The following is a 115,343-nucleotide window of genomic DNA, read 5'->3' on the forward strand; positions in this document are numbered from 1 at the left end:
CGAAACGCTTCATTGGTCAGGATCAGCGGTTTGGCATAAGGCGCGTCAGACGGTCCGCACATCCGCGCGGCACAATCCTGCAACAGGCTGGTTTCGCCAAGCAGCGGCACAAATTGCTTGGGATAGCTCTTGCGGGATAAGGGCCACAGCCGGGTCCCGGAGCCACCGCAAAGAATGACGGGATGGACAGTTGTCATGACGTTTGCCTTTGGATTTCAGTTGCCCTGAAAGAGGTGTTCGGGTCGCGCAATAGCCTATTGCGCCGCCTTTCCCGCAACAACGACATCATGGAGATACTGGCTCAGATCGTCGCGCAAATCGTTGCGTGCCAACGCAAAGGCCACGGTGGCTTGCAGGAACCCGGATTTGGAACCGCAATCGAACCTCTGACCGTTGAACTTGTATCCAAAAACAGGGACACCGTTCACAATGTCTTCGGCAATCGCGTCAGTCAGTTGGATTTCACCGCCGCTGCCCTTCTTTTTCTGATTGAGGTTATACAGGACCGACGGCCCCAGAATATAACGCCCGATCACCGCCAGGTTGGACGGGGCATCATCGGGGTCTGGCTTTTCGACCATGCCCTTGGTCCGGACAACCGTACCGATATTCTCGCCAACATCGAGAACACCGTAGGAACTGGTTTTGTCCTTGGGAATTTCCATCGCGGCAACCATGTTGCCACCGGTTTCTTCATAGGCCTCGACCATTTGCTGCAGGCAGGGTTTGTCCGCCGCGATCACATCGTCGGGCAGCATGACGGCAAAGGGCTCGTCCCCGATCAGACGCCGGGCGCACCAAACCGCGTGGCCAAGGCCCAGTGCCTTGTGCTGGCGGATATAGGCGATGGCGCCGCTTTCCATGTTGGTTGCGCTCAGGGTTTCCAGCAGGTCGTCCTTGCCCTTGGCTTTGAGTTCCTGTTCGAGCACGAGATTGTGATCGAAATAATCCTCAAGCGCGGATTTCCCGCGCGAGGTGACAAAGATGAATTCGGTAATTCCTGCGGCACGGGCTTCGTCGATGGCGTATTGAACCAGCGGCCGGTCAACCAAAGTCATGATCTCTTTCGGAACTGATTTTGTTGCGGGCAAAAATCGCGTACCCAGCCCTGCAACCGGGAAAATCGCCTTTGTGACCTTACGTGCCATGTTACCTCTCAAATTCAATACGAGCCCGACAGAGTGTGGTGAGGCCGGTCTCTCCTCTTAGGCTGCAATGCCTGAACAATCAACGTCGCCCGGATTCCCAGGCTAGAAGTGATCGGAAAGGTGCCATCTCGATGCGGAGGAGTCAAAACATCCGGTCCAAACCCAGTTCAGAAAAACGTACCCCCGGCGCCTGCAATCAGGCGCCGGAAGCAGTATCAGGACGCCTTCATGATAATCTCCAGCGGATCATGTTCGGCCACGTAGTGATCGGGTGCGATCTCGCTGAGTTGTGGAACATAGTCCGACTGTCCGGCCGACAGGCGACTGGGAAGGAAACGCAAAGCCGCCTTGGGATCCATGGGTGAGGGCAATTCTCCCGGTAATTTCAGACGTTGGCGTGTTCGCTCCACATCGGGGTCGGGTATCGGTACCGCCGAAATCAGCGACTTTGTGTATGGGTGAACCGGATCGGAACAAATCACTTCGCCATCGCCCAGTTCGACGATACGGCCAAGATACAGGACCATGATCCGGTTCGACACCGCGCGCACTACGGACAGATCATGGCTGATGAAGATCATCGACAGGCCAAATTCCTGTTGCAATTCTCGCAACAATTCCACGATCTGAGCTTGAATGGACACATCCAGAGCCGAAACCGCTTCATCACAGATGATCAGCTTTGGCTTGTTGATCATCGCCCGGGCGATTCCCACGCGCTGATTTTGTCCGCCAGACAATTCGTGCGGATAACGGTTGATCATGTTCGCCTTGAGGCCGACCCGCTCCATCATCTCGGTGACCAGTTCCTTGCGTTCCCGCTCGGTCAGGTCGGGGCGGTAGGTTTTCAGCGGCTCGGCAATCGAGGCCGAGATCGTCATGCGCGGATCCAGACTGGCCAGCGGATCCTGGAACACGATCTGCAGGTCCTTGCGATACTTGTTCAGTTCAGCTCGTCTCAGTCCGACGATCGGATGCCCCAGCCAGCTGACATTGCCCGCGCTGGGCTCGATCAGTTGAAGTACGGCCCGTGCCAGCGTGGATTTTCCGCAACCCGACTCGCCAACAACGCCCAGCGTTTCACCCTTGCGGATATCGAAGCTGACACCGTCGACCGCCTTTAGTGGAACCTTGCGCCCGAACAAACCGCCCTTGACGTGGATCGGGAAGTGAACCTTGACGTTATCGACCTTGAGCAGCGGCTCTTCGACCTTGGCCAAAGCTTTGGGGGCATCACCGGCGTCGATGCGCGGCATCGCCTCAAGCAATGTGCGGGTATATTCATGCTGAGGCGCGCGGAAAATTTCCCGGGTGTCACCGGCCTCGACGAATTGACCAAGCCGCATGACCTGAATGCGGTCGCACATCCGCGCCACGACGCCCATGTCATGGGTGATGAGCGCGATCGCCGTACCCTCGTCCTTTTGCAGTCGAACCATCAGGTCCAGAATGTCGGCCTGTACCGTTACATCAAGGGCGGTCGTTGGTTCGTCCGCGATCAGCAGCTTGGGATTGCATAGCATCGACATGGCGATCATGACCCGCTGGCGCATCCCGCCGGACAACTCGTGCGGGTATTGATCCAACCGGCGCGCGGCTTCGGGGATGCGTACACGGTCCAGCCAGTCCAGACACCGGGCACGAGCGGCCGAGCCTTGCAGGCCTTCGTGAACCTGCAGCACTTCGCGCATTTGCTGGCCGACCCGCAAATGCGGCGTCAGGGCCGTGAGTGGATCCTGAAAGATCATTCCCACATCGGCTCCACGGATCTGATTGAGCTTTTGTACCGGCAGGTTCAGGATTTCCTTGCCGTTCAGCATTGCCGACCCGCTTGCGTGGCCTGCAGATGGCAACAGCCCCATCGCGGCCATGAAGGTCTGGCTTTTGCCCGACCCACTTTCGCCAACAATGCCCAGGCACTCACCCGGATTTATGTCGAAGCTGATGCCGTTGACGGCTTCGACCACGCCATCGGGAGTGTCGAACCGGACGCTCAGGTCTTTTACGGAAAACAGGCTCATATCAGCGATCCTTCGGGTCCAGAGCGTCACGCAGACCGTCACCGATGAAGAACATGGTGATGATGATTGCGACATAGAATGTCAGGGGGTACATCAACTGCCACAGCGTGCCATAGCTCATCGTGCCGGCCCCTTCGGCAATCAGACGGCCCAATGAGGTGTAAGGTTCCGAAATCCCGAGACCCAGGAACGAGATGAAGCTTTCGGTCAGGATCATCTCGGGCACCAGTAGCGAGGCATAGACGATCACCACGCCCAGCAGGTTGGGCAGGATGTGTCGGTACATGATGGTAAACTCACTGACCCCGGCGGCGCGGGCGGCCTCGATAAACTCGCGGTTTTTAAGAGTCAGAGTTTGTCCCCGCACGATCCGCGCCATGGTCAGCCAACCGACCGCTCCAAGGGCGATGAACAGCATGAAGAATGACCGTCCCGCCACGACAAGCAGAAGGATGATGACCAGCGTAGCCGGGATCGCCAGCAGGATGTCGACAAAGCGCATCATGACACTGTCGGTGCGGCCGCCGATATAACCTGCAGCGATGCCGTAGCAGGTGCCCACGATCAGCGCCGTTGCCGCCCCGATCAGACCCACCAGCAGGGACGTCGTGGTTGCCTGAATGACACGGCTGTACAGATCGCGCCCCAGATCATCGACGCCGAAATAGTGTCCGGTCTCGATGGACGGCATTCCCATGCCGCGCACGTCACCCATGACGTTCCAGTCGATCTCTTCGTTGTTCCAGGCTGCGAAATAGGGTCCGATAATCGTGAACAGGACGATCATCCCCAGAATGAAGACACTGGCCATCGCGGCCTTGTTGCGGACAAAACGCATCCGCGCGTCCTGCCAGAGTGAGCGCCCCTGAATGACCGTGTAATCGGTGATTTCCTCGGCCAGATGGGCGGCTTTTTGAGATTTTCCAAGCATTGCCTGCCCCTCAGTAACGGATTTTCGGATCGAACCAGGCATAGGCCAGGTCGGTAAGCAGGTTCACGACAACGGTCAGCGCGCCGTACAGGATCGTAACCCCCAGCAGCACGGCATAGTCACGCGACAGGGCCGAGCCGACGTAGGCCTGACCCAGACCGCCGGTCGAAAAATAGATGTCGACAAAGACCGAGCCGGTCAGCACGTAAACGAAGACCGGTCCCAGATAGGACACGACCGGCAGCAGCGTGGGTTTCAGCGCATGGCGCCAGATCACGGTTCTGGTCGGCAGCCCCTTGGCGCGGGCGGTTCGGATGAAGTTCGAGTTCAGAACCTCCAGCATCGATGACCGGGTAATCCGCGCGATCGAGCCCATATAGGACGTCGCCAGCGCGATGACCGGCATGATCAGGTACTGCCACTGACCGCCATTCCAGCCGCCGCCCGGCAGCCAGCCCAGCCACAGGGTAAAGGTCAGGATAAGGATCGGGCCCATGATGAAGTTGGGCAGCGCTTGCGCCGCGATACCCAGACCAACCGCGAAATAATCGATCCAGCTATTGTGCTTGATCGCGGCGGCAATCCCAAGGCTCACACCGACTGCGGTCGCCACAAGAAACGACAGCGAACCGTAGGTCAGCGAGATCGGGAAACCCTGCGCGATGATGTCGTTGACGTCCCGGTCCTTGAACTTGAAGGACGGGCCGAAGTCAAAATGCACGACGATGTTGTAGAGGTAGTCCCACAGCTGCTTCCACAGTGGCTGGTCCAACCCGTACCGCGCCTCGATATTGGCCAGAACCTGAGGCGGCAGCGGCCGTTCCGAGGTGAAGGGACCGCCGGGCGCGAAGTGCATCAGAAAGAAACAGGCGACGATCAGCAACAGGATCGTCGGAATGGCGACGAGCAATCGCCGCAAGCTATAGGCAAGCATTTCATGCCCCCATTTTTATTGGCCCTGCCCCGGATGTGACCGGGACAGGGCGCGGTTCAAAGACGATTATTCAGCGAGCTTGTAGAGGTTTCTCGAGTACCAGTTTTGCTCGACATTGTTCACCGGCCAGTTCCCGACGTCGCTGTCCATCATGTAGACACCGGCGTAGTGGTAGATCGGGATCACAGGGGTTTCCTGCGCGATAATGCGCTCGACTTCCGTGTAAAGCGGTGCCGGATCGTTCGAGGTTTTGGCCTCGGCCAGCAACTCGTCGACGCGCGCGTTATTGTACTTGCCGTCGTTATAACCGGAATCGGATTGCAGCAGGTCAAGGAAAGTGGACGCTTCGTTATAGTCGCCACACCATGCGCCACGAGCCAGATCAAAGTTCTGGTTGCCGCGCTCTTCCAGGAAGACTTTCCACTCCATGTTGGCGAGTTCGACCTGAACACCCAGTTTCTGTTTCCACATCTGGCTCAGTGCCACGGCAACCTTTTTGTGGTCTTCCGAGGTGTTGTAGACCATCTCGAAGCTCAGCGGATTGTCGGGGCCAAATCCTGCTTCGGCCAGCAGTTCCTTGGCCAGCTCGTCCCGTTCTGGCTGGGTCATCGAAGCCATTTCTACAGCCGGAACTGTGAAGCCGGCAGTTGCCTCGGGCGCAAAGGTGTATGCCTGCGGCTGTCCGCCCGCCATGACCTTTTCAGTGATGATTGCGCGGTCGACGGCAAGAGACAAGGCTTGACGGACGTTGGGGTCCTTGAATGCCTCAGGGCCACCCTCGGACAGGTTGAAGGTGTAATAGTAGTTGCAAAGACGCGGGAAGCTGATGGCTTCTTCAGGGTGTTCCTCTTTCAGGCGCGGGTACTGACCGGCGGGAATTTCGGTGCGGTCAAGTTCACCAGCCAGATACCGGGTCAGGGCGACGTTTTCGTCGTTGATCACCAGTGACACAACCTTGTCGATGATGGTGTTGTCGTTGTCCCAGTACATTTCATTGCGTTCGCGTACCGAACGTTCCTGCGGCAAATGCTCGGTCAGGACATAGGCACCGTTCGATACGATGTTTTCGGGCTTGGTCCATGCATCGCCGAACTCTTCGATCACTTTCTGCGGGGCAGGGAAGGTGGTCGAATGTGTGGTCATCTGCGGGAAATATGGCAGTGGGGCGCTCAGGCGGACTTCCAGAGTCTTGTCGTCGATTGCCTTGACGCCCAGTTCATCCACGGGCTTTTCACCGGCAATAATTGCAGCGGCGTTCTCGATCGACATCAGTTCCATGAACCAGGCGTAGGGCGAGGACAGTTCAGGATCGACCGCGCGCTTCCAGGCATAAACGAAATCACCGGCCGTGACCGGATCGCCGTTCGACCACTTTGCATTGTCGCGCAGTGTGAAGGTGTAGACGTCCTTGGTGTCATTGACGGAATATTCCGTAGCCACACCAGGCACCAGGTTGCCGTCTTCGTCCTGGTTCATCAGACCTTCGAACAGGTCGCGAACGATTTCCGCGCCCGAGACATCTTCGACAACCTGCGGATCGACCGAACTGTGTTCGTCCAGAATGCGATAGGTAAAGGTCTGGTCGTCGGCCAGTGCCTCACCGGTTACAGGATGGGTTCCGGCGGCAAAGGCCGCGCCTGCGATAATGGTCGAGGACAACAGCCCCGCCAGCGACATCCGAATAGTCTTTTTCATGTTATGTACTCCCGTTTTTTGAAGCAAAGGCGCAAAACCCAAATAGGGTTGGCGCGCGCCTGCCTTGGTTGTCCGACTCCGAACAAAACCGGGAGGGGTCCATATGTCTTGTTACTGATCGCAATGAACACCGCGTCGCAGTCTTTCGGTATGCAGTCGGGAACTGTTTGCGAAAGTCGCCTTTCACTGCGGCAGAAGGTGACATTGTTTTCGAAAAGGTTAAAGCCTTGGTCGTTCGTTTGAACAACCAAAGGTGGATTACTTCCTAAACCGTGGGTGCGTCGGAAATTTTAGGAAGGAACCCCGGGGGGTCCGTGACATTTTCGTGAACCTGCATCCAGAATGTGTCTTTGGAAAACCGCCAAGACCTGCGCTTCCAAGGCCGGGAGACAGCGAATCGCTACACCCTTGGTGCCGATCGAATGACGCTCAGCCCCTCAGGTCCGCTTTCATGTGCGCTTGCGGAAAGCAGGTGGGGGACTGACCTGTCGAAGACTGCCAGCGCCCGATTGATCGGCGCGTTTTGAACCCCGGCAATCCGTCCGCTCCACCGACATCGTGCCCCTGTTTCTCCAGCGCCCGTTGCATCGTGGCAACGTCTGATCGATAAAGCCCGCCGACCTTGCCCCAGCGCCCGGTGAAATCACCGACCCCATATTGAATACGGTCGCCGACGTGGCCCACGAACAGGGCGTAGAGGTCGCTTTTGTTGTACTCTTTGAGCACATAGAAATTGGGTGTCACGACAAAGGCAGGCCCGAACCGTCCCGCCGGCATCATCAGATACCCAACGCCGTCCCTTTCGTGGGCCGGAAACGGTTTGCCGGAGACGCGCGTGATCCCCATCGCCTCCCATTCATGGATGGGGCGACCCTGATCGGGGCCTTCAAGCGCACAGGAAACCGACCCGGGAACATCAACCTCGAACCCCCAGTCCCGTCCGGAGACCCAGCCATGGCGGCGCAGGTAGTTCCCGATTGACGCAATTGTGTCTTCCGCCGAGCCCCAGATGTCGGTGCGTCCGTCGCCGTTTCCATCTGCTGCATAGGTCAGGAAGTTCGATGGCATGAATTGCGGCTGCCCAAGCGCCCCGGCCCAACTGCTTTTCATGGTGCGCGCAGGCATGTGGCCGGCCTGCGCGATCTGCAGGGCGGCGACCAGTTCGGCTGTGAAGTACTCGGCGCGTGTGCTCATGAACCCCTTGGTGCCAAGAACCTCGAACACGTCGTACCGGATCGGCACCTGCCCATACCCGCTTTCACGACCCCATATCGCCAGAATGATCCGGCCAGGCACACCCGTCTGTCTTTCGACCTGGTCCAGTGTGGTGGAATGGCGGGCCGCCATTCTTCGCCCTTCCGATGTGGCGCCGTTTACGGAACCAGCGTTGAAGTAACGTCCCGGGGACCCGAACTCGGCCTGTTTTTGCTGTCTGGGGGTTTTTGCCTTCGTACCGGGAGGGACGAGGTCGGGCAGGTCCCAATTCAGGGTCACGCCCTCGAAAGCCGCTTCCATCGTGCGACGCGAAACGCCCTTGGCGCGGGCCTGAGGCCATACCGTGGTGTTCAGCCAGGTTTGAAACTGTTTTTCAACCGTGGCGCGATCCTGCGCCAGTGTTGCGGCTGGCAGGCATAGAAGGGAAAGAACAAAAACAAACAGTTTCATCACCACTCCGGTTTCAACTCTGGCGCAGTCCAAGTCAACAGCCATGGCCTCTGTTTGTTGGCTTTGGTTGAGCCGACATCGTGCCGATCAATCTCCGGTACGGTAAAAAACCTTGAGAAAATCTGTGACAGTGTCGATAGTTGGGCGGAAAACAACGGCATGAGAGGACGGGCAGGCGTGACCAGTTTCAGGATCTCTCCTGCGCCAGTTTCAGTACTGGCGGCAGCGGTGGTTTTGTTTGCCTCGGCCCAATTGGCTGGCGCAAGCGACAGTTTCATGAACCCGCAAGGGCCAATTGCGGCTGTTCAGAAAACGCATCTGCTGCGCGCAACGGTATTGATCATGGTCGCTGTCATTCCTGTCCTGGTGTTGGTTCCCTTGATTGCCCTGCGTTATCGCCGCCACAAGGGCAGCACTGCCGAGTATCGACCAAACTGGGATTTTTCGTTCAGGCTGGAATTCCTGATGTGGGGGGTCCCTGTTGTCATAGTGGCGATACTGTCCTTCTACCTGTGGAAGGCGACCCATCGTCTTGACCCTTATGCTGCGCCTTTCGGTGATGCGCCCGCGTTGGAGGTGCAGGTTGTCGGGCTCGACTGGAAATGGCTGTTCATCTACCCCGACCTGGGCATCGCAAGTGTCGGAGAGCTGGGCATCCCGGTCAAGCAGCAGGTGGCGATGACGCTGACAACCGACACTGTAATGCAGTCCTTCATGATCCCGGCCTTGGCGGGTCAGATCTATGCGATGCCGGGGATGACAACCAAACTGCACCTTGTTGCTGACCATCCTGAACGGATGCAGGGGGAAAACACTCAGTACAATGGTCGGGGTTTTACAAAACAGAAGTTTCAGACTCTGGCGATGCAGCCTGACGATTTCAATGCATGGGTGGAAATTGTGCGTTCCAATGGTATCCCGCTTGACCCTGAAACCTATCGGACTTTGGCCAAGCGAACTGACCGGGATGAGGTTCAGGCGGCGCTTGGCACGGCGCAAATGCCTGAAAACGCGCTCTATTTTACATTGAAGGACAAAGACCTGTTCATGTCCATTCTTCACCGATACCACAGCGGCGAACCGTTGCCTCGGGATCAACAGCCGGGAACCGCGCAGTTCGGGCAGGAGGTCAGTCAATGACGACGGTCGGATCAGGTTTCTTTGGCCGCCTCGACTGGGATGCCTTTCCGATCAGCGGACTGATCCGGGATCCCAACGCCAACGAAATCGTGGCCAATGTGGCGGCGGGCATCGTGATCGTCGGTGCCATTGCGGTTTTGAGCCTGCTGACATGGTTCCGCCTTTGGGGGCCGTTGTGGCGGGACTGGCTGACCAGTGCGGACCACAAGAAGATCGGTATCATGTATATCGTCTTCGCCATCGTCATGTTGGCGCGCGGCGTATTGGAGGGTGTGGTCATGCGCGCCCAGCAGGCGGCGGGACCGGGCGACGGATTTCTTGAGGCTGAACATTTCGCGGAACTGTTCAGCACCCATGGTACGATCATGGTGTTTTTTGTCGCTGTTCCTTTTGTCTTTGGGGTCGCAAATTATCTGGTCCCACTGATGATTGGCGCGCGGGATGTGGCGTTTCCGGTGATGAACCAGATCGGGCTGGGACTGACCGTTTCGGCTGGCATGATGCTGATGGTTTCGTTGGTTGTGGGTGAGTTCTCGACAGGCGGCTGGACGGCCTATCCGCCCTACACGGGTGCGGCCTTCAATCCGGGCGTTGGACCGGATTACTGGATCTGGGCCATTGTCGTCTCGGGCGTCGGCACAACGCTGACGGGCATCAACTTTGCCGTCACGATTTACAAACTGCGCGCGCCCGGAATGACGTTCATGCGGCTTCCGATGTACTGCTGGACGATCATCTGCAGTTCGATCCTGATCATCTTCGCCATGCCGCCGCTTGGGGTCGCCGCGCTGTTGCTGGCGGCCGATCGCTATCTCGACTTCCACTTTTTCACCAACGACCTTGGCGGCAACATGATGAACTATGCCAACCTGTTCTGGCTGTTCGGCCACCCCGAGGTCTACCTTTTGGTTCTGCCCGCCTATGGTATCTATTCCGAGATCTTCGCGACCTTTTCGGCCAAACGGTTGTATGGATATAACTCACTGGTCATCGCCACGATGTCGATTGCGGTGCTGTCCTTTACCGTCTGGTTGCACCACTTCTTCACCATGGGCCAAAGCGCCCTGATCAACGCGGTTTTCGGCATCGCGACCATGCTGATTGCCATCCCGACCGGCGTTAAGGTCTATGACTGGATGGCGACTCTGTACCGTGGCCGTATCCGGTTCTCGGTGCCGATGCTGTATGGCCTGTCGTTTCTGATGCTGTTTGTCATCGGCGGGCTTAGCGGCGTGATACTGGCCAATCCCACCGTGGATTATCAGGTACACAACACCCTGTTTCTGGTGGCTCACTTCCACAACGTGCTGTTGCCGGGTGTGCTGTTTAGCCTGTTGGCCGGATACAATTACTGGTTCCCCAAGGCGTTTGGCTTTCGGCTGAGCGAGTTTTGGGGCCGGGTGTCTGTGGCCCTGTGGACCGTCGGCTTTATGCTGACCTTCCTGCCGCTTTACTTTGTTGGCCTGATGGGTATGCCGCGCCGGTCCTTCAGTTGGGAGGATCCGAGCTTCCACCCCTATATGATCGTCGCGGTTGTCGGCTCGCTCGTCATTCTGATGGCGCTGTTGTCGGTGCTGGTGCAACTTTGGGTCAGTATCAGGGATCGCGCAAAGACACGGGTACCGGTTGGCGACCCGTGGGACGCGCGAACGCTGGAATGGGCGACACCGGCACCGCCACCACCTTACAATTTTGCGATCATTCCGCAGGTGTCCGACCGGGATGACTTTGCCGCAGCCAAGGAAAACGGAACAGCCTACCCATCCGCGGATGCCTATGAAGACATCGAGATGCCCCGCAATACAGCCATCGGCTTTGCGCTTTGCGTGCTCAGCGGTGTTTGGATGTTCGCTTTGGTCTGGTGGATCTGGTGGCTGGCCATCCTGATGACCGTTCTGATGATCCTGTCGGCCATCATCTGGACTTTTGACACCGACACCGAGGAGGTGATCCCGGCCGAAGTTGTTCGCAAACAGCATGAAGCCTGGCTGGATCTGGTGCGCAAATCCCAACCCGTGAACCGCGATCTGGAAACTGCATCGGAAAACTGCGGTCTTGCCGGCCCCGATCTGGAGGCCGCGACATGAGACGCGCACCCTCACACAGCTATCCGGGTCTGAATCTGGGCGAAAACCACGCCAGCGCCGACAAATCGAGCGAAGTCGTCACCTTCGGATTCTGGGTCTTCCTGATGAGCGATCTGGTCTATTTCGGCCTGATGTTCGCGATCTATATCACGATGATCGACGCGCAGGCGGGTGGCCCCGGACCGCATGAACTGTTCGACCTTTACAGCATCTTCGCCCAGACCATGATCCTGCTGACCAGCAGTCTGACGGTTGGTCTGGCCATGCTGGCGTTGAAATACAACCGGCCGCGCGTGCGTGTCATTTTCTGGTTCTGCCTGACATTGCTGCTGGGCATCAGCTTTCTGGTGCTCGAGGTTCGTGACTTCATGGCAATGGCGGAAAAGGGCGGGGTGCCACAGCGCAGCGGATTTCTGTCTGCCTTCTTCGGGCTGGTCCCGCTGCACGGGCTGCATGTGGCCGCTGGCTGTGTCTGGCTGGTCGTGCTGGGCATTCAGCTTCGGGTGATGGGGATGACCGACAAGGTGATCTCGCGCGTCATAAGGCTGGCGCTGTTCTGGCATTTCCTTGACCTGATCTGGATCGGCATCATCACCATCGTCTACTTCGGAGGGCTGACTTATGGATAAGCAGACCGAGATGTTCCGCCGCGAACGGCGCCGATATCTGATAGGGTATGGCGGGTCGCTGGTGCTGACTATGGCCGTATTCATGATCGCCTATCGGTACGGTATCGAAACACCCGGGGTCTATCTGACCATTGGCCTTCTGGGTCTGGCGCAGTTGATTGTTCAACTGGTCTATTTTCTGCACATCGACCGTCGCCGCAGCAGTCGCGAGGATCTGGATCTGGTCCTGTTTTCGACATTGGTTCTGCTCATCATCATCCTTGGAACCGTCTGGATTCTGGGCAATTTGTCTGTGCGGATGCACACGATCCCGATGTGACGGACCCTCAACTTCGGCACTCAATTGGAACGGATCACATGAAATCCCTGAAAACCGTCGCTGTCATTGCCATGCTGGGCGCGATTGCCGCCGGACTGCTTCTGTACTGGCGTCATGAGGAGCGTTACCCGTCGACCAAGGACGCCTATATCGGGGCCAACATCATTTATGTTGCCGCGCAGGTCACAGGGCAGGTGTCCGGCCTTTCTGTCGTAGAAAACCAAAAGGTCAACGCGGGCGATCTTTTGTTTGAAATCGATGCCACACAATTCAGCGCGTCGGTCGATCAGGCCCAGGCCGATCTGGACAGTGCCAGGCAGCAGGCACAGTCCTATTCAACCCAGATCGCGGCAGCCGAAGCATCAGTGAAGTCGGCGCAATCCGCATTTGACACAGCGCAGAAGAATTTCGAGCGCTCCAAGGCGTTGTTCGCCAGCGGGGATGTCGCGCAGGTCTCGCTGGATCAGGCCACGACCGATGCTGCGCAGGCCTCGGCACGGCTGACGACAAGCCAGTCCAGTCTTCTGGCATTGCGCAGCGGATTGGCGGCGAAAAAGGACGATGCGCTGGCGGCACAGGCGCAGCTTGAAATTGCGAAGGCGAACCTGAACTGGACCAAAATTTACGCGGCGGCAGACGGCTGGATCGCCAATCTGACCCTACGGCCCGGCTCAGCTGTATCTGCCAACGCCCCGCAATTTTCAATTATCGAGTCTTCTGATTGGTGGGTGGATGCCAATTTCAAGGAAACTGCATTGCCGCGAATTCGTCCGGGCCAGCCCGTGACCGTCAGGGTCGATATGTTGCCGGGCGTGTCGCTGACCGGCAAGGTCGCCTCGATCGGTCGGGGGTCGGGGGATACATTCTCTCTATTGCCGTCCGAGAATTCCAGCGGGAACTGGGTCAAGGTTACACGCCGATTTCCCGTACGCATCGCGCTGGATCCGACCGACGCACCCTTGCGCGTCGGTGGCAGCAGTAAAGTGACCGTGGACACAACAACTGATCAGGCTGAAAAGTGACATCTACGGTCGCCAGCCATGTGAATCCGGTGATCGTTATCGCCGTATTGCTGAGCGCCATCCTTGAGGTGCTGGACAGTACGATCGTCAACGTCGCTCTGCCTCATATTCAGGCGGCATTCGGAGCGACCACCGATCAGGCGACATGGATATTGACCAGCTATATCGTCTCGGCTGTTGTGGTTATGCCTTTGACCGGGTTTGTTGCGCGGCGAGTGGGCCGCCGCCGCCTGATCCTGACCGCTGTTACCGGGTTCGCCACCATGTCGGTGATGTGTGGCCTGTCCTGGAGCCTTGAGACCGTAGTTGCATTCCGTCTGGCGCAAGGCATGTTCGGGGCGTTCCTGATCCCCCTGTCGCAATCCATCCTGTTTGATGCGTTTCCAAAGGAAAAACGCGGCAATGCAATGGCTGTATTCGGGTTGGGTGTGGTCGTCGCGCCGGTTCTTGGGCCTACAGCCGGTGCAATCCTGACCGAGTATTTCTCGTGGCGCATGGTGTTCTTCGTCAACCTTCCCGTGGCGGCCATGGCACTGTTGCTGCTGGCCGGGGAACTGCCTGATGACAAGACCGAAGACGTCCGGATCGACTGGAAAGGCCTTGCGCTGCTGGCGGTCGGGATCGGATGCCTTCAATTCATACTCGATCAGGGCGAGACCAAGGATTGGCTGTCCTCTCGGGTCATTCAGGTCGCGTTGATCGCCTCGGTTCTGGGCGCGCTGGGTTTTATTGTTCATGCCCTGTCCGCCAAAAACGCGGTTGTCGACCTGCGGCTGTTTGCGGATCGCAATTTCGCGCTGTGCAATCTGATCATCGCAGGTTTTGCGATTTCCCTGTTCGGAGGGATCGCGATCCTGCCGACTTTTGTCCAAAACCTTCTGGACTTTCCGGTCATCGAGTCCGGGCATTTGTTCATCCCGCGCGGGATTGCGGCGGGATTGTCGATGGTTTTGACGGGTTCCGTGCTGGTTACACGGTTCGATCCCAGGCTCTTGACCGGTCTGGGTTTGCTGCTGACAGCCATCGGGAACTTCATGCTGGGCGCGCTCAATCTGAATGCCGGTTTCTGGCAATTGGCCTGGCCGGGCGCGGTCAGCGGATTGGGCATGGGACTGGTTTTTGTACCCATGTCCATTCTTGCCTTCGAAAGCATCAGCAAAGCCCGCCAGGATGAAGCCTCGGGGCTGTTCAACGTGACCCGGCAGTTGGGCTCGTCAGTTGGCATATCGCTGGTCGGTACCTGGGTCGTGCGTGGTCTGCAGACGAATACCGCGACCCTCAGCCAGAACGTGACGCCTTACAATCCTGCCGCACAGGCATATCTGAAGCCGCTTGGCCTGACACCGGACAGCCCGCAAGGGGCGGCAATTCTGGGGCAGGAAATCGCGCGGCAGGCTGAGATGATCTCTTATCTGACTGTGTTCAACAACCTTGGGCTACTGGCATTGGCGACGATCCCACTGGTATTCTTTTGTCGGGCGCCGAAACCGGGAACGGAAGTCAGCGTTCACGCACATTAGCGCATGACCGTCAGACCCAGCCACAAGCTCGCCCAGCACAAAACAAGGCTGAGCAGGATATTCCCGGCTGCCAAAGCGATTGTCCGTTCGCGGTGCAGCTCCAGCGACTGATAGGCGAAGCTGGAAAAGGTCGTGAACCCGCCGCAAAACCCGAAAACCAGCCGTTTTTCTTCTTCGCCCATGTCTGCGGCACCGCCCAGATACCCTATCCACAGGCCCAAAAAGAGACTGCCCAGAATATTCACGATCAGCGTGGACAATGGCAGTTGGTGCGTGACTTTAAGCGCAAGCCAATGTCGCATCACGGCGCCAATACCCCCACCCAGGCCAAACATTGCGTGCAGATACAGGTCGGTCATGTCCGGAAACCACCTGATTGGAACCGCCGCCCCGTCATCTCACCCAGAATGGCGGCACCCAAACCGACAGCAATTTCCGCCACGGCGGCGACAGCAGCCATCCAGCCACTGGACATTGCCATGACTTCAAGATCAGCGACGAAGGAGGAAAAGGTCGAAAGCCCCCCGCAAAACCCGACCGCACCCAAATGCAGCACATGCGCGTGAACGCGGTGCCGGACGGAATACAGCCAGCCCAGAACAAAACACGCGACCACGTTGATCCCGAAAGTTGAGGTTAGGTAGGGCAACCCGGGTAAGTTGACGGCAAACACCTCGCGCAGCAGCGACCCTGCCGCTCCGCCTACGAATACGGCAGTGAACATAAGCGCCTGGTGCCGGTTTGTTGCCTGTTTTGCTCGCTCTGCCAAGGATCGGGCCTGTTCTGGTGTCTATTTCGGCATACAGACTGGCAGGTGTGGGATCAACCAAAGTCGGGACCCATCGCAGATCATCACATTTCCGTCTGATCAGAATGCAAAACATACAAAGGCTTGCAATCCATAGCCAAAAAGCCTCTCGTTAAGCCAAGCAAACCCCGGCCCGCCAAGCGCAAGGAGACCGAAAATGATCGTTCGCAGGCTTTATTTCGTGCTCAGTTGCGTCGTTTTGCCGTTGACCCTGCTGCTGGGATTTTTCTGGTCTCCGATCCATTGGTTGCTGGTCTTGCTGGTGCCCTATGCTGTGGTTGGGGCATATGACCTGATGACAACCCGGCACAACGTTCTGAACAATTATCCGGTCCTAGGGCACTTTCGCTATATGCTGGAATTCGTAAGCCCGGAAATCCGCCAATATTTCGTGGAAACCAATGAAAGCGGTCGGCCTTACAACCGGATCGTCCGGTCGTTGGTCTATTCCCGCGCCAAGGGACAGGTGGATACGCAGGCCTTCGGAACACAATACGATATCCTCACCGTTGGCTACACACGCGCTGCCCATTCACTTGCACCCAAACACGTGCCCGAAAGCGAAGAAAGGGTAACGCTGGGCGGGCCGCAATGCGACCAACCCTACAGCGCGTCCCGACTGAATGTTTCTGCCATGAGCTTTGGGGCCCTCAGCGCCAACGCGATCCGGGCGCTGAACGGCGGAGCCAGGGATGGTGGGTTTGCGCATAACACCGGCGAAGGTGGGCTGTCGCCGCACCATCTGGCCGAAGGTGGGGATATCATCTGGCAGATCGGGACCGGTTATTTCGGATGCCGCACCCCGGAGGGTGGTTTTGACAAGGATCTCTTTGCCGAAAAAGCAAAAAAAGAGGTGGTCAAGGCCATAGAAATCAAGCTGTCACAGGGGGCAAAGCCTTCGCATGGTGGCGTTCTGCCCGCGGCCAAGGTTGATGAAGAGATTGCCGAGATTCGTGGTGTGCCGGTGCACCAGGATGTCATCTCACCCCCCACGCATTCTGCGTTTGAAGGCCCGACGGGCCTGATGCATTTCGTTCAGCACCTGCGGGAAATGTCGGGTGGCAAACCGGTGGGGTTCAAGCTGTGCATCGGCAAACCGTCCGAATTCATGGCGATCTGCAAGGCCATGCTGGAGACCGGTATTCTGCCCGATTTCATTACCGTTGACGGTGCGGAGGGTGGCACCGGGGCGGCCCCGGTCGAGTTTACCAACCGGTTGGGCATGCCTCTGAATGAGGCTCTGATCTTTGTGAACAACTGCCTGCGCGGCGTAGGTTTGCGCGACCAGATACGCGTCATCTGCTCGGGCAAGGTAGCGACTGGTTATGACATGATCGAGAAATTTGCGTTGGGGGCGGACATGTGTAACGCGGCGCGGGCCATGATGTTCGCGGTGGGCTGTATCCAGGCCTTGCACTGCAACACCAACCGCTGTCCTTCGGGCGTGGCGACACAGGATCCGGTCCGGGGTCGGGCCGTGAACGTCCCGCAGAAGCGTCAGCGCGTTCACCGGTATCATGACGCCACGTTGGAGAGCTTTCGCGAATTGCTTGGCGCGATGGGTAAAGAAAAGGTTGCTGACCTGCGTCCTTCGGATATTCACCGCCGCACGGCGGATGAGTGCGAGCGAACGTATGCAGAGCTTTATTCGTTCATCGACGACGGTGCTCTGCTGACTGAAGCGATACCCCAGATGTTTGCAGAAGACTGGAAAACAGCCTCGGCCGCTCATTTTTGATTCTTTTTCGGAACGCGCCAAGGATTGACGCCTGGTATCCGTCTTATCAACGTGATGCGGATGACGACGTCTGACGAAAACCTGGCAAAGGCGGCAGCCAAAGGCGACGCGAACGCGTTCGCCACCTTGTTGGCGCGCCACTATGATCTCGTCTTCCGATTGGCATTTCGGCTGACCGGTCACGCGGACAGGGCCGAGGATCTGACGCAGGATATCTGTGCCGCTCTACCGGCCAAGATCAAGGGGTTTCGGGCACAGGCAAAGTTCACCACGTGGCTGTACCGCGTTGTGGTCAACGCGGCAGAAGATGCGCGACGGCGCCGGGCAAGCCATGAAAAAGCCGCGGCAGGGTGGGGCGATGTCGAACAAATGCGCCGCGCGGAGGCGGCAGAAACCACAGAAGCCATGGATTGGCTGCAACGGGCTATGCGGTCGCTGCCGCAGGAGCTGCAGGACACATTGGCACTGACGCTTGAGGATGAAATGACCCACGCCGAGGCGGCTCAGGTCCTGGGTGTCTCGGAAGGGACGATATCCTGGCGGATGTCGGATGTCCGCAAACGCCTGAAGGCAATGCGGCAAGAGGAGTTGGCGCAATGACCGACGATCTGGATGATCTCAAGGCGCTGATGGATGCGGCAACGCCCGCACCGGATGCCCGGCGCCGGGCTGAAAACCTGGCCATGGCGCAAAAAAAATTCTCCCGCGTCCAAGGATCGGGCACCGGGACGCGTCCCACTGTCAAGCGAGGCCTCTTGGCCCGCATGACTGAAGGAGCGAAATCGATGTTGAATGCCCTCTCCCACCGTGGCGCGCTAACCGCGACCACCGCGATAGCCGCTGTTGCCCTGATCCTGATCGTACCGCAGGCGCAGGACCTCGTTGTCAATCCATTGTCCCGCAGCGAAAGCAACGCGTCATCTCCACAAGTGGGTTCAAAACCGGAGGCAGATATTGACCATGCAGCGCCCCAGCCCCTGCTAGAGGAGCCGATTGCCGATATCCCCGAGGCAGAGACCTTAGTGCCGCCGTCTGCAAAACCCGAGAGGGGCATGGCTGAGGCGCTCGTTGACGGTGTCGTCCTGGGATATGCGACCGGCGCGTCCGAACATTCTGCGAAACGCATGCTTGCACCGGTTGCCGAACAAGACCAAAACACAGAAACATTTTCCAACACCGAAACCAACCCGTTGAAGATCACCACTGACGATCCGGTCTCTACGTTCTCAATTGATGTGGATACGGCGTCCTATGGCATCGTCCGATCCTCTCTGATGAACGGTCGGCTGCCGTCCAAAGATGCGGTTCGGGTCGAAGAGATGGTGAACTATTTCCCCTACACGTATCCTGCTCCCGAAGGAGATGCGCCTTTCCGGCCGACGATCACGGTGACACCGACGCCCTGGAACGAGGGTACTCAGCTTGTGCATATCGGTATTCAGGGCGCGTTGCCGCAGATTGAAGATCGGCCGCCGCTGAACCTTGTTTTTCTGATCGATACGTCGGGGTCCATGCAGCAGCCGAACAAGTTGCCACTGCTCAAGCAATCCTTCCGCCTGTTGTTGTCCGAGCTTCGTCCCGAAGATCAGGTCTCGATCGTGACATATGCCGGCAGTGCGGGTCAGGTTCTGGAGCCGACCACAGCGGCGGATCGGACCAAGATCATGAACGCCCTTGATCAGTTGCAGGCGGGTGGATCGACGGCCGGTCAGGCGGGGTTGCAGCAGGCTTATCAGGTTGCCGAGGCCATGGCAGATGACGGGGACGTCACGCGCGTGATCCTGGCGACGGATGGGGATTTCAATGTCGGTTTGTCCGACCCGGACGCGCTGAAGGATTTCATTGCCCGCAAACGGGACAGCGGAACCTATCTCAGCGTGCTTGGTTTTGGCCGGGGTAATCTGGATGACGCGACCATGCAGGCGCTGGCGCAATATGGAAACGGCCAGGCGGCCTATATCGATACGCTGGGCGAGGCGCGTAAAGTTCTGGTCGATCAACTGACCGGGGCGCTGTTCCCCATTGCCAATGACGTCAAGATACAGGCTGAGTTCAATCCTGCACAAATCGCTGAATACCGTCTGATCGGCTATGAAACCCGTGCCCTGCGGCGCGAGGACTTTTCAAACGATAAGGTGGACGCCGGAGATATCGGTGCGGGCCATAGCGTGACCGCCATCTACGAGGTGACGCCCACAGGCTCGGACGCCATTCGAAACGGACCGCTTCGCTATGCGAATGAAACCGCGCCGGGCGGCTCGGATGAGATCGGGTTTTTCAAGTTGCGCTACAAGGTCCCGGGTGCCAGCCAAAGCCAGCTGATCGAGCAACCTATTCTACCGGGGCAGGGGGTGCCGACCGATGATGTACGCTTTTCAACTGCGATTGCCGGGTTTGGCCAGTTGTTGCGCGGCGGTGAATATTTGGGCACCTGGTCCTACGACGACGCCATTTCACTGGCAAATGCAGCCAAAGGCGATGACCCGTTCGGCTACCGTGCGGAAGCCGTGACGCTGATGCGGCTGTCTGAGTCGCTGTCCGAGTAGTCTTTGGTGCAGGATCAGAATGCGCGGGGGTTGCTGGCCGCGTGATTGTTGATCCTGCGGACACTCCATTCCACGGCGTCGCGCATGGTTTTTCCCAGTGCGACGTCAAAAGCCTCGACCAGATCTGGCGTCTGGTCGCTGGCTGAGACGACAAATTCCTGGAACGAGTTCGAAGCGATGATCTTGTCGTCGAAATCATCGATGATCTTGATGTTCATCCGCACTTCGACACGCACGGTTTTGGTGTTTTCGGTATCGGCGACCACGATCCCCTGAAACTCGCGCAGATCAGGCACAATCACATAATCAGCGCGCAGACCGACTGTGGACCGACCCACTGCGGCTACCTTGTTGCTGTTTTCAAAGCTCTCCACCAAAAGGGCCTGAACGATCAACGGCGCACGGTCGACCCATCTGGCACGTGGAAGGTATTGGACCTGCAACGGGTTAGGCTGCACCGCAATCTGGTCGGTGTTGACGGCCGCCGTTGCCGTTGGCTCCTCGACGACGATCTGCTTGCTGATGCGCGGCAGCGATGACGAAAACGTGCTTTTGGGCGTCAGCAGATATAGATCGTTCGGCTTCGACGCCTGTTTCAGCGTGCCCAACCCCGTGCAACCGCCAAGCGCCCCGATCATCAGAGCCAGAGAGAGGCGTTTAATCATTGGCGAAACTCCGAAGCTTGTGTGCCCAGCAGGAAGCGCGCCGGGTCACGCTCGACCTTGTCGACCAGGCGATCCAGACTGATGACCAGACGCTGCGATTCCTCGATGAAGCGGACGAATTGCGGCAATCCGACCCGAAGGAAATCCGAGACCTGCCGGCGGTTGTCCTGTACGATGCCATCGATCGTTTCCAGCAATTCGGATGCGGATTTCGAGGCATTGAGAATGTCGTCAGATATCTTGTCGATCCGCTCCGTGACATTTGAAACCGTCTCCGCCACCTGATTGGCTGCGTTCCGAATGTCTTGCACGACGACCGAAACATCTTCGTCCATGACACGGTTGGCTGAATCAAAAGCACGCTCGGCCGAAGCGAGCGCCCCCTTGGCCGTATCCATTGTCGATGAGATCGTGGCCATAGTCGAATTTGCGTTCAGCACCGTTTCCGAAATTACGCCCAGTGCCACGCTGCCCTCGTCAGACAGGCCGATCAGACGTTCGGCCAGTTGTGAGCCACGATCCAGGAACGGTTTGATGTCCTGCTTCAACACCTGATCGGCCGTGGCCAGAGTTGTCTTGGCCTCATCCAATGCGCCGACAGCTGAATCTGAGGCGGTTTTTATGCTTTGCAGCGTGTCCGTGCCCGCCTTCAGGGTGGTGTCCGCGGTGTCTGCCAATTGGTCCAGCCGATCGGTAAACGCGCCGATGTTCTTTGCGGCTCCGCTGATGTCCTTTGAAAGGCTTTCGAAATCCGACAAAGTGTTATCCAGCCGCCCGGACGCTGACGCCAGATTGTCCAGAATATCCGAGACTGCCTTGCGGTTTTTTTCGTCCACCACGGCGCTCAGGTCTTCCAAAAGCACGATCGCCTGATCCAGAACCTTCGGAGCTCCTTCGAACAGTGACTGTATCGTGCTGCGCTTGCTTTTGATGACGCTGTTTTCCGGCAGCCGCTGCGCATTGACCGATCCCCCGGTCAGTTCGACATAGCCAACACCCGTGACGCCAAGCGACTGAAGCTGGGCGACGGTTTCCGACGTAACAGGAATGTCGGCGTCCACCTCAAGCTTGACGCGGACTTTTGAGGGGTCACCCTCATCCAGCCTGAGCGAAACCACCTGACCAACGGGCAGACCATTGAAACTGACGCCGCCAGCGGCTGACAGACCTGACACGTTTTCGAACAGAACGTCGTAATAGGCGTATTGGCGATTGACCTCGAACTTGGCCAGCCACAGGAAAAACCCAAACACGCCCAGTATGCCCGCCAGGGTAAACGCGCCGATCAGGATATAGTTCGCCCGAGTTTCCATCGCCTCTACCTGTCCTGCCCCTTCTGTTGCGCTGCGCGCGCACGGGGGCCTGTGAAATACTCCTGCACCCAAGGATGATCTACTTTGACCATATCCTCAATCGGACCTTCAACCAGCACGCGTTTTTCTGCAAGCACGGCAATGCGGTCGCAAATCGCATAAAGGCTGTCCAGATCATGCGTTACCATGAAGACCGTCAGCCCAAGCGCCTGCTGCAATTCACCGATCAAATCGTCATAGGCAGCAGCCCCGATCGGGTCCAGCCCGGCGGTCGGCTCATCCAGAAACACGATCTCGGGGTCCAGTGCCAGAGCCCGTGCCAAGGCCGCGCGTTTGCGCATACCGCCTGATAACTCGGACGGAAACTTGCCGCAGCTCAGTTGTGGCAACCCGACAAGACTTATCTTCAGGCTTCCCAGTGCTTCCATCAGCTTTTCGCTGATCCCGGTGTGTTCACGCAGCGGGGCCATGACATTCTGCAGCACGCTGAGCGACGAAAACAAAGCCCCATCCTGAAAGGCCACCCCCCAGCGTTTTTCGATCCGTTGACGTTCTTCATCGGGCGCGTTCAGTACATCGACACCCAGAACCTCGATACTACCAGCGGCGGGTCTGTTCAGCCCCACAATGGTTCGCAACAGCACCGATTTCCCGGTGCCCGAACCACCGACGATGCCCAGTACCTCACCGCGCCAAACATCAAGATCCAGGCCGTCATGCACAACCTGCGGTCCGAACTGGTTTCTCAATCCGCGCACTCGGATTACCGCTTCGCGCTGCGTATTCGTCTGTTGGGATTTCTGAGGGGCCGTACCGTCCATGTCAGACCCCGATCTCGGAGAAAAAGATCGAAAACAGGGCGTCGATGGCGATCACCAAGAAAATGGACTGCACGACGGACGCGGTTGTTCTCTGACCCACGCTTTGGGCTGATCCTTTCACCTGCATTGCCTGCCAGCAGGAAATGATGCCGATCACAAAGGCGAAAAACGGGGCCTTGATCAGTCCGACCGCCAGTTGCCATACACCTGTATTTTCCTTCAGGCGCGTCAGGAACATCCCCGGACTGACACCAAGGTCGATCCAGCTCATCAATGCGCCGCCGATCAGGCCGGCCATGTCGGCGACGAAGCCGAGGATCGGCAACATGATCAACAGCGCCAGCACACGCGGCACCACCAGTACCTCGATCGGATCCAGGCCCAACGTGCGCATGGCGTCGATTTCTTCCTGTACCTTCATTGACCCGATAGACGCGGTAAAGGCCGAGCCGGACCGACCCGCAACGATGATGGCCGTCAGCAGGATGCCCAGTTCCCGCAGAACCGAGATCGAGATCAGTTCGACCACAAAAATTTCGGCGCCGAACTGTTTGAGCTGCGTCGCCCCCTGAAACGCCAGAACCACGCCGATCAGGAAACCCATCAATCCAACAATTGGCAGGGCTTTGAAGCCGGTCTCCTCCATATGGGTGACCAACGCCGCGCGGCGCAGGCGCCATGGTTTCACCAGTGTCCGGGTCAGGCGGTGCAAAGTCAGCCCCGTGAATTCCAGAATCGACAGGGCATCTCTTCCTGCGCCAACGGTTTTCTCGCCCAGATGACCGACCCAGTCGACAAAGCTGCGGCGCCCCTCCACCGTGCTGGACTTTTCCGGCATGTTTCGGGATACGGTATCGATCAGCGCGGAATGAGCGGGAGAAGCGCCCAAAAACTGCGTTTCAGCCCCCGCAGCCTTGTATCGGCGCGCGAGATCGGCCACCAGCCATGCGCCGCCGGTATCCAGAGAGTCAACGGCTGACAGGTCCAAGGTCACGTCTTTGCCTGACGGGGGCATCGCGGCAAAGGCGCGCTCGATGTGTTCCAACGACTGAGTCACCAGATCACCGGCCACTGATATGCGCAGGCCGTCGCCGTTTTGCTCTGATGTGATCGTTGGCAGAGTCATGGGCGTATGTGATTGTAATTGCGCGGTCGCTGCAACGGCAATGTGCAGGGTCTTCCGGTTTTCGCGCGGCGCAATTGCGTCAGAGTGACAGTTTGGGATTCCATTGTGTCACGCAGCCGGTCCGCCCAAATCCGGCACGTCGTGCCGCCTGACACCACAGAGAGAAGCGCGTTTGCAACGTGGCCGCACCCAGCAAGGGCACTAACTCCTGAGTGCTGCACGCAACTCACGTTCCAGCGCGTCCAGAAACCGCGACCGGTCCGCTTTTCCAAACGGTTTTCCGCCGCCTCCCGAACCCAGGGGATTGGCGGCCCGCAGATCCGCCATCAGGTCCCGCATGGCAAGTTGCTGCCCGATATTGGCGGCAGTGAGCGCTTCGCCATTGGGGCGCAGAACCCGTGCGCCTGCTTCAACGCATTTCGCAGCCAAAGGAATGTCTGAAGTGATCACCACATCCCCCGGCCCGCACCGTTCGGCGATCCACTTGTCTGCCTCGTCGGCCCCTTCGGCGACGATGACGATCTGCACCAAGGGGTTCGCCGATGGACGAAGTCCGCCGTTCGACACCAGCGCCATGGGCACCTTGTGCCGCGTGGCCACTCGTTCAGCCTCAGCCTTTACGGGGCAGGCATCGCCATCGACGTAAAGGGTCGTCACGCCTTTGTTGCCTCTTTCTTGGAGGGTTCAGTAGATTTCTTACGGACCTTGAACTCTTCGGGGATGGGCATCCGGTTGAACGCGTCCAGACCGGCGATCTTGTAGGCCTCGGCCAGCGTCGGATAGTTGAACGTGTTCTGAACAAAGTAGTCCACCGTGCCTTTCAGGTTCAGCACCGCCTGTGCGATGTGGATCAGTTCGGTCGCACCTTCGCCGACGATCTGAACCCCCAGAACCCGGCGGGTTTTCAACGAGAACAGCATTTTCAACATGCCATGCTCGAGCCCCATGATATGCCCGCGCGAAGTCTCTCGGAATCGGGCCACGCCGACTTCGTAGGGAATACCGCGTTCCTGCAACTCTTCCTCGGACATGCCGCAGGTGGAAATCTCGGGAACAGAATAGATGCCGTAAGGATACCAGGGGCTTTCCGGCAGTGTGGGCGTCTCGAGTGCGTGACAGGCGGCGACGCGGCCCTGTTGCAACGAGGTCGAGGCCAGCGACGGATGCCCGATCACATCGCCGGTGGCATAGATATGAGGCACAGCGGTCTGATAGGTTTTCCGATCCACTTCAATCCGGTTGCGATGGTCGGTTGCCAGCCCGACCGCGTCCAGATTAAGGGCCGAGGTCGCGCCCATGCGACCGGCGGCAAACAGCAGCATCTCGGCCCGGACGTGGCGTCCATTGTCCAGCGTGATCTCGACATGCCCGCCGGCATCCTCGATCTTTTCGACCGCCGAACCAAGGCGAAGATCGACACCGTTTTCGCGAATCTGATGGGTGAAGTCGTGAATCAGGCGATTGTCGATAAAGTCGAGGAACGTCTCGCGCGGTTCGATCAGCGTGACACGCACGTCCAGAGCCGAAAACATGGTGGCGTATTCCACACCGATCACCCCGGCGCCGATCACGCAGAGTGAACGTGGAATTTCGGCCATCTCCAGAAACTCGTCGCCATCGACAACCGTTCTGCCGTTGAAGGGAACGTAATCGGGGCGATATGTTTTGGTGCCTGTGGCAATCAGAAATTTTGCGGCGGTCAGTCGCGTTGTTTCACCCGCGTCGGTCGCAACTTCAAGCTCGTGCGGCCCGATGAATTTCGCCAGACCGTTCAGGGTCTCCACGTGATTGCGGTTGAACTGGTGCTCCAGCACATCGACCTCGTGGTCCAGTGTCATGTGCAGCCGCGCCTTCAGATCCTCGGCGCGGATCTGGTCCTTGACCCGGTAGGAGCGCCCGTAAAAGCTGCGCTCGCGCCAGCCGGACAGGTTCAGAACAGTTTCGCGCAAGGTCTTTGACGGGATTGTTCCAGTGTGAACGGAAACACCTCCCAACCGGTCCTTGCGGTCGATCACCAGAACACGGCGTTGCAGTTTACCCGCCTGAATTGCCGCAGCACGACCCGAAGGGCCGGACCCGATGATGATCAGGTCATAGTCAAACTTGCTCATTCCTCAGTCTCCGTACAGGGCCTCGGCATGGAAGGTGATGTGGTCTTCCATGAATGTGGACACGAAGAAATACGAATGATCATAACCAGGCTGCAGGCGGCAGATCGCCTGTTGACGGCGCTCGGCGATGGCCTGCGCCAGCGTTTCCGGGCGTAGAAGATCGATGAACTGATCATCGGTTCCGGTATCGATCAAGATTGGGCCGTCAAAGCCCTTTTCCTTCATCAGCAAGGACGCATCATGTTTGGCCCAAACCGCTTCATCATCGCCCAGATAAGCGCCAAGCTGCTTGCGGCCCCAATCTGCGCCAGTCGGGTTGGAGATCGGTGCAAAAGCCGAAACCGACCGGAACCGGCCGGGCAGATTCATCGCCAGCGTCAACGCGCCATGCCCGCCCATGGAGTGACCGGTGATGGCTTGCCGATCACTGTCGATGGCGAAGTTTTCAACCAGCAGGGCGGGTAGTTCCTCGGCAACGTAGTCCCACATGTTGAAATGCGGTGCCCATGGGGTCTGGGTTGCGTTCACGTAGAAACCCGCGCCTTGGCCCAGATCATAGTCTTCGTGATCTGCGACGCCTTCGCCCCGGGGTGATGTGTCAGGAAATACCACGGCAATGCCCTGTTCCGCGGCCCAGGCCTGCGCACCGGCCTTGGTCATGGCGTTTTCGTGGGTGCAGGTCAGGCCAGACAGATACCACAGGACAGGAACCGGGCCGTCCTTGGCCTCGGCTGGCAAAAACAGCCCAAAGGTCATGTCACATTTGCACGCGGCTGAGGCATGGCGATAAACGCCCTGTACGCCGCCGAAACAGGCATTCTCGGAAAGGGTTTCCATCAGGTATTGTCCTCGTATTGGGTTCGACCCATGGCTAACGGTCACAGGCCCTGCCGTAAAGTGCAGGTGCCTTCGGCGAGAGTATTTTTCGAAAAGGTGACGATCAGAGAGTGCCCACCCAGGCAATGACAAGCGGTATCGTCAGGATGCTGGTAATCGTCGACAACAAAATCGCGGCCGAGGCCCGATGTGGTGCGACCCCATAATGGGCTGCCAGCATATACACGTTGCCTGCAACAGGAAGGGCGGCAGCGGCGATTGCAACCGAAGCGGGGAAGGCGGCGACAGGGATCAACCAGATCAGGGCAATGGCCACGCAGATCGGATGCGCAATCAGTTTGCAAATGCTCAGCCAGGCGGCGATTTGCACGCGTTCAGCCGATTTGCCCGCCAAAGATGCGCCGATGGCAAACAGTGCACCCGGTGTTGCCGCACCTCCGAGGATTGTCAGGAAGTCATTCAACGGCGCAGGCACGGGGACCTGCAGGGCTGACCATACCAAACCGGCAGAGATCGACACGATCATCGGGTTTTTCAGAAGACCCATGCCGATCAGTCGAAGGGTTGCGGGTTTCAGCGCACCGTCCCGTCCGCCATTGATCAGGATTACGATCAGCGACGAAAACACCACAAGGTCGACCGTCAGGACCAGCATGACAGGGCCGATCGCGGCCTGCCCGAACAGCATCGCCAGCATAGGTAAACCCAGAAAGCCCACATTTCCGATGGCTGCGCATTGCGCCTCGACCGCGGCGGTCGGAACATCCAGACCACGCAGCCACGCCACAAACGTGGCCAGCAAGTAAACCGTGACAGTGCCAATCAGATATCCCAGTACCAGCCGTCCGTTGAAAATCTCGGCAAAGGGCAATGTGGCCGCAAATCGGAACAACATGGCCGACAGCGCGAAGTAGAAAACGAACTTGGTTAGATATGCGGTCGCTTCCTCGGAAAAAAACCGACTGCGCCCGGCCCAGTATCCCAGGCCGATGATCGCGAAGAAGGGCAGCGTGCGCAGGAAAATATCGACCATGGGCAGACTGGTAGCACGGATTTTCCGCGTCGCAAGCCTTCGGCATATAAAGATCGGATTTTCGGAAGGGCTTGTTGTTCTTTTGGCGGGGAAATGGCACTCGGTTCGTTGCAATTGCCGGTTTGAACCGCTTGGAAATACGAGAATCGTTGTATCTGAACTGAACGGTTTATAAATTCAGGTCAGGCACCACCTCAGGAGAAGACATGACCCAAGCCGCCACAATTCTGCGCACAGGCCGGAAATTCGATCAGGTTCTGCGCGGCGCCCGAGAGGTTTTTTTGGCGGATGGGTTCGAGGGTGCAAGTGTCGACGACATAGCTCGGGTGGCCGGGGTGTCGAAGGCGACTTTGTACAGCTACTTTCCGGACAAAAGGCTGCTGTTCATGGAGGTCGCCCAAACCGAATGTACCCGCATGGCTGATCGTGTGGTTGCGATGGTGGACGACAGCAAACCGGCAAGGGAAGTGCTGACTATCGCAGCAACACAACTGACGGAATTTCTGGTTTCGGATATTGCCCAGCAAATGTTTCGGATCTGTGTTGCTGAACGTGACAGGTTCCCTGAGCTGGTTCGGGCGTTTTATGATGCGGGTCCCCGAAATGGTCAGTGCCAGTTGGCGGAGTATCTTGAGAAGGCGGTGTCCAAGGGAGAATTGGCCATCGACGATGTCCTTATCGCCGCCGAACAATTTTCGGAGCTGTGCAAGGTGCGGATCTGGACCCGGGCGATTTTTGGTTTTCAGAAAAGCTTCACCCGGGCCGAGATCGATGAAGTCGCGCAGCAGGCCGTTGACATGTTCATGGCGCGCTACGGGGCCTGACTTACACACAGTTTCACAAAGATTCTGATGCCGACGCGGAGGTATATTCCGCTATCTGTTTCACAGAGACTGCATTTGATGTCGCGCAAAGACATTGGACTCCTCGATAGGGATAACTGAAAGGCGTTTCCCGAAAACCAAGATTGCAGCAGCCCGCCAGTTGACAATGGATATTGTATTTTGGATACATTGCTGAGATAGATCGCATCGACCTGTGCTGTCACTGAATGCTCTGACGACAATGAGCCCTGCGATTGTCTTGAGAAGTCCATTTCTGGGAGAAAATCATGAAACTCAAATTGCTGGCCGCAACCACGGCGATTGCCCTGACGGGTGCCGTGGCGCAGGCAAACACTCTGGTCTATTGCTCTGAGGGATCACCTGAGGGGTTCGACCCGGCGCTGTTCACGGCCGGGACGACCTTTGATGCCTCTTCGCACCCGATCTATAACCGACTGCTCGAGTTTGAAACCGGCACGACAAATGTGATCCCCGGTCTGGCCGAAAGTGTCGAGGCCAGCGATGATGGTCTGGTTTATACATTCAAACTGCGTCAGGGCGTGAAATTCCATTCCAATGACGAGTTCACCCCGACCCGTGATTTCAACGCGGATGACGTGATTTTCTCGTTCATGCGCCAGAAAGACGAAAGCCACCCCTATAATCAGGTCTCGGGCGGCACCTGGGAGTATTTCCAGGGTATGGGTATGCCGGATCTGGTTGAGTCGGTGGAAAAGATCGACGACTACACGGTGAAATTTACACTCTCCAAGCCTGAAGCGCCGTTTGTGGCCAACATGGCGATGGATTTCGCCTCGATCCTGTCGGCGGAATATGCGGACGCGATGATGGCGGCCGGGACACCTGAAAAGCTGAACACAGCGCCCATCGGCACCGGACCGTTCTCGTTCGTGGCCTATCAGAAGGACGCGGTGATCCGTTATGCTCAGAATGCCGATTACTGGAAAGATCCGGCGCAGGTTGAAAACCTGATTTTCGCAATCACTCCGGACGCGTCGGTACGCTATCAGAAACTGAAAGCGGGCGAATGCCACGTGATGCCGTATCCGAACCCTGCCGATATTCAGGCGATGAAGGATGACGCCGACATCAACATGATGGAGCAGGAAGGTCTGAACGTTGGTTATCTGGCCTACAACACCACCATGGCGCCGTTCGACAATCCGAAGGTGCGCAAGGCGCTGAACATGGCGATCGACAAGCAGGCGATCATCGACGTGGTCTTCCAGGGCTCGGGCCAGGCGGCCAAGAACCCGATCCCGCCAACCATGTGGGGCTATAACGATGCCATCGAAGACGACGCCTATGACCCGGAAGCGGCCAAGGCGATGCTGGAAGCTGAAGGCGTGTCTGATCTGTCGATGAAGGTCTGGGCGATGCCTGTGCAGCGTCCCTACAACCCGAATGCACGTCGTATGGCCGAGCTGATCCAAGAAGACTTTTCCAAGGTCGGTGTGGACGTCGAAATCGTGTCCTACGAATGGGGCGAGTACCTGTCGCGCTCGAAAGAGCTGAACCGGGATGGCGCGGTTCTGCTGGGTTGGACAGGTGACAATGGCGATCCGGACAATTTCCTGGCCGTGCTGCTGGGCTGTGACGGTCGCGAAGCGTCCAACCGCGCACAATGGTGCCACGAGCCTTTCGAAGAACTGATCCAGAAAGCCAAGCAAAGCACTGATCAGGCCGAGCGTACCAAACTGTACGAAGACGCGCAGGTGGTCTTCAAGGATCAGGCGCCGTGGGCAACCATCGCACATTCGGTTGTCTACATGCCGATGAGCAACAAGGTGCAGGGTTACAAGGTGCACCCGCTGGGCGGCCACATCTTCTATGGTGTGAGCGTAGAATAAACCACCACTCACTTGTCAGAGCCGCCCGATTTGGCGGCTCTGGCTTTCTTGCTATTGGAGACTGGCCGGAATGCCGGATTTGTCCGAATACAGCCAACTGGCACGCGATATGTCAGTTGATGCCGTGGCGCTGGTGCCCGGCCCGAATTTCACCCGCGCGCTGGGCAAGGCCTTCATGAGTCACGAACGCCCCTTTCTGGTTGTGATCCCCGCAAACGGTGAACCGGCGGCTATCGTACCCAACCTTGAACTTGGTTCGTGGGAACTGGTCGGATTTAATGGCGCTGTGTACGACTGGTTCGATCAGACCGGTTATGATGGTGCTTTTGCGGCGCTGGCCGATCACATGCCGCTGTCGTCCGTGGCGGTGGAAGGTCAGGTCATGCGGGTGTTTGTGTCCAAAGCGCTGACCCGCGCAATGCCGAATCTGAAGATCGTGGATGGCGAGCGTGAGATTTCAGGGTTGCGGATCGTCAAGACCGACGATGATATCGCGGCTTTGCAGGCGGCCATTGATGTTTCCGAACGCGCGTTGGAGCAGGTCATCGCGAATGTGCGCATAGGCCAGACCGAAAAGCAGGTTGAGCAGGCGCTGATACAGGCATTGTTCGCCGAAGGGGCAGAGTCGCTGGCATTCAACCCAATCGTGGCAGCCGGGGATAATTCGGCCCGTCCGCATGGCAAGGCGCGTGCGGATTACAAGATACAGTCAGGAGATGCGCTGCTGTTCGACTTCGGGGCCCGCAAGCGCGGCTTCGCAGCGGATATCACACGTACTTTTTTTGTGGGTGAGGTCTCGGACGAGGGCAGGGAGGTTTATGACACTGTGCTGCGTGCAAATCTGAAGGGTTTCGAAATGTGCCGTCCAGGCGTGACCGCTCATGACATAGATGACGCGGTAATAGGCGTGCTTGAGGCTTCGCCATTTGCCGACCGTATCCGCACAAAGACAGGCCACGGGCTGGGTCGCGATGTGCACGAGGCCCCCTATATCATGCGCGGCAACGATCAGGTGATCCGTGCTGGCATGGTGTGGACCAATGAGCCGGGGCTTTATGAACTGGACAATTTCGGTGTGCGCATTGAAGATGACGTACTGGTGACGGATGACGGTTGCCGGTCATTGACCAGCTTTCCCAAGGATCTCAGAATCATAGGTCGCTGATGTTTGGCTATTTTCTCACCCGTCTGGGTATGTTCATCCCAACCTTTCTGGGTGTGACGCTGATTTCCTTCATGTTCATCCGGGTTCTTCCGGGCGATCCCATCATTGTCATGGCAGGTGAACGCGGCATGACCGAGGAACGCTATCAGGAAATGGTCGAGAAGCTGGGCTTCGACAAACCGGTGCTGCAGCAGTACTGGGACTATCTAACCGGCGTTCTTCAAGGCGATCTGGGCGAAAGCTTTGTCACCAAAAAACCAGTCTGGGATGAGTTCTTTGCCCTGTTCCCCGCAACTCTGGAATTGTCGCTCTGCGCGATGGTATTTGCAGTTGTCCTTGGGCTGCCGGCGGGCGTTATTGCGGCGGTAAACCGGGGCAAGTTCTTTGACCGGGCACTGATGTCCTCGGCTCTGGTGGGTTATTCAATGCCCATCTTCTGGTGGGCGCTGCTGCTGATCATCGTTTTTTCAGGCAATCTGGGCTGGACACCGGTCTCGGGGCGGATTGATCTGCTGTATTACTTCCCAAGTGTCACGGGCTTCATGCTGATCGACAGTCTGTTGTCCGGTCAGTCGGGTGCGTTCGGATCGGCCGTGCGACACCTGATCCTGCCGACCATCGTTCTGGGTACGATCCCCCTGGCGGTGATTGCCCGGCAGACACGTTCCGCGATGCTGGAAGTTCTGGGCGAAGACTATATCCGAACGGCTCGTGCCAAGGGTCTGTCTCCGGCTCGGATCAACGGGTTGCACGCATTGCGCAACGCGCTGATTCCGGTGGTTACGGTGATCGGTCTGTCCGTCGGCACTTTGTTGGCCGGTGCGATCCTGACCGAGACGATCTTTAGCTGGCCGGGCATCGGCAAGTGGATGGTCGACAGCATTTTCCGCCGTGACTATCCGGTGGTGCAGGGCGGTCTGCTGATGATTGCGGTGATCGTGATGCTTGTGAACCTGCTGGTCGATGTCCTTTACGGCATCATCAACCCCAAGATCCGGAGGCGGTGATGGCCGAGCTTTCCGCAACCCAACCCAAATCCGAAAGCCGCCCCAGCGCACTGCGTGAGTTCTGGTATTATTTTAGCGAGAACCGAGGCGCGGTAATCGGTTTGTGGGTCTTTGCCGTCTTTGTCTTTTGTGCAGCGTTCGCGCCCCTGTTGGCCCCCTATGACCCGACCGAGCAATTCCGCGAACACATCCTGCAACCTCCCTTCTGGCAAGAGGGCGGCAGCTGGGCTTTCCCGTTGGGTACAGATCCACTCGGCCGGGATATGCTGTCACGGTTAATCATGGGGTCACGTTATTCCTTCTTTGTGGGGATTGTCGTGGTCTGTGTCGCAGTGTCGGGCGGGGTGATGATCGGATTGCTGTCAGGGTTCGCACCGAAATGGGTGGACACTCTGATCATGCGGGTGATGGACATCATTCTTGCCTTCCCGTCATTGCTGTTGGCTCTGGTTCTGGTTGCCATCCTCGGGCCGTCACTAACCAATGCCATGATCGCTATCGCCATCGTGTTCCAGCCGCATTACGTGCGTCTGACCCGGGCTTCGGTTTTGGCAGAACGCCAGAAAGACTATGTCACTTCCGCCCGGGTGGCCGGTGCCGGCAAAGCGCGGCTGATGTTCATCACGGTGCTGCCCAATTGCCTTGCACCGATCATCGTGCAGGCAGCGCTGTCGTTTTCAACGGCCATTCTGGATGCGGCCGCTCTTGGCTTTCTGGGCATGGGTGCACAGCCGCCAACACCGGAATGGGGCACCATGCTTGCCGAAGCGCGCGAATTCATTCTGCGCGCTTGGTGGGTGGTAACTTTTCCGGGTCTGGCCATCCTGATCACGGTACTTGCCATCAACCTGATGGGCGATGGGCTGCGCGACGCGCTGGACCCGAAACTGAAACGGAGCTGATCGCATGAGCCTTTTGCAGATCCGCAATCTGACAGTGGAATTCGCTACCGCCTCGGGCAAGTTCCGTGCCGTCGACGGTGTCGACCTGTCGGTCAACAAGGGCGAGTTGCTGGCCATCGTGGGTGAAAGCGGTTCTGGCAAATCGGTGTCGATGCTGGCGCTGATGGGCCTGTTGCCGTGGACAGCGACAATCACGGCTGATGAGATGAGCTTTGAAGGGCGCGATCTTGTCGGTATTTCGGCCCGCGAACGGCGCAAGATCATCGGCAAGGATATGGCGATGATCTTTCAGGAGCCAATGTCATCGCTGAATCCTTGTTTCACGGTCGGCTTCCAGATCAAAGAAGCGCTGCGCATCCATCTTGGACTGAATCGCAAGGAACGGCACGAACGCGCGATCGAACTGTTCGATCAGGTGGGTATTCCCGCTCCGGCCAGCCGTCTGAACACGTTTCCGCACCAGATGTCCGGTGGTATGAATCAGCGTGTCATGATCGCGATGGCCATCGCTTGTAAGCCCAAGCTTCTGATTGCGGATGAGCCGACCACGGCGCTGGACGTGACCATTCAGGCGCAGATCCTCGATCTGCTGGTCCGGTTGCGGGACGAGCAGGACATGGGGCTGGTCCTGATCACCCACGACATGGGTGTGGTGGCAGAAACCGCCGAGCGGGTTCAGGTTCAATATGCCGGGCAGAAGGTCGAGGAACAGCCGGTGGGCGATCTGTTCCGCACGCCGCGCCACCCCTATACTTCGGCTTTGCTGAGCGCTCTGCCTGAACGGGCGACGTCCAAAACGCTGCCAACAATTCCCGGCGTGGTGCCGGGGCAGTTCGACCGGCCCAAGGGTTGCCTTTTCGGTCCGCGTTGCCGTTTCGCCGACGACACCTGTGTCCAGACACCCCCGACACCGCATAGTGACGCATTCGGCAAGGCGAGATGCCATCATGTCGAAAAGATTGCAGCCGGAGAAATCGCATGACTGCACCTATCGTACGGGCGACCGCGCTTGCGCGTTTCTACACCGTCAAGGGCGGGCTGTTGTCCAGACCGGCAACGGTCAAAGCCTTGTCTGGGGTCGATTTTGATCTGAAACCCGGAAAAACACTGGCCGTTGTCGGCGAATCGGGATGCGGCAAATCAACTCTGGCCCGGCTGGTAACGATGATCGAAGAGCCGACTTCGGGAAGTCTGACAATTGATGGGATCGACATAACACCGTCGAAATGGGCGCAAATGCGCGAAACGGTGCAGATCGTGTTTCAGGATCCATACGGCTCCTTGAATCCGCGCCAGAGGATCGGTCAGATCCTTCAGGAGCCATTGATCATCAACCGGCCCGATATGTCCGCTGCGGATCGCGAAGCCAGCGCGCGGAAAATGATCGAGATGGTTGGCCTGCGACCAGAGCACTATGATCGTTATCCTCACATGTTCTCGGGTGGTCAGCGTCAGCGGATCGCCATTGCCCGCGCATTGATGCTGAACCCCAAGGTTCTGGTGCTGGATGAACCGGTTTCGGCACTGGACGTTTCCATTCAGTCGCAAATCCTGAACCTTCTGGTGGATTTGCAGGAGAGGCTGAACCTGGCTTACCTGTTCATTTCTCACGACCTTTCGGTTGTCAGGCATTTTGCTGATGACGTGATTGTCATGTATCTGGGCCGTGCGGTCGAAAAAGCCCCCAAAGAGCAGCTGTTCGCCGCCCCGCGTCATCCCTATTCCAAGGCGCTGTTGTCCACGACACCCCGGGCCGACCCGGATGCCCGCAAGGAAAGGATCAAGCTGGAGGGGGAACTGCCGTCACCGATGAACGTTCCAAAAGGTTGCGCATTTGCCCAGCGATGCTGGCTGGCAACTGACCAGTGCCGAGCGGCTCCACCGGGTCTGCGCGGTACTGACCATCAGGTCGCCTGTCTTTATCCTTTGTCCTGATCTGTCAGCGGTCTTCGGCTGCACGTCTGGCCACGACCATTTCCAATAGCTGATCCTTGGTGCGCTGAATATGTCTGGTCAGCAGATCGCATGCTTCGTCTGCGCGACCTTCGCGTGCCAGAGTTAACAGTTTCTGATGGTCCTTTTTGGCGGGCTCGCGCTGCTCCATGACGCTCAGATGCAGCCGGACATATCGGTCTGACTGACGATTGACCCGTTGCAGGATTTCGTTCGTCAGCGCACGCCCCGCGGCGGCGTAAAGGGCCATGTGATATTGATAATTCAGATTGCCCCACCGCCCGACATCATAGGCGTCATATGACTTTTCCATCTCATCCAGCAGTTTTTCGCATTTTGAAAAATCAGCGTCGGTCATATGTGGAATTGCGCGCTTGAACAAATCGACCTCCATCAAAACGCGCAGGTCGAAAATTTCACCAATCTCGGACAGCGAATGCCTTGTGACGGACGCGCCCCGGTTGTTGGTCAACTGTACCAGCCCTTCGGCGTCGAGCCGTTTCAGTGCTTCGCGAATGGGCATGCGGGATACGTCGTACTCTTCCGCCAGCGCTTCCTGCCTGATTGTTTCACCCTCGGTCATTTCACCGCTCAGAATTCTTTCGCGCAGATCGTTGGTGATGACATCTGGTAGGCTTTGTCTTGGAATTGCGCGCGTTTGGGGCATTGCTTGATCTCGAACTTGGGTGATTTTGTATCCAAAATACAAAATGGGCGCTGAATTTCAAAGAGGTTTTACGGCCAGGTGTTTCAGGTAACAAAATGTTGGCCTCAGGAGGTCGGCGATTAGATGGCCGCAAACGATGCAATCGATCTCTTCACCTTTGCCGGTGGGTCAGTAACCCTTGGTTAGAATGGAGTAGAGCCCTTGCCTGTGCCGCGCGGCTGTGGCGTCTTCTTCCTTTTTTAGGCGGCCTGCGGCCATGTCTTGCTCGGCGATGGGGATCTCGTGCACCGGTTGGCCCGAGGCGCGCGCCAGTACAAAGGCTTTAGCGCATTTTTCCAGCAACTCGGCGTTCAGCAACAACCTTTCAAGGCCTGTTCCGAAGCAAAACGTAGTATCGTTGCAGACAAAGGCGTTGTTTTGTCCTGCGATAGCAGGGATCAGAAGGTCATCGTCGCTTGAGATGCCGAGACAGGGAACAGAGCGTCCCAATCGGATCATCTGTTCATCGAAAACTGAGGGCATTGTGGCGCGCATTTCATGCATGGCGCGGGTCCAGATCAGATCGAACTGCAACACCGCGCCGATATCTGAACGCGCCGCGTAGATACGCGCATGAGTGTTTCCGGATGCTTCGATTTTGCTGCGGCTGATCGAGCCATCGGTATGTACGCTGACCGTCGCATTCTCGTCAGGTACCCGCATCGACATTATATCGCCGGATTGCAGCAAGCCTTTGCCCGCCAACCGAGACGCAGCCAACTGCAATTGATGTTCGACGTCCACATTGCGGGTCATGACGTGAGCCCTTGTTCGTGGACCATGCTCAGCGTTTCAGATACCAACTGACGAGTCATCTCAGGCAATTCATTGGAGTTCCGGATCAAAGCAGCAAGGTATTGCGCGGCGGCAAATTCGATCGCAGCCACCAGTTCCGCGCCTTTTTCCAGAGATGAGGCCGCAGCGATGACACCATGGCTGGCAAGTAGGTAACAGAACACATTCGGGCGCAAAGCCTGTTTCAAGGTGTTGACCAGTTCTTTGGTGCCGGAGAACTGGTATTCCGCTAGCCCGACGTGATCCCCGTGCAGATCTGTTTCCGTGCCTTCTGGCCACTCAAGTCGCTGATGCAGCAGTGCAACGGCACTTGCCACTGGTTGATGCGTGTGAATGCAGGCTCGGCGGCCGGGGAATGCATGGTGCAATTGCGCGTGCATCGCTTTTTCAATGGAGGCCGGTTTGGTTCCATCCACTTGTTCCAAAGTATCCAGCCTCAGCACCGCGATGTCTTCCGGTGTCAGCGACGGATATTCCGTAGCGGACGGTGTGATTGCAAATAGTTCATCACTCAGACGCAAGGAGGCATTGCCGCCGGTGCCCGCAAGATACCCTTCACCGGCTAGGTGCAAACAGGTTTTGATTACCGATTGGCGTTGCTGCTCGAATTCAACCATATCCGCTCTCCACAGGCAGGCTCAGTTGGAAAACTGACGGCGCTTAGCGGCCCTGATTTCCCGGGCCTGTTGTTCCTGCCCTGTCCGAAACGACGTTTCCACAAAGTCCATATGGTTTCGCGCGGCGGCCTCGGCCCTGTCCGGGTCGCCATCCAGAATAGCCTGCGCAATGTCCTTGTGCTGTTGCAACAGCACTTCTCCGGTCCCGTCCATCGTGCGCAAAAACCTTCGATTGTAGAATACGCCCTGGCGCGTCAGATCGTAGATCGAGGCCATCATATGAATAAGGGTCGTGTTCTGGCTGGCGTCGACCACGGCGGTGTGCAGGCGAAAATCGGCTTCCTGGCTGGCGTCGGTATCATCTTCCTCCCAGGCTTTCTGCATTTCCGCGATAATGTCCGAGATGCGCTCCTTGTCGGATTGTGTCGCGCGCTGCGCCGCAAGCCGGCTGGCAAAGGCTTCCTGTTCGCGTCGGTATTCAAGATAGTCATAAAATGCGCCGCCATGACGGGCGTAAAGCGACAGCAGTGCGGGTGACATAGCCCGTCCGGTCAGAGGCGCGATAAATGTCCCTTCGCCGTGACGGACAGTTACCAGCCCCTGTTGCTCCAGAGTTTGCAACGCCTCCCGCAGTTTTGGGCGCGATACGCCCATCGCTTCTGCAAGGTCCCGTTCCGATGGTAATCTGCGCCCTTCCTTGAGGATGCCGTCGACGATCATCGTCTCGATTTGTTCGACCACCGCGTCGGCGATTGATTCGTGGCCGACAGGTTCAAAAGGCCCGCTGGTGCTCAATTCTTTTCCTCGCTTGCCGGAAATCACAAAAATCCAGTTGTCTTTAAAATTTACCACTGAAGGTCTGTAATGCAAGGAAAAATACCCAAAAATACGGATGGGTGTGAGCAGCGTATATCTTTGTAAAAATTATAAAATAGATTTTCTTGATCAATTTCGGCCTTTCGAAAGCGAATAATCGCCTGAGCTCGAAAACGGAGAATGTGGCGCCAAGAGGTAAATAAAATTGTTGACTGAATAAAGTGGTCAACAATATTTACCTCATATACCGCCACTGCGGTGAGACCGGTCAGATCTGATGGCTGACCTGCACTTTGGAGGAGTACACATGAAAACCACCCTGACCTCGCTCGCCGTTGCGGCCTCGCTTCTGGCCGCACCCGCCGTTCAGGCCGCTGACAAGATGTTGCTGAAAACCCCGATTGCGTTTTCCACGGCGCTTCCGGGCCTTGGCTCGCCGATCCCGCGCGTGGCCGAGCAACTGGACCTGATGTCCGGCGGCACTTTGAAAATGAAAGTTTATGAGCCGGGAAAGCTGGTTCCGCCGTTTGAAATTCTGGACGCCGTATCCTCGGGTAAGATCAATTCAGGCTACACCACGGCCGGGTACTGGGCTGGCAAAATCCCCGCCGCTCCGCTGTTCTCGGCCGTGCCTTTCGGCCCGGAAGCCGGCGAATACATGGCATGGCTTTACTATGGCAACGGGCTGAGCCTGTATCAGGAGATGTATGATCAGGCCGGATTCAACGTCCATGTCATCCCCTGCGCGATCATTGCGCCGGAAACCTCGGGCTGGTTCGCAAATGAAATCAACAGCCCCGAAGACCTGAATGGCCTGAAGATGCGCTTCTTCGGCCTGGGCGGTGAAGTCATGCAGAAGCTGGGCGTTGCCACGTCGTTGCTGCCTGGTGGTGAGATCTTCCCGGCGCTTGAAAAAGGCGCGATTGACGCGACTGAATTCTCGATGCCTGCCATCGATGCGCGTCTGGGGTTCCACAAACTGGTCAAGTACAACTACTTCCCCGGCTGGCACCAGCAGGCGACCGTGTTTGAACTGATGATCAACAAGGATGTGTGGAGCGAAGCCAGCGATCAGCACAAAGCGATCATCGAAAACGCATGTAAGGCTTCGATGGCGGATAGTTTTGCCGAAGGCGAGGCGATCCAGCACGCAGCGCTGATCGACAACGTCGAAAACAACGACGTGCAGATCAAACAGTGGAACGACGAGATGCTGGCCACCTTCCGCACCACCTGGGAAGAGGTTGCCGCCGAACAGGCCGCTAATGACGAATTCTTCAACAAGGTTCTGACCGATATGAACGAATTCCGGGATGGCTATGCCGTATGGAAAGAAAACGCGTTCCTCCCTCGCAAGTGACCTGAGCACTTGCGCCTCCCTGGGGGCGGCTTATTTCGCCGCCCCCACCTTTCCCGACTTTCGTCATTTCCAAACTGATACGGGCGTATTCCCGCCCCGAAGCCTGCATCTTTAGGAGGAGACCATGGCTGAGACCAAGCGGACACATCACGACCCGATCGAAATCTACGAGGACATTCTTGAACACGATGAGCCTGACCGTCAGAAACTGGCAGTCGCCGTTGACGATGTGGTCAAGACCGTGGGTCACGTGGTCATGTGGGCCAACCTGTTGCTTGTTGCCGCCATCGTTTCGCAGGTAGCCCTGCGCTATCTGCTGAACCAGAACTACCCGAAGCTGGATGAAATCCAGTGGCATTTTTACGGTCTGGTCACGATGATCGGCATCTCTTATGCGCTGGTCACGGACAGCCATGTGCGCGTGGACCTGCTGCACATGCAACTCAGCCAGCGTGCCCGCCGGATTATCGAGATCATCGGGATCTTCGCGCTGCTGGTGCCGTTCATCTGGCTGATGATCGATCACGGCTATGACTATTTCTATGAAAGCTGGCGTGTAAACGAGTCGTCGGACAGCCCGACTGGTCTGCCTGCGCGTTGGGCCTTGAAGGGCGTGATCCCGGCCAGTTTCATTCTGCTGGCTCTGGCAGCAGGCGCGCGGCTTATCCACGACATCCACGCTCTGTTCATGAATTTGGATGAAGAGCGTCAGGGCAAGGGCCTGCGTCTGATCATCTGGGCGCTCTTGGGCTTCGCCGTCGTGGCGACCGCGTTGACCTTCCTGGTTGAGACGACCGAGGAAAAGCTGGTCATCGCCATGTTCCTGACCTTCATCGCGCTGCTGTTCACCGGTTTCCCGGTGGCGTGGACGCTGGCTGGCGTCGGGGTCGCGTATTGCGGACTGGCCTATCTGTTCGACAACGGAATGATGAATTGGACAGGTCTGGAGGAAACTCTGACCGGACTGGATTATCTGACGCTGGGCGCCGTAGTAAACCGTGTCTACGCCACTATGTCGAACGCGGTTCTGGTGGCCTTGCCGATGTTCATTTTCATGGGCCTGATGCTGGACGAGTCTGGTGTGGCCGAGCGGCTGATGTCTTCGATGCAGCGCTTGTTCGGCACGGTAAGGGGTGGGCTGGCGATCACGGTGACGATGATTGGCATCATTCTTGCGGCCTCGACCGGGATTATCGGTGCCTCTGTAGTTTTGCTGGGCGTGCTGTCTCTGCCGTCGATGATGGAGCAGAAATACAGCCCCTCGCTGGCCGCCGGTGTGGTTAGCGCATCAGGCACGCTAGGTATCCTGATCCCGCCCTCGATCATGCTGGTGATCATGGCGGACCAGATGGCCCTGTCAGTTGGCGACCTGTTCATGGCCGCGGTGTTCCCCGGCGTGATCATCGGAGTGTTGTATCTGACTTATATCTTTGTGATCGCCCTGATCAAACGCGAAGTCGCTCCAGTGCCCGAAGGGGCGACCCGCCCGGATTGGGCGGCGGTCAAGGATGTGCTGATTGCTGTTCTGCCGACCCTTGCCCTGATCCTTGCTGTGCTGGGTTCGATCTTTGCGGGCCTGACCACACCGACCGAAGCCTCGGGTGTGGGCGCATTGGGCGCGACGCTGCTGGCGCTGGGATATCGCAAACTGACGCTGGCAAAACTGATCAATGTTCTGAAAGCAACGTTCAACACCACCGCTTATATCTTTGCGATCTTCCTGGGGGCGACGGTGTTTTCCTATGTCCTGCGGGAACTGGGTGGCGATGCACTGATCGAAGACATGATCCACGGCACGGGTCTTGGCCCCAACGGCACTGTCTTCATGATCCTGTTCATCGTTTTTCTTCTGGGCTTTGTTCTGGATTGGATCGAGATCACCCTGATCGTTCTGCCCCTGATGCGCCCCATTGTGAACGGGCTGGGTCTGGATATCGAAGGCTTTGGCGTCATCGACGAACCGGCGCTGGTATGGTTTGTGATCCTTGTCGCGGTCACGCTGCAAACCTCGTTCCTGACGCCGCCCGTGGGGTTTGCACTGTTCTACCTGAAAGGCGTGTGCCCGCATGAAATCAAGTTGACCGACATTTACAAAGGCATCGTTCCTTTTGTGATCCTGCAGTTGACCGGCCTGTTCTTCGTGTTCCTCTGGCCGCAACTGGCCACGTGGCTGCCTTCGGTGGCGTACTGAGGAGCGCCGGATGACCGATACCGATCTGATCAAGCGCTTTCAGGCCATTTGCGGGCGGCGTCATGTGCTGACAACCGCCCGCAGCACCCGCCGCTTTCGCTGGGGATTCAGATCGGGGGAAGGGGACGCGCTGGCGGTGGTGCGGCCCGCCACGTTGCTGGAACAATGGAAGGTGCTTGAGGCCTGTGTTGAGGCGGACAAAATAGTCATCATGCAGGCGGCCAACACCGGGCTGACCGAAGGCTCAACACCAAAGGGGCGGTATGACCGTGGTGTGGTACTGATCAACACCCGCCGGATGGACGGCCTGCATCTGATAAACGAAGGCAAACAGGTTATCAGTTTGCCTGGCTCGACCCTTTTCGCACTTGAAAAGCTGCTGGATCCCATCGGACGGCAACCGCATTCGGTGATCGGGTCGTCCTGTATCGGTGCGTCGGTTGTCGGGGGCGTGTGCAACAACTCGGGTGGGTCGCTGGTCGAACGTGGCCCATCCTATACCGAACTGTCGCTATACGCTCGTATTTCGCAGGACGGAACGCTGGAGTTGGTCAATCATCTTGGCATCCACCTGGGCGACACGGTCGAAGAGATCCTGACCCGTTTGCAACAGGGCGACTTCGGGTCAGGCGATACTGAAACCGACAACCGAAAAGCCTCGGACACAGACTATGCCCGGCGCGTGCGGAATGTCGACGCGGATACACCGGCGCGCTTCAATGCCGATAAATCGCGGCTCTACGAAGCGTCCGGTTGCGCCGGGAAATTGGCCGTCTTTGCAGTCCGGCTGGACACCTACCCGAAGAACGAAATTGAGCGCACGTTCTATGTTGGTGCAGAGGACACCGATGTTCTGACCGAACTGCGCCGCTGCATCCTGTCGACATTCAAGACCTTGCCGGTCAGCGCTGAATACATGCACGAGGAGGTTTTCGATATCTCGGACCGATACGGCAAGGATACCATGGTTATGATCGACAAGCTGGGAACGGACCGGCTGCCGACTTTCTTTGCCATCAAGGGTGCCGTTGATGCGCGACTTGAAGGTATTCCCGGTCTGACAAACTTCACCGACCGCTTCATGCAGTTCGCAATGCGATTCTGGCCGGATATCCTTCCGCAGCGGATGCGCGGGTTTCGCAAGCGATACCCGCACCACCTGATCCTGAAAATGCGCGACGGCGGTATCGACGAGGCCCGTGTTCTGCTCAGTGATATGGTGGGTAAGAACAAGCTGAACTATTTTGAGTGTGATCCGCGTGAAGCGAAAATCGCGGGTTTGCACCGTTTTGCAGCGGCTGGCGCCGCCATTCGTTACATGAAGGTACATGCGCATGAAGTTGAAGACATCATTGGGCTCGACATAGCGTTACGCCGCAATGACACTGACTGGTTCGAAGAATTGCCGCCGGAACTGGCAAAGCAACTTGTGGGCAAGCTTTATTATGGTCACTTCATGTGCCACGTTCTGCACCAGGACTATATTGTGAAGAAAGGTGCTGATCCCAATGCGATCAAAGCCGAGATGCTTAAGATCCTCGACCGCCGCGGCGCCGAATACCCGGCCGAGCACAATGTTGGCCATCTGTACCCCGCCAAACCCGATCTGGCTGATTTTTACAAATCTGTGGATCCCACGAACAGCATGAATCCGGGGATCGGCAGGATGTCCAGGAACAAGCACTATTCCTGATCCAGTTTCCAATGCTCTGCACACAGAGGCCCTTAAATGTTTCGGGTATCAGCCTCTCTGTGCTGTGACGCCTGTCAAACCAGGCCCTGAGCGTTTCTGGACAACTCGACTTCAATCTCGGGTTTCGGTTTTCAAAGAGATTTAGGTCCTAATGTGTTCTTTGGTCCGCTGGAGGAACTGACGTGAATTGCCGGTTCACAAGGCATGGAAACAGTGAGCATCCGGGGAAATGTCGGCGCAACAGAGGCAATGGACGTCGTTCTGACGTTTAGGCAAGTTAGACAAACCCATCACTATTCACTTGTTGAGACATTGAACTTTAGAGAGGAAACTGAAGTGGTACGATAATTGTTCGTGATTAAAGTCCTCCTCGTCGCGGTGGTTGGCCTCGGACTGATGCCCGATCTGTAAGACGCACAATATGGTCTTACACTTGTCAATTTCGGGGCGGTACAGAAGGTGCGCGGAAGCTGTCGCTGCCCCTGATGGTGGTGCTGGTCCTGATGACCATGTCGCTGACAAAGCGGCTGAAAGAAGACAATCCGACCGACGGACTGGAAGGCCGCAAAGACGTGCGTATTCCCATCTCGCTAACCAAACCAACGCCGGGAGAGTAACCCGTGTCACAACGTATTGCTTCGCCTTTCGGCACCGTCATATTGTCGGAAAACCACCACAAAAACGTGCTGGAACGGATGTTTGGCGAGGGCATGCCCGAAGGGCTGCCACGCAATTCACGGGTCCCGGCAGTGGGTGTCTATGAGACTAAAGATGCCTTTATCCTGCTGCTATACCCGAGTTCTGGGTGCCGGGAAGAAGCTGTTTGGATGCATAATAATATCGAAATGGTGCATCCCCTTTTGCACGTCAAATGATACATCCCGACCGGCCTTGCGTAGTAGCGCAGCAAAATCCCGGCTTTGCCGGAAAAATTCACGTGTATCACGTTCGGCGACTGTGACGCGGGTGCGAACATCCGCTGGTGGCAGGTGATGGATCGGTGACAGGCTGAGGATATCGTCGTCGGTCAACTGCAGGGGGTTGTTGACCGATGTCTGCGCGATCGGCTCCAGATCATAGATGCCGCTGATCAGAACCAGGTCTCGGATCACCAAACCCGCCTGCTTCAGGTCTTCGCCAAAGCGGTACAGTGCCATTGCTGCCAAATGCGCCCCGGCACTGTGGCCGGACAAAGTGATCCGGCCGGGGTCAAACCCCAGTTTCTCGGCCCGTTCTGCAAGCCACAACAGCGCCCGGCCGCATTCCGTGATCATCTCGTCCAGACGCGCTTTGGGGGCCAGTGTATAATTCAGCGTAGCAAAGGCCTGACCCGCGCGAACCAGCGGCTTCGCGACCAAAGCTGACTCACGCTGGCTGAGCGCCTGCCAATACCCGCCGTGGATGAAAACGTGCAGCGGCGCGTTGGCTTCGCTTGCGGGAAAGAAATCCAAAACATTGGACTCGAGGTCCCCATATTTCTGGTATTCCAGCACTTCCAGCTCGACACGTGCGGCTGCACTCATATCCGCATAGGCCGCCAGATAATGAGAGATATCTCCGCCAACCATGACACTTGGCGAGTATTGTCTTTCCAGCTCGTCCGGGGAAAACCCGTGATAGGTCACTTCTTTTCTCCGCCCGCATAGAAAAGCTCGGAACGCATGTCGTACAAGTCGTGGAAGAACTTGAGCTCCAGCGCCTTTTTCAGGAAGGCGACACCGCTGGACCCGCCTGTGCCCGGTTGCATTCCGATGACCCGCTCAACGGCTGTTGCGTGGTCAAAGCGCCATCTTTGGAACAGTGTTTCCACATCCATCAGCTTTTCAGCCAGGGCATATAAGTCCCAATACTTGTCTTTGTTCCTGTAAACTTCGACCCAGATTTTCACAATGCGCGGATCACCCGCATATGGCTGGGAAAAATCACGTTCGACAAGGTCCTGCGGAACATCGAAGCCCTGACGCGCCAGCATCATGATGACCTCGTCGTACAAAGACGGCTTGGTCAACGCGGCGTTCAGCTCCTCCATGACCTCGGGGTCGTGTTCATGAACCTTAAGCGTCGAGGTGTCCTTGTTGCCCAGAATGAACTCGATCTGGCGATAGCCATAGCTTTGGAATCCCGATGAACTTCCCAGCGCATCGCGGAACGTCATGTAGTCTGCCGGGGTCATGGTCAGCAGCGTTTCCCAGGCCGCAATCAGCTGACGCTGGATTGCCTTGATCCGATCAATGTTCTTGAGAGCGGGACCAAAGGCGTCCTGGCGCAGAAAACGTCGGACTTCCACAAGTTGGTGATGCATCAGTTTCAGCCAAAGCTCGCTGACTTGGTGAATGATCACAAACAACAGCTCATCCGGTTCCGCAGGGTCCTGAAAAGTCTTCTGAATGCTCAGCAGGGTCTTGAGTTCCAGAAAGTCTCCATAGCTGCTGCGGTGCTTGGTTGCGAAATCGGTAACCAGAGTGTCCTCGATGCCGCGCTTCAAAAGCCGCTGGTCCTTTTCGTCACTTACCATTTTTGATCTCCTGAAAGCGGCGTTAACGCTATGCGTTTTCTATTCTTAACCTCTCTATGCCGACTTGGGCTGTGAGGCTACCGCGACATGCAGGCTCCGTTGCCTAATTGACGTGATTGGGCCGCGTCATTACGACCTATACGGGACGGTCCAATCCGAAGCCTAAATGAAACAGGAACCCGAACGTGGGTTAGGCCTGAATTTTGCGGTGCCACTTCAAAGTTGGGAGTCGGCTGGCGAGCGTGGACGACCTCGAAATTGAGGCTCCATGTCAAACGTTTAACCTGAGGTATCGGCGCGCCAGTTTTCTGGTGTTTTCCACAAATCGGCTGTTCCGATCTTCTGAGCCATCTTCGTGCAACCGGGTCGAAACCCAGCCTACATAAGTTGCCGATCTCACTGCCAGAAACAGATCAAGATGGTCCGTGTCAATCGGACGCTGTGATCGGTATCCGGCCAAAAGCGCAGCTTGCAGTCGATCATAATCGGGTTCCGCGAGGTTTTTGATCATACTGGTGGCGATGTCAAAAAGGCGAAAACCGAAACCGGAATCGTCAAAATCGATCAATGAGACCTGGCCATTCGCAATCATTACGTTCTCACGGACCAGATCCGCATGGATCAAGCCATAGTCCAGTTCCGATTCAATGCGTTTCAAATCCCGCTCTGCCGTTTCACGGAAGCGCATGAACAGCGCTCGATCTTCCTCGCCAAGCGTCGGGTTTTCCCAGAACGGGCCCCAAACGGGTTCCTGACCGACCAATCCCGGTCGGTCCCAGGACCAGCGCGAAAACCCTGCAGGGCGCTCCCACTCGTCGCTGATGGAGTGCAGGCGGGCCATTTCCCGGCCCAAGGAATGGAAAAGGCCGATGCGGTCTTCGTGGTCGATCCCGGTTGTTGTCGACCCCAGTGGCCGCCCCGGCAACCAGGTCAGAACATCGATTTGCATGTGCTCAATGACCTCGAGAAAGTTGCCCCGGGTGCTGGCAATGGGTTCAGGTACCCCGACATGTTCTGCGGCCAACACACCCATCCATTCCAGTTCCGACCACAGTTCGGCATCTGTGCGATAGCCGGGACGATGCAATCGCAGCGCAAAGCTGCGCCCATCCAGCTGTACCTGATAAACGTGGTTTTCGCGGGCCGCTGCCAACGTGCAAACTGCGTCTTGAAACCCCCAAAGCGCCAGTGCCTTTTCTGCCGCGTCTATCATGAGCAAATCGGTGTTTCGGCCAGAACGTCGTCCAGCGTGTCAAACAGCAAGTCGGCATTCTCGACAGAGAAGGGCATCGGAGGGCGGATTTTCAGAGTGTTCTTGTGACGCCCCAGCTTTGAATGAATGATCCCACGCTGCCGCATTTCGTTGATCACCCGGTCCGTGAAGGCGCTGGCCGGGTCTTTGCTGTCCCGATCCAGCACCATTTCCGCTCCGAAGATCAGGCCCGAGCCGCGCACGTCGCCGATGAAATTATACTTCCGGGCCAAAGCCCCCATGCGCGATCGGGCGTGTTTCCCGACCGTTCTGGCATTTTCCAGCAATTGCTTGTCTTCGATCTCTTCCAGCACGGCCATGGCCGCTGCGCACGAGACCGGGTTGCCGCCAAATGTATTGAAATAGCGATAGCCCTTGCGGAATTTGGTCAGTATTTCGGTGCGTGTGACGACACCACCCACCGGGTGACCATTGGCCATCGGCTTGCCAAGTGTCATGATATCCGGCACCGCGCCCATTTTCTGATGCGCCCACATATGGGTGCCGGTGCGGCCAAAACCGGATTGTACCTCGTCGCAAATCAGTAGCCCGCCGGCCTTGCGGACAATATCGGCGGCGGGTTCCAGCCAGCCATCGGGATGGTCCGGGAACCCTTCGTTCAGGAAATACGGGCAGACAATCAGGGCCGCAAACCCAAGACCGGACTTCTCATGTTCGGCGATTTGTTCGGCCACCGCATCCGCGAACCTGGTGCCGTCCGGGTCCGGGTTGCGAAAGCTGTCGGGCGCTTCGACAAAGCGGAAATACTGGCCCAGTCCAAAACCCACGGCAGGGGTGTTCGATTTGCTCAACTGACTGACCAGTGAGGTGTTGCCGTGATAGGTCGCATCGGTAGCGATGATGCCGCGCCTGCCAGTCATGCCCTCGGCCATGCGCAGGGCGATGTCATTGGCTTCGGATCCGGTACAGGTCAGGATCGCCGTGTCCAGCGAGACATCCATTGTTCCGGTCAGCCTTTCTACATAATCAAGAATACCGCCATGCAGGTATCGCGTGTGCGTATTGAGCGTGCTTGCCTGTCGGCAGATCGCCTCGACCACGCGCGGGTTGCAGTGGCCCACATGTGGAACGTTGTTGTAGCAATCCAGGTATCTGCGCCCTTCGGCGTCCCACAGCCAGACGCCTTCGCCTTTCACGAAATGAATAGGCTCGTCATAAAAGGTCGAGACGTTGGGACCCAGCAGCCTGGTTCTGCGTTCGATCAGTTCTGCGGATTGTTCAGACAACATTTCAGAGCTTTATCCAGGCTGTTTTCAAGTCCACATATTTTTCAAGAGCGTGCAGTGATTTGTCGTGCCCGTTGCCCGATTGACGTACCCCCCCCAGCGGCACCGTCAGATCGGAACCGCCATAAGTGTTCACATGCACGACACCCGCCCGCACGCCTGCCACCATGCGGTGCGCCCGGCTGAGGTTTGACGTCCATACGCCTCCAGCAAGCCCGTATACAGTGGCATTGGCCAGGCGGATCGCTTCTTCCTCGTCCTTGAAGGGTGTCACCGCAAGAACCGGGCCGAATACCTCGTTCTGAAACAGGTTATCGGTCTCTTTCACACCCGCCATCACCGTCGGCGCCATATAGTAGCCGCCGGATTCGGTCAGGATACGGTAACCGCCGGTGCGGCGTACGGCACCTTCAGCTTCGGCCCTGGTGACGAAGTCCAGATTGGCTTCCAGCTCGGGCAGGCTGTGAACGGCGCCGATCTGGCTGTTCAGATCCAGCGGATCACCCACGCGGAAACTCTCGGCGTGGCGCGAGATTTCGGCCACAAAGTCTTCATAGATGTCTTCCTGCACCAGCAGGCGAGACCCCGCAACGCAGACCTGTCCCGAGTTGCGGAAGATACCCGCTGCCGAAACCTTCGCGGCCTCGGCCAGATCGGGGGCATCGTTGAAGACGATGTTGGCGGATTTTCCGCCAAGTTCCAGATAGCAGCGTTTCAGGTTCGAGCGTGCGGAATATTCCAGCAGACGGCGGCCTGTTGCACCTGATCCTGTGAACACCATGATGTCCACGTCCATCGAAAGCGCCAGCGCCTCGCCCACGACTGATCCGTGCCCCGTAACAACGTTGAACACGCCGTCCGGAACGCCTGCCGCAGCCGCAAGTTCGGCGATTTTCAACAGGCTGAGAGAGGCGCTCTCTGCCGGTTTCAGAACAATGGAATTGCCCGCAGCCAGAGCAGGTGCGATCTTCCAGCTTCCGATCATCAGCGGAAAGTTCCAAGGCACAATTGCACCCACGACACCCACCGGAGCGTGGTGGATCAGTCCCAGTACGTCATGTCCGGTCGGGGCGACCTGACCGTAAACCTTGTCTATCGCCTCGGCATAATAGCGAAAGGTGCCGGCGGCGGAGAGCGCCTCGGCCTTATAAGCCATGTTGATCTCGGTTCCGTTATCACGCACACCCAGAACGGCGATCTCGAGTGCGTGGCTTTCGATAAGATCGGCCAGCTTCAGCAGCACTTTCTTGCGGCCGGCAGGCGACATACGGGACCAGCGGCCATCTTCGAACGCCAGGCGCGCGGCGTGCACCGCCGTGTCAACGTCCGATAGCGTTCCCTCGGCAATGAGTGCCAGGGGCTGACCGTCGATGGGCGACAACACTTCCTGCCGCGCGCCGTTCTCTGCGGCCTGATAGGCACCATTGATGAAATGACCACGAGGGGAGATTTCCTGCGCGCGCAGCGCATCAATCGAGGACTGGTCCATGAGGGTTATCCTTGCTGTGTCGAGTCTTCGTCGCCAATCGGCTGCGGTTTGATCCGTTCCTTGTGTTCCTTCACCAGCGTGCGGATATGCAGCAGAATGATGCCCAGGATCATGATGAACAGGATCGCTGCGATTGGCCTGTCAATGAAATCGAGCGGCGTTTTGACCCGCGCCATGGCGCTGCGCAGCTTGACCTCCATGATGCCGCCCAGAACCATGCCCAGAATGATCGGCACGATCGGCAGGTTCAGACGTTTGAGGATCAGACCAAACACTCCGAACCCTGCCGCAATGGCGCAGTCGGTGACCGAATTGCGCAGGCTGAACACCCCGACAAAAGACAAGGTCAGGATCATGATGCCCAGGAACCGGGTCGGGATCTGAATTATCTTCAGCAGCAGATTTGTCGAAAACAACAGAAAGACCAGAACGATCACGTTCAGCAGGATCAGCGACATGTACAGTGCCAGAACGAAATCCATCTGCTCGGCAAACAGTTGCGGCCCGGGGACCACGTTGTGGACATAAAAGACCGACAGCATCATCGCCGTCAGCGCCTCACCCGGGATACCCAACGCCAGCAAGGGAATCATTGCGGCACCCGGTACCGCGTTGTTCGCAGCCTCAGAGGCAACCAGACCTTCGGGAGAGCCATTGCCGAAAGCCTCCGGAGTCTTCGAGCTTTTCTGCGCATAGGTGTAGGACAGGAATTGCGAAGTGAATTCGCCGGTTCCGGGAATCATGCCCATCAGGACACCTAACGAAGACGACACCGTCGCGATGCGCTTGATGCCCAACAGTTCTTTGAGTCCGGCGAAGATGTTGCCGCGAACATGCGCCTCACCGGGCGCGTGTTCCTTGTCGACCAGAAGCAATAGCGCCTGGCTGATGGCAAACAAACCCAGCACAACGACAATAAGGTCGATCCCCGAAGACAACCAGCTTTGGTCAAACGTAAAACGCTTTGTGTATTTGACGGGCTCCAGCCCGACCGTGTTCAGGAAGATGCCGAAGAAGGCCAGCATTGCCGCCGAAAATGTCTGGCCACGATGGGCCAGGATCACCAGAAGGATGCCCAGAAACGCGGCCAGAAAGATCTCGCGGCTGCCGAAATGCGGGGCGACCCATGCCAGAACCGGGGACAGGGTGATCAGGCAGAGGATCGAGAAGATGCCGCCAAAGAACGACGCGGAATAAGCCAGCGACAGCGCGCGATGGCCCTCGCCCCGCTTTGTCATTGGATAACCGTCATAGGTTGTTAGCGCATTCACTGCCGTGCCCGGCGTGTTGATCAGAATTGCAGGGATTGCGCCGCCGTACATCGATGAGCCGTAGATACCCAGCAGCAGGGTCAGACCAACAATAGGCTCGAAGGCGAACGTAGCAGGCAGCAGAATGGCGATGGCGACAGCCGCCCCGACGCCGGGCAGTGCGCCGATGATGACTCCGCCAACAGACCCGATGAGCAGTGCGATCAAAACCTGCCATTGGGCCAGAATTGCAAAGCCGGAAATCAGATTGTCCATAGCGGCCTCACAGATAGGTCAGGGCAAAGACGCGGACGGAGTCCGGAAGGAACTCGTAAACCCGACCTGCCGGGATATTCACCTGAAGAAATGCTCTGAAAAGAATGGCGACGATGGCGCCGAACAGCAGTGAAATCCCGATTGCGCCGGACGTTCGAAAACCGGTGCGCGCGGCTAGAAAAGCGGCGAACAACATGGTCGAGGGCAAGTACCCCAGCCACGGCACAGCCACCACGTAGATCAGGAAATAGACAACATATTCAAGAGACATGAGCCAGAAAGTAAGCTCTCTCCAGCGTCCGGGAATACGGGGGGAAACGGCTGAGCCGATCAGATGCAGGGCGCTGAAAATCACCATGCCCCATATGGCGATGGTCGGCCACAGCGATGGCTGCGCAAACCATTTGGTGCGCTTTACCAACTTTGTCTCGGTGCCCAATTGGCTGAGCAGGAACAACGAGAAGGCAAGGAAAAAGACGGCATAGATGATGTCGCCAGGTCGGCGATACCTTCTGAACATGTCCTGAAGCGTTTTTGCAATCATCATGTCCCTCCCCGACATGCAACAAGGCGCGGGCTTTCCACCCGCGCCCTGTTAGGTGCTTATTCGCCTAGAATCTCTTCGATTTTCGCGAACGACGCTTTGTCCTGTTCGATCTGCGCATTTGACGCGTCAGGGTCCTGCCAATAGATCAACGCACCGGTTTCTTCAGCCAGCTTTTTGGCCTTGTCGGATTCCAACGCCTTTTGCGCGGCGGCAGTGATCTTTTCACGGGCATCTGCCGGAGTATCCTTGTGCACGAACAATCCGTTCCACAACGCAAGCGGCAGGTCCGGGTTCATTTCGACAACCGTTGGTGTGTCCGGTACAAGCGAAATTCGCTCGCCACCGATGCTGGCCAGAATGTTCACATTGTCGAGGCAGGGTAGCACGAGTTGCAGCGTGGTATTAATGACGTCCACGTCACCTGACGCCAATGTGTTGCAGTCCAGCGCGTCGAAAGCCGCTTCGCTTGCAAAGTCGAAGCCGCTGTTGACCGCAGCCGCAAACGTAACCTGCGTGGGCGGCAGGACCGAGCCGAAATGGCCAAGCGCCACATCGTTTTCCTTGCCATATGCAACAAGTTCGTCCCAATTCGAGAATGGCGCATCTTTGCTGGATGCGATCACGAACGGATAGGTCAGGAAAATTCCGATAGGGTCGAATGGATTTGGGTTCAGCTCCGGGATTCCGATCTCGGGCCCGATGACAGGAACGCCAATAACGAAGGATCCGATGGTGTAGCCATCTGCCGGAGCCGTTGCGACCTCAACCGCGCCGGGGAAGGGGCCGCCTCCGCCGCCAGGCTTGTTCACAACCGCGGCCGGAACGCCGTACATGGCCTGGAATTCATCTGCGATCATCCGGGTTAACACGTCTTCCAGATCGCCCGGAGGCCACGGAACCACAAAGGTCACCGGCTTTTCCGGGTATTCAGCAAGTGCTGCTGTTGCAGAGGCTGCAAAAACAGCAGCGGTTAGAAATTTTTTCATTGACGCCTCCCTAGCTTGGTTCATTATTTGAACCGAAGTAACAACAATAATGTTGCTTTGTTAAATGCTTTCTGTCAAGTATTACGTGCGAAGGAGAGAAAAGCGCATGGGCACCGCTCTTAATGCTTTGAAATTGCTCGAGTTGTTTTCAAGTGCTCAGCCGGAGATCGGTCTGAGCAACCTTGCCCGGCTGTCCGGTATGAACAAGGCAACGACTCTGCGCCACCTTCGCGCATTGGAAGAGTTTGGCCTGATCGAACAAAACCCGCACTCCAAGTCCTATGCGATCGGACCGGCTGTGGTGCGTCTTGCCGCGCTGCGGGAAATCGCAAATCCGGGGCTTGAAGGCGCGCGCGCAAGGATGCAGTCCGCCATGCAGGTAATCGGCGAAAGCATGCACCTTTCGCTGCTGCAACAAGGCAAATTGCAAACCGCTCTGGCGCTGGAAACCACACGGTACACCGTGCGGGTCAGCCTTGATCCGGCGGAAATTCTGCCGATCAATGCAACGGCTTCCGGACTGTGCCTGCTGAGTTTTGGCCCCACTCACCTGCTTGAAGATCTGGATGCTCAAGCCTTGACGTCCTACACAGCGGAAACCCTGGTGTCCCCTGACCTGATACGTGAACGGGTTTCTGAGATCAGGCGCAAGGGCTGGTCAAACAGCGCAGGCGGGTTTGAAGCAGGCGTTTATGGATACGCCGCGCCTGTCTTTGGAATTGATCAGGTGGCGATAGGCACAATCGCAATAGCGGTGCCTGAAATTCGTGCAAACGGCGATCACCTGCCTTTGATCCTGACGACATTGCATTCCCTTTCGCTCGAACTGACTGCGAATTTCGGTGGTCAGTTTCCGCGAAACTTCCCAACCGCGTTCCAGCCCTGACCGATGGGCGGACAAGATCATCGGAGACCCGTGATATGAAAGACTCCAATTTCCTGAAGGAAAACAACGCGCGCCATTTCTGGCACCCGATGGCACATCCTGCCGACAGTCAAAACAATCCGCCCACCATCCTGACCGGAGGGGAAGGGGTCAGCATCATCGATATAGACGGCCACAAGGCCATCGACGCGGTTGGCGGGTTGTGGAACGTCAATCTGGGTTATTCCTGTGATCCGGTTAAGCAGGCCATTACCGATCAGTTGAATGCGCTGCCGTATTACTCGACCTTCCGGGGCACCAGCAACGACAAGGCGATTGAGCTGTCCTATGAGTTGGCGCAGTTTTTCGAGCCTGATGGTCTGACCCGAGCTTTTTTCACTTCGGGCGGATCTGATTCAGTCGAGATCGCACTGAAGCTTGCGCGACAGTATCACAAAGTGCGGGGCGAGGCCGGCCGGACAAAGTTCATCAGCCTCAAGCAAGGATACCACGGCACCCATTTCGCGGCCGCCTCGGTCAATGGCAACCAGAAGTTTCGCGCGGCTTACGAGCCGATGATGCCAGGCTGTTTCCACGTGCCTGCGCCGTGGACCTACCGCAATCCGTTCGACGAAACAGACCCCGAGCGTCTGGCGCAACTTTGCGTCAAGGCGCTGGAGGCCGAGATCGCGTTTCAGGGGGCTAATACCGTCGCCGCATTCATCATGGAGCCGGTTCTGGGCGCAGGCGGCGTGATCCCACCACACAAAAGCTTCATGCCGATGGTGCGCGAGGTCTGTTCGAAAAACGGTATTCTTCTTATATCGGACGAGATCATCACTGCTTTTGGTCGTACCGGCAGCGAAAGCGGCGCGCGGCATTGGGGTGTGCAGCCCGACATCATGACGACAGCCAAGGCGATCACCAACGGTTATTTCCCATTCGGTGCGGCAATGATTTCGGGCGCGGTCGCCGGGGTTTTTGAAAGCGACACCACAGGTATGGCGTCAGTCGATCAGGGCTATACCTATTCCGGCCATCCGGTCGGCGCAGCGGCTGCGCTGGCGGCTCTGTCTGAAATCAATCGTCTGCGTGTTTGGGAAAACGCCTCGGCCCGCGGTGAAGAACTTTTTACCGGATTGAAAAAACTGGCTGAAAAACACGACGCAATCGGAGATGTGCGCGGGGGCGAGGGCCTGATGTGTGCGCTGGAACTGGTATCTGATCGTGCAACCAAGGCGCCGATTGCCAAGCATCTGCCCTTGCAGGTGCAGAAGGCGGCATACGAAGATGGCGTGATGGTCCGTGTGTCGGGCAACAACATCATTCTGTCGCCACCGCTGGTCATTACGTCCGATGATGTGGCCAAGATCCTGTCGGCACTGGATACCGGTCTGTCGACGCTGTAGATGCGTGGCTGGCCCCGTCCGGTTTGGCCGGGATCAGACCTTGACGGCCTGCAACTCCTCAAGCAGGTCCAGAAGGTCGTCCAGCTTGTCCTGACCCATCTGTTCTTCAATGCGATCATAGATTGCAAGTGATGTCGGAAGATTCTCGGTCAGGATTCGACGGCCTGCATCCGTGATCTTCACCATCGACCGGCGCTTGTCCTGACTGTCCTGGCGACGTGTAATCTGTCCGTCTGCTTCCATGGCGCGCAGAATGCGGGTGAGGCTGGGCAACAGAAGACAGGCCTCTTTCGAGATGGCGCTTTGTTCCATTTCACCAAATTCGTCCAGAACGCGAAGAATGCGCCACTTCTGTTCTGTAAGCTGAATGTTGTTCAACATGTCCCGAATGGGCGCCATGACTGTTTCGCGGGCACGCAGCAGCGCAATCGGAAGCGCGCGGGAAGTGCTTTTGGTGTGGCTTTGTGTGGTCATGCCGTTTTCTAGAGCGCTGCTTCCGGAATTGCAAAGATTAACAAGTCAAGTTCTTGACACGTGGTGGCGAAAATACTAAACATGTTTACCAATTAAGGGAAAGGGAACCATGCCGCATTTCCACATCGATTACTCTGGCAACCTTGAAGACTGGGTCGATATGGATGGTTTGTGCGAGTGTGTGCGCGCAACGGCTGCCGCAATTGACACGTTTCCGGTGGCAGGTATTCGCGTACGCGCCACGCGGGTCGATCACTATTCTATTGCCGACGGGAACCCGGCGCATGGTTTTGTCGATATTTCGATCCGACTGCGCGCCGGTCGCCCCGAAGACGTCAAGCAGGACGCAACGCAGCGCATATTCGAAGCGGTAAGGGCGTATCTTGAACCGGCCCTTTCGAAGCACTCCATCGCTCTGTCGGTTGAGATGCGTGACATCGATCCGGACCTTTCGCCCAAGACCGGCACTATCAGAGAGCATCTGGGCCGGGACCAATTGGCTGCAACCCAGCAGGAGACCTGAACCATGAGCGCCTTGGACACCAATATCGAAAAATTGGCGGGGTTTCTGGCCCGGTTCAAAGAGGCAGGCATCAAGAACCGCATTGCGGGCGAAGATCGCGACGGGGCGGCGGGGGCGTTTCAATCCACTTCGCCAGTGGACAAGTCCGTGATCTGCGATGTGGCCCATGGGACGGCGGATGACATCGATGCGGCGGCCAACGCAGCCCATTCAACATTCGCCGCGTGGCGCGATATGCCCGCCACCGAACGCCGCCGTATCCTGCTGAACGTGGCCGACGCGATCGAGGCGCGTGCCGAGGAAATTGCCCTGTGTGAGTGCTGGGACACCGGTCAAACCCTGCGTTTCATGTCCAAGGCGGCGCTGCGCGGTGCCGAGAACTTCCGTTATTTCGCTGATCAGGTGGTGCAGGCAAGGGACGGACAGCATCTTAAGTCACCGACCTTGATGAACATCACCACCCGCGTTCCAATTGGCCCGGTTGGCGTCATTACTCCGTGGAACACGCCGTTCATGCTGTCGACCTGGAAGATCGCACCGGCACTGGCAGCGGGTTGTACCGTCGTTCACAAACCGGCCGAAGATTCACCGCTGTCGGCGCGTTTACTGGTCGAAATCGCGGAAGAGGCCGGTCTGCCCAAGGGTGTTCTGAACACCGTGAACGGGTTTGGTCCGGATGCCGGTAAGGCGTTGACCGAACATCCGCTGATCAAGGCCATTGCTTTTGTCGGAGAAAGCCGCACCGGCAGCATAATCACAAAGCAGGGCGCGGATACACTCAAGCGAATGCATCTGGAACTGGGCGGTAAGAACCCGGTGATAGTCTTCGATGACGCCGACCTGGACCGCGCGCTGGATGCCGTGATTTTCATGATCTACTCGATCAATGGGGAACGTTGCACATCGTCTTCGCGTTTGCTGGTACAAGACACCATCAAAACCGAGTTCGAAGCCAAGCTGGTAGAACGCGTGAACAACATCAAGGTTGGTCACCCGTTGGACCCGGCGACCGAGATCGGCCCGCTGGTAACGGAAGAGCACTACAATAAAGTCACCTCGTATTTCGACATCGCCAAAGACGATGGCGCGACTATCGCAGCCGGCGGCGTCAAAGTGGGGGACGAAGGGTATTTCGTGCGGCCAACCTTGTTTACAAATGCCAACAACCAGATGCGCATCGCGCGCGAGGAAATATTTGGTCCGGTTCTGACGTCCATCCCATTCTCGACCGAAGAAGAGGCGCTACAGATCGCAAATGACACGCCTTACGGCCTTACCGGTTACGTCTGGACCAACGACCTGACGCGTGCCCTGCGGTTCACGGACAAACTGGAAGCAGGGATGATCTGGGTGAACTCGGAAAATGTGCGCCACCTGCCCACACCATTCGGCGGCGTCAAGGCGTCGGGAATCGGCCGGGACGGCGGCGACTGGAGTTTTGAATTCTACATGGAACAAAAACATGTTGGTTTTGCCACCGGTCAGCACAAGATCATGCAACTTGGAAAATAATATCGTGCAACCTGATCCCTTGGCAGGGGTTGGCTGACTATAGTTGAATCAGGAATTGCGCATCACTGGTCCATCAAACGCTCGGACCATAGGACATTCTGGCTGTCAGGCCTTACGTCACGATCATAAGGAGTAACCGTCATGGGAAAGATAGTACAGGCCGCGAAAATCACGCATGTGCCCAGCATCTGGATGTCCCACACGATGCCGAAATACAAAGGCATCCGGCAACCTGCCATAGACGGATATGCGCGCCTGCGACAGGATGCAATTGACCGCAAGGTGGATACGTTTGTTGTGTTCGACACCCACTGGATCACCAATCAGGGTTTCCATCTGAACACAAAAGAACACCACAAAGGCCGTTTCATCAGCCACGAGTTGCCGCACATGCTGGCGGACATGGAGTTTGACTATCGCGGGGATCACGAATTGGGGGAAACCATCCTTGACGTCTTGCGTGAGCGGGGGGAGAGGGCCCTTGGCCATTCACATCCCGATATGGGCATGGAATACGGCACCCTTTTGCCCATGCATTTCATCAATGACGGTGTAAATGCGCGGGTGCTACCCGTCGCGGTCAACCAGTTCTCGTCGATTGCCGAAAACCGTGTCTGGGGCGAGGCCATCGCCGAAGGTATCCGCCGTTCCGACCGCAATGTGTCAATTCTTGCATCGGGTTCACTGAGCCATGACTTTACGCCCAACGAACGCTCGGTCGAGGGTCTGAACGCCGTGAATGGCGAGTTCAATCGTCAGATGGATATGCGTGTACTGGAGCTTTGGGAACAGGGTCGGTTTGAAGAGTTTTTGGAAATGCTTCCCGACTACGCCAGGAAATGCACGGGTGAGTGCGCGATGAACGACACCGCATTGCTGTTCGGCGCGCTGGGTTGGGGCAGCTACAAGGGCCAGATCGATGTTTACACACCGTATTTCGGAAGCTCCGGCACGGGGCAGGCCAACATCAGCTTCTCGGTCTGAGGTCGGGACGCGGGTTCGTATGGTATGTTTTCTCTGCATGAGTGGCAGCAAGGCCGCCGAGGAGACCTGATGCGCTTTTTAACTTACACCGCCAAGGACGAAACCTTTTTCGGTGCCATTACCAAGGACGGCGCAATTGCGCTGAATGGCGAATTTCCAAACCACAGCAGCCTGTACGAGGTTATCGCCGCCGGAGCGTTCGAGCAACTGGTCGAAAAAGCGAACGGCAAACCCGTAACTCACGAAGATTTCACCTATGAAATGGTGATGCCCGACGCCTGCCGTATCCTCTGTGTCGGCGTGAACTTCCCGGACCGCAACGCGGAATACCAGGATGGCAGCGCGCAACCGAAATACATGTCTTTGTTCCCGCGTTTTGCCAGCGGTTTTACGGGACATGACCGCCCTCTGATCCGCCCGCCGGAAAACCACACGCTGGATTACGAAGGCGAGGTGGCCATCGTGATTGGCAAGGCGGGCCGCAGGATTTCACAAGACGACGCATATGATCACATCGCGGCACTCACGCTTTGCAATGAGGGTACGATCCGCGATTGGGTGCGCCACGCCAAGTTCAACGTCACACAGGGCAAGAACTGGGACAGAACCGGCGCGATCGGCCCTTGGCTGGTGCCTTTCACCGACGCGGCCCAGTTGGACGACGCCCGCATTCAGACGCATGTCAACGGCGAGTTGCGTCAGGACGATAAGTTGAGTCGGATGATGTTCCCGATCCGGCGCGAGATCGAGTACATCTCGACCTTCATGACGCTACAGCCCGGCGATATCATCGTCACCGGGACGCCAACCGGCGCAGGTGCACGGTTTGACCCGCCGAAATACCTGGCCCCCGGCGATGTGGTCGAGGTTTCTGTCGACGGCATCGGCACACTGCGCAACACCGTCGAGGATGAACAGGTATGACCCCTGAAGATTACGCTCGCGCGGCCGCCGATCTGTTGCGGGCCGAGCAGACGCGCGAACAGATCGGTCTGCTGACACTGCGGCATCCCGACATGGGAATGGACGATGCCTATGCGGTGCAGAACGCCATCCATCGCGCCAAACTGGCCGAAGGGCGCAAGGTGATTGGCTGGAAGATCGGGCTGACCTCTAAGGCGATGCAATACGCGCTGAATATCGACATTCCCGACAGTGGCATCCTGTTCGATGACATGGCCTTTGAAAATGGTGGCACAGTGCCTGCGGGCCGTTTCATCCAGCCTCGGATCGAGGCCGAGATCGCCTTTGTCATGAAAACCGCCTTGGCTGGGGAGCATGTCACCCGCGCGGATGTCATCGCTGCGACTGATTATGTCGCGCCGTCCATCGAAATCCTCGATACTCGCATTCAGCGGGTAGATCCGAAGACCGGCAAGGCACGCACCGTGTTTGACACGATCAGCGACAACGCCGCCAATGCCGGCATCGTACTGGGTGCAGAACGCCACGCCATTGACACTTTCGATCTGCGCTGGGTCGGCGCACTGACATTCCGCAATGGCGAGATCGAAGAAACCGGCCTGGGTGCAGGTGTTCTGAATGATCCTGTCGAAAGCGTTGTCTGGCTTGCCCGGCGCATGGCACAATTTGGCCAGAGCATCGAGCCGGGCCAGTTGATCCTGTCGGGTAGCTTCATTCGCCCTGTCGAATGTCCTTCGGGCACCGAAATCCACGCCGATTTCGGCTCGTTCGGCTCGGTCGACATACAATTCGCTTAAAGGAGGCTCAGAATGCCCGCGCCACAGAACCCGTTCAAAGCCGCACTGAAGGCCGGGCAACCTCAGATCGGTTGCTGGTTGGGCATGGCCGATGCCTATGCCGCTGAAATAGCGGCCACATCACGGTTCGACTGGCTATTGGTGGATGGTGAGCATGCGCCCAACGACCTGCGCACGGTATTGGAGCAAGTGCGCGTTATCGACGGTTCGGGCAGCCATCCGGTGGCCCGGTTGCCGATTGGTGAGACCTGGATGATCAAGCAATATCTGGATGCCGGGGTGCAGACCATTCTTGTGCCGATGGTCGAAAGCGGTGATCAGGCGAGGGAACTGGTTCGGGCTGTGCAATACCCGCCGCTAGGTGTCCGGGGGGTTGGTTCTTCAATGGCGCGGGCTTCGCGATTTGGCGCAATTCCGGACTACCTGACAACAGCGGACGAACAGGTGTGCCTGCTGGTTCAGGTTGAGAACCGACTGGGCATGGCCGCTCTGGATGACATACTGACAACGGATGTGGACGGTGTTTTTATTGGCCCTGCCGATCTTGCCGCGGATATGGGCCACCTGGGTAACGCCAGTCATCCCGATGTGGTCGAGGCGATTTTTGATGCCCTGACGCGGATCACCGCCGCTGGCAAGGCCGCGGGTATCCTGACGCTCGACCCCGGAATGCAACGCAAATGCCTGGATCTGGGCGTGACCTTTCTGGCGACAAGTATTGATGTAACCCTGTTTGCCTCGGCTATGCGCGGCGCTGCCGACGCGGCGCTGGCGTTGTTGCCGGACCAAAGTGTCACGGGCGTTGCACAGACAAGTGCTGGCAGCAAATATCTACAGCGGCTGTGCAAGCATTGGTCCCACAAGGCCGAAGTTTTCTTTGACGACACCCAAGCGAGTGTGGCCTTCGAGAACGGCAATGCTGTCACGCTGACGGCGGACGAAACCAGCCTGACCATCTCGGCCGCAACCGGACCCCGGGGCGACCTTGCCCGGTGGCAAGAGGTGATCGAGGCCCACCTGACGCGGTTTGCTTTTCGTGAGGAGTTCAGCATCGACTGGGCGTCTTAGTCACGTTCTGACATGCAGACGAGGGTGCGGTGGCATGATCGTCGTGTCATTTCTGGATTATGCCTTTGAGGGGAGATCGAAATGAAAACTGTCGACAAAGCCATGCTGCTGCTGCGCCAGTTTTCGTTGGAAAGCCTCGAGATCGGTTTGAACGACCTGGCGCGGGCAACAGGGCAGGACAAGGCGGTCACGCGCAGGCTGCTGGTCTCACTCATCAGTCATGGGTTCATCGAACAGAACCCTGAGAACCGAAAATACCGTTTGGGCCACGGATTTCTCTCGCTGGCCAGGTTGAGAGAGGCCACCGTTCCGATGGTGAAAGCAACGCAAATCGTATCGCAATGGTTGTCCGCCCAGGCAAATGAAACGGTGCATGTCGGTATTCCCGGCGACAAGGGGATGGCGACCGCGGCCTTCACATTGCCGCCGCGTGGGAATGTGATCAACCTGCGGCCCGCGGATTCCTACCCATTTCATTCGTCGTCTTCGGGTCTTGCGTATTTGTCGTTCTGTTCGGATCAGACGCGCGAGCAATTGTTGGCACTCAAACGGGAAAAGCTGACGCCGTACACCGTGACGGATTTGGAGACGCTCAGGAAGCTGATCTCGGAGACCCGAGCCCGAGGGTTTGCCTGCAGTCGCAATGCGGTTGACATCGGCGTTGCCAGCGTGGCGAGACCGTTCTTCATCGATGGCAAGGATCCAGCGGGTACCGTTGCCATTGCCGTTCCCGATGCGAGTTTGGATGAAGCCCGAACAGAGGAACTTGCAGTGCTTCTTCAAACCGCAGTGGAAAAGCTTGAAATCGCACTGACTGGCGCACCAAGGCCTTGATGAAGAAATGGTGCGTTATTCGCACCAACGGTGCGAAAAATTGTGATTTCTGACCATTCTTTGGCACACAAGACCCGACAGCGCAGGGTGGATCCGGCACAGCTTGACCCCACGGCGTTTGTGATCCGAAACCCCGAAGATCGGCTGCCTTGCAGACTGAAGGATTGTTTTGATGCCCGTCTCTTTTCCTGAACAAGCACCTGTGGTGATCATCGGTGGTGGTATCATCGGCATCTCGACCCTGTATCATCTGGCAAAGCGCGGCGTTCCCGCAGTTCTGGTCGAGCGACGGAAGATCGCCAGCGGAACAACCTGGCATGCAGCCGGGATCGTCGGGCAGTTACGCGACAGCACGGCACAGACCGAGCTGGGCAAATATACAGCGCGCCTTTTCAGCGATCTGGAAATCGAAACCGGACAGGCGACCGGCTACAAGCCAAACGGCACGATCAATCTGGCAATCGGCGATGTGCGCCACGAACAACTGCTGCGCAGCCACGACCACGCAGCCCGCATGGGGATCGAGACCTTCATGCTGTCCCGCGACGAGTTGAAAGAGAAATGGCCATGGATCGAAACCGATGACGTGAAATCCGCATTCTTTGTTCCGTCGAATGGCCAGGTGAACCCGCTTGACGTCACGGTCGCGCTTAGCAAGGGCGCGCGGGCCATGGGGGCACAGGTGTTCGAAAACACCAGGGTTGATCGTCTTGTCATCCGGGATGGCAAGGTGGTTGGTGTCGACACAGAATGGGGCGTGATCGCGACCAACAAGGTGGTGCTGGCGGGCGGCATGTGGAGCCACCTGTTTGCCAAGGCACACGGAGTAACCGTGCCGCTGCACGCGACTGAACATTTCTATATTGTCACCGAACCTGTGGACGGCCTGCTCAGGACCCAGCCGATTTTGAACATCGCCGAAGAGCGGACCTATTGGAAAGAAGACACTGGCAAGCTGCTGATCGGGTCATTCGAAAAGCATGGCAAGCCCTATGGCAGGAACGGCATCCCCGAAGACTTCGAATTCGACGAACTACCGTTTGACATGGAACATGTCGAACCGAATCTTGAGAAGATGTTCGAACGCATGCCTGCACTGGGCGAGATGGGCATTCAGACTTTTTTCAACGGGCCTGAGAGTTTTACACCCGATGGACGTCCCTATCTGGGTCCGACCAGCGAGATCGAGGGCCTGTTTGTGGCAGCCGGCATGAACTCGAACGGAATCCTGAACTCGGGTGGTGTTGGCCTGACAATGGCGGAATGGATGACCGACGGCGCGCCGTCGCGGGGCATGGGCCCGATGCTGGCCCGCCGGGCGCACCCATTCCAGCGCAATACCAAATACAATCATGACCGCAGCGCCGAGTCAGTGGGCTTCCACTATGGCGTCAACTGGGTCGGACGGCAGGTCCATTCGGCACGCGGAGTGCGTCGGGTGCCGTTGCATGATCGGCTGAAAGAGGCAGGCGCGACATTTGCCGAGCGGATCGGCTGGGAGGTGCCGATGTACTACGACCCCGAAAAAAAGGGTTGGAACGAAGAACCGAGTCTGCGGCGCAAAGACTGGGCACCGCACGTCAGCGCCGAATGTCTGGCCGCCCGGGATGCTGCTGTGCTGATCGATCAATCAATGTATTCGAAAATTCAGGTGCAGGGTCCGGACGCGGTCAAAGCGCTGAACAAGGTCTGCGGCGCGCAGATGGATGTCGCGGTCGGCACCTCGGTCTACACCCAGTTCCTGAACGCGCGCGGCGGGATCGAGGCCGATGTGACCGTGACCAGAACTGCACAGAACTGTTTCATGGTGATTACAGGCCATCCCAGCCAGATGCGCGATCAGGCATGGATCAAGGATCACGTCGAACCGGGCTGGCGGTTCGAGGTGCTCGACGCGACCTCGGGCTATGGCCTGATCACGATCCACGGTCCAAGATCGCGCGACATTCTGTCTGCCATCTCGGGCGATGACCTGTCGAACGAGGCCTTCCCCTTTGGCGCGGCGCGAGAAATCGACATGGCTTATGCCCGAGGGTGGACCATTCGGCGCTCGTTCATTGGTGAACTCGGGTACGAGCTGATGATACCCACGGAGTTCGTCGCTGGTGTCTATGAAGCGCTGATTGCGGCGGGCAAACCGCACGGAATGCTCCATATGGGAATGTTCGCCATGAACGCGTGTAGGCTCGAGAAGGGCTTCCGACATTTCGGGCATGATATCGCCGAGGATGACACGCCTTATGAAACCGGGCTGGGGTTTGCGGTGGCTTTGGACAAAGAGGAAGACTTCCTTGGCATGGACGTTCTGACTGAACAGAAGGCTGGCGGTGCCGCGACTGCGCACCGCACCGTATCCTGCAAAGTTGACGACCTGGATGCTGAAACCGGTCCGTATCTGATTCACAACGAGCCTGTGTGGAAGAACGGCAGGATTGTGGGGCATGTCACCTCGGGCGACTGGGGCTTCCGGTTGCAGGCGATGGTCGGTTTGGCCAGCCTGCACCATGAGGAAGGTGTCACAAAGGCCTGGATCGACGAGGGCGGCTTTGACGTTCAAATCGCCGGGGAAATGTACCCGCTAAAGGTTCAGTTTGCGCCGTACTACGACCCCAAAGGAGAGTTGATGCGGGGCTGACACCAGACCAGGGAAGCTCATTTGACAATTGCGCAGCCCAGTTCTTAATATGTTAATTAAAATTCAGCGGAGGACCTCATGGCGGACAAGACGATCCTTGTCGTTGGGACATATGACACCAAAAACGACGAGTTGGAGTTCATGGCGGCAAAGATCCGTTCCTTGGGCGGTGGTGTGCTGACCCTGGACGTCAGTGTTCTGGGCGACCCCGCCAATCCCACCGACTATTCGAAACATGATGTGGCCAAGGCGGGTGGCAGCTCGATTCAGGCTGCCATAGACAGCGGCAGCGAACATGTGGCTATGCAGATCATGTCCGCCGGTGCCTGTGTCCTGACCCGCCGCTTGCACGATCAGGGCCTGATTGACGGTGTGATCATACTGGGCGGCACCATGGGTACCGATCTTGCGCTGGATGTCTGTCAATCGTTGCCCATCGGAGTGCCCAAATACGTCGTCTCTACCGTGTCCTTCTCGGCCCTGATCCCGGCCGAGCGTCTTTCGCCGGACATCCAGATGATCCTCTGGGCCGGGGGGCTGTATGGGTTGAACGCGATCTGCAAATCGTCGCTGTCACAAGCGGCAGGCGCCGTTTTGGGGGCCGCACGCGCGGCAGAACCGGCCAAAAGCGGGCGTCCGATGGTGGGTGTCACCTCGTTGGGGACCTCATGCCTCAAATACATCAAGACACTCAAACCTGCGTTGGAAGAGCGCGGTTATGAAGTTGCCGTATTTCATGCCATGGGCATGGGCGGCATGGCCTTTGAACAGATCGCAGGCCAAAACGGCTTTGTCTGCGTTATGGACTTTGCCGGGTGCGAATTGGGCAATCTGCTGGCCGGTTCCGTTGTGAACGCAGGCAAGGACCGGCATCGCGGGGCAGGGCGGGCCGGCATTCCGCAGATCGTGGCCCCGGGCTGTATGGACCTGATAGATTTTGCGGGCTGGCAAGACATCCCGGAACGGTTTCTGGACCGTCCGATCCACACCCACAACAAATTGGTCAAGAACACCTACTACACTGCTGACGAGCGGCGCGAGATTGCCCACGAACTGAACAAGCGCCTCGGCGAAAGTCCCGCGCCCACCCATCTGATCATACCGCGCGGTGGCATCGAGGAATGGGACCGCCCGGGTGGAGATTGTCACGACCCAGATGGCCTGAGCGCTTTTATTGACGCCCTGACAACCACCGTCGCACCTTCGGTTCAGGCAACCGAACTGGACGCCCATATCAATGACCCGGAATTCTGCATCATCGCCCTGGAGATATTCGACCAATGGGTCGCACAGGGCATTGTTCCCGCCAGTGTACCTGCAGCCTAAAGCGCGCTGCTTCCGTCCGGAGTGCGCTTGGGAACCTTTGGCCTGTCGACTGTGACCCTCGCATGCCTGTAGGCGCGAGGGCATCGGCGAAGGACATTTCGACCTCTGTAGCGGCCGGTAGGTTGGATAGATTAGGCGTCAGTCTTGGACTCTGAGGCTTTCTAGTCCGTTTTTGAGCGATCGGAAGCGCGTCGCGCCAGTATCTTCACAATTACGGCGGCAAGTTCGGGCGCGATTGTCCCGAAAGGGTCCCGTGACATCTTTTTGACATGCGTAATCGCGTCCTGCGCCTGTGTCAGCCCGTCGCGGATTTCTTCTTCGATGTCTGCCAGCGCCATGTCGCGCAATTCAGTCACTGTTTCACTGTCGGACTGCGAGGACATTGATTTGGCAAAGAGGGCCAGCAAAACCGCCAGCGCAAGGTTCGCGGCGGCAACCAGAAGCGCCGACAGCGGTTTCGATAGTGTTTCTGACAATGCGAAATAGCCTGCGACATTCAGCATGATCACAGCCAGCCCTACGGCCAGACCGGCCGCGGCAAATAGCCCGGTGCGGCGCGCCGCGATGGTAAATTGCCGCTGGGCAATCAGCCGTTCTGAACGTAGGACGATCGACAAGTTTCTGGATATACGGCTCATGATACGCTCCTACCGGGACCGGCCAATCAAATACCCAAGGGCAAAGACACCAAGGGCAAACAGGATCGGCTTTTTGTGGGGCAAATCTTCCAGTTCGGTCAGCACATCTTCGATCTGCCCGGGAAGATGTCGCAGATTTTCGGCCCAAGCTTCTGATATTATCTCGTGATCAGGTGTCTGTGGGTCATTGGTTTCGCGATGTTCAATCGGCTTCTCGTTGCGGGAATACTCCGCCAATTGGCGCTTTAACTCAGCAACCTGCTGTTCAAGCTCTGCTTTTGTGACCATCCCTTTGGACCCTTCTGCCCCGGTGTTCTGTTTGGCTACCTGAGCCTCGCGGTTGGTGTCCGGGGTCTCTGTTCATCAAGAATTAATTGATTGGCGTGCAAGGTAGCAACTTCGTGGACATGTGTGATCGGTTCTGCTGCACAAAAGTTCCTTATTAAAGCCCAACTTAACTCAGTATAACAAATGAAGCGTGTTTCGCGAGCGTGAGGTCACTTTATGGCGAATTATTCGTATATCGGGTATGATCCCAGCGTAATAACCGTTTCGTTTTTTGGCGGCGGTGTCACGCTGTCCAATACGTATGACCCGAATGCGGACCGGGTGTTGTTTTCGGTGGTTGACGGCGCCGGAGGGACGCTGGTCAATGGCGCGCCGGACAATGGCACGGATTTCAACGGTGACAGATTCAACAACGAAGTTGGCGATGACCTGACGCAGACAGGCGACGTGACCAGTCTGGACGGGTCTGTCACGTTCCTGAGTGGCAATATCTACCTCGAAGAATCCTATCAGCTTTTCAAACCGGGCGGCGGAACGATCGACGTGTTCCGGGTCGAGGTCGACGGCACCTTGGCCGGTTATATCACGTCCGAACCGCTTGTTCCGGGCACCAACTACCCGTTCTCAATCTCAAATGTAACGCCAGGAAACGCGCCGGATACCACTGACCCCGACGCAATTGTCGATGTACCCTGTTTCGTGAAAGGTACCCTGATCGGCACACCAGACGGTTCAAGGCCTGTCGAAAGCCTGATGGCCGGAGATCTGGTTGATACAGCGGACGGGCAGGCCAGGAAAATTCGATGGATCGGATCACGCACCCTGGATTTGTCCGCGCAGCGGCATCTGACACCGATCCGGATAGCGCAAGGGGCACTCGCGCCGAACTCTCCGTCGTCGGATCTGATGGTATCGCCAAACCACCGGATGCTGGTGACGAAGCCTGTCAATGAAATCCACTTTGGTGACAAGGCGGTGCTGGTCGCGGCCAAGCACTTGCTGGGCTTACCCGGCGTGTCAGTCGCGGCGGACGTGTCGCAAGTAACCTATTTCCATTTCATCTTCGACAGGCATGAAATCGTGCATTCAAATGGCGCGTTTTCTGAAAGCCTTTATCCCGGTGACATCGCCGCGCGAGGCTTCTCAGAGGAGTCCTGGAACGAGATCGTCGAGATTTTTCCCGAGATTGCCGATGGCGTTTGTAGGAACTACGGCCCGACGGCGGCGCGGGTTCTGAAAAAACACGAAGCCAGCATCATGGTGGGCTGACTTCCGGACTGGAAACAACCTGAAGATCGTTGATTGCGGGGGCCTGAAGGCTCACGAAGCGCCATTGTTTTGCGGATGAGGTCTGATTTCATGCACGTCCCTGTGGTGGGGTTCGGCGGCAAAAAAGACATTCTAGCCTCACAAGAAAGGCGAAAAAGACGGGCCGCTGGGGCAGCCCGTCTTTCGGCAGGACAAACCTGCCCTCCACAACGTTGCCGGTTCGGTGTGATAAGGAACCGGTTGGCTGATCGGGGAATCAGCCGCCGTTGGAGTTCGCAAGGGGTGGTTGAGCAAAATCGTTGGCAGGGGCCGTCAGGTCCTGCGCGCCGGTACCGGGCATCAGCTCAAACCCCAGATCGAACTGGTCCAGAGTTGAGGCCAGTTGCGCCACCAGATCCGCATTGCCTTCGGACTTCGCCGTTCCGTCCGCCAGCATATCTGTCAGCTTCCGCTCTCCGGTCATGACCTGTTCCAGGTCGGTGCGGTTCAGAGCAATCGAAAGGTCGGCGTCATCAGCTTTTTGGCCCACGATGTGGGTCAGCGTGGCGTTGCTCATCTCGACCACGATGTTTTCGTCCCGATCGGGGATCGTCAGATTGATCGTGAACTCCATCCCTGCCGCTTTGGCGCTGTTGACGCGGATGCCAAGAAAGTCCAGCCACATGCTTGTCGGCATGGCCTTGATCGTATCCGGGCCGGTGGTTTCGATTGTGGCGCCCTGTGGGATGCCATTGCGCAGTTCATAGGCCGCACCCAGGAACGAGTTGCGGACCGAGGGGCTTTCCTTCTGATATCCAATCTGTTCGAAGGCATCGGCCAGCAAGTCCTTGGCGGTCTGGTTCTGCGGCTCGGCGTAGACAAGTTTGTTGAGGATCTCGGTCGCTTCGAGATATCTCCCGGCAGCCACCAGTTCGTGACCTTTTGCCATGATCGGCTCGGCGCCGCCCATCATCTCGACAAACAGTGGTGCGCTGTCTTCGGGTGAAAGGGGCGTCAGCGTCGTCGGGTTGGCATCCCAATAACCCAGATAGCGGTTGATCACCGCGCGGCTGTTATGCTCGACCGAGCCATGATAGCTGCGTGCTGCCCATTGATCCTGAAGGCTCTGCGGCACCTCATAGACGTTGTGGACCTGATTGATGGTCACGCCCTTGTTGGCCAGGTTCAGAACCCCGTTGTTGAGGTTGGCATAGGTGTCGCGCTGTGCCCGCATCACCTCCTGAATACGATCATTGCCGAAACGCGGCCATGAGTGCGAGGCGAACATCAGTTCGGCATCCTGCCCGAATTCGTAAAGCGCATCGTTGATATGCTTGGACCAGCTCAGCGCATCACGGACCAGCGCACCGCGCAGAGTGTAGATGTTATGGATGGTGCCGGTGATGTTTTCAGCCGCCCAGAACGCTTTGAGGTCGGGGAAGTAGGTGTTCATCTCCGCCGGGGCCTCGGTACCCGGTGTGTTCTGGAAGATCATGCGCACGCCGTCGATAGTGATCTCTTCATAGTCATCCGAGACATAGCGGGTCGGTTCAATCAGGCCGGTGGTTCCGGCCGAGATGTTCTTGCCGATCGACTGGTCCACATGGCCGTAAGGATTTCGCGGCAGCAGAACGCCGTATTGGAAGAACAGCCGGCGGTTCATCACATTGCCCGCATAAACGTTCTCGGAAACGGCATGTTCCATGAAACCGGCAGGCGCGATGACTTCAACGCCATTGGCGACATCTTCGTCGGTAATGACACCGCGCACACCGCCATAGTGGTCGGCGTGAGAGTGTGAATAAACCACCGCTTTGACCGGCAACTCACCCACCGTGTCGTTCAGCAGCTTCAATGCGGCAGCGGCGGTTTCCTTCGACGCCAGCGGGTCAAAGATGATCCAGCCGCTTTCGCCGCGAACAAAGGAAATATTCGAAAGGTCAAAGCCACGCACCTGATAAATCTGGCCTTCCAGAATTTCAAACAGGCCGTAGTTCATGTTCAAAACTGCCTGGCGTTGCAGCGACGGGTGGATCGAATCGAACTCCTGCCCGTCTTCCAGCAGGAAGTCATAGCTGCCGATATCCCAGGCCACTGTGCCGTCCTCGGTCGTGATCTGGCGATAATCGGGAACGGCGATCAGGCCTTTACGGCTTTCTTCAAAATCCCGCTGATCCTCGAACGGCAGGGTGTTGCGCAATTTTTCCTGAAAATTGACCGTGAATTCCGAGGGCAGTTTACCCTTGGGATCAAAATGCTCCTGTGCGGCTACAAGACTTGCGGAGGCAGTCAGCAATGCGGTGGAAAGGGCCAGAATGTGTCGACGTGCCATAGGTTGGGCAGCTCCAATTGATAAATGCTCGATCGTGGTTTTCAGGAGCGTGTTCAGATGTTCCGTTCCGCATTCTTGGAAGTTTGGAAAGACAAACCGATCACCTGCTGCAACTCCTGTTGAAGCAAAGGCTGTTATGCATTCGCGCGCGCTCGTGAAGTGCGAACATGTTGCTACCTGGGCGGTAGTGGATGTAAAAGCGGTGAAACATTTGCCATAAGAGCCGATAGCAAAACCATTTTTCAGAACTGGATGCCGGATTTGGCCATATCAGAACGGGATATCCGCACGCAGTTGCAGCGCCTTCTTGACCACCCAGAGTTTTCAGCGACGCCCCAGCGCCGGGCCTTTTTGGCTTATGTGGTCGACGAATATCTGGCCGGGCGGGCTGGCCATATCAAGGGCGTGTCGATTGCCATGTCGGTCTTTGATCGCGATGCCAGTTTCGATCAGCAATCCGATCCGGTTGTCCGGCTTGAAGCGCGCCGTCTGCGTCAGGACATCGATGGGTACTATGCCGGTCCTGGTCGCGACGATCCGATACGTCTCAGCATTCCCAAGGGCGGTTATGCGCCGCGGTTCGAACGGATGACGTTTGCCCAACCCAGTTCTGTTCAACCCGCATCAGAGCCTTTGAAAAAGGAAAGCCGGTCGCGATCCACCAGAATATTTCTGGGTGCGTGCCTTGGGGTAGTATGTGCAGTGATATGGGCGGGATGGTCTGTCTTGTATGACCCGCCCTCGGAACGAGACCCGGGGTTGCCCAAGGGGCCAATCATTGCGGTCTTGCCGTTTGATTCAATGGGCGAGGCGTCCCTGGTTCTGGCTGATGGCATTACGCAACAACTGACGACCGAACTGATCAGGTTCAACGATTTGTGGGTTCTGCCACTGGGGACGGTTGGCCGTTTTTGGGGCGGCGACACCGATCCGCAGACGCTCCGGACTGAATTCAAAGCGGACTACGCGCTTGAAGGCAGCGTTCTGGAAACCAGAGATTCCCTGCGCTTGTCAGCACGGCTGATCAATCTGGCCGAGGCGCGGTATGTCTGGGTGCGCAGTTATTCTGTCGGGCGGTCCCCGACCGAGATCTATCGAGCTCAGGATCAGATCATCCGGGACGTAACCGGGCAGTTGGCCGGCAAATACGGATTGCTGACACATGACGCGATGCGGTCCGCAGCCCGTACACCGCCCAGAAACCGGGACGCCTATGATTGCGTTCTCGAGTATTACGCCTATCAGATCCGCATAAACCTCAGTCGCCACGCCGAGGTCAAATCCTGCATTCTGAAAGCGGTTGACCAAAATCCTGACTACGCCGAGGCATGGGCGGTTCTGTCGAACCTTTATCTGCAGCAGGTCCGGTTCAATCTGGGTGGCGATCGCACTCAGGTACTGCAATCTGCAAACGTGGCTGCGCGCCGGGCGTTGCAGATCGATCCCAACCTGCCGACGGCTCATCTGATGCTGGCGAACCTGAGGTTTGTCATGGGTGACATGGATGGTTTCCGGAAGTCGGGTGCAGTAGCGATTGACCTTAATCCAAATGATGCGGCCATCTTGGCACATTATGGTATGCGCCTGGCCTTCGGCGGAGACTGGGATGAGGGGTTGGCACTGGTGGATCGCGCGATTGCGCTGAATCCGGTTTACCCCCATTGGTATCGGTTCCCGCGTGTCTTCTACCTGTTTGATCAGGGTGAATTCGAACAGGCCCTGACCGAGCTGAACCAGATCGAGATGCCGGATTTTTTCTGGACGCATCTGTGGCGCGTTGCCCTAAGTCACGAAGCCGGTCAGCCGGATCGCGCCAGGGCTGCAATCCGTGACCTGCTGAGACTTCAGCCGGAGTTTTCAGCCAACGCGCTGAAAACACTCTCCATCTGGCAACTGGATGAAGCATTCAAGCGGAAACTGCTACGCAGTCTCAGCAACGCCGGACTGCCCGGCGACACCTGATTTAATAGTCTGCAACCAGCAAAAAGTCGGGGGCCACGTCTTCCTCAATTGAGGCGAAGCGGGGAATGGGATCTTCGAACACGTTGTCGGTACGGTCATCATTAACCGTGGACACCTCACCAATCAGACAATCGCCCTGTTCCGCCCAGAAAGCATGCCAGATACCGGGCATGAGTGTGACACTCTGGCCCGGTTTCAGCCGCAGATGCTCGCCCGGTTGGATTGTCACGGGGCAACTGTCGCTGGGTACGGTCACGGCATTATCGCGGTCTATGCCGCCCTCGGCGTCAGATCCATAGATTTCCATAACCAGGTCACCACCACCACGGTTGATGATGTCTTCAGCCTTGATGATATGCCGGTGCATGGGCGAAAGCTGTTTGTCCCGCGAAATCAGCAGTTTCTCAGCATACAGCATGCCACGCCCCTGATTTAGTTGGGTCACGTCGCCATTGCGCAAGGTGAACAGAAACAAACCCAGTTCATCAAACCGACCTTGTCCGTAATCGGTGATATCCCAGCCCAACCCTCGTTCGCGGATACCTGAAGCTTGCGGGCTGCGGATTTCGTCGGGCGACCAGTCCGCAAAGGGTGGCAGAACCGCCCCGAAAGACTGGATGAAGGCCTGAGCTTCTGCCTTGATGCGATTGATTTCGGATCGTTTCACGAAAGACCTTCCTTTTCTTATAGCTCGTGCTGCCACGGCGGGTTTGCCCCGGCGCGGGATACGGTAACGGCGGCTACTTCGGCCCCCATTTCAAGGGTCGCGCGCAACTGGGTGCCGGACAGATTGCGCAAGCCCGGTTTGGTTAGGTGACCCGACCCGTTCAACTGGGCCAACACGCCTGCATTGAATGTGTCGCCGGCGCCTACCGTGTCGACAACCTCTGCCGGTTTCACAGGCACCGAGACGTTCGATCCATCAGCAAGATACCCGGAAGCGCCGTCGCTGCCCCGAGTGACCACAACCACGGCAGGACCGGCCTGCAGCAGCAAAGGCACCTTTTCTTCCAAAGGCTCCGGGCCCGGTATGATCCAGTTCAAATCCTCGTCCGAAACCTTGAGGATATCGGTTTGCGAAATCATGCGGTTCAGACGGGTGCGGTATCTGGTCGGGTCCTTGATGAAACCTGGGCGGATATTCGGATCCAGCATGACAGCGCGATCCGATCCGTGGCGGTCAAGCAACGCGGCATACGCATCCGCACAAGGCTCACACGCCAGACTTATCCCGCCGAAATACATTGCTGATACCGTTGTCAGCTGTTCTGGCATGTCTTCGGGGCGCAGCATGCGTCCTGCGGTGTTCTCGTCAACGAAACTGTATGTGGCTTGCCCGTTCTGCAATTGCACAAAGGCCAGCGTTGTTGGGCGGTCTGATGTTATCAGATGCGTAGTATCGACATGACTGTCGTTGAGCGCCTTTTCCAGTTGTCGGCCAAACATGTCCGTAGACAAACCTGTCAGCATCGCGGCCGGCGCCCCAAGACGACCCAGTGCAATGGCCGTATTGAAAACGGCACCGCCGGAATGGGGCACAAACCCCTGTTCCCCGGACAGCGTCGGAGAGGCAATCATATCAATCAAAGCTTCGCCACAACACAGGATCAAGATAGGGGTCCTTTCGGATTGGAGATCAGATGCCCTTGTCGCGCAGGGCGTTTTTGCAGAAGTTGTTTGCTCCGATTATGCCGAATTCAGCCTGCTCTGAAACATAGAGGTTCATCGACCGGCGCAACTCACTGAAGCGGCCACCTGCATTGAAGGCCGCACAGAATGCGTCACGAAACAGCCAGCGGTTCTTTTCTGCCACACCGCCAACCAGATAAACGCCACCTATTGGCATGAGGGTCACCGCCAGATCGCCCATCATGGCGCCAAGATGCGTGGTGAACATTTGCGCCGCCTTCACCGCGAACGGATCAGTTTGCGCACGTGCATCCTGTAGGATGTCCCGGGCGTTGCGTTTTGGCGTGTCGGCATGACCCGCGGCCAGGCCAATAGCCTGATACAGAACCGGCAGGCCGGTGCCGCTCAGAAACATCTCGGCTTCCAGCACCAGACTGTCGTCAAAGAAACAATCGGGCGCGATACTTCGGGCAGCGCGGAAGACCTCGACCTCATCATCATGGCGCGGGGACAAGCCGATATGGCCGCCTTCGCCCGACACAGTATGGTAGCGCCCTTCCGAGTAGAGCAATGCGCCAACGCCAAGACCAGTGCCCGGTCCAACCACCAGCCGGGTTCCGGGCGGAGGTGTTTCGGACCCTTGCAGGACATCGACATCACTTGATGAGATTTCCGCTACCGACCAGGCGGCCGCGGTGAAGTCATTAATGACGAATGTATTCTGCGCGCCCGTTGCCCGCCCGATGTCTGTTTCGGACAGGTCCAGATGGGCGTTGGTCAACCGGATCGTTCCATTTTTTACCGGCCCGGCCCCGGCCGCGACCACCGCGCGCGGGTCAGTTCCGATGTCGTCCCTCAACTCGTGGAAGGCCGTGAGCAACTGGGAAAGATTGCCTGTCGGGTGTTTTCGCAATTCAGTCAGTTGCCCGTTCGAAATCACTCCGAGCCGGGTGTTGGTCCCACCGATATCGGCAACTAGGTTCCAATGCTCATGCATGCGACCAGCAGGCTGCGTCATGGGACGCGCCAGAACCTCTACTTTTGACAACGCGCTCTTTATTGCCTCGAACGATCCGTTTTCTGCAAACTTATCATCGCCAGGCAAGGATCGGGCAAAAAACCCTTCGACCGGCACGCCTTGATCCATTGCAGTTTGAACCGCTCCAAGAGCTTGGTTCAGGCGTTCGGTCCCTTGTTCAATTGTGCGCTGACCGAGGTTCCGCTGAATGCCATCAGTGACATAGATGGGCAGGTCGCCGGTGTATTCCTGTTGTATGTGTAACAGAAGCTTCGGAAGTTCAGGACTGATTTTCTGTTCCGGCCGGTCTGGCGGATCGGCGATTTCGCTCGAAATACAGTTGAGGGCACACCAGTCTATCGGCACGCCAATCGTTTCGAAATCATCCTGCCAACCATGTGGCAGAAGTTGCTCCAACTTGTCCGGTTCGTCTACGGAATAGGTTTTGCGGAACAGGGCGTTGTTGATGTAGCGCACGTATGATCGGGAGCCATTCCCGACTGTGCGCTCTCCTTGGTCATCAGCAGTCGCAATTTCAGCCTGATCGATGTCCAGCATGACGCCAAGATTTGTCATGCCCAGCCCGCGCATGGACTGGATCGACTGCCCATGCGCCAAAAGCAGATGGTGCATGGTACGCGCCGTAGTTCGTGTAAAGCGCTGTCCAGGGATTTGGCGATTTGATTCAATAACGTCCAGTGGCAGACAAATTGGCGCGACGCTGTACATCCTGTCGCCGACACGGCCCATTATGATTTCCGTAAAGTCAGCGAACCAACCGGCAATGTCGCGATTTCGCCAACCCCCCAGGTCCGCAAGCGCCGTGGGCAAGCCCTGGTGAAAAAGGGTGGCGCAGGGGCGTATGCCACGGTCCAGCAAAGCGTCTGCCAGCCGGTCATAATAATCAAGACCATCCGGGCTGGCCGCGCCGCGGCCTTCGGGCATCACCCGCGTCCAGCTGACCGTGAAAGCCAAGCCGTCAAACCCGGCTTCGCTTACCGGATCGAGCCACTGTTCCAGCTTGCTGAGGGGGTCATACGCCGAACCAGCCAAGTTTTCGGTCGAAGCCGGAAGTGTTTCCCGCCCGACCTGACGCGGATCATCCCTGTTGGCTTCCTCGCCCTGGCAGGCAGGTGACACCACGCCAAAGAGGAAATCTTTGGGAAAGTCGCTGCGTTTGAAATTCATGCTCAGAACCTGCCGGGGTCGGGAATGATTGCGCTATCATTTATCAGGTCCTTTTGCGGCAATCCAGATGTATGCGCAGTCAAAAATGACTTCTTCTGCTCAAATACCCGTCTTGGAATCCGGTCAGGACATCAGCTTTTTTCGGTGCTTGACAAAGAACGGCGGGTTGTTTCACGATGTTTGAAACGTTTCAATGAACTTAAACCGGTGTAAATGCGGATATCAGCCCAGCTATATACCGTGCGCCAGCTTGGCGATCTGCGATCTCAGCTTGATCTGGTCGCGCACTGCGGATTTGCCGATGTTGAGACGGTCGGGTTTCACGGTCTCTCTGTATCGGAAATGATAAAGCAGGTGCGGCAATCCGGATTGAAGGTCCGGTCGGCACATTTTGAATGGGAAGATTTCGAAAGCCGGTTCCAAGAAATCATCACCTTGCTGAGGGGTTTGGAATGCCGAGTGGCCGTCATGCCTTGGCTGGCGCCCGAGGCCAGGCCCGACACTGCCCAGGGATGGTGGGTAGTGTCGGGCCAGTTGGCAGGCTGGGCCGCGCGTCTGGCTGAGCACGGCATATGTCTGGCGTATCATAACCATGACTTTGAACTGGTCGGCCCCAGGGGTGAAACGCCGCTGGATATCATATTGTCCAGAAAGGCGTTGTATTGGCAGCCGGATATCGGATGGCTGGCATCTGCCGTTTCTGAACCCCACCATCTACTGAACCGATATTCCAACCGGATAACGTCGGCGCACGCAAAGGACGTGAAGCTCCGAGCCGGGCCGGAGGGTGATCTCTGGTGTGCGCCGGGGCAGGGGTTGGTTGATTGGGCTCCGGTTTTGCAGGCCTTGGCCGACAGTGCCTGCACTGACATTTTTGTCGAACATGACGACACGCAAAACCATGCCGAAATACTCAACTCCGGTCGTCGTTTCCTGTGCGACCGGTTTTTGGCCGGGGTCGGGTAATGGCGCGGGCGACGATCAAGTCGATAGCCAGACAAACCGGCTATTCGGTGGGAACCGTTTCCAATGCGCTGCGCGGGGCGGCGTCGGTCAAGGCGGAAACGCGCGAAGTGATCCAGGCCGTCGCGGCTAAAATGGGCTATCGGGTCAATCTGGACGGGTTGAAACTGCGCACCAACAAATCCTATCGCATTGCGGTTTTGGTCAGCGTATCCCCGGACACGGCCGATGAGTGGGAAGGGGTGGAATTCACCCGTATCGTGGCTGGAATCTCCAGTGCGCTTCAGGGGTCGCGGTATGAGTTGAGTGTGTTCAGCGTCTCGGACGTCACAGATGCAATGGCAAAACTGGGCCGGATTGTTCAGGACGGTCTGGCCGATGGTGTGATCTTTTCCGGTACATTACACGACGATCCGCGCATCGCGTTCCTGCAGAAAAAAGACTTTCCCTTCGTCACCATGGGCATGAGCGAAAGCAAAGCCCCACATGCCTACGTCGATCTGGACAGTCAGGCCGCAGCGCATGATGCAACGGCGCGCCTGATCCGGCTTGGGCACCGACGTATCGCCTTGGCCAACCCGCCAAAGAACCTGATTTATGCGACGCAACGACAGCAAGGCTATGCCACCGCACTGTTGGCCGGTGGTTTGCCGGTAGAGCCGGAACTGATCTTCAACGGTCCGGTCACTGCAAAAACGGGGCAGCGGGTTTTCGATGATCTTATGCGCCTGCCGAACCGACCCAGCGCCTGCATATGCGCAAACGAAGCGATGACGCTTGGTGTATTGTCTGGCGCGCATCGCGCCGGTGTAAAGGTTGGACGGGATCTTGTCGTCATCTCGACCGATGACCTGCAACTCAGTCGGTACTTCGTGCCGCCACCCAGCACCTATTATGTGCCGATCGAAGAGACCAGCCAATTGCTGGGCGAGTACATGCTGAAAACGCTGGAGGGGGCCGACCCCGCAAGGACACAAAAAAAGATCAGGGCCAGATTGATCGAGCGGCAACCTGACACTGCCGCGCCGCAAACGGCGCACACAAATTGAACCAACAGAGGAGTAGACGAAAATGTTCAAGAACTTGTTTGCCGCAGCGGCGCTGACCGCGCTGACCGCACCCGTGGCCATGGCCGCCGATCTGGAAGGGCGCGTGCTTAAAATCGGAACCGATGCCACCTATCCACCGATGGAAACCGTTGATGAATCCACGGGCCAGATCGTTGGTTTCGACGTGGATGTGATGAACGCGATCTGTGAAAAGGTGAATTGCGTTCCGAACTTCGTGAACACCGCCTGGGACGGCATCTTTGCGGCGCTTCAACAGGGCGAGTTCGATCTGGTGATCTCGGGCGTGTCGATCACGCCGGAACGCGAAGAAACCATGGATTTCTCGGACCCCTATATCGTGGTCAGCCAGGCCATCCTGCTGCAGGTCGATAACTCTGACATGACACTGGATGACTTCAAGGCTGGCGGCCAGAAACTGGCGGCGCAAACCGGTACCACCAATGCGCAGCTGGCCGAAGAACTGGTTGGGCGTGAGAATGTCAGCCTGTATGATAATTTCTCGGCCGCCATTTTGGCACTGCAGAACGCCGATGTGCAGGGCGTCATCATCGACGGAACTTCGGCTGCGGCTTACGAGCAGGAGTTTGCAGGTGAACTGACCGTGGGTATCACCGGTCTGCAGTCCGATCCGCTGGGCATCGTGTTTCAGGAAGGTGACGCCACCGTTGACGCGATCAACGAAGGGCTGGCGGCGATCAAGGAAGATGGCACGCTGGACGCCCTGGTCGGCAAGTACTGGAGTACCGAGTGATCCTCTGAACGAACAGAAGGTCCGGCGGTTCTGACCGCCGGATCCAACCCCAGCAGAGAGGTCGAAGAAATCCCATGTCCCGCCTCAGCTCGATCCGGCCGAGCAATCTTGTGTTGCTCGCTGCGGCCCCGTTTATCATCTATCTCTTTGCAACGTCTTCAAAATACCTGCGATCCCTTATCTCCATCCTGGGGATCGGCAACAATGCAGGCGCGATCTTTGTCGGGTTCCTGCTGATCCTTACAGTAGCCGCGCTGGGTTATCTGTGCGCCCGCAGCGCCCGGTTTCAGACGGTCGCGCCCTTGTGGTTGCGCGGTGCAGCCTTGGCGGCATTGCCAGCGGCCGCAGCGCTGGCGGTTCTGGGCTTCGTGGCCCCACAAATTTTGATGCCATTTGCCGAATCCGTGTTCTTTCACGCACTCAGCGAAAATACGTCAGCGCTTATAGACCGATCAGAACAGACATGGGTTCTTTTTCCGGAAGTGGTTCAACAGGTTCAGAGCGGTTTGCAGATACTGCTTTGCGTTTATGCGGCTTTGGTAGCCGTCATCTTGATTTCGCCAAACCTGCCAACTGCGATGCGCGGGTATGTCCGGTTGGGGCTAGAGATTCTTACCGGTGCCGCACTGTTTTATCTGATGTTCATGGCGCACTGGCAGTTTGCGACCGGTGTCGCAATCACCTTTCGGGCGGCAATATTTGCCTATATCTTTGCCGCGATCCTGGGGCTGATCTGGGTAGGATTGCAATCTTTCAAGCCCAAGGCCAGAACAACGGTGGTCTATGGCTCGATCAGTCTGGCCCTGCTGGCAGTCTCGGCTTTTTTCTTCATGCAGCCGCAGGTCAGCTATGAACTGATCGGTACAACCGAAGCCCGCATTGCCATTGTACGCGGTACGCCGCAGGCGCAGGCAGACATCATTCGGTTTGGCGAATTCGAGGGCGGAGAAGGTCAGCAATACCGCATCCGCAGCGCACCGGATGCCGCCAGCGCACTGGATCAGATCGAGTCCGTGGACAGCGTGTCGGGTGCCTTTGTTCCCGCCGGGACAAATACCAAAGGGTATCCGGTGATCTGGCATACCAGCTTTCTGCCCGACCAATACCGAAACCCGGCGCTGGCCTTTGCGGTTTTCGGCTTTCTGCTTCTGACCCTGACGATAGGTGGGGCGCAGCACAAGCTGCATCCTCTTGCGGTCGGGGCCGAGTTCTTTGTGGACACGATCCGGGGCATCCCGATGTTGGTGATCATCCTATATATCGGTCTGCCGTTGGCGGGCGCGGTCAAGGATGCCACTGGCGGCGGCATCGACATGACCAATATGACCCGTGGTATCATCGCCATATCGGTGGGCTATTCGGCTTATATGGCCGAAATCTTCCGGTCCGGCATCGAGGCCATCCCACGAGGACAGATCGAGGCGGGCGGATCATTAGGCCTGTCGCGATGGCAGACTGCGCGGCTGATCATTCTGCCACAAGCGCTGCGGATCGTGACCCCGCCATTGGGCAATGAATTCATCGCCATGATCAAGGATACATCGCTTCTGTCAATTCTGTCGGTGCGTGACATGACTCAGCGCATGCGCGAGTTTCAGGCCGCCAGCTTTCTGCCTTTCGCTCCGTTCAACACTGCGGCCATTCTGTACGTGGTCATTACCCTTGGCTGCGCCAGTTTCCTGAAATGGATCGAGCGGCGAACCGCAAGAGAAAACAGATGAGTAAACTGGAACTTGGGGTCTGCTACTACCCGGAACAATGGGACGCGTCGCAGTGGCGTGACGATGCTGCGCGGATGGCGGACATGGGGCTGGACTGGGTGCGCATTGCCGAGTTCACCTGGGGTCTGATCGAGCCTGAGCGCGGGCGGTTCAAATGGGGCTGGCTGGACGAGGTGATTGGCATTCTGGGCGAGGCTGGCTTGCGCGTGATGATGTCCACGCCCACTGCCGCGCCGCCAAAATGGTTGATTGATGAGCATCCTGAGATCCTTCCTGTGGGTCCGGATGGCCGGGTGCGCGGGTTCGGATCGCGCAGGCATTACTGTTTCTCCAGCGACATCTACCTGGCCGAAGCCAGACGGATCGCCACCGAATATGCCCGCCGTTACGGGCAGAACCCCTGTGTTCACGCCTGGCAGATCGACAATGAATACAATGACCACGATACCGTTCTCAGCTATTCGGACGCGGCGCGCCGCGGTTTTCAGCGCTGGCTGGCCGAGCGGTACGCGACGATTGAAAACCTGAACCGGACTTGGGGAACGGTTTTCTGGAGCACGGTCTATTCGGACTTTGAGCAGATCGGGCTGCCGAACGGGTTGGTTGCCATGCCCAACCCGACCCACTCGCTTGATTTCGCGCGATATTCTTCGGACCGGGTACGGCTGTTCAATCGGACTCAGGTGGATATCCTGCGGCAGTTTTCACCGGGCCGGGACATCACGCATAACTTCATGGCGGGCAGTTTCGAGTTTGATCATCACGCCGTTGGTGCTGATCTGGATATCGTGGGTTTTGACAGTTACCCGCTGGGAAACTTGCTGGGTTCGACGCTGACGTACGAGGAAAAGCACCGGTACCTACGCACCGGGGCACCGGATTATCAGGGGTTTCACTGCGATCTGTACCGAAGTCAGGGAAATGGCCGGATGTGGGTGCTGGAACAGCAGCCAGGTCCGGTTGATTGGGCAGAGAAAAACCCCTCGCCGGCGGATGGAATGGTGCGGCTATGGACGTGGGCGGCCTATGCGCATGGTGCGCAGGCAGTGATGTTTTTTCGGTGGCGCCAGGCCAGGTTCGCGCAGGAACAATTCCACACTGCGTTGCTGAGATCGGATGGCAGCCCTGATCAGGCATCGGTCGAGCTGGCGCAGGTTGCAGGGGAACGCGATAACCTGCCGGAACAAGTCCGTGACCGGGCGCAGGTCGCCATGCTGCTGGATTACGAGTCGATTTGGGCTGCGGACATCCTTCCGCATGACGATGCTTTTCCAAACGCGCAGATCGTGCGTGAATGGTATGCCGCATTCCGGCGGTATGGGGTGGATCTGGATTTCGTGGGGCCGGACAGCGATTTGTCCGACTATGCGCTGGTTGTATTGCCACAAAGCATGATCATCACACCCGATCTTGCAGAGAAGTTGAAGAACTGCACGGCAAAATTGCTGATCGGCGCACGGTCTGGCAGCAAAACGCCCGACATGCATACCCCCGAGGGGCTGGCACCCGGACTTTTGTCAGATTTGACCGGACTGCGTGTCCTGAGGGTGGAGTCGCTGCCGGATTTGGCGGCAGAACGCGTTCGCCTGACTGGTGGAGAGACGCATGGGTTCACAGGCTGGCGCGAGATCGTGGAGACGGATCAGGACGTTATCGCGCGATTCGAAAGCCCCTACCGCGATGGAAGCCCGGCGGCCGTGCGTTCGGCGCGTGCCACTTACCTGACGATGATTCCGCGAAAAGGGCTGCTGCACGCGATTGTCGCCGAAACATTGGACTGGGCAGGAGTAATTGGCAGTGATTTCGGGCCGGACGTGCGCATCACCCGCCGTGGCGACCTGACATTCGCCTTCAATTTTGGTGACGTCGCAGTAACATTGCCAGAAGACAAAAGCCGCCGATTTTTGGTCGGACAAGCCAGTATTGGCCCGTGTGACCTGGCCGTCTGGTGTGATTACTCAGTGGCTTAACCAGGTTTTCCAATCGGTTGGCCGGCAATCTGGACCTATTATTTTTGTCAACTGTCACTTTTGGCCTGACAGGCTTGCCGCAAAGTTCTAGCCTGCGACTACAAAACAAAAACAAGTCGTTCCAACAATGGGAGTACACTCAATGGAAAACCGTAAAACTGTAACGCGTCGTACAGTCCTTAAAGGGGCCGGTGCAGCGGCGCTGGCAGCGCCACTATACAGCAAGTCCGCTTTGGCATCTTCGGGTGAGATCAACATCCTGATGTGGTCGGATTACCTGCCGCCGTCCTTCATCGAAGAGTTCGAGACCCTGACTGGTATCAAGGTCAACTACACCGGTATCGGGTCGAACGAAGAAATCATCAACAAGATGAAGGCCACCAAAGGCCAGGGCTTTGACATCATCTCGCCCACCAACAACCGCTCGCTCCAGTGGGAGCCGCTGGAACTGCTGCAGCCGTTTGACATGAACAAGGTTCCGATTGATCTGGTGAACCCGGCGATGGCGAAGATCGGTACGGATGCCTGGAACTTCGGCGATAGTGGCGCGCACTGGCTGCCGCATATCTGGGGCACCGAAGGCATCGCATATCGCACCGATCTGTGGCTGCCTGAAGGCGACGCACCGTCTTATGGCGACGTCTGGTCCGAGGAAAACGCCGGCAAGACCATGGGCCGTGCGCACTCGATGATGCTGGGCGCCGGTCTTTATATGGAGCGTTCCGGTGAGATGGAGCCGGGTTCGGTCTGGGCCGCATATGGCGACGAAGAGACCATGCGCAAAGTCTGGGGTCAGATCGCCGACTGGTGCATCGCGCGCAAGGACCGGATCAAGCTGATCTGGAACGACGCGGACACGCAGAAGAACGGTCTTTTGAATGAAGGCGTTGTTGTCGGCCAAACATGGGACGGCCCGCCGCTGGCCCTGAAATCTGCCGGTGAACCTGTGCACTATCAGGCGCCTGTTGAAGGTGCGATGGCCTGGGTTGACGGTATTTCGATGCCGTCAGGTGCGGCGAATATCGACCAGGTCTATGCATTCATCGACTTTGCCTATCAGGCCAAGCCTGCCGGTGTTGCAATTGACAGCCACGGCTACAACTCGCCGGTGCTGGGTGCCGACCAATATTCGGGCGACACCTACAAGAAGAACTTCGCCGAGGCCTATCCAGGCGACTCGCTGGCCAACCTCAATCCGTGGCCGGCCGAAGCACCTTGGTACGCGGAAACCCGGACCGAGTTCGTCAACAAGTTCAAGAGCGCCTGATCGCCTTGAAATCTGGCCCCTCGCGCTGGCGCGGGGGGCTGTTTCCGTACGCCGCCCCGGTGCGACGGACAGAAATGTGACACGGTCGCGGGCCGTGCTCCAGGGAGATACCAAAAATGAGTGCAGGGGTCGGAGTCGATCTGGAAAACCTGTGGATCCGTTTCGGTGATTTTGTCGCCGTGCGAGATGCGAACGTAAACATCAACGGGGGCGACTTCTTTTCGTTCCTCGGCCCCTCGGGCTGCGGCAAGACAACCATCCTGCGCGCCGTGTCGGGTTTTCTGGAGCCGAGTGAAGGGAACGTCCTGATCGGCGGCAACAATATGCGGGGGATCGGGCCCAACAAGCGTCCTACTGCGCTGATCTTTCAGAACCTGGCCCTGTTTCCGCTGATGAAGGTCTGGGAAAACATCACCTTCTCGATGGAAATCAAGGGCGCCAGCGCTGCCGAACGTCGCAAACGTGCGGACGAACTGCTGGATATGATCGCGCTGCCGGGGCAGGGCGACAAACTGCCCAGCGAATTGTCGGGCGGTCAGCGTCAGCGTGTGGCAATCGCACGTGCCCTGTGTGCCGAACCCGATGTTCTGTTGCTGGACGAACCACTGTCCGCCCTGGACCTCAAGCTGCGCCAGCACATGCGGACCGAACTGCGAGAAATTCAACAGCGTGTGGGCATCACCTTTATCTACATCACCCACGATCAGGGTGAGGCGCTGACCATGTCGGACAACATCGCCGTTATGCGAGCAGGTGTCATCGACCAGATCGCCGACGGTAAAACCATTTACAACGATCCCAATACGGCTTTTGCAGCCTCTTTCGTGGGCGAAAACAACGTCTTCCGCGGCAAGATCAAGCAAGTGATGGGCAATGAGGCCCTGATTTCGACCAACCGCTCGGGTGAGCTGGTTGCACGGATTTCGACCGCCAATCAGGGCAAGATGAAGGAAGGCGACGACGCGATGATGTTCATCCGTCCCGAAGCCTTCGCCATAGCGCCGGACAGTGCAACGGGCAATCATTTCGTCACTGCCCGCGTCAACCACGAAGAATTCGAGGGCAACGTCTTTAACATTTTCACCGAAGGTGAAGGCGGCAAAGAGATCAAAGTGTCGATCCCGAACCACGGACAGTCTTTCGAGGATCACACCGGTCGGAACATCACGCTGGAATACGAGACCCGCAACGCGGTTCTGGTTCCTGCTGGTGAGCTGGCAGCGGAATAAGGGGAAGAACTTATGCCCCGGTTTCTGAAAGAATTTTTCAATCGCAACGGCACCGGCATGGGACTGGCAATTTTGGGTTTGGTGGTCTTCTGGACCATTGGCCTGATCATTTTGCCTCAGCTGTCGATGTTGGACTTCTCTTTCCGTCCAAACCTTCCGCCGCCTGAAATCGGCGGGCCCAAGGACGTTTATACGCTGGAGAACTACAAATACCTGATCTATGGCCCCGAAGGTGGTAGTCAGGATTATAACGTGGTCGATCTGCGGGTGTTCTTTCGAACGCTTGTCGCGGCGGTCTGTGTGACGATCTTCAACCTGATCATCTGTTATCCGATTGCCTATTACCTCGGCCAGACCGAGGGCAATCAAATCCGTATTTTCGCGATCATGTTGATCATTCCATACTGGATCAATGAAATCCTGCGCGCCTTTGCCCTGCGGATTATCTTTGGCGAGACCGGTGTTCTGAATACGCTGTTCGTGGGACTGGGGATCTGGGATACGCCGTTCGACTTCATCCGCAACGATATCGCGCTTTATGCGGGTCTGGGCTATGCCTACATCCTGCTGATGATCTTCCCGATGTATAACGTCATTGAAAGTCTGGACAAAAACCAGATCGAAGCGGCGCGGGATCTGGGTGCGCCCTGGTGGCGGATTCACTGGCGCGTGGTCATTCCATATGCCAAGCCGGGTATCAGTTCTGGGTGTACCATGGTGTTCATGCTGTCCGCCGGTGCGCTGGCCGCCCCACAGATTCTGGGCGGTCCATCGTCGCTGTGGTTCACGCAGCTGATCTATCAGCAGTTTAACGACAACAATGACTGGCCGCAGGGGGCCGCCTACGCCATCGTGCTGCTGGTGACCTGTATCCTGTTCGTTCTGGCGATGATGCGTGTGTTCAAAGTGAACATGGGGGACATCGGGAAATGAATAATTCCTTCCTCCGCATAAGCATCTGGGTCTATCTGGTCATCTTTTTCCTGTACCTGCTGGGCCCGCTGGTGATCATGTCGATTACCGCTTTCAACTCGTCCGGGTTCCCGAGGATGAGTCCGTGGGAATGCCTAACCTTCCAGTGGTTCGGCGAGCTGTTTCAGGATCAGCGTATTCTGAATGGCATCAAGAACTCGCTAATCATCGGTGCCGGAACGGTTGTCCTGTCGGTGGCGATGGGTCTGGCCGGGGCGCTGATGCTGACCCAGATCTGGCCCAAGCTTCGGGCGACCTACTACACCGTCATCATCGCGCCGATCCTGATCCCCGGTGTTGTTCTGGGTATCTCGACCCTGGTCTTTTGGGACAGGATCAACCGGTTTCTGGGCCTGGGGGCTGACAGCTTCCTGTCCAACGGTATCTTCCTGACAGTGATCGGCCAGTCTACCTTTATTGCCAGCTATTGCATGCTGGTGCTGGTAGCGCGTCTGCAGCGCTATGATGTGGCATTGACCGAAGCGGCGCTGGATCTCGGGGCAAGCCATGCCCAGGCGTTCCGCAAAATTCTGTTGCCCTTCATGCGCCCCGCGATTGCGTCGGCGGCAGTGTTGGCGTTCCTCGCTTCGTTCGAGAACTACAACACGACCACCTTCACCTTCGGTGAATACCCGACCCTGACAATCGAACTGGCGCAGAAGGTCCGCTATGGTATCACGCCTGCGATCTCGGCCCTGGCTTTCATCATCGTGGCGCTGACCGTGTTTTTTGCCTTGCTGAACGAGGCAAAGCTGAAACGTCAGGAACTGGTCGCGGCGGCCCGCAAACAGGCCACGGTTGAGGAATTGGCTGGCAAGATCAAACTGCCCAGCTTCTTTTCAGGCAACACCGCCGCCGTATTGCTGGTTATCTTCTCGGTCGCAACGATCACCGTTGTGGGTACTGCTACGGCCTATAACCCCGCGCAGTGCATTGCCAATGTGAAAGAAGAGAAGCGCCTAGAGGCAGAACAGCGGATTCAGGAGCTGCGCAAGCAGCGCGAAGAACAGCGCAAAAAGCGCGAGGCGGAACAGGCCGAACAGGGCGACGCCCAGCAATCGGCTCCGAAACCGTCGAACAACAGCGGCTTTGGAAACGTGTTCGCGCCAAATACACTGGGCGGAGAGGAGAGCGACGGTGCTTCGGAACCCGAAGAACAGCCCTCGGATTCGAACGGTGGAAGCGGGGGTTTCGGCGGGGCATTTGACCCCAACAGCCTGAACAGCGGCGACTAGACGTAACTCGCCCAACACCAGACCACCGCCCGGACAAGTCAGTCTTGTTCGGGCGGTTTGCGATTTAGGATGATCACATCGCATCCATCAATTACATGGCCGTTCCATTCCACGGGATCAGCGTTGTAGTTAATCAGGATCTCGTGATCCGCAGTTTCGCGGCGGCGCAGGCCACGTGGCATTGGTTGCAAGGACAGGCCAATCTCTTGAGCGGCCAAAGCAATCACGCGGTCCCAAAGGGCCTCGTCCGGAAACCCCGCCAGATACCAAAGCCCATCAGCGCCTTTCAGCGCCGGGGACTTGTCCTGAAACAGAAGCAGATTGGGGGCGTCCCCTGACACGCGGTCGACCCAGTGTTTCGCAGCTCCGCCGCCGACGACCGCGCGGTCAACGTTGGGGGGTAGCGTTTCCACAAGGTCAACATTGCAACTAAGTGCCTTCAGGCCGGGACGGCCTGTCTGGGGTATTTGAAATTCAGATGTGATTGCCCCTGTTCGGGGCCCGAGGATGGCAAGATCACAGCTTTCCGACAGCCTGCTTTCAAACCCGTCATCCAGCGTTGCCAGACCGGGGGCAAGGATCAGCCTGTACTTTTCCGCGGACTTGTCCGCTGAAGTTACGAAATCAACAGACAACCCAGCACGGCGAAGGGCGCAATAGGCCGAAAAAACCAGCCGAAAGTAATCGAAACCGGCACCTTGCGGCTGTGTTTTCCAAGCCCAGTCCGAGGCGTAGTCGAACACGAGTGCAACTGGGGCACGCGATGGCCTCACTTCCCCCAATCCGGTCAGAACGTCTGCGGTCTGCCTGACTTCATCCAATGCAGGAGCGGGGCGATTGTCCGGTGTCAACAGACCGGCATGCATCTGTTCCTGCCCGAACGGGGCCTGCCGCCAACGAAAGTAGCTGATCACCTCGGCACCATGGGCAACGGCCTCAAGGGACCAAAGCCGAACCATTCCGGGCAGGGGGGCTGGGTTATAGGGGGCCCAGTTCACCGGTCCGGGCTGTTGTTCCATCACCCACCAGCGCCCGTGACCAACTGCACGATAAAGATCATGGTGAAAGGCCTGCATGTCCGGATCACCCTGCTGCAGAAACGCAGATTTATGATCCTCATCCGCTTCAAGCCTGTCAGACAGAAAACCGATGGGATAGCTGTCCCACGTGGCGATATCGAGGTCTTTGCCCACCGCGAAATGGTCGAATTCCAACACGCGGCCCATGTAGTTGTGCAGCAATGGTGCATCCGTCAGCGGACGCAGTTCATCTACCTGCACCTTATTGAAAGCCGCGACCTGATCAGAACTGAAGCGACGAAAGGCCAGCACATGCGCCGGGTTCGGCTCGGTCACCGTCAGGTTTGGAAGGTCGATCTGGTCGAATTCACTGTATTCCATTGACCAGAACACGTTACCCCAGGCTTCATTCAGCGCGTCTATGCTGGTGTATTCGGCGGCGAGCCAAAGGCGGAAAGCCTGCAAGGCCGCCGGACTGTAGCTGATTGTGGTGTCATGACAGCCGTATTCGTTGTCGATTTGCCAGGCCACGACATGAGGATTGCGCCCGTACCGCTCACCCATGATCCGGGCGATGCGGCCGCATTCGTTCGCGTAACCCTTGTGACTGAAGCAATAGTGACGCCTTGATCCAAACTTTCGAGGGTTCCCCACAACGTCCACTGCCAGCATGTCCGGATGACGGTCCAGCATCCAGCGTGGTGGTGTTGCCGTTGGCGTACCCAGAACAATCTTCAGACCGGCCGAGCCAAGCGTTTCAATCGCCCGGTCCAGCCAGTCGAACTGCAATTCTCCCGGGCGGGGTTCCATCCTACTCCAGGCGAATTCCCCGATCCGAACCCAATGCAGGCCGGCCTCGATCATGCTTCTGGCGTCTTCTCGCCACATCTCTTCGGGCCAATGTTCGGGATAATAGCAAACGCCCAATTCCGGCTTCATAGGATGACCCGATATTCTGCCCTACCCTGACCAGCGCCGCGGGCGGCGAAGGTCATGCCATTGGTGGGTTGTGCTTCGATTACGTCCGCATCCAGACCCTGGCGGGCCGTTGTGCAGAACAAAGTGGTCAGGTCTTCACCACCGAATGCGGGGCACGAGGTGTGGGCGGCCGGAACCGAAACCGCGCGGAGAAAACTGCCCTCGGGACTGTAAACAGCGACACGGCCAGCCCCCCATTGCGCGATCCAGATGTTGCCTGCGATATCCGTTACGGCTCCGTCAGGGTTCAGCCCGGCTTCGCGAAAGTCCAGAAACACCGAGCTGTCGCCAATGGGCCAACCGGTTTTGCCCTCCAGTTTCCAACGACGCACCTGCCCGGCAGCGGTGTCCGCGAAATAGGCGCAGGACCTGTCAGGTGCGAAGCAAATCGCGTTCGAGATTGTCACGTCCGGGACCAGTTGCCGCAATTCACCCCGCCAATATCTGTAGATCGCCCCGGCGCCGTGTTCAGCGTTTTTGCCCATGGTCCCGATCCAGAACCCGCCCCATGGGTCAGCCCGCCCGTCATTCGAACGTGTCACCGGGTTATCGGTTTCAAGCGGTGTGACCAGTTCCTTTCTGCCATTGCTCAGGCCAAGCCGCCACAATCCCGTTTCCGACGCAATCAGTAACGTGTCAAGATCCACCCAGCCAGCTGCAGAAACATGTTCGGCAAGATCCCAGCTTTTTTGCCCGGATTGATCCCTTGTCATCAGGCACCGGTTAAGGATGTCAAACCAGAACAACTGCTGCCGTTCCGGATGCCAGAGCGGCCCTTCGCCCAACGCGCAGGGACGCTCGTCATAGATTTCGGTCATTCCACGGCCTCATCATACGCCGCCACGATCTTTCCGGCGCGGTCGGCAATCTCCGTGACGCTCATTCCGGGTTTGAACAGGGCTGATCCGATTCCGAAACCGTCCGCGCCTGCCCTGATCCAGTCCCGGAAGTTGTCCGGGCCCGCTCCGCCGACGGCAAATACCAGTGTTCCGTCGGGAAGGACAGGGCGCAACGCTGCCAGTCCTGTGGGACCGGCAAGAATGCCGGGAAACAGTTTCAACCCGGTGGCGCCGGCGCGAAGTGCAGCGAATGCCTCGGTTGGTGTGTAGACGCCCGGCCAGCTTTGTATGTTCAGCGCAACGGATTTGCTGATGACATCCACATCGCAATTCGGGGAAACGATCAGTTTCCCGCCTGCGGCTGCAACTGCCTCGGCCTGTTCAGGTGTCAGCACGGTTCCTGCACCGATAAGAGCGCGACCGCCGAAGGTGGCGGACAAAATGCGGATGCTCTCCAGCGGGTCAGGAGAGTTCAGGGGGACTTCGATCCGGTCGATACCGGCCTCAAGCAGCGCTTGACCAACTGGGACTGCCTCATCCGGGCGCAATCCGCGCAAAATGGCTATGATTGGACGGCTCATGCGGTTTGCCTCGTGAGTTGTCGCGCTTGAGCCAGACCTGCCAGTGTTACCAAAGTGGCATCCGCCGTTTCCACAAACGCACCTTGTAGCTGTAGCGCCTTGGCGTACACCTCTGATGGTCCTTCCGCGCCGATGATGGCCAGTTGCTGACCCAGCCAGTAGGGGCGCGTGGCTGCAAGTTCCGCACCGATCAGCAGACCGGACAAGCGCGCACGCGCCACGTCCTTGCTCTGGCCATGCAGCAGGTCGGCTGCGCGCAGGCCGAACAGACGGGCCGCCATCTGCTCCGGCATTGAAAGGGTGTCTGTCACGGCTTCCGCAAAAGCGGCCTCATCCCAGCCGGTGCCAACCGAGTGTTGCAGGACCGATTGTCCCTGAAGCAGATCAAACATTTCGCCGGTCATGAACGTGCGGAAACTGACGACCTCGCCAGCGCTGACCTGAACCCATTTCGTGTGTGTCCCGGGCAAGCAAATCACACCGTCCCAGTTTGGACGTGTTGCCAGAAATCCTGCGATCTGGGTTTCTTCGCCGCGCATGACATCGGCGGGATCGCTCTGTTTTAGTCCCGGCACCACAAACGCGCGAATACTCGGATCAGTGCCCGGCACACGGATTGGCATTTCCGGAAGCGGCGCGGACGGAACCGCAGAGTAGGGGGCTTCGACCCAACCCTGCCGGGCACCAACCATGCCGCAGGCAACCACATCGGTCGGGCCGGCGCCAAGCCAGCCTCCAATCAGGTCCAGCAGGACCTGCTGAAAATCGCGCCCCGCAACACGTGACATGCCCCGGTCGGATTGGGCGTGATCCAGTACGGAATCGCCTTGCATTGCCCAGGCGCGCAGATGGGAGGTTCCCCAATCAACCGCGATCCATTCTGTGTTCATGTTCTCACCCCGTAACAACGACGCCGCCATCGACCACCATGCACTGCCCCGTCATCGCGCGGCTGGCGTCCGAAGCCAGAAACAGTGTCGGCGCAATCATGTCGTCCGGTGTCAGATGCTCTTTCAGACACTGTCGTTCCATATGTGCCGCCAAATCCTCGGGCGTGGCCCACATGTCCAGCTGTTTCTGCGTCAGAACCCATCCAGGCGCCAGGGCATTAACCCGGATTTTCTGCGGACCCAACTCGCGCGCAAGCGACCTTGTCATCCCCGTGATCCCGGCGTTCGATGTGGTGTAGATCGGATATCCCGCGTTGCCCATCATGTAGCTGATTGAAGAGAAATTGATGATCGACCCGCCGGCCTCCTGCATTTGCCGCGCGGCCTCCTGGCAGGCGAAGTAATAAGCCTTGAGATTTACCTCAATCATCCAGTCCCAGAACTCCGTGGTGGTTTCGGATAGTCCGTGCCGTTTGTCGTTCGCAGCGTTATTGACCAGCACCTTGATCGGCCCGTAAGCCTCGGCGGCTTTTGCCATGGTCGCGTGCAGCAACTCTGTATCGGTGATGTCGCCCTGCAAAAACAGCGGTGCGCGCCCGTGCTTCTCCTGCATCTCGTCGACAAAAGCGCTGGCGTCCGAGCGGCCAATGAAGGCAACATTTGCGCCCTGTGCGAGGAATCCGTCGGTCAGGGACGCTCCGACGCCCGATCCGCCGCCGGTGATGAAAACGGACGCGCCGTTGAGGTCGTGGAATGTGGCGGCTTGGGTCATCAGTGGCTCTCTCGGGTCACAAGGCGGGTGTCTTTGCCGACAAGGAAATCAAGGTCTGCTCCCTGATCGGCCTGTAGCACGTGGTCGATATAGAGTTTCGCGTAGCCGCGGGAATAATGGGGGTCGTCCGGTTGCCACGCGGCACGACGGGCGTCCAGTTCCTTTTCATCGACCAACAGTTCCAGTTCGCCCTTGCTGGCGGAAACCCGGATGCGATCACCGGTTTTGACCAAGCCCAGCGTGCCTCCGGCCTGCGCCTCGGGGCTGACATGCAGGATGACTGTGCCATATGCGGTGCCGGACATGCGGGCATCGGAAATGCGGATCATGTCGCGCACGCCCTCTTTCACCAGCCTGGCGGGGATCGGCATGTTGCCGACCTCGGGCATCCCCGGATAACCTTTGGGGCCGCATCCTTTGAGGACCAGAATAGTTTCGAGCGTCACCGGCAGATCGTCGCGGTCAATATTGGCTTTCAGGTCTTCGATATTTTCGAAAACGTATGCCTCGGCCTCGGTTTCCAACAGCGCATCGGTCGCCGCCGAAGGTTTCACGATGGCCCCGTTCGGCGCAAGGTTGCCGCGCAGAACGCGCAGGCCCGCGGCGGGTTTCACCGGATCGTCAAAGGGGCGGATGACGTCTGTGTTGAAACATTCGGCCCCTTCGTAGTGGGCTGAGATGTCTTTGTTCAGCACCGTTTTCGCCGGGCGGAGGAAGGGTTTCAGTTCGGACAGAACGACGGGAACGCCACCCGCATAGCAGAAATCCTCCATCAGGTATTTACCCGACGGCATACAGTTCACCAACAGCGGAATCTCGGATCCGATTTCGAAATCCTTAAGGCCCAGGTCCACACCGACGCGACCCGCCAGCGCCAGCAGGTGAACCACCGCGTTGGTCGAGCCGCCCACGGCGGCATTGGCAAGAATGGCGTTCTCGAACGCCTCTTTGGTCAGGATGTCCGAGGGTTTGAGGTCTTCGTCGACCATCTCGACGATCCGCTTGCCGGTCAGATGCGCCAGCGCCATGCGGCGGGCATCCACGGCGGGCAGGGCGGCGTTGGTGGGCAGCGACATGCCCATAGCCTCGACCAGAGACGCCATGGTCGACGCCGTGCCCATGGTCATGCAGACGCCGGCACTGCGGGACATGCCGGATTCTGCGTTCATGAAATCCTGCAGGGTCATTTCCCCCGCGCGTACAGCCTCGGAGAATTTCCACACGTCGGTGCCGGAACCGATATCCTGCCCGCGATACTTGCCGTTCAGCATCGGGCCCGAACTGACGACGATCGAGGGCAGATCAACCGAGGCCGCACCCATCAACTGGCCCGGCGTGGTCTTGTCGCAACCGCCCAGCAACACGACGCCGTCGATGCCATAGGCGCGGATAGATTCCTCGACATCCATCGCCAGCAGATTGCGGAACAGCATGGCGGTGGGCTTCATCTGGGTTTCGCCCAGCGACATCACCGGGAATTCGACGGGAAAGCCACCGGCCTCCCAAACGCCGCGTTTCACGCCCTCGGCCAGATCGCGCAGGCCTGAATTGCAGGGTGTCAATTCAGACCAGGTGTTGCAAATGCCGATGATTGGGCGCCCGTCAAAGGCATGATCAGGAAATCCCTGGTTTTTCATCCAGGAGCGATGGATGAACCCATCTTTGTCGAGTTTTCCGTACCAGTGTTGTGAGCGGCGCTTTTTCATTTCTTGTTTTGCTTTTCGTGGTTCGGGTTGGGTTTGAGTATTTGTGAAAAGATGAAGGTCAGGCCGCGCGGGCCGGGCGGCACCAATCGGGAAGCCAGTCGGAATGGGCAGTCAGCAGATCGGTAACCAGGCCTCGGATCTGCCGCAGGTCCAGTTCCGCTGCGGTGTGTGGGTCCATCATGGCCGCGTGATAGATATGCTCCGGGTTCTGCTCGGTCAGGGCGCGGACGGTCAATTCCTGCACGTTGATCTGAGTGCGCATCATGGCGATCAGTTGTGGCGGAACATCAGCCACAATCGAAGGCTGAACACCGTTGCTGTCCACCAGACATGGCGTTTCCACCGCAGCGCCCAATGGAAGTTGCGGAATCTGGCCGGTGTTTGGCAGGTTGCCGTAGGCCGTATAAGGTTCGTCTGTGATGATGGCGTTCATGAGGTCGGCGGCGAATTCGTGACTGCGGATCACGTCTATGTTGCCCCCATCAGTCAGAGTTTTTGCCTTCTGCTGCCAGTCGGCGATCTGTTCCTCGCAACGGGTCGGGTATTCGTCCAGCGGAATCGAGAACTGCTCGATCAGATCATCGCGCCCGTCCTTGATGAACCACGGAACGTACTCGGCCAGGTGCTCGGAGCTTTCCGTGCAGAAATAGCCCAAATGGTCCATCACCTCGTAGCGCACCTTGTTGGGGCAACGCGGCATCAAAAGAGGGGCTTTGGGAAGCTTCCCGGTGGCGTAGCCTTGCCGCAGGGCTGGGTAGAGATCGCACCCCTCGTACTCGAGCCGCAGGAAGAAGGCGACGTGATTGACGCCGGCCACCCGGTAGCGGATATCGCTTTTGGGCAAGTCCAGATCGTGGGCCAGTTCCTCGACCGTGTTCTGGACCGAATGGCAGAGGCCCACGTGTTTCAGCGACGGGAATCTTTCCGCCAGGGCCCATGTATTGATCGCCATCGGGTTGACGTATTGCAGCAGCGTCGCGTCGGGACAAAGCTGCATCATGTCCTGCGCCACGTCCCAGAGAACCGGAACGGTCCGTAACCCGCGCATGATGCCGCCAACCCCCAGCGTGTCGGCGATGGTCTGACGCAAGCCGTATTGCTTGGGAATCTCGAAATCGGTGACAGTGCAGGGCTGGTATCCCCCGACCTGGAACGCGGTAATTACGAAATCCGCCCCATCCAGGGCCGACCGGCGGTCAGTGTGGGTGGACACGGTCGCGCCGGTTCCAACCGAACGGATCATCGCCCTTGCCACGGCCTCGCTTTCCGCCAGGCGCACCGGGTTTATATCCATCAGTGCAAAATGGCTGTCGGCAAGCGCGGGGGTCAGCAGCGCGTCGCCCACGATGTTTTGCATGAAGATCGTGGAACCCGCGCCGATAAAGGTAATTTTGGTCATTTGACAGCTCCGAGGGTCAGACCCGCGATGAAGTGTTTCTGCATGAGGAAGAACATGGCCACAGGCGGCAAAGCGGCGACGATCGAGCCTGCGCTCATCAACTGGTAGGCGGCCCGGAACTGAGCGTTGAAACTTGTGATACCGGCTGTCACGGGCTGGCTTTCTGCGCCTTGGGTCAGTACCACGGCCCAGAAGTAGTCGTTCCAGATGAACGTGAAGATAAGGACGCTGAGGGCAGCGATAGCGGGTTTCATCAGCGGTAGGACGACGTACCAGAAGATGCGCCATTCGCTGATACCTTCGACACGGGCGGCCTCGATCAGTTCAAAGGGCAGGGCGCGGATGAAGTTGCGCATGAAGAGTGTGCAGAACCCGGTCTGGAAGGCGATGTGGAACAGCACAAGCCCGGTTTTGGTGTTGTAGAGACCCAGTTGCAGCGTCAGGTCGCGCACGGGAACCATCAGGATCTGGAACGGCACGAAGTTGCCCGCCACGAACATGAAGAAGATCCAGATGTTTGACTTGAATTTGTAGATCCCCAGCGCAAACCCCGTCATGCAGCTGAGCGCGACCGCTCCGATAACCGTTGGGATGGTGATCATGAACGAGTTCAGCAGATAGCGCGGCATGTCCGAGTTGAAGAATACCTGACCGTAGTTGAACGCGCCTTCAAAGCTGGAGGGCATGCCCCAGTAGTTTGCGTTGGTGAAATCCGCTGCCGGTTTGACGGAGAACAGCGCGACGGCCAGCAAAGGCCCCAGCCACAGAAGCAGCGCCAGGGGCAGCATGGCCTGATAGGTAATCTGCGCCGAGCGGGGTTGTTTTTCGATGGGTTTGGGAAACATCTCAGTGCCCCTTCTCTTCGCGGTACATTGACCAGAGGAAATAAGCGATGAAGCACAGCATGATCAGGAACAGGATGACCGCGATGGCCGCGCCGTACCCCATGCGGAAGCCGTATTCGGACAGGGCGACCTCGAACATGTAGTAAGCCAAGACACGGGAGGAACCGAAGGGGCCGCCCTGCGTCATGATTGAGATCAGGTCAAAGCTGCGCAGAGCACCGATAATTGTGACAACGAAGGCGATGAAAGTAGCGGGCCGCAGTTGCGGCAGGATGATGTGCCAGAGCATCCGCATGCCTTTGGCCCCATCAAGACGCCCGGCTTCGATCTGTTCGGGGTCCACGGCATTCAAACCGGTGAGATACAAGATCATGCAATACGCGGTTTGAGGCCAGAGGCCCGCCAAGATGATGCCATAGGTGACAAAACGTTCGTCTCCCAGGACATTCAGGGGTCCGGCGCCGAAAAACCCCAGGAACTCGTTGAGAAGTCCGAAAGTCGGATCGTAGAACCATGTAAAGACGAGGCCCACAACGACCTGAGAGATGACAAACGGGAAGAAGAAAAGCGACTTGTAGAGGCGAATGCCCCTGACCGTCTGGTTCAGGAACAGCGCAATGAACAAGCCGGCGGGAATCGCAGCCAGATACAGGATCAGCCAGATCAGGTTGTTTTTGAGAGAGATGTAAAATGCATCCCGGTCAACCCATTCCCAGTACAAATCCTCGTAGTTGCGGAACCCGACATATTCAGCCGCACCAAGACCGTCCCATTCATAAAGCGACAGGTTAAAGGACTGAAACACCGGAATGATCACATAGACCATAAAGAACAGCAGGCCGGGGGCCAGAAACAGCCAGGGCGCGATGCGCTGCTGATTTCTGTGAAACCAGCTTTCCTGTTCGGGGACGTCGACGGCAGACATGCGGATACTCATGGTTTAGGTGGAAGGAGTAAGGCAGGTTGGCACCCGCCTTACACAGGTTCAGGTGCAGGCCGGGCGTGTGCCCGGCCCGACCGGATTAGTTTTCGTAAATGCGCTCACGTGCGCGTTCCAGCTTGGCCAGGATACGATCCAGATTGTCCGGTTTGACCATGAATTCCTGGAAGCCTTCCATAGACACTTTTGCCATTTCCGCCGGTGCATCCCGATCCCAGAACTGCGCCACGCCGCCCGGGCTGTTCGACGACAACATCTGGAAGCCCTGCTGGAGGAACTTGTCATCATCCACCGAAGATTGTGCGTTTACCGGCAATTGCCCAAGGTTCGAGCCATTGTTGATTTCGGTCTGCTCTTCCGCAGAGACCACAAAGCGCAGGAACTCACGCGCTGCTTCCTTGTTCGATGCATTCGCAGGAATGTGGAATGTATCTGTCGGGGCATCTTCAGCCATTTCGACATCAGGGTTGATGGACACGAACTGGTAGAAGTCCAGCTGATCGTCGGTCAGGCCGCCATCCCTTAGCGGCGCGACAGCGAAATTCCCCATCAGATATGCAGCCGCTTCGCCGTTGACCATGAAGGGCAGGGCCTCTTGCCAGCTGTAGGTCTGGTGATTGTCGATGAACGCGCCCATGTCGATCAACTGTTTCCAGTTGGCGAAAGTTTGTTTGACCCGGTCGTCTTCCCAGCTGATTTCGCCATTGGCAAGCTGGTTGTGGAAGTCGAAGCCGTTGGTGCGCATATTCAGGTAGTCGAACCAGCCGCCTGCGGTCCACAGGAATTTGGTGCCGATGGTATAGCAGGCGCGGCCTGAGTCGACGATTTTCTGGCAGTTGGCCAGTTCCTCTTCCCAGGTGGTGGGTTCGCTAAGGCCCAACTCATCAAAGATGTCTTTGCGGTAATAAACGCCCCACTGGTAGTAGGTATAGGGTACACCCCATTGCTTGTCATCGATGGTCATCGCGCCCTTGGTCGAGGCGAGGTTTTCAGCAATCTCAGGCTCGGCCCACAGATCTGAAACATCCTCGAACAGGCCTGCTTCGACATAAGGCTTCATGCGGTTGGCGGCATACCACGTGGCAACGTCCGGCGTGTCGGCGGTCAGGAAGTTGCGGATTTGCGTCTTATACGCCTCGCGGTCGATCACTGTGGTTTCGATTTCCAGCCCCGGGTGCTTTTCAGCGAAGCGGCCGATCATCGCTTCCATCGTCGCGCGCGGCGCCGGGTTGGATGTGTCCAGGAAAATCCGCAGCTCACCAGTGAGTTCGGCATAGGCCGGAACGGCAAGTGCAACGCTCATGGCCAGCGCGGCCGTTGTGCGCTTGTAGATGGAATGCATGGTTTCCTCCCTTAGCTTCCACATTTAGGTTCCACATAGTGAAACTTAGTTTTATATATTGAAAACTACACATCGACTCGGTTAGTCTTGTCAAGACCCACGTGCTGTCGGCCGTGGGCAAACGGAGGAGAAAAGCGCCCGTGGCAGGTGAAGGAACAATTGGGAAAGCATGCGATGTGCTGGATCAGGTGGCTGCATTCGGACGCCCGGTCCGTTTCGCGGAGCTGCTGGACAACAGCAGTTTCCCCAAGGCGACGTTGTACCGGTTTCTGCAATCGCTGACCCACCAAAGGATGCTGTCCTACGATCCCGACCGTCAGACCTATGCACCTGGCCTGAGGTTGGTGCGGTTGGCGCATGACGCCTGGACCCAAAGCTCACTGGCCCCGATTGCCCGCCCGTTTCTCGACGCGCTAAGTCAGGAAACAGGGGAAACAGTTCACCTTGCACAGCTTGATTCCAGTCAGGTTTTGTATGTCGACAAACGTAACGCAGCGCAGCCGGTCGAAATGTTCTCGCAAGCTGGCAAAGTCGGCCCCGCATACTGCACAGGCGTCGGCAAGGCGATGTTGGCGCATCTGGATGACGAGGCGTTGACCAAGGCGGTGTCGCAACAAAGCTATCACCGGTTTACCGACAAGACACTGACCTCGGAACAGGCGCTGCGCGCGGATCTGGAACTGATCCGGCAGCGCGGATATGCGATCGACGATGAAGAGCACGAGCCCGGCATCATCTGCATCGCATGCCCGATCCTGACTTCGGGCGGGCGCATGTTGGGCGCAATTTCCGTAACCGGTTTCACGGAACGGATGGATTTCACCCAGCTCGAAGCCTGGATTCCCCGTGTCCGCCATGTGGCCGATCAGATCGGCGCGGAAGCTCAGGCATGGCAATTCCCAGAATCCCGTAGGACCACCCGCAAAGACAGGATGCATGCGACATGACCGGAGTAACTCTAAACGGCGCGATCAAGCGCTACGGCCAGACACAGGTCATTCACGGCATAGATCTTGAGATCGAAGATGGTGAATTCTGCGTATTTGTGGGTCCGTCAGGTTGCGGCAAGTCCACCCTTCTTCGCATGATCGCCGGGCTTGAGGAAACGACCGAAGGGCAAATCAACATCGGTTCGCGGGATGTAACCCATATGGACCCGGCAAAACGTGGCGTGGCAATGGTGTTTCAGACCTATGCTCTCTACCCGCACATGTCGGTGGCGGAAAACATGGGCTTCGGTTTGCGCATGAATGGCGTCTCGAAAACCGAAATCGACAAGAAGGTGCACGAAGCATCGGAAATTCTGAAGCTGGACCAGTACCTGAAACGCAAGCCGAAGGCTTTGTCGGGTGGCCAGCGGCAAAGGGTGGCCATCGGGCGCGCCATTGTTCGCGGGCCCGAAGTGTTCCTGTTTGATGAGCCGCTTTCGAACCTCGATGCCGAGTTGCGGGTCGAGATGCGGGTCGAGATTGCGCGACTGCACAACGAAATCGGCGCGACGATGATTTATGTCACGCACGATCAGGTCGAAGCGATGACCATGGCCGACAAGATTGTTGTGCTGCGGGACGGGCGGATCGAACAGGTCGGCGCTCCGATGGATTTGTACCGTGATCCGGACAATCGGTTTGTGGCCGGTTTCATTGGCTCGCCTGCGATGAATTTTCTGGAATGCGATGTCGTTGATAGTCAGGTCAGTCATCCTGCACTCAATCAGTCGATTCCGGTTACGGCGTCCGTGCCTTCGGGGGCCGACAAGGTCACACTGGGCATTCGGCCAGAGCATATCCAGATTGATCGCGGCAGCGAGACCTGCACCGTTGACCTGACCGAAGCGCTTGGCGGGGTGTCGTATTCTTACCTGGTAACGCCAAATGGCGACCGGTTGATTGTCGAAGAACGCGACGATCAACGCAGCACGCAGGGCGAACGAATTGGCATATCGGTCCGACCTGACCGCGCATTACTGTTCGACCCGGAAACCGGGCAGCGCCTGCGCTGAATCTGACACCCAAACCCTGATCAAACAGCGCGTCGCGCCACCGGTTCGGCGCGTTTTGCTTTGGCGCAGAATTTTTATGGATTTTGTATCCAATATCCGTTATTTCGATTCGAAACGGCTCTGACCTGATTTCCTCCTGCCGTACGAAACGCTGCTTCCAAAGGATTTGCCCCATGTCAAAAAATGTCTTCACCGGCACCATGCCCGCCCTCATGACGCCCTGCACACCGGACCGCAAACCGGATTATGACGCACTGGTCCGCAAGGGTCAGGAGATGATCGATGCAGGGATGTCGGCAGTTGTCTATTGCGGTTCGATGGGGGATTGGCCCCTGCTGACCGACGAACAGCGGATGGAGGGGGTCGAGCGTCTGGTTGCCGCCGGACTTCCGGTTGTCGTGGGCACCGGGGCCATTAACACAAAATCCGCCGTGGCCCATGCCGCCCACGCGCAAAAAGTGGGCGCCGCCGGCCTGATGGTGATCCCGCGCGTTCTGTCACGTGGCAGTTCGCCGGCGGCGCAGAAGAACCATTTTAGAGATATTCTTACTGCGGCGCCCGACATTCCTGCCGTGATCTACAACAGCCCCTATTACGGATTCGCCACCCGCGCCGAGTTGTTCTTTGCGCTGCGGGCCGAACACTCCAATCTGATCGGGTTCAAGGAATTCGGTGGCAAGGACGATCTGCGCTACGCAGCAGAGAACATCACCAGTCAGGATGACAATGTGACTCTGATGGTAGGCGTCGATACCGAAGTCTTTCATGGCTTTGTAAACTGTGGCGCGACCGGTTCGATTACAGGAATCGGCAATGCGCTGCCGCGTGAGGCGCTGTTGCTGGCGGCGTTGTCGCAAAAAGCCGCGACCGGAAGCGCCGAGGCCCGATTGCGCGCTCAGGAATTGACCGAGGCGTTCCATGTTCTTTCCAGCTTTGACGAAGGCCCCGATCTGGTGCTCTATTACAAGCATCTGTTAGTGCTGAACGGTGAACCGGAATACCGCCTGCACTTTAACGAAAGCGATGAGTTGAATGATGCACAGCGCAACTATTGTGAACAGCAGTATGAACTGTTCAAAAACTGGTTCGCCGACTGGTCAGCGCAGGGCGGGGTGATCGCTGAATGCATGTGATCGACAGCCATACCGGGGGCGAGCCCACGCGGGTGATCCTGGATGGCGCACCTGATCTGGGCAATGGCTCCATTGCGGAACGAGCCCGGCGACTGGCAACCGAGCATGAGGAGTTTTACCGCTCCATCATGCTCGAGCCGCGCGGGCAACCGGCCATGGTTGGCGCATTGCTGGTCGAACCGGTTGATCCGACTTGTGTGACCGGCGTGATCTATTTTGACGTTGACGCAGTGCTTGGCATGTGTGGTCATGGCACCATTGGTCTGACCGTGACATTGGCCCACTTGGGTCGGATCGGGCAGGGCACCCATCGCATCGAAACTCCTGCGGGGGTGGTGACGGTCGAATTGCATGACGCAAACACGGTGACCGTCACAAACATCGAAAGCCGCCGGGTACAGCGCTCAGCCACCATGGACGTGCCAGAGTACGGGCCAGTGACGGGCGATCTGGCTTATGGTGGCAACTGGTTCTTCATTGTCGATCCCAGCCCAATTCCGGTTTGTGTCGGGAATATCGCAAAGCTGACGAATATGGCCGTGGCCATCCGCGAAGCCTCGATCGCGCAGGGTATTGGCGGCGAACAAGGTGAACCCGTTGATCATGTGATCTTTCAGGGAACGTCTTCGACGGATGGCGTTCATAGCCGCAACTTTGTTCTGTGTCCGGATGACAATTACGACCGCTCGCCCTGCGGCACCGGTAGTTCGGCACGGCTGGCCTGTTTGGCGGCGGATGGAAAACTGGCCCCGGGCGAGGAGATCGTGCAGGAATCTGTGATCGGAAGCACCTATCGCCTGTCTTATCAGCCGGGCCCGAATGGAGGTGTCATTCCCTCGATTACCGGGCAGGCCCATGTCATGGCCGAGGCGAAGCTGATCTTTGCCGAAAATGATCCGTTCAAAGATGGGATTGCGACGTGACGCATTCGGACGTGGTGATAATCGGTGCCGGTGTCATCGGCATAACAACTGCGCTTGAGCTGCAGCGTCGGGGTCATAATGTCCGCGTGCTGGACCGCGAAGGCGTCGCGGCGCAGGCTTCTGCCGGCAATGCCGGAGCGTTTGCCCTGACCGAGGTCGAGCCGCTGGCGACGCCGGGCATCATGCGCAAGGCACCTAAATGGTTGCTGGATCCGCTGGGGCCTTTGTCAATTCCCCCTGCATATGCCCTGAAGATCACGCCCTGGATGATGCGGTTCTGGCAGGCCAGCCGTCCGCGCCGGTATCACGAGCTTCTGGCCGCACAGGCGGGCCTCATGCGCCTGTCGGGCGCTGCGCTGGAGCGTCTGATTTCGGACGTCGATGGCGAGGCGCTGATTCAGCGGGATGGTCAGATGCAGCTTTACGAAGGCGAGGCAGAGTTTCGTGCCAACCTGCCTGGATGGGAAACACGCCGCCGTCACGGGATCGCGTTTGAACTGCTGGAAAACCGTGAAGCCATTGCCGAGTTGCAGCCTGGTCTCAGCCCCCGCTTTACTCATGCCGGTTTCACACCGGGTTGGATGAACACGGTCGATCCAAAAACTTGGGTAGGCCATCTGGCGCAAGCGTTTCTGGATCGCGGCGGCCGGATCGAGCAAATGGAAATTAGCGCCGTTATTCCCCGGGACACATCGGTGCAACTGAGCCATGCCGGTGGAACGGTTGAGGCCGACAAGGTTGTCGTCGCTTCCGGTGCGTGGTCGCATGAACTGGCGCGCACTCTGGGCGATCACATCCCGCTGGAGACCGAGCGCGGGTATAACACGACCCTGCCCGAGGGCGCCTTCGATCTGCGGATGCATCTGACCTTTTCCCGCCACGGATTCGTGGCCAGTCGCATCAACGGCGGCGTGCGCATCGGGGGTGCTGTCGAGCTTGGTGGGCTGAAACTGCCGCCGAACTTCCGGCGGGCGGACACCCTTTTGCAAAAAGCGACGCAGTTCCTGCCGGGGCTCAGGACCGAAGGTGGCACGCAATGGATGGGATTCCGCCCGTCGCTACCGGACAGTATTCCGGTGATCGGCCCTGCACGCCGTTCCCGCAATGTGATTTATGCGTTTGGCCATGGTCATCTGGGTTTGACACAGTCAGCAGGGACCGCTGAAATGGTCGCCGACCTCCTTGTCGATGATACTCCTGAGATTTCCCCTGATCCTTTTTCTGCTACCCGGTTTTAAGGAGCCCTCATGCGCAGCGTGAAGACAATTCATGTGATTTCAGCCCATGCCGAAGGCGAGGTCGGGGATGTGATCGTTGGCGGTGTCGCGCCGCCGCCGGGCGACACGCTGTGGGACCAGCGTTCGTTCATCGCAAAAGATCAGACCCTGCGAAATTTTGTCCTGAACGAACCGCGGGGCGGAGTATTTCGGCATGTAAACCTGCTGGTGCCGCCCAAACATCCTGACGCTGATGCGGGATTCATCATCATGGAACCTGAAGATACGCCGCCGATGTCCGGATCGAATTCGATCTGCGTATCGACCGTGTTGCTGGATGGCGGCATCGTCCCGATGCAGGAGCCCGAAACCCATCTGACGCTGGAGGCGCCTGGCGGCCTGGTCCGTGTCCGGGCCGAGTGCGAGGGCGGCAAGGCCAGACGTATCTTTGTGCAGAACCTGCCCAGCTTTGCCGACAAGCTTGGCGTTCCACTCGAAGTTCCGGGCGTGGGAACGTTGCAGGTCGATACGGCCTTTGGAGGCGACAGTTTCGTCGTCGTCGATGCCGCCGCTCTGGGCTTTGAGATCACCGAAGACGAGGCGCGTGATATCGCGCGTATGGGTGTTGCAATCACAAATGCGGCGAATGAACAGATTGGTTTTTCCCATCCCGAAAACCCGGATTGGGATCACATCTCCTTCTGTGCCTTCTGCGGTCCTTTGGAGGAAGCTCCCGAAGGGGTGCGCGGCAAGTCCGCCGTGGCCATTCAACCGGGTAAAGTCGATCGCTCACCCACCGGCACGGCGGTCTCGGCACGCATGGCGTTGATGGCCGCCAAAGGACAGATGCAGGTCGGCCAAACGTTCGAAGCCATTTCCATCATCGGTTCGCGTTTTACCGGTCGAATCGTCGAGGCAACACGGCTTGGCGATCGCGCGGCTATTGTCCCGGAGATCAGCGGCCAGGGCTGGATTACCGGCATTCACCAACACATGCTGGATCCCGATGACCCTTGGCCGGGCGGCTATCGTCTGAGCGACACCTGGGGCGTCTGAGGCAGCAAGGCCGACCCTTTTTCTGCGCCGTTTCATCTGGTTCACCCAACCCCGTGTCAATTTGCGCGCGTTCCGGTGATTGATCCCGGGGCCATCCTGTTTTATGGGAGGCCCTGTCAAATCAGAGTAACCAAGGGGCAGCATCCTGATCGTGCCCCTGCCGCGCCACGTTGATGTGGCATCAACTCTTGAATCGCACGCCCCTGAAAGGCTTAAAAAAGGTAAGGGAATATGGCAGAAAAATCGAACTTCGATATATTGTATACCATTGTAGACGAAGCGCCGGAGCTGGCGAGCGCATCGTTCCTGCCCATCATTCGCAAGTTCGCTTCGGCCGCTGGCGTGAGTGTCGGCACCAAGGATATTTCGCTGGCGGGCCGCATTCTGGCAACCTTCCCCGAGAACCTGACCGAAGATCAGCGTATCACCGATGATCTGGCCGCACTGGGTGAGCTGGTGAAGACGCCGGATGCCAATGTGATCAAGCTGCCGAATATTTCGGCGTCGGTCCCGCAGCTGGTTGCAGCCATCGAAGAGCTGCAATCGCAGGGCTACAATATTCCGAACTACCCCGAAGAGCCTTCGACTGACGAGGAAAAGGCGATCCGCGCACGTTATGATGCCATCAAAGGTTCGGCTGTTAACCCGGTACTGCGTGAGGGCAACTCGGATCGTCGCGCGGCCCGTGCGGTCAAGAACTACGCTCAGAAGAACCCGCATTCGATGGGTGAGTGGGTGTCGGACAGCAAAACCAAAGTGTCTTCCATGTCTGGCAACGATTTCTATGCGAATGAGAAATCGGCAACTATCACGGCTGCTCAGGCGGGTGATGCCAAGATCGAATTTGTTGGCAAGGACGGCAGCGTGATCGTTCTGAAAGATGCCTGGCCTCTGGCCGAAGGCACTGTTGCCGACGCGACCTTCATGTCGGTCAAGGCGCTGTCTTCGTTCCTGGCGGACGCCATCGAGGACACTAAAAAAGATGGCACCATGTTCTCGCTGCACATGAAGGCGACGATGATGAAGGTCAGTGACCCGATCATCTTCGGCTATGCGGTCAAGGCATGGCTGGCACCGGTGTTCGAGAAGTTTGGCCCGGAACTGGATGCCTTGGGTGTGAACCCGAACTCTGGTCTGGGTGATCTGTTGGATCGCGTGAAGGACAAGGCCGACATCATGGCCGCGATCGACGCGATCAAGGCGGACCGTCCGTCGATGTACATGGTCGATAGCGACAAGGGCATCACCAACTTGCACGTCCCGTCGGACGTGATTATCGACGCGTCGATGCCCGCCGTGATCCGCGCAGGCGGCAAGGGCTGGGACGAAACCGGCGCGAAGGGTGACACCAACTGCGTGATTCCCGACCGCTGTTATGCGCCCGTCTATGATGAGGCCATCAACTTCTTCAAAGCCAACGGCGCGCTGAACCCGGCAACTGCCGGTGCCGTGGCCAATGTGGGCTTGATGGCGCAGAAGGCGGAAGAATACGGCTCGCACCCGACCACCTTCCAAGCACCCGCCGATGGCACGATCCGTATCGTTCTGGCCAATGGTGAGACGTTGCATTCGCACGAGGTTGAAAAGGGTGACATCTGGCGTGCCTGCACTGTGAAGAAAGCTCCGATTGAGAACTGGATTGAGCTGGCGATGGACCGTCAGCGCCTGACCGGTTCCGAAGCAATCTTTTGGCTGGACGCAAACCGCGCCCATGACGCAGAGCTGATCAAATACGTCAAACCGGCGCTTGAGGCGGCTGGCGTCGCGGACAAGTTCCTGATCATGGCCCCGCGTGAGGCGACCCGTCAGTCGCTGGAGACCATTACAGCAGGCAAGGATAGCATCGCGATCACCGGCAACGTCCTGCGTGACTACCTGACCGACCTGTTCCCGATCCTTGAACTGGGCACGTCGGCCAAGATGCTGTCGATCGTCAAACTGATGAATGGCGGCGGTCTGTTTGAGACCGGTGCGGGTGGCTCGGCGCCCAAACACGTGCAGCAGTTGGTGGAGGAAAACCACCTGCGCTGGGACTCGATGGGTGAATTCTGTGCGCTGGGTGAATCGCTGAATTTCCTGGCCGACAGCAAGGGCAACGCCAAGGCGGGTGTTCTAGGGGCTGCAGCCGAAGCCGCGACGCAAGGCATTCTGGACAACAACAAATCGCCCAGCCGCAAGGTTGGCCAGCCCGACAACCGCGACAGCCACTACTGGTTTGCACGATATTGGGCCGAGGCGCTGGCTGCGCAATCCGATGACGCCGATCTGGCCGCCGAGTTTGCCCCGGTTGCCAAAGAACTTGCCGACAAGGAAGAGCAAATCCTGTCCGAACTGGCTGCGGCGCAAGGCGCGCCCGCCGATCTGGGTGGATACTATCACGCAGATCCGAACAAGGCAGCTGGGGTCATGCGCCCCAGCGCGACGTTGAACGCCATTATCGGGTAAGATTATCCGGGCCGCGCCCACCGGTGCGGCCCTTCACGGATAGTAAGTTTTCAATGAGACAAGTAAAAAGGGACTGACCCCCAAAGTCAGTCCCTTTTCAAGTGAGTGGAGAGGCTCAGGCCTCACCGGTGCTGTTGGGGTCAGAATATCAAACCCGGCAGCTTCCGATATTGGGGGTTTCCCGTAGTTGGGGTGTTTTTTGCCCGTCCGAAAGCAGACCGAGTGCCGTTATTTGGATATTGTCGCCGGCAGGCTGAGATAATGCAGCCGCTTCATTTCCCGCCGTCCGACGGTCACCGTGTCCAGAATAATCCCGGATACAAAGGACAAAAAGGCGATCAGCTTAGGCTTCTTTCAGTTCCGTGATGCGGCGCCCAACCACCATGTCCAGGCCAGGGCACTGGGTTATCACGAACAAAAAAGGGGCCGGTTGCGGAACCGGCCCCAGTGTATCAGCTGAACCGAGGGATCAGTTCGAAGCTGCCATAAGTTTCTCGTTGTGCTCGCGCAGCGTGTCAGAAACGATGGCGTACCATTCGCCGGATTCACGCATTTCGTTCAGGCCCTTGTTCAGCATCGCCAGATACTGCTTGCCGAACGGGTTGCTCCGGTGGCTGATGAAGCGCAGCGAAGACAGCGAGGTCACGAAGGGGTTTTCCACCATGTCGTTCTGGTTCAGGCCCATTTCGACCATGGTGTCCGAGAACAACTGAACTTCGAACGTCGCGACGTCGGCGGTACCTGTCAGAACAGCGTCGAGGCATTCGCGCGCGGTGATGGGTTGCATCAGGGTCATGGATTCGCCGTTGTGCAGGCCTTCCTGTTCCAGATCGTGGATGAACCAGCCGTCCATGCGGCAGATGGTGGACCCTTTCAGCTCTTCGAAAGTTGTCGCGCTTGCATAGCTGCTTTCCGGCAGGGTGTAGAACCCGACCACGATGTCATAAACCGGAACGGACGAGTCGAACTGGGTGCAGCGCACTTCAGTTTCCCACGACCATTCGTAGGTGCGGTTGGTGCAGTCGGGCATGTTCCACGCCATGGATACGTCAAACGCCCCCAAAGGCAGCAGCGTTTCCAGGTGCGAGTTCCAGTCGTCCACGAAGCTGACCGAATAGTCGCGGGCGTTGCCGCCACGCTGCAGGGCAGTGGTGCCCAGGCGGGTGATTGCACCGCCGCCGTTCAGCGATTCATCGGCAAACGGTGCCCAGCCATTGCCGGTGACCAGTTTGATCGGCGGTTGGTAGACGCTCGACCGCTTTACGCTGGCCGCGCGCTGTTCTTCCGCCGCGATGATTTCCTGTGCGGTCTGACCGTTGGGCAGGCTGCCGTCCTCACAGGGCAGGGCCAGAACCAGGCCCGGTTCCAGTGCGTTCGGGTTCGTAATGACGTTGCGGTTCGCGTTGAAGATCGGCTGATAGTTCGACGTTCCATAAGCCGCGATGGCGATGGTTGCCATCGTATCGCCATCCTCTACGGTGTAGTTGGTACAGGCTTCCTGTGCCGCCGCCGCAGTTGCGCTCAGGGCTGTGACGGCGGTGGCCGACATTACCACTTTCTTCAGATCAATATTAAACATGTCCACTTCCTCCAGACTTTCTTGTGTGTCAGGCCGATTGCGGCCTTAGCCATTTTCCATTTGGTGACGCAGGGCGGTCGACACGATGTCGCGCCATTCGCCCGATTGCTGCATGATTGCCAGACCCTGGTTCAGCGTCTCAAGGATTGCCTCCCCGTCAGGATTGTCCTTGTGGGTCATGATGTTAAGTGACTTGATAGCCGCCAGATTGGGGTTTTCGACGATGCGGTGTTCGTAACCCAGCCGACCGATTGCTTCGACCGCCAGGTGGGCCTCGATGGCGACGATGTCGGCGGTGCCATCCATGACGGCATGAAAGCAGTCATCCGGTGAAACCGGGCGCATCAACTTGATCGCCGGCTCGTAAAGGCCGACCGTATCCATGTGCGACAGAGACCAGCCTTCGGGGCGGCAGATCGTGGTGCCCGCGAAATCCGCGTAGGTCAGTGTCTGTTCATAGCCCGAACCTTCGCGGGCGAAGAAGGTGTCAACAACTTCGTAGAACGGGTTGGAAAAATTGTAGGTCTCACACCGCGAACGGTCCTTGTCCGAAAGGGCTTCGGCCTCTTCGCAATTGGGGCGCGACCAGGGGAATGTCGCGTCAAACGCCAGCGTCGGCATCAGCAGATCCAGATGCGACGACCAGTCGTTGACGAACTGGATCTTGTAGGATTGCTCGGGCGCGGCCCGCAGCATCGCGGTTTCGACCAGATAGGTATATAGCCCGCGGTTCGGCAGCGCCTCATCCGTGAAGGGTGCATAATTTCCGCCGGTGATCAGCAAAATCTGGCGATCCCGAACCTCGGGCTGCTTATTGTCGCCAGCGTTGCGGATCAGCGCTGCAGCTTCGGCGCGAGCGGCTTCAATTTCTTCCTTGGCCGCTGCTTTGGCCTCGATCACAGCGTCTTCGCTGGCCTTCTTGGCTTCGGCTTCGGCTGCTGCAACGCGGGCTTCGGCGTCGGCAACGGCTTTTTCGGCCCGCTCTTCTGCGGCTTTCACCAACTCGGCAGCCATTTCCGCGGCGATGCGTCCGGCTTCGGTATCCGGCACTGCTGCCTCGCGTCCGACCTCTTCAAGGCAGGGGAAAGTCAGAATATCGCCGACCCGAATGATGTTCGGGTTCGAGCCGATGACATCCCGGTTCGCGTCGTAGATAAACCGATAGTCTTCAGTCGAATAAACCTGTATCGCCAGTTCCCGCAGGCTGTCGCCTCGCTGAATCTCGTAGGTACTGCACGCCTCTTGCGCCGAGGCCGCGCCCGTCGCGGCTGCGAGAGCCAGACTTGATATGATCAGATGGTTTCTCATGGGTCCTGTTGCTTTGCCTGTGTTAGGGTGTTGCCGGTTTCACCACGGCGATTGATACGTTGTCCTGATCGGGGTCGTTCTTGGATTGCAGGGCGCGAAGCAATGCATCGGCCAGATCCTGTGCCAAGGCCTGCGCATTGTCGGTCACGATGGACTGAATTTCCGCGTCGTTGAGGTATTGCAGCCCATCGCTGCCCAATATCAGGATATCGGCAGCTTCGAGTTTCAAAGGCTGTTCAGGACAATCGACTTTGGGAATAGCGGCCCCCATGACTACTGAAGTCAGTTGATTGCGGTCAGGGTGAGCCTGCGCTTCGGCCAGGGTCAGAGCACCTTCGGCGGCTTGTGCGTCAATCACAGGTGCCATCGAGTGATCCTCATTTATCTGGCTCAGCTGGCCATTCCGGAACAAATAAAGCGGACTGTCACCGATCGAAATCCAGAACGCGCGTTGGCCCAGCAGCAGAAGACCAAGCAGGGTCGAGCCCATGTTGAATCCGTCGCCCTGTTCTTCGCTGTGGTTGGCGATTGCGGCATTGGCCTGCATGGCGGCCAGAGGCAGGGCGTCGATCAGGTCAGCTTCGCTTGGAGTGTCCGTCTCAAGCTCGGCGTCCAGTGCCCCGCGCCAGGCGGCGATCACCAACTCCGAAGCTATTTCACCTGCAGCGTGACCGCCCATTCCGTCGGCCACAATCACGTAACCTGCGTTGCACGCGTCAAACATGCGCGATGCAATCGCATCTTCCTGCGTGTCGCGCTGACCCTGATCCAGGATCAGTGCAATATCATATGCCGGGGTCGCCAGCATTTATCAGGAATCCCGCCAGTCAAAGCCGTCATCACAGAAAGCAGCGAAACGGATCGAAGTTTCGCTGATCCGGATCAGGTCGCCGCTGGACAGAGCCACAGTGCTGAGCACCGGCTTGCCGTTCAGGCGCACAAGATTGGCCTTGCCGCCGTGCCCCAGGTAGCATTTGCGATCTTCGGGGTCATAGGCGATCACGGCGTGGTTGCTGCGCGAAATGCCTGTGTCGCCGAAGTCCAGCTGAATGGCCTGATCGTCATTGCGGCCGATCTGCATCAAGCCTTCAGTCAGCGTGATGCACGCACCACGACCCGGGCCGGACGTGACAACCAGCCAGCCAACAGGAAAGGTCTCCTGTGCAGCTTCGGACTTGGCGACCGGTTCGGCCGTTTCCATCAGATCCTGCACATGTGTGTCGGCACGCTCAAACCCCAGGAAGGTTGTCTTCACGCGGCTGCGGCGATCATCGGCGGCAACGGGCGCTGCCGGGGTTTCCTCGACCTCCGGGGCCTGTGCAACTTCCGTTTCAGGCACCTGGACGATTTCCGGTTCGGCGACCTGCATCACTTGAGGTTCGTGTGACTGCACGGCTTCCGGTTCCGGCTGAATTTCCGGCTCTTCAGGGTCTTCGATTACTTCAACTGCGGCTTCGTCGGCCTCAGGGGTTTCTTCAACCGCCTCAACTTCGGCAACTTCAGTCGTCAAGTGCAGAGTTACAACTTGATCATCCTGTGCCACTTCGGGTTGTGGGGCTTCCGGTTCTGCGACCGCGTCTTCTACTTCGACCTGCGCCTCGTCATCCGAGGAGTCCACTTCAGTTTCGCCTTCAGCGAAATCTGGCATCTTTTCTTCAGGGATCAGTTCGTCGGCTTCTTCGTAGCTTTCGGCCGAGAGGTTTCCACCGCCCAACGCTGCGCGCAGTGCGTTGAAGTCCGCGATCGGCTGCTTGTTTTCCAGCCTTTCTTCCGCCGGGGCGGCAACGTCTTCGGTTTCGGTTTCTCTTGCTTTGCCGGCACCTTCGAGAAGCCGGCTGAGAGGGCTTTTATATTTGAACATGGTGTCGACACCTTTGACTTTGGGCACAGGACGACTGTCCCGCGCGGCTGCTACTCACCTCCGCGCAACATGCGCAGCGGCACCTACGATTTGAGAAACCAGAGAACTAACTTAACTTTCCGCGACAGGCCGGTTCCCGTCAGGGTTGCGGGTTTGGCCCGCGACCCTCAGCAAACACACACTGGCAGATCACATTTCAAACTGTCCGATCACTCCCTCGCCAAAGGCATGGTGGCAGACGTGTCCGCACCGTTGCGCAACACAGTCAGCCGTGCCTGGGGCTGATTTTCCGAGATCAGATCGGCCAGTACAGCATCCAGGCTTTCCGGGCCGTCAATGGCCAGACCGGTATGCGTTTCATTCCGCAGAATATCCCCTTGCCGAAGGCCGCCTGCTTCACCTGCAGGGGCACTGGTGACAACCGTCTGCCAGCCGTCACCGTTGTGACGGATATCAAAGGCAAACCCATTCTCCAGCCCGAGCTTGCGATGAGCAGGCAACGCCAGCAATCCGTTCTGAGCGCGGGTCTTGCCCAATGGTCGATAGCGTGCAGATACGCGGATATAGCCGTCCGGATCGACCTTTAGGTCATCCAGAACTTGGGCGGCAAACGTCACATCCGAGCGCACTGGGTTGCCATTCAGTGTGAAAATCGCGGCACCGCGTTGGACCCATTCACCGATGACGCCCATGTCAAGCGACGGATCAACCTCGGTAACGGCGATCACGTTACCGGTTGAGGCGCGGCGTTTGGCGGTCGCAAAAGGAATTTCTACGTCCCAATGAGCGAATGCAACTTGCGTTTCAGCGAGGTTAACCGGTGCCGCCGGGGCCGCGGGTGTTTCTGTTTCCGCTGTTCCCTCGGCGGTCTTTGCTTCGGCCTCGTTCAGGGCCGCCGGTTTGGCCTGTGTCTGCTCGACAGGCTGCTCCTGGGGGTCTTCTTCCTGTATGGTGACGGGTTCGGCAGGTGTGACAACTGCTGTTTCCGTTTCGGTCTGAGCGGTCTCGACTGCGGTGGTGTCTGCACTGACCGGCGCCGCAACCTCTGGGGGTTCTTCGACTGGGGCGGCTGCAACTTCGGTCTTTTCTTCGACGGGTTCCGCGGCAACTACCGCAGGTTCCGCCGTTTCGGCCGCAGGTGTGGCTGTTTCCGCGGTGCTGGAGATATCGGTGCCCTTGTTGCTCTCCATAAAGATGTAGCCACCTGCCGCAAGTGCTGCGACTACGGCAAGGCCGGCAATCATTTTGCCGCTGCCGCCTGACCGGTTTTGTACAACGGTGTCTACCGCAACCGGTTCGTCGGCCTTGGGCGCGAATTTGGCCAGATCTTTGTCATCGTCATTGCCGATGACGATGTCCTGGTTGCCCGCGAGCAGGGCGGTAACCACCGCCTCGGCATTTTCGCTTTCGGCCTTAATGCGGGCTTTTTCTTCCTCGTCATCTTTGCGGTCCATGCCGACGATGACCGACACAGGGCGATAGGCAAAGCTGTCGAACATCACGCTCGGGCCACGGAACATCCGCAACCACTCCAGCGCGTTTTGCAACCGGTCCGTGGCGTGAACTTCCATCGCCTTGTCAATCGCTTCCAGAAATCCCTCGGGATAACCTTCAAATTGCCCTGACAACGGAGTGTAAGGGTCATCCTGGCTGCTGTTGAAGGCGTTCAGGCGGGTCTGGCCATCTATGGGGCGTTCGCCACTGATCGCGTGGTACAGGGTCGCCGCAAGAACATACAGGTCGCTGCTTGGGCCTTGCTCGGCCCCGCGCACATAGAATTCGTGGGGGGAATAGCCGTCCTTGATCACCCGAAGCGTCAGAAGAGCCGCGCTCTGATGTGCTGCCTGTTCCCGGGCTGCACCAAAATCGATCAGAACAGGATCGCCATTTTCGTCGATCAGAATGTTGTCGGGCGAGATGTCACGGTGCAACATGCCGCTTTGGTGAATGAAGGACACGGCCGACAGCATTTTTTCCGTGACCTGAACGATGAAGTCGGGCCCACCATCATTTTCAGGGTTCTCGACGTAATCCAGCAGGTCGCAACCCCGGATCAGGTCCATGGCGATATACGCGGTGTCATTGTCTTCGAACACCTGATGCAC

The 115,343-nt window shown here is 57.7% G+C and carries 100 protein-coding genes (2 of these 100 cut by a window edge); 49 read left to right on the top strand and 51 right to left on the bottom strand.

All coding sequences use genetic code 11. The features are described 5' to 3' along the window. From ACR1XU_RS16060 to ACR1XU_RS16090, 7 genes are all read right to left on the bottom strand, one after another. Positions 1 to 197: the beginning of a mannose-1-phosphate guanylyltransferase/mannose-6-phosphate isomerase gene (locus tag ACR1XU_RS16060; RefSeq protein ID WP_480915634.1), read on the bottom strand. 1,237 nt of this gene lie to the left of the window's left edge; the window shows 197 of its 1,434 coding nt (coding positions 1-197); its start codon is at positions 195 to 197; the stop codon falls past the left edge of the window. Between the two features lie 57 nt (positions 198 to 254). After that, on the bottom strand, positions 255 to 1,148 hold the full coding sequence (gene galU, locus ACR1XU_RS16065) for a UTP--glucose-1-phosphate uridylyltransferase GalU (protein WP_170681231.1): 894 nt from the start codon (positions 1,146 to 1,148) through the stop codon (positions 255 to 257). A gap of 215 nt (positions 1,149 to 1,363) precedes the next feature. Further along, the gene (locus ACR1XU_RS16070; RefSeq protein WP_480908221.1) at positions 1,364 to 3,169 is read right to left on the bottom strand and encodes an ABC transporter ATP-binding protein; all 1,806 of its coding nucleotides are present in this window, start codon (positions 3,167 to 3,169) and stop codon (positions 1,364 to 1,366) included. Position 3,170: 1 nt separating this feature from the next. Beyond that, positions 3,171 to 4,100, bottom strand: coding sequence for an ABC transporter permease subunit (locus ACR1XU_RS16075; protein ID WP_170611380.1), 930 nt, complete (start codon positions 4,098 to 4,100; stop codon positions 3,171 to 3,173). A 10-nt stretch (positions 4,101 to 4,110) separates the two neighbouring features. Next, positions 4,111 to 5,034 (bottom strand): oligopeptide ABC transporter permease OppB, encoded by a 924-nt coding sequence (gene oppB / locus ACR1XU_RS16080; protein ID WP_039543927.1) that lies wholly within the window; start codon positions 5,032 to 5,034, stop codon positions 4,111 to 4,113. Between the two features lie 66 nt (positions 5,035 to 5,100). Continuing rightward, a complete protein-coding gene (locus ACR1XU_RS16085) occupies positions 5,101 to 6,729 on the bottom strand; it encodes a peptide ABC transporter substrate-binding protein (RefSeq protein WP_480915635.1) in 1,629 nt (542 codons plus the stop codon). Positions 6,730 to 7,158: 429 nt separating this feature from the next. Beyond that, positions 7,159 to 8,394 (bottom strand): lytic murein transglycosylase, encoded by a 1,236-nt coding sequence (locus ACR1XU_RS16090; protein WP_480908225.1) that lies wholly within the window; start codon positions 8,392 to 8,394, stop codon positions 7,159 to 7,161. 177 nt (positions 8,395 to 8,571) lie between these two features. On the opposite strand from ACR1XU_RS16090, the gene ACR1XU_RS16095 reads away from it, so the two are divergent. From ACR1XU_RS16095 to ACR1XU_RS16120, 6 genes are read left to right on the top strand one after another with little or no spacing between them, the layout of a single operon-like run. Next, on the top strand, positions 8,572 to 9,534 hold the full coding sequence (locus ACR1XU_RS16095; RefSeq protein WP_480908227.1) for a cytochrome ubiquinol oxidase subunit II: 963 nt from the start codon (positions 8,572 to 8,574) through the stop codon (positions 9,532 to 9,534). Then, a complete protein-coding gene (locus ACR1XU_RS16100) occupies positions 9,531 to 11,621 on the top strand; it encodes a cbb3-type cytochrome c oxidase subunit I (protein WP_480908229.1) in 2,091 nt (696 codons plus the stop codon). The genes ACR1XU_RS16095 and ACR1XU_RS16100 overlap by 4 nt, the downstream gene beginning before the upstream one ends. Beyond that, positions 11,618 to 12,250, top strand: a complete 633-nt coding sequence (locus tag ACR1XU_RS16105; RefSeq protein WP_170611372.1) for a cytochrome c oxidase subunit 3 — start codon at positions 11,618 to 11,620, stop codon at positions 12,248 to 12,250. The genes ACR1XU_RS16100 and ACR1XU_RS16105 overlap by 4 nt, the downstream gene beginning before the upstream one ends. After that, a complete protein-coding gene (locus ACR1XU_RS16110) occupies positions 12,243 to 12,569 on the top strand; it encodes a cytochrome o ubiquinol oxidase subunit IV (protein WP_480908231.1) in 327 nt (108 codons plus the stop codon). Before ACR1XU_RS16105 ends, ACR1XU_RS16110 begins: the two co-directional genes overlap by 8 nt. A gap of 38 nt (positions 12,570 to 12,607) precedes the next feature. Continuing rightward, positions 12,608 to 13,591 (top strand): HlyD family secretion protein, encoded by a 984-nt coding sequence (locus ACR1XU_RS16115; protein WP_480908233.1) that lies wholly within the window; start codon positions 12,608 to 12,610, stop codon positions 13,589 to 13,591. Next, positions 13,588 to 15,111 carry a DHA2 family efflux MFS transporter permease subunit gene (locus ACR1XU_RS16120; protein WP_480908235.1) on the top strand — a complete coding sequence of 508 codons (1,524 nt, stop codon included), beginning with the start codon at positions 13,588 to 13,590 and terminating at the stop codon, positions 15,109 to 15,111. The genes ACR1XU_RS16115 and ACR1XU_RS16120 overlap by 4 nt, the downstream gene beginning before the upstream one ends. Here ACR1XU_RS16120 and ACR1XU_RS16125 read toward each other — a convergent pair. Together ACR1XU_RS16125 and ACR1XU_RS16130 are read right to left on the bottom strand one after the other, a co-directional pair. Beyond that, positions 15,108 to 15,470: a FluC/FEX family fluoride channel gene (locus ACR1XU_RS16125; protein WP_170611366.1), complete on the bottom strand. Its 363-nt coding sequence runs from the start codon at positions 15,468 to 15,470 to the stop codon at positions 15,108 to 15,110. The two genes, ACR1XU_RS16120 and ACR1XU_RS16125, sit on opposite strands and share 4 nt — an antisense overlap. Continuing rightward, positions 15,467 to 15,835, bottom strand: a complete 369-nt coding sequence (locus ACR1XU_RS16130) for a fluoride efflux transporter FluC (RefSeq protein WP_480908237.1) — start codon at positions 15,833 to 15,835, stop codon at positions 15,467 to 15,469. Before ACR1XU_RS16130 ends, ACR1XU_RS16125 begins: the two co-directional genes overlap by 4 nt. 241 nt (positions 15,836 to 16,076) lie before the next feature. Between ACR1XU_RS16130 and ACR1XU_RS16135 the strand changes: the two genes are divergently transcribed. Genes ACR1XU_RS16135 through ACR1XU_RS16145 form a run of 3 tightly spaced genes read left to right on the top strand, consistent with a single transcriptional unit; the run spans position 16,077 to position 20,203 of the window. Then, positions 16,077 to 17,657, top strand: coding sequence for an FMN-binding glutamate synthase family protein (locus ACR1XU_RS16135; RefSeq protein WP_480908239.1), 1,581 nt, complete (start codon positions 16,077 to 16,079; stop codon positions 17,655 to 17,657). A 60-nt stretch (positions 17,658 to 17,717) separates the two neighbouring features. Beyond that, the gene (locus tag ACR1XU_RS16140) at positions 17,718 to 18,257 is read left to right on the top strand and encodes an RNA polymerase sigma factor (RefSeq protein WP_170611360.1); all 540 of its coding nucleotides are present in this window, start codon (positions 17,718 to 17,720) and stop codon (positions 18,255 to 18,257) included. Continuing rightward, on the top strand, positions 18,254 to 20,203 hold the full coding sequence (locus tag ACR1XU_RS16145) for a vWA domain-containing protein (protein ID WP_480908241.1): 1,950 nt from the start codon (positions 18,254 to 18,256) through the stop codon (positions 20,201 to 20,203). Before ACR1XU_RS16140 ends, ACR1XU_RS16145 begins: the two co-directional genes overlap by 4 nt. A 14-nt stretch (positions 20,204 to 20,217) precedes the next feature. Here ACR1XU_RS16145 and ACR1XU_RS16150 read toward each other — a convergent pair whose 3' ends face one another. From ACR1XU_RS16150 to ACR1XU_RS16185, 8 genes are all read right to left on the bottom strand, one after another. Continuing rightward, entirely contained in the window at positions 20,218 to 20,868 is a 651-nt protein-coding gene (locus tag ACR1XU_RS16150) for an ABC-type transport auxiliary lipoprotein family protein (RefSeq protein WP_170611356.1), read from the bottom strand. Beyond that, the gene (locus tag ACR1XU_RS16155; protein WP_480908243.1) at positions 20,865 to 22,181 is read right to left on the bottom strand and encodes an MlaD family protein; all 1,317 of its coding nucleotides are present in this window, start codon (positions 22,179 to 22,181) and stop codon (positions 20,865 to 20,867) included. The genes ACR1XU_RS16150 and ACR1XU_RS16155 overlap by 4 nt, the downstream gene beginning before the upstream one ends. A 5-nt stretch (positions 22,182 to 22,186) precedes the next feature. Then, positions 22,187 to 23,002 (bottom strand): ATP-binding cassette domain-containing protein, encoded by an 816-nt coding sequence (locus ACR1XU_RS16160; protein ID WP_170611352.1) that lies wholly within the window; start codon positions 23,000 to 23,002, stop codon positions 22,187 to 22,189. Between the two features lies 1 nt (position 23,003). Then, complete coding sequence (locus ACR1XU_RS16165) at positions 23,004 to 24,128, bottom strand: ABC transporter permease (RefSeq protein WP_170681241.1); 1,125 nt, start codon at positions 24,126 to 24,128, stop codon at positions 23,004 to 23,006. A gap of 201 nt (positions 24,129 to 24,329) precedes the next feature. Next, positions 24,330 to 24,785 carry a YaiI/YqxD family protein gene (locus ACR1XU_RS16170; RefSeq protein ID WP_170807551.1) on the bottom strand — a complete coding sequence of 152 codons (456 nt, stop codon included), beginning with the start codon at positions 24,783 to 24,785 and terminating at the stop codon, positions 24,330 to 24,332. Beyond that, on the bottom strand, positions 24,782 to 26,239 hold the full coding sequence (gene sthA, locus ACR1XU_RS16175; RefSeq protein ID WP_480915636.1) for a Si-specific NAD(P)(+) transhydrogenase: 1,458 nt from the start codon (positions 26,237 to 26,239) through the stop codon (positions 24,782 to 24,784). Before sthA ends, ACR1XU_RS16170 begins: the two co-directional genes overlap by 4 nt. Positions 26,240 to 26,242: 3 nt before the next feature. After that, positions 26,243 to 27,076 carry an S-formylglutathione hydrolase gene (gene fghA / locus ACR1XU_RS16180; protein ID WP_480907791.1) on the bottom strand — a complete coding sequence of 278 codons (834 nt, stop codon included), beginning with the start codon at positions 27,074 to 27,076 and terminating at the stop codon, positions 26,243 to 26,245. 103 nt (positions 27,077 to 27,179) lie between these two features. Then, positions 27,180 to 28,109 carry an AEC family transporter gene (locus ACR1XU_RS16185; protein ID WP_480907793.1) on the bottom strand — a complete coding sequence of 310 codons (930 nt, stop codon included), beginning with the start codon at positions 28,107 to 28,109 and terminating at the stop codon, positions 27,180 to 27,182. Positions 28,110 to 28,315: 206 nt separating this feature from the next. Between ACR1XU_RS16185 and ACR1XU_RS16190 the strand changes: the two genes are divergently transcribed. The 7 genes from ACR1XU_RS16190 (at position 28,316) to ACR1XU_RS16220 (ending at position 35,813) form a co-directional block, all read left to right on the top strand. Next, entirely contained in the window at positions 28,316 to 28,933 is a 618-nt protein-coding gene (locus ACR1XU_RS16190; protein ID WP_170611340.1) for a TetR/AcrR family transcriptional regulator, read from the top strand. A gap of 287 nt (positions 28,934 to 29,220) precedes the next feature. After that, complete coding sequence (locus tag ACR1XU_RS16195; protein WP_480813573.1) at positions 29,221 to 30,804, top strand: ABC transporter substrate-binding protein; 1,584 nt, start codon at positions 29,221 to 29,223, stop codon at positions 30,802 to 30,804. 70 nt (positions 30,805 to 30,874) lie between these two features. Continuing rightward, entirely contained in the window at positions 30,875 to 31,969 is a 1,095-nt protein-coding gene (locus ACR1XU_RS16200) for a M24 family metallopeptidase (protein ID WP_170807556.1), read from the top strand. Further along, complete coding sequence (locus tag ACR1XU_RS16205) at positions 31,969 to 32,976, top strand: ABC transporter permease subunit (protein WP_170807557.1); 1,008 nt, start codon at positions 31,969 to 31,971, stop codon at positions 32,974 to 32,976. Before ACR1XU_RS16200 ends, ACR1XU_RS16205 begins: the two co-directional genes overlap by 1 nt. After that, entirely contained in the window at positions 32,976 to 33,878 is a 903-nt protein-coding gene (locus ACR1XU_RS16210) for an ABC transporter permease subunit (RefSeq protein WP_170807558.1), read from the top strand. Before ACR1XU_RS16205 ends, ACR1XU_RS16210 begins: the two co-directional genes overlap by 1 nt. A gap of 4 nt (positions 33,879 to 33,882) precedes the next feature. After that, the gene (locus ACR1XU_RS16215; protein ID WP_480907796.1) at positions 33,883 to 34,860 is read left to right on the top strand and encodes an ABC transporter ATP-binding protein; all 978 of its coding nucleotides are present in this window, start codon (positions 33,883 to 33,885) and stop codon (positions 34,858 to 34,860) included. Continuing rightward, the gene (locus ACR1XU_RS16220; RefSeq protein ID WP_480907798.1) at positions 34,857 to 35,813 is read left to right on the top strand and encodes a dipeptide ABC transporter ATP-binding protein; all 957 of its coding nucleotides are present in this window, start codon (positions 34,857 to 34,859) and stop codon (positions 35,811 to 35,813) included. Before ACR1XU_RS16215 ends, ACR1XU_RS16220 begins: the two co-directional genes overlap by 4 nt. Positions 35,814 to 35,817: 4 nt before the next feature. Here ACR1XU_RS16220 and ACR1XU_RS16225 read toward each other — a convergent pair whose 3' ends face one another. The 4 genes from ACR1XU_RS16225 to ACR1XU_RS16240 form a co-directional block, all read right to left on the bottom strand. Further along, entirely contained in the window at positions 35,818 to 36,498 is a 681-nt protein-coding gene (locus ACR1XU_RS16225; RefSeq protein ID WP_480813568.1) for a GntR family transcriptional regulator, read from the bottom strand. A gap of 168 nt (positions 36,499 to 36,666) precedes the next feature. After that, positions 36,667 to 37,293: a class II aldolase/adducin family protein gene (locus tag ACR1XU_RS16230; RefSeq protein WP_480907800.1), complete on the bottom strand. Its 627-nt coding sequence runs from the start codon at positions 37,291 to 37,293 to the stop codon at positions 36,667 to 36,669. After that, a complete protein-coding gene (locus tag ACR1XU_RS16235) occupies positions 37,290 to 37,949 on the bottom strand; it encodes a class II aldolase/adducin family protein (protein ID WP_480907802.1) in 660 nt (219 codons plus the stop codon). The genes ACR1XU_RS16230 and ACR1XU_RS16235 overlap by 4 nt, the downstream gene beginning before the upstream one ends. Before the next feature lie 21 nt (positions 37,950 to 37,970). After that, a complete protein-coding gene (locus ACR1XU_RS16240) occupies positions 37,971 to 38,744 on the bottom strand; it encodes a FadR/GntR family transcriptional regulator (RefSeq protein ID WP_170611327.1) in 774 nt (257 codons plus the stop codon). 328 nt (positions 38,745 to 39,072) lie between these two features. On the opposite strand from ACR1XU_RS16240, the gene ACR1XU_RS16245 reads away from it, so the two are divergent. The 4 genes from ACR1XU_RS16245 (at position 39,073) to ACR1XU_RS16260 (ending at position 44,626) form a co-directional block, all read left to right on the top strand. Next, positions 39,073 to 40,125, top strand: a complete 1,053-nt coding sequence (locus ACR1XU_RS16245; RefSeq protein ID WP_170611325.1) for a TRAP transporter substrate-binding protein — start codon at positions 39,073 to 39,075, stop codon at positions 40,123 to 40,125. Positions 40,126 to 40,249: 124 nt separating this feature from the next. After that, a complete protein-coding gene (locus tag ACR1XU_RS16250) occupies positions 40,250 to 42,316 on the top strand; it encodes a TRAP transporter large permease subunit (RefSeq protein WP_480907804.1) in 2,067 nt (688 codons plus the stop codon). A 10-nt stretch (positions 42,317 to 42,326) separates the two neighbouring features. Then, positions 42,327 to 44,009 (top strand): D-lactate dehydrogenase, encoded by a 1,683-nt coding sequence (dld, locus tag ACR1XU_RS16255; protein WP_480907806.1) that lies wholly within the window; start codon positions 42,327 to 42,329, stop codon positions 44,007 to 44,009. 485 nt (positions 44,010 to 44,494) lie between these two features. Continuing rightward, positions 44,495 to 44,626 (top strand): hypothetical protein, encoded by a 132-nt coding sequence (locus ACR1XU_RS16260; protein ID WP_480907808.1) that lies wholly within the window; start codon positions 44,495 to 44,497, stop codon positions 44,624 to 44,626. Positions 44,627 to 44,797: 171 nt separating this feature from the next. On the opposite strand, the gene ACR1XU_RS16265 is transcribed toward ACR1XU_RS16260, so the two are convergent. The 8 genes from ACR1XU_RS16265 to ACR1XU_RS16300 form a co-directional block, all read right to left on the bottom strand. Beyond that, entirely contained in the window at positions 44,798 to 45,634 is an 837-nt protein-coding gene (locus tag ACR1XU_RS16265; protein ID WP_480907810.1) for an alpha/beta hydrolase, read from the bottom strand. Then, complete coding sequence (locus ACR1XU_RS16270) at positions 45,631 to 46,524, bottom strand: tryptophan 2,3-dioxygenase (protein WP_480907812.1); 894 nt, start codon at positions 46,522 to 46,524, stop codon at positions 45,631 to 45,633. The genes ACR1XU_RS16265 and ACR1XU_RS16270 overlap by 4 nt, the downstream gene beginning before the upstream one ends. A 271-nt stretch (positions 46,525 to 46,795) precedes the next feature. After that, positions 46,796 to 47,737 (bottom strand): phosphotransferase enzyme family protein, encoded by a 942-nt coding sequence (locus ACR1XU_RS16275; protein WP_480907813.1) that lies wholly within the window; start codon positions 47,735 to 47,737, stop codon positions 46,796 to 46,798. Continuing rightward, positions 47,734 to 49,026 (bottom strand): aspartate aminotransferase family protein, encoded by a 1,293-nt coding sequence (locus tag ACR1XU_RS16280; RefSeq protein ID WP_480907815.1) that lies wholly within the window; start codon positions 49,024 to 49,026, stop codon positions 47,734 to 47,736. The genes ACR1XU_RS16275 and ACR1XU_RS16280 overlap by 4 nt, the downstream gene beginning before the upstream one ends. A 1-nt stretch (position 49,027) precedes the next feature. Continuing rightward, positions 49,028 to 50,512, bottom strand: a complete 1,485-nt coding sequence (locus ACR1XU_RS16285; protein ID WP_480907817.1) for an aldehyde dehydrogenase — start codon at positions 50,510 to 50,512, stop codon at positions 49,028 to 49,030. A gap of 5 nt (positions 50,513 to 50,517) precedes the next feature. After that, positions 50,518 to 52,038 carry a tripartite tricarboxylate transporter permease gene (locus ACR1XU_RS16290; RefSeq protein ID WP_480907819.1) on the bottom strand — a complete coding sequence of 507 codons (1,521 nt, stop codon included), beginning with the start codon at positions 52,036 to 52,038 and terminating at the stop codon, positions 50,518 to 50,520. 7 nt (positions 52,039 to 52,045) lie between these two features. After that, positions 52,046 to 52,585: a tripartite tricarboxylate transporter TctB family protein gene (locus ACR1XU_RS16295; RefSeq protein WP_480907821.1), complete on the bottom strand. Its 540-nt coding sequence runs from the start codon at positions 52,583 to 52,585 to the stop codon at positions 52,046 to 52,048. Between the two features lie 56 nt (positions 52,586 to 52,641). Then, positions 52,642 to 53,571, bottom strand: a complete 930-nt coding sequence (locus ACR1XU_RS16300) for a tripartite tricarboxylate transporter substrate binding protein (RefSeq protein WP_480907822.1) — start codon at positions 53,569 to 53,571, stop codon at positions 52,642 to 52,644. 106 nt (positions 53,572 to 53,677) lie between these two features. Here ACR1XU_RS16300 and ACR1XU_RS16305 point away from each other — a divergent pair, with 106 nt between their 5' ends. Together ACR1XU_RS16305 and ACR1XU_RS16310 are read left to right on the top strand one after the other, a co-directional pair. Next, the gene (locus tag ACR1XU_RS16305) at positions 53,678 to 54,457 is read left to right on the top strand and encodes an IclR family transcriptional regulator (protein ID WP_170807574.1); all 780 of its coding nucleotides are present in this window, start codon (positions 53,678 to 53,680) and stop codon (positions 54,455 to 54,457) included. Between the two features lie 35 nt (positions 54,458 to 54,492). After that, the gene (locus ACR1XU_RS16310) at positions 54,493 to 55,845 is read left to right on the top strand and encodes an aminotransferase class III-fold pyridoxal phosphate-dependent enzyme (protein WP_480907824.1); all 1,353 of its coding nucleotides are present in this window, start codon (positions 54,493 to 54,495) and stop codon (positions 55,843 to 55,845) included. 33 nt (positions 55,846 to 55,878) lie between these two features. Here ACR1XU_RS16310 and hpaR read toward each other — a convergent pair whose 3' ends face one another. Further along, a complete protein-coding gene (gene hpaR / locus ACR1XU_RS16315) occupies positions 55,879 to 56,319 on the bottom strand; it encodes a homoprotocatechuate degradation operon regulator HpaR (protein ID WP_170807576.1) in 441 nt (146 codons plus the stop codon). 109 nt (positions 56,320 to 56,428) lie between these two features. On the opposite strand from hpaR, the gene ACR1XU_RS16320 reads away from it, so the two are divergent. From ACR1XU_RS16320 to ACR1XU_RS16360, 9 genes are all read left to right on the top strand, one after another. Next, positions 56,429 to 56,842 carry a 5-carboxymethyl-2-hydroxymuconate Delta-isomerase gene (locus tag ACR1XU_RS16320; RefSeq protein ID WP_170619387.1) on the top strand — a complete coding sequence of 138 codons (414 nt, stop codon included), beginning with the start codon at positions 56,429 to 56,431 and terminating at the stop codon, positions 56,840 to 56,842. Between the two features lie 3 nt (positions 56,843 to 56,845). Beyond that, on the top strand, positions 56,846 to 58,354 hold the full coding sequence (hpaE, locus tag ACR1XU_RS16325) for a 5-carboxymethyl-2-hydroxymuconate semialdehyde dehydrogenase (RefSeq protein ID WP_480907826.1): 1,509 nt from the start codon (positions 56,846 to 56,848) through the stop codon (positions 58,352 to 58,354). A gap of 141 nt (positions 58,355 to 58,495) precedes the next feature. Beyond that, positions 58,496 to 59,338 carry a 3,4-dihydroxyphenylacetate 2,3-dioxygenase gene (gene hpaD / locus ACR1XU_RS16330; RefSeq protein ID WP_170807578.1) on the top strand — a complete coding sequence of 281 codons (843 nt, stop codon included), beginning with the start codon at positions 58,496 to 58,498 and terminating at the stop codon, positions 59,336 to 59,338. A 69-nt stretch (positions 59,339 to 59,407) separates the two neighbouring features. Then, complete coding sequence (locus ACR1XU_RS16335; protein WP_170807579.1) at positions 59,408 to 60,262, top strand: fumarylacetoacetate hydrolase family protein; 855 nt, start codon at positions 59,408 to 59,410, stop codon at positions 60,260 to 60,262. Further along, positions 60,259 to 61,059, top strand: a complete 801-nt coding sequence (gene hpaH, locus ACR1XU_RS16340) for a 2-oxo-hept-4-ene-1,7-dioate hydratase (protein WP_480907829.1) — start codon at positions 60,259 to 60,261, stop codon at positions 61,057 to 61,059. Before ACR1XU_RS16335 ends, hpaH begins: the two co-directional genes overlap by 4 nt. A gap of 12 nt (positions 61,060 to 61,071) precedes the next feature. After that, on the top strand, positions 61,072 to 62,127 hold the full coding sequence (locus ACR1XU_RS16345) for an aldolase/citrate lyase family protein (protein ID WP_480907831.1): 1,056 nt from the start codon (positions 61,072 to 61,074) through the stop codon (positions 62,125 to 62,127). Between the two features lie 81 nt (positions 62,128 to 62,208). Next, the gene (locus ACR1XU_RS16350; RefSeq protein ID WP_480907833.1) at positions 62,209 to 62,961 is read left to right on the top strand and encodes an IclR family transcriptional regulator; all 753 of its coding nucleotides are present in this window, start codon (positions 62,209 to 62,211) and stop codon (positions 62,959 to 62,961) included. A 172-nt stretch (positions 62,962 to 63,133) separates the two neighbouring features. Then, complete coding sequence (locus ACR1XU_RS16355) at positions 63,134 to 65,596, top strand: FAD-dependent oxidoreductase (RefSeq protein WP_480907835.1); 2,463 nt, start codon at positions 63,134 to 63,136, stop codon at positions 65,594 to 65,596. A 78-nt stretch (positions 65,597 to 65,674) separates the two neighbouring features. Then, complete coding sequence (locus ACR1XU_RS16360) at positions 65,675 to 66,922, top strand: Tm-1-like ATP-binding domain-containing protein (protein ID WP_480907836.1); 1,248 nt, start codon at positions 65,675 to 65,677, stop codon at positions 66,920 to 66,922. A 161-nt stretch (positions 66,923 to 67,083) separates the two neighbouring features. On the opposite strand, the gene ACR1XU_RS16365 is transcribed toward ACR1XU_RS16360, so the two are convergent. Then, positions 67,084 to 67,560 carry a phage holin family protein gene (locus ACR1XU_RS16365; RefSeq protein ID WP_480907838.1) on the bottom strand — a complete coding sequence of 159 codons (477 nt, stop codon included), beginning with the start codon at positions 67,558 to 67,560 and terminating at the stop codon, positions 67,084 to 67,086. Positions 67,561 to 67,569: 9 nt separating this feature from the next. After that, the gene (locus ACR1XU_RS16370; protein ID WP_170611274.1) at positions 67,570 to 67,848 is read right to left on the bottom strand and encodes a hypothetical protein; all 279 of its coding nucleotides are present in this window, start codon (positions 67,846 to 67,848) and stop codon (positions 67,570 to 67,572) included. Between the two features lie 216 nt (positions 67,849 to 68,064). On the opposite strand from ACR1XU_RS16370, the gene ACR1XU_RS16375 reads away from it, so the two are divergent. Next, positions 68,065 to 69,117, top strand: a complete 1,053-nt coding sequence (locus tag ACR1XU_RS16375; protein ID WP_480813545.1) for a Hint domain-containing protein — start codon at positions 68,065 to 68,067, stop codon at positions 69,115 to 69,117. 256 nt (positions 69,118 to 69,373) lie between these two features. On the opposite strand, the gene ACR1XU_RS16380 is transcribed toward ACR1XU_RS16375, so the two are convergent. Next, positions 69,374 to 71,428, bottom strand: coding sequence for an alkyl/aryl-sulfatase (locus ACR1XU_RS16380; protein WP_480907840.1), 2,055 nt, complete (start codon positions 71,426 to 71,428; stop codon positions 69,374 to 69,376). Positions 71,429 to 71,689: 261 nt separating this feature from the next. Between ACR1XU_RS16380 and ACR1XU_RS16385 the strand changes: the two genes are divergently transcribed. Further along, positions 71,690 to 73,390: a tetratricopeptide repeat protein gene (locus tag ACR1XU_RS16385; RefSeq protein WP_480907842.1), complete on the top strand. Its 1,701-nt coding sequence runs from the start codon at positions 71,690 to 71,692 to the stop codon at positions 73,388 to 73,390. A gap of 1 nt (position 73,391) precedes the next feature. Here the strand turns inward: ACR1XU_RS16385 and ACR1XU_RS16390 are convergent, their stop codons facing one another. From ACR1XU_RS16390 to ACR1XU_RS16400, 3 genes are read right to left on the bottom strand one after another with little or no spacing between them, the layout of a single operon-like run. Next, on the bottom strand, positions 73,392 to 74,057 hold the full coding sequence (locus ACR1XU_RS16390; protein ID WP_480907844.1) for a D-lyxose/D-mannose family sugar isomerase: 666 nt from the start codon (positions 74,055 to 74,057) through the stop codon (positions 73,392 to 73,394). 17 nt (positions 74,058 to 74,074) lie between these two features. Next, complete coding sequence (locus ACR1XU_RS16395; protein ID WP_480907846.1) at positions 74,075 to 75,001, bottom strand: carbohydrate kinase family protein; 927 nt, start codon at positions 74,999 to 75,001, stop codon at positions 74,075 to 74,077. 25 nt (positions 75,002 to 75,026) lie between these two features. Further along, positions 75,027 to 77,225, bottom strand: a complete 2,199-nt coding sequence (locus tag ACR1XU_RS16400; RefSeq protein WP_480907848.1) for a family 1 glycosylhydrolase — start codon at positions 77,223 to 77,225, stop codon at positions 75,027 to 75,029. 213 nt (positions 77,226 to 77,438) lie between these two features. Between ACR1XU_RS16400 and ACR1XU_RS16405 the strand changes: the two genes are divergently transcribed. The 9 genes from ACR1XU_RS16405 (at position 77,439) to ACR1XU_RS16445 (ending at position 88,403) form a co-directional block, all read left to right on the top strand. After that, positions 77,439 to 78,191 carry a sugar phosphate isomerase/epimerase family protein gene (locus ACR1XU_RS16405; protein ID WP_480907850.1) on the top strand — a complete coding sequence of 251 codons (753 nt, stop codon included), beginning with the start codon at positions 77,439 to 77,441 and terminating at the stop codon, positions 78,189 to 78,191. Continuing rightward, entirely contained in the window at positions 78,191 to 79,237 is a 1,047-nt protein-coding gene (locus ACR1XU_RS16410) for a LacI family DNA-binding transcriptional regulator (RefSeq protein ID WP_480907852.1), read from the top strand. Before ACR1XU_RS16405 ends, ACR1XU_RS16410 begins: the two co-directional genes overlap by 1 nt. Before the next feature lie 22 nt (positions 79,238 to 79,259). After that, entirely contained in the window at positions 79,260 to 80,009 is a 750-nt protein-coding gene (locus tag ACR1XU_RS16415; protein WP_170611251.1) for a basic amino acid ABC transporter substrate-binding protein, read from the top strand. Positions 80,010 to 80,083: 74 nt separating this feature from the next. Further along, a complete protein-coding gene (locus ACR1XU_RS16420) occupies positions 80,084 to 81,730 on the top strand; it encodes an amino acid ABC transporter permease (protein ID WP_480907854.1) in 1,647 nt (548 codons plus the stop codon). Further along, positions 81,727 to 83,700 carry a beta-galactosidase gene (locus ACR1XU_RS16425; RefSeq protein ID WP_480907856.1) on the top strand — a complete coding sequence of 658 codons (1,974 nt, stop codon included), beginning with the start codon at positions 81,727 to 81,729 and terminating at the stop codon, positions 83,698 to 83,700. Before ACR1XU_RS16420 ends, ACR1XU_RS16425 begins: the two co-directional genes overlap by 4 nt. A 142-nt stretch (positions 83,701 to 83,842) precedes the next feature. After that, entirely contained in the window at positions 83,843 to 84,967 is a 1,125-nt protein-coding gene (locus ACR1XU_RS16430) for an extracellular solute-binding protein (protein ID WP_170611241.1), read from the top strand. A gap of 116 nt (positions 84,968 to 85,083) precedes the next feature. Beyond that, entirely contained in the window at positions 85,084 to 86,196 is a 1,113-nt protein-coding gene (locus ACR1XU_RS16435; protein WP_170681330.1) for an ABC transporter ATP-binding protein, read from the top strand. 12 nt (positions 86,197 to 86,208) lie between these two features. Beyond that, positions 86,209 to 87,129: an ABC transporter permease gene (locus tag ACR1XU_RS16440; RefSeq protein WP_170611235.1), complete on the top strand. Its 921-nt coding sequence runs from the start codon at positions 86,209 to 86,211 to the stop codon at positions 87,127 to 87,129. Continuing rightward, positions 87,126 to 88,403, top strand: a complete 1,278-nt coding sequence (locus ACR1XU_RS16445) for an ABC transporter permease subunit (RefSeq protein ID WP_170611232.1) — start codon at positions 87,126 to 87,128, stop codon at positions 88,401 to 88,403. The genes ACR1XU_RS16440 and ACR1XU_RS16445 overlap by 4 nt, the downstream gene beginning before the upstream one ends. A 38-nt stretch (positions 88,404 to 88,441) precedes the next feature. Here the strand turns inward: ACR1XU_RS16445 and ACR1XU_RS16450 are convergent, their stop codons facing one another. The 10 genes from ACR1XU_RS16450 to ACR1XU_RS16495 form a co-directional block, all read right to left on the bottom strand. Then, complete coding sequence (locus ACR1XU_RS16450) at positions 88,442 to 90,361, bottom strand: beta-galactosidase (RefSeq protein ID WP_480907859.1); 1,920 nt, start codon at positions 90,359 to 90,361, stop codon at positions 88,442 to 88,444. Then, positions 90,358 to 91,218: an SMP-30/gluconolactonase/LRE family protein gene (locus ACR1XU_RS16455; RefSeq protein ID WP_480907861.1), complete on the bottom strand. Its 861-nt coding sequence runs from the start codon at positions 91,216 to 91,218 to the stop codon at positions 90,358 to 90,360. The genes ACR1XU_RS16450 and ACR1XU_RS16455 overlap by 4 nt, the downstream gene beginning before the upstream one ends. Next, positions 91,215 to 91,820 (bottom strand): 2-dehydro-3-deoxy-6-phosphogalactonate aldolase, encoded by a 606-nt coding sequence (locus ACR1XU_RS16460; protein WP_480907863.1) that lies wholly within the window; start codon positions 91,818 to 91,820, stop codon positions 91,215 to 91,217. The genes ACR1XU_RS16455 and ACR1XU_RS16460 overlap by 4 nt, the downstream gene beginning before the upstream one ends. Further along, positions 91,817 to 92,710 (bottom strand): 2-dehydro-3-deoxygalactonokinase, encoded by an 894-nt coding sequence (locus ACR1XU_RS16465; protein WP_480907865.1) that lies wholly within the window; start codon positions 92,708 to 92,710, stop codon positions 91,817 to 91,819. Before ACR1XU_RS16465 ends, ACR1XU_RS16460 begins: the two co-directional genes overlap by 4 nt. A 4-nt stretch (positions 92,711 to 92,714) precedes the next feature. Then, positions 92,715 to 93,482, bottom strand: a complete 768-nt coding sequence (locus tag ACR1XU_RS16470) for an SDR family NAD(P)-dependent oxidoreductase (RefSeq protein WP_480907867.1) — start codon at positions 93,480 to 93,482, stop codon at positions 92,715 to 92,717. Further along, complete coding sequence (locus tag ACR1XU_RS16475; protein WP_480907869.1) at positions 93,482 to 95,188, bottom strand: IlvD/Edd family dehydratase; 1,707 nt, start codon at positions 95,186 to 95,188, stop codon at positions 93,482 to 93,484. The genes ACR1XU_RS16470 and ACR1XU_RS16475 overlap by 1 nt, the downstream gene beginning before the upstream one ends. 58 nt (positions 95,189 to 95,246) lie before the next feature. Next, complete coding sequence (melA, locus tag ACR1XU_RS16480) at positions 95,247 to 96,587, bottom strand: alpha-galactosidase (protein ID WP_480907871.1); 1,341 nt, start codon at positions 96,585 to 96,587, stop codon at positions 95,247 to 95,249. After that, a complete protein-coding gene (locus ACR1XU_RS16485) occupies positions 96,584 to 97,432 on the bottom strand; it encodes a carbohydrate ABC transporter permease (protein ID WP_170619379.1) in 849 nt (282 codons plus the stop codon). The genes melA and ACR1XU_RS16485 overlap by 4 nt, the downstream gene beginning before the upstream one ends. 1 nt (position 97,433) lies before the next feature. Further along, the gene (locus tag ACR1XU_RS16490) at positions 97,434 to 98,357 is read right to left on the bottom strand and encodes a carbohydrate ABC transporter permease (RefSeq protein ID WP_480523450.1); all 924 of its coding nucleotides are present in this window, start codon (positions 98,355 to 98,357) and stop codon (positions 97,434 to 97,436) included. Positions 98,358 to 98,454: 97 nt separating this feature from the next. Further along, positions 98,455 to 99,714 (bottom strand): ABC transporter substrate-binding protein, encoded by a 1,260-nt coding sequence (locus ACR1XU_RS16495; protein WP_170611203.1) that lies wholly within the window; start codon positions 99,712 to 99,714, stop codon positions 98,455 to 98,457. A 140-nt stretch (positions 99,715 to 99,854) separates the two neighbouring features. On the opposite strand from ACR1XU_RS16495, the gene ACR1XU_RS16500 reads away from it, so the two are divergent. The 7 genes from ACR1XU_RS16500 to ACR1XU_RS16530 all read left to right on the top strand — a co-directional run bounded on the left by ACR1XU_RS16500 (position 99,855) and on the right by ACR1XU_RS16530 (position 108,490). After that, a complete protein-coding gene (locus ACR1XU_RS16500) occupies positions 99,855 to 100,661 on the top strand; it encodes an IclR family transcriptional regulator (protein WP_170611200.1) in 807 nt (268 codons plus the stop codon). Next, positions 100,658 to 101,716: an ABC transporter ATP-binding protein gene (locus ACR1XU_RS16505; RefSeq protein ID WP_480907873.1), complete on the top strand. Its 1,059-nt coding sequence runs from the start codon at positions 100,658 to 100,660 to the stop codon at positions 101,714 to 101,716. Before ACR1XU_RS16500 ends, ACR1XU_RS16505 begins: the two co-directional genes overlap by 4 nt. A 173-nt stretch (positions 101,717 to 101,889) precedes the next feature. After that, the gene (locus ACR1XU_RS16510) at positions 101,890 to 102,849 is read left to right on the top strand and encodes a dihydrodipicolinate synthase family protein (RefSeq protein ID WP_480907875.1); all 960 of its coding nucleotides are present in this window, start codon (positions 101,890 to 101,892) and stop codon (positions 102,847 to 102,849) included. Next, entirely contained in the window at positions 102,840 to 103,772 is a 933-nt protein-coding gene (locus ACR1XU_RS16515; protein WP_480523458.1) for a 4-hydroxyproline epimerase, read from the top strand. The genes ACR1XU_RS16510 and ACR1XU_RS16515 overlap by 10 nt, the downstream gene beginning before the upstream one ends. Then, complete coding sequence (locus ACR1XU_RS16520) at positions 103,769 to 105,010, top strand: NAD(P)/FAD-dependent oxidoreductase (protein WP_480907878.1); 1,242 nt, start codon at positions 103,769 to 103,771, stop codon at positions 105,008 to 105,010. The genes ACR1XU_RS16515 and ACR1XU_RS16520 overlap by 4 nt, the downstream gene beginning before the upstream one ends. A gap of 9 nt (positions 105,011 to 105,019) precedes the next feature. Continuing rightward, positions 105,020 to 106,045, top strand: a complete 1,026-nt coding sequence (locus ACR1XU_RS16525) for a trans-3-hydroxy-L-proline dehydratase (protein ID WP_480907880.1) — start codon at positions 105,020 to 105,022, stop codon at positions 106,043 to 106,045. Between the two features lie 231 nt (positions 106,046 to 106,276). Then, a complete protein-coding gene (locus ACR1XU_RS16530) occupies positions 106,277 to 108,490 on the top strand; it encodes an NADP-dependent isocitrate dehydrogenase (protein ID WP_480907882.1) in 2,214 nt (737 codons plus the stop codon). 469 nt (positions 108,491 to 108,959) lie between these two features. On the opposite strand, the gene ACR1XU_RS16535 is transcribed toward ACR1XU_RS16530, so the two are convergent. The 5 genes from ACR1XU_RS16535 to ACR1XU_RS16555 all read right to left on the bottom strand — a co-directional run. After that, positions 108,960 to 110,069 carry a transporter substrate-binding domain-containing protein gene (locus tag ACR1XU_RS16535; RefSeq protein WP_170611179.1) on the bottom strand — a complete coding sequence of 370 codons (1,110 nt, stop codon included), beginning with the start codon at positions 110,067 to 110,069 and terminating at the stop codon, positions 108,960 to 108,962. 45 nt (positions 110,070 to 110,114) lie between these two features. Then, entirely contained in the window at positions 110,115 to 111,377 is a 1,263-nt protein-coding gene (locus tag ACR1XU_RS16540; protein WP_480908794.1) for a type 2 periplasmic-binding domain-containing protein, read from the bottom strand. 22 nt (positions 111,378 to 111,399) lie between these two features. Further along, positions 111,400 to 112,185 carry a PP2C family protein-serine/threonine phosphatase gene (locus ACR1XU_RS16545; RefSeq protein WP_480908793.1) on the bottom strand — a complete coding sequence of 262 codons (786 nt, stop codon included), beginning with the start codon at positions 112,183 to 112,185 and terminating at the stop codon, positions 111,400 to 111,402. 3 nt (positions 112,186 to 112,188) lie between these two features. Continuing rightward, the gene (locus ACR1XU_RS16550; protein WP_480908792.1) at positions 112,189 to 113,238 is read right to left on the bottom strand and encodes an FHA domain-containing protein; all 1,050 of its coding nucleotides are present in this window, start codon (positions 113,236 to 113,238) and stop codon (positions 112,189 to 112,191) included. Between the two features lie 209 nt (positions 113,239 to 113,447). Continuing rightward, on the bottom strand, positions 113,448 to 115,343 hold the 3' portion of the coding sequence (locus tag ACR1XU_RS16555) for a protein kinase domain-containing protein (protein WP_480813522.1). 324 nt of this gene lie beyond the right edge of the window; 1,896 of the gene's 2,220 nt are visible here — the last part of the coding sequence; its start codon lies off the right edge, out of view — the gene reads right to left on this strand; the stop codon is at positions 113,448 to 113,450.

It is taken from the genome of Ruegeria sp. D1(2025), assembly GCF_056536425.1.

Bases quoted from the DNA above. Each gene is read 5' to 3' on its own strand.
- ACR1XU_RS16105 (WP_170611372.1), top strand. From the start codon at position 11,618: ATGAGACGCGCACCCTCACACAGCTATCCGGGTCTGAATCTGGGCGAA.
- ACR1XU_RS16345 (WP_480907831.1), top strand. From the start codon at position 61,072: ATGCCCGCGCCACAGAACCCGTTCAAAGCCGCACTGAAGGCCGGGCAA.
- ACR1XU_RS16125 (WP_170611366.1), bottom strand. From the start codon at position 15,470: ATGACCGACCTGTATCTGCACGCAATGTTTGGCCTGGGTGGGGGTATT.
- ACR1XU_RS16485 (WP_170619379.1), bottom strand. From the start codon at position 97,432: ATGTTTCCCAAACCCATCGAAAAACAACCCCGCTCGGCGCAGATTACC.
- ACR1XU_RS16445 (WP_170611232.1), top strand. From the start codon at position 87,126: ATGAATAATTCCTTCCTCCGCATAAGCATCTGGGTCTATCTGGTCATC.
- ACR1XU_RS16300 (WP_480907822.1), bottom strand. From the start codon at position 53,571: ATGAAAAAATTTCTAACCGCTGCTGTTTTTGCAGCCTCTGCAACAGCA.
- ACR1XU_RS16270 (WP_480907812.1), bottom strand. From the start codon at position 46,524: ATGGTAAGTGACGAAAAGGACCAGCGGCTTTTGAAGCGCGGCATCGAG.
- ACR1XU_RS16530 (WP_480907882.1), top strand. From the start codon at position 106,277: ATGGCAGAAAAATCGAACTTCGATATATTGTATACCATTGTAGACGAA.
- ACR1XU_RS16245 (WP_170611325.1), top strand. From the start codon at position 39,073: ATGAAAACCACCCTGACCTCGCTCGCCGTTGCGGCCTCGCTTCTGGCC.
- ACR1XU_RS16230 (WP_480907800.1), bottom strand. From the start codon at position 37,293: ATGACCCGCAATGTGGACGTCGAACATCAATTGCAGTTGGCTGCGTCT.
- ACR1XU_RS16280 (WP_480907815.1), bottom strand. From the start codon at position 49,026: ATGTTGTCTGAACAATCCGCAGAACTGATCGAACGCAGAACCAGGCTG.
- ACR1XU_RS16110 (WP_480908231.1), top strand. From the start codon at position 12,243: ATGGATAAGCAGACCGAGATGTTCCGCCGCGAACGGCGCCGATATCTG.
- ACR1XU_RS16525 (WP_480907880.1), top strand. From the start codon at position 105,020: ATGCGCAGCGTGAAGACAATTCATGTGATTTCAGCCCATGCCGAAGGC.
- hpaR (WP_170807576.1), bottom strand. From the start codon at position 56,319: ATGACCACACAAAGCCACACCAAAAGCACTTCCCGCGCGCTTCCGATT.
- ACR1XU_RS16490 (WP_480523450.1), bottom strand. From the start codon at position 98,357: ATGTCTGCCGTCGACGTCCCCGAACAGGAAAGCTGGTTTCACAGAAAT.
- ACR1XU_RS16450 (WP_480907859.1), bottom strand. From the start codon at position 90,361: ATGAAGCCGGAATTGGGCGTTTGCTATTATCCCGAACATTGGCCCGAA.
- ACR1XU_RS16185 (WP_480907793.1), bottom strand. From the start codon at position 28,109: ATGGTCGATATTTTCCTGCGCACGCTGCCCTTCTTCGCGATCATCGGC.
- ACR1XU_RS16215 (WP_480907796.1), top strand. From the start codon at position 33,883: ATGAGCCTTTTGCAGATCCGCAATCTGACAGTGGAATTCGCTACCGCC.
- ACR1XU_RS16090 (WP_480908225.1), bottom strand. From the start codon at position 8,394: ATGAAACTGTTTGTTTTTGTTCTTTCCCTTCTATGCCTGCCAGCCGCA.
- ACR1XU_RS16130 (WP_480908237.1), bottom strand. From the start codon at position 15,835: ATGTTCACTGCCGTATTCGTAGGCGGAGCGGCAGGGTCGCTGCTGCGC.
- ACR1XU_RS16235 (WP_480907802.1), bottom strand. From the start codon at position 37,949: ATGGTTGAATTCGAGCAGCAACGCCAATCGGTAATCAAAACCTGTTTG.
- ACR1XU_RS16150 (WP_170611356.1), bottom strand. From the start codon at position 20,868: ATGATTAAACGCCTCTCTCTGGCTCTGATGATCGGGGCGCTTGGCGGT.
- dld (WP_480907806.1), top strand. From the start codon at position 42,327: ATGACCGATACCGATCTGATCAAGCGCTTTCAGGCCATTTGCGGGCGG.
- ACR1XU_RS16550 (WP_480908792.1), bottom strand. From the start codon at position 113,238: ATGTTCAAATATAAAAGCCCTCTCAGCCGGCTTCTCGAAGGTGCCGGC.
- ACR1XU_RS16380 (WP_480907840.1), bottom strand. From the start codon at position 71,428: ATGGCACGTCGACACATTCTGGCCCTTTCCACCGCATTGCTGACTGCC.
- ACR1XU_RS16260 (WP_480907808.1), top strand. From the start codon at position 44,495: ATGGTGGTGCTGGTCCTGATGACCATGTCGCTGACAAAGCGGCTGAAA.
- ACR1XU_RS16115 (WP_480908233.1), top strand. From the start codon at position 12,608: ATGAAATCCCTGAAAACCGTCGCTGTCATTGCCATGCTGGGCGCGATT.
- hpaH (WP_480907829.1), top strand. From the start codon at position 60,259: ATGACCCCTGAAGATTACGCTCGCGCGGCCGCCGATCTGTTGCGGGCC.
- melA (WP_480907871.1), bottom strand. From the start codon at position 96,587: ATGACCAAAATTACCTTTATCGGCGCGGGTTCCACGATCTTCATGCAA.
- ACR1XU_RS16365 (WP_480907838.1), bottom strand. From the start codon at position 67,560: ATGAGCCGTATATCCAGAAACTTGTCGATCGTCCTACGTTCAGAACGG.
- fghA (WP_480907791.1), bottom strand. From the start codon at position 27,076: ATGGAAACCCTTTCCGAGAATGCCTGTTTCGGCGGCGTACAGGGCGTT.
- ACR1XU_RS16205 (WP_170807557.1), top strand. From the start codon at position 31,969: ATGTTTGGCTATTTTCTCACCCGTCTGGGTATGTTCATCCCAACCTTT.
- ACR1XU_RS16410 (WP_480907852.1), top strand. From the start codon at position 78,191: ATGGCGCGGGCGACGATCAAGTCGATAGCCAGACAAACCGGCTATTCG.
- ACR1XU_RS16085 (WP_480915635.1), bottom strand. From the start codon at position 6,729: ATGAAAAAGACTATTCGGATGTCGCTGGCGGGGCTGTTGTCCTCGACC.
- oppB (WP_039543927.1), bottom strand. From the start codon at position 5,034: ATGCTTGCCTATAGCTTGCGGCGATTGCTCGTCGCCATTCCGACGATC.
- galU (WP_170681231.1), bottom strand. From the start codon at position 1,148: ATGGCACGTAAGGTCACAAAGGCGATTTTCCCGGTTGCAGGGCTGGGT.
- ACR1XU_RS16455 (WP_480907861.1), bottom strand. From the start codon at position 91,218: ATGACCGAAATCTATGACGAGCGTCCCTGCGCGTTGGGCGAAGGGCCG.
- ACR1XU_RS16440 (WP_170611235.1), top strand. From the start codon at position 86,209: ATGCCCCGGTTTCTGAAAGAATTTTTCAATCGCAACGGCACCGGCATG.
- ACR1XU_RS16335 (WP_170807579.1), top strand. From the start codon at position 59,408: ATGCGCTTTTTAACTTACACCGCCAAGGACGAAACCTTTTTCGGTGCC.
- ACR1XU_RS16495 (WP_170611203.1), bottom strand. From the start codon at position 99,714: ATGCATTCCATCTACAAGCGCACAACGGCCGCGCTGGCCATGAGCGTT.
- ACR1XU_RS16535 (WP_170611179.1), bottom strand. From the start codon at position 110,069: ATGTTTAATATTGATCTGAAGAAAGTGGTAATGTCGGCCACCGCCGTC.
- ACR1XU_RS16405 (WP_480907850.1), top strand. From the start codon at position 77,439: ATGCGGATATCAGCCCAGCTATATACCGTGCGCCAGCTTGGCGATCTG.
- ACR1XU_RS16195 (WP_480813573.1), top strand. From the start codon at position 29,221: ATGAAACTCAAATTGCTGGCCGCAACCACGGCGATTGCCCTGACGGGT.
- ACR1XU_RS16190 (WP_170611340.1), top strand. From the start codon at position 28,316: ATGACCCAAGCCGCCACAATTCTGCGCACAGGCCGGAAATTCGATCAG.
- ACR1XU_RS16075 (WP_170611380.1), bottom strand. From the start codon at position 4,100: ATGCTTGGAAAATCTCAAAAAGCCGCCCATCTGGCCGAGGAAATCACC.
- ACR1XU_RS16415 (WP_170611251.1), top strand. From the start codon at position 79,260: ATGTTCAAGAACTTGTTTGCCGCAGCGGCGCTGACCGCGCTGACCGCA.
- ACR1XU_RS16210 (WP_170807558.1), top strand. From the start codon at position 32,976: ATGGCCGAGCTTTCCGCAACCCAACCCAAATCCGAAAGCCGCCCCAGC.
- ACR1XU_RS16295 (WP_480907821.1), bottom strand. From the start codon at position 52,585: ATGATGATTGCAAAAACGCTTCAGGACATGTTCAGAAGGTATCGCCGA.
- ACR1XU_RS16100 (WP_480908229.1), top strand. From the start codon at position 9,531: ATGACGACGGTCGGATCAGGTTTCTTTGGCCGCCTCGACTGGGATGCC.
- ACR1XU_RS16350 (WP_480907833.1), top strand. From the start codon at position 62,209: ATGAAAACTGTCGACAAAGCCATGCTGCTGCTGCGCCAGTTTTCGTTG.
- ACR1XU_RS16470 (WP_480907867.1), bottom strand. From the start codon at position 93,482: ATGACCCAAGCCGCCACATTCCACGACCTCAACGGCGCGTCCGTTTTC.
- ACR1XU_RS16140 (WP_170611360.1), top strand. From the start codon at position 17,718: ATGACGACGTCTGACGAAAACCTGGCAAAGGCGGCAGCCAAAGGCGAC.
- ACR1XU_RS16465 (WP_480907865.1), bottom strand. From the start codon at position 92,710: ATGAACACAGAATGGATCGCGGTTGATTGGGGAACCTCCCATCTGCGC.
- ACR1XU_RS16320 (WP_170619387.1), top strand. From the start codon at position 56,429: ATGCCGCATTTCCACATCGATTACTCTGGCAACCTTGAAGACTGGGTC.
- ACR1XU_RS16310 (WP_480907824.1), top strand. From the start codon at position 54,493: ATGAAAGACTCCAATTTCCTGAAGGAAAACAACGCGCGCCATTTCTGG.
- ACR1XU_RS16420 (WP_480907854.1), top strand. From the start codon at position 80,084: ATGTCCCGCCTCAGCTCGATCCGGCCGAGCAATCTTGTGTTGCTCGCT.
- ACR1XU_RS16305 (WP_170807574.1), top strand. From the start codon at position 53,678: ATGGGCACCGCTCTTAATGCTTTGAAATTGCTCGAGTTGTTTTCAAGT.
- ACR1XU_RS16285 (WP_480907817.1), bottom strand. From the start codon at position 50,512: ATGGACCAGTCCTCGATTGATGCGCTGCGCGCGCAGGAAATCTCCCCT.
- ACR1XU_RS16355 (WP_480907835.1), top strand. From the start codon at position 63,134: ATGCCCGTCTCTTTTCCTGAACAAGCACCTGTGGTGATCATCGGTGGT.
- ACR1XU_RS16370 (WP_170611274.1), bottom strand. From the start codon at position 67,848: ATGGTCACAAAAGCAGAGCTTGAACAGCAGGTTGCTGAGTTAAAGCGC.
- ACR1XU_RS16515 (WP_480523458.1), top strand. From the start codon at position 102,840: ATGCATGTGATCGACAGCCATACCGGGGGCGAGCCCACGCGGGTGATC.
- ACR1XU_RS16160 (WP_170611352.1), bottom strand. From the start codon at position 23,002: ATGGACGGTACGGCCCCTCAGAAATCCCAACAGACGAATACGCAGCGC.
- ACR1XU_RS16290 (WP_480907819.1), bottom strand. From the start codon at position 52,038: ATGGACAATCTGATTTCCGGCTTTGCAATTCTGGCCCAATGGCAGGTT.
- ACR1XU_RS16435 (WP_170681330.1), top strand. From the start codon at position 85,084: ATGAGTGCAGGGGTCGGAGTCGATCTGGAAAACCTGTGGATCCGTTTC.
- ACR1XU_RS16460 (WP_480907863.1), bottom strand. From the start codon at position 91,820: ATGAGCCGTCCAATCATAGCCATTTTGCGCGGATTGCGCCCGGATGAG.
- ACR1XU_RS16145 (WP_480908241.1), top strand. From the start codon at position 18,254: ATGACCGACGATCTGGATGATCTCAAGGCGCTGATGGATGCGGCAACG.
- sthA (WP_480915636.1), bottom strand. From the start codon at position 26,239: ATGAGCAAGTTTGACTATGACCTGATCATCATCGGGTCCGGCCCTTCG.
- ACR1XU_RS16250 (WP_480907804.1), top strand. From the start codon at position 40,250: ATGGCTGAGACCAAGCGGACACATCACGACCCGATCGAAATCTACGAG.
- ACR1XU_RS16430 (WP_170611241.1), top strand. From the start codon at position 83,843: ATGGAAAACCGTAAAACTGTAACGCGTCGTACAGTCCTTAAAGGGGCC.
- ACR1XU_RS16155 (WP_480908243.1), bottom strand. From the start codon at position 22,181: ATGGAAACTCGGGCGAACTATATCCTGATCGGCGCGTTTACCCTGGCG.
- ACR1XU_RS16400 (WP_480907848.1), bottom strand. From the start codon at position 77,225: ATGAATTTCAAACGCAGCGACTTTCCCAAAGATTTCCTCTTTGGCGTG.
- ACR1XU_RS16220 (WP_480907798.1), top strand. From the start codon at position 34,857: ATGACTGCACCTATCGTACGGGCGACCGCGCTTGCGCGTTTCTACACC.
- hpaE (WP_480907826.1), top strand. From the start codon at position 56,846: ATGAGCGCCTTGGACACCAATATCGAAAAATTGGCGGGGTTTCTGGCC.
- ACR1XU_RS16070 (WP_480908221.1), bottom strand. From the start codon at position 3,169: ATGAGCCTGTTTTCCGTAAAAGACCTGAGCGTCCGGTTCGACACTCCC.
- ACR1XU_RS16225 (WP_480813568.1), bottom strand. From the start codon at position 36,498: ATGCCCCAAACGCGCGCAATTCCAAGACAAAGCCTACCAGATGTCATC.
- ACR1XU_RS16540 (WP_480908794.1), bottom strand. From the start codon at position 111,377: ATGAGAAACCATCTGATCATATCAAGTCTGGCTCTCGCAGCCGCGACG.
- ACR1XU_RS16425 (WP_480907856.1), top strand. From the start codon at position 81,727: ATGAGTAAACTGGAACTTGGGGTCTGCTACTACCCGGAACAATGGGAC.
- ACR1XU_RS16505 (WP_480907873.1), top strand. From the start codon at position 100,658: ATGACCGGAGTAACTCTAAACGGCGCGATCAAGCGCTACGGCCAGACA.
- ACR1XU_RS16200 (WP_170807556.1), top strand. From the start codon at position 30,875: ATGCCGGATTTGTCCGAATACAGCCAACTGGCACGCGATATGTCAGTT.
- ACR1XU_RS16135 (WP_480908239.1), top strand. From the start codon at position 16,077: ATGATCGTTCGCAGGCTTTATTTCGTGCTCAGTTGCGTCGTTTTGCCG.
- ACR1XU_RS16545 (WP_480908793.1), bottom strand. From the start codon at position 112,185: ATGCTGGCGACCCCGGCATATGATATTGCACTGATCCTGGATCAGGGT.
- ACR1XU_RS16275 (WP_480907813.1), bottom strand. From the start codon at position 47,737: ATGATAGACGCGGCAGAAAAGGCACTGGCGCTTTGGGGGTTTCAAGAC.
- ACR1XU_RS16475 (WP_480907869.1), bottom strand. From the start codon at position 95,188: ATGAAAAAGCGCCGCTCACAACACTGGTACGGAAAACTCGACAAAGAT.
- hpaD (WP_170807578.1), top strand. From the start codon at position 58,496: ATGGGAAAGATAGTACAGGCCGCGAAAATCACGCATGTGCCCAGCATC.
- ACR1XU_RS16360 (WP_480907836.1), top strand. From the start codon at position 65,675: ATGGCGGACAAGACGATCCTTGTCGTTGGGACATATGACACCAAAAAC.
- ACR1XU_RS16510 (WP_480907875.1), top strand. From the start codon at position 101,890: ATGTCAAAAAATGTCTTCACCGGCACCATGCCCGCCCTCATGACGCCC.
- ACR1XU_RS16165 (WP_170681241.1), bottom strand. From the start codon at position 24,128: ATGACTCTGCCAACGATCACATCAGAGCAAAACGGCGACGGCCTGCGC.
- ACR1XU_RS16375 (WP_480813545.1), top strand. From the start codon at position 68,065: ATGGCGAATTATTCGTATATCGGGTATGATCCCAGCGTAATAACCGTT.